This is a genomic window from Ruminococcus sp. 210702-SL.1.03, from assembly GCF_020559915.1.
In the GTDB taxonomy this organism is placed as follows: Bacteria; Bacillota; Clostridia; order Oscillospirales; family Ruminococcaceae; genus YE71.
The window spans coordinates 1-115,343 of record NZ_JAJCLZ010000002.1; the positions used below are offsets into that span (position 1 = coordinate 1).

100 protein-coding genes and 3 tRNA genes (1 of these 103 running past the window's edge) are annotated in these 115,343 nt (G+C 51.1%); 64 read left to right on the forward strand and 39 right to left on the reverse strand.

Annotated elements, in window-relative coordinates; translation table 11 throughout:
- The first annotated feature begins 69 nt into the window (after positions 1 to 69).
- From LI114_RS01540 to LI114_RS01555, 4 genes are all read left to right on the forward strand, one after another.
- A tRNA-Lys gene (locus LI114_RS01540) sits at positions 70 to 142 on the forward strand.
- 9 nt (positions 143 to 151) lie between these two features.
- Positions 152 to 223 (forward strand) — tRNA-Glu (locus tag LI114_RS01545).
- A 70-nt stretch (positions 224 to 293) separates the two neighbouring features.
- Positions 294 to 370: transfer RNA gene (locus LI114_RS01550), tRNA-Ile, on the forward strand.
- A 125-nt stretch (positions 371 to 495) separates the two neighbouring features.
- The gene (locus LI114_RS01555; RefSeq protein WP_227218780.1) at positions 496 to 1,545 is read left to right on the forward strand and encodes a C39 family peptidase; all 1,050 of its coding nucleotides are present in this window, start codon (positions 496 to 498) and stop codon (positions 1,543 to 1,545) included.
- A gap of 169 nt (positions 1,546 to 1,714) precedes the next feature.
- Here LI114_RS01555 and LI114_RS01560 read toward each other — a convergent pair whose 3' ends face one another.
- The 10 genes from LI114_RS01560 to LI114_RS01605 form a co-directional block, all read right to left on the reverse strand.
- Positions 1,715 to 1,942 (reverse strand): hypothetical protein, encoded by a 228-nt coding sequence (locus tag LI114_RS01560; protein ID WP_022126860.1) that lies wholly within the window; start codon positions 1,940 to 1,942, stop codon positions 1,715 to 1,717.
- A 55-nt stretch (positions 1,943 to 1,997) separates the two neighbouring features.
- A complete protein-coding gene (locus LI114_RS01565) occupies positions 1,998 to 2,450 on the reverse strand; it encodes a hypothetical protein (RefSeq protein WP_227218782.1) in 453 nt (150 codons plus the stop codon).
- Positions 2,447 to 3,169, reverse strand: a complete 723-nt coding sequence (locus LI114_RS01570; RefSeq protein WP_227218784.1) for a signal peptidase I — start codon at positions 3,167 to 3,169, stop codon at positions 2,447 to 2,449. The genes LI114_RS01565 and LI114_RS01570 overlap by 4 nt, the downstream gene beginning before the upstream one ends.
- A gap of 33 nt (positions 3,170 to 3,202) precedes the next feature.
- On the reverse strand, positions 3,203 to 5,554 hold the full coding sequence (locus LI114_RS01575; RefSeq protein ID WP_227218786.1) for a DUF2357 domain-containing protein: 2,352 nt from the start codon (positions 5,552 to 5,554) through the stop codon (positions 3,203 to 3,205).
- A gap of 145 nt (positions 5,555 to 5,699) precedes the next feature.
- Complete coding sequence (locus LI114_RS01580) at positions 5,700 to 7,280, reverse strand: hypothetical protein (RefSeq protein WP_227218788.1); 1,581 nt, start codon at positions 7,278 to 7,280, stop codon at positions 5,700 to 5,702.
- A gap of 42 nt (positions 7,281 to 7,322) precedes the next feature.
- Positions 7,323 to 7,997 (reverse strand): signal peptidase I, encoded by a 675-nt coding sequence (locus LI114_RS01585; RefSeq protein ID WP_227218789.1) that lies wholly within the window; start codon positions 7,995 to 7,997, stop codon positions 7,323 to 7,325.
- Between the two features lie 111 nt (positions 7,998 to 8,108).
- The gene (locus LI114_RS01590; RefSeq protein WP_227218791.1) at positions 8,109 to 8,876 is read right to left on the reverse strand and encodes a hypothetical protein; all 768 of its coding nucleotides are present in this window, start codon (positions 8,874 to 8,876) and stop codon (positions 8,109 to 8,111) included.
- Between the two features lie 19 nt (positions 8,877 to 8,895).
- The gene (locus LI114_RS01595) at positions 8,896 to 9,660 is read right to left on the reverse strand and encodes an EAL domain-containing protein (protein ID WP_227218793.1); all 765 of its coding nucleotides are present in this window, start codon (positions 9,658 to 9,660) and stop codon (positions 8,896 to 8,898) included.
- A gap of 149 nt (positions 9,661 to 9,809) precedes the next feature.
- On the reverse strand, positions 9,810 to 10,904 hold the full coding sequence (locus LI114_RS01600) for a hypothetical protein (RefSeq protein ID WP_227218795.1): 1,095 nt from the start codon (positions 10,902 to 10,904) through the stop codon (positions 9,810 to 9,812).
- 439 nt (positions 10,905 to 11,343) lie between these two features.
- Entirely contained in the window at positions 11,344 to 14,517 is a 3,174-nt protein-coding gene (locus LI114_RS01605; RefSeq protein WP_227218796.1) for a fibronectin type III domain-containing protein, read from the reverse strand.
- A 397-nt stretch (positions 14,518 to 14,914) separates the two neighbouring features.
- Here LI114_RS01605 and LI114_RS01610 point away from each other — a divergent pair, with 397 nt between their 5' ends.
- The 6 genes from LI114_RS01610 to LI114_RS01635 all read left to right on the forward strand — a co-directional run bounded on the left by LI114_RS01610 (position 14,915) and on the right by LI114_RS01635 (position 20,552).
- Positions 14,915 to 15,664: a LytR/AlgR family response regulator transcription factor gene (locus LI114_RS01610; protein ID WP_227218798.1), complete on the forward strand. Its 750-nt coding sequence runs from the start codon at positions 14,915 to 14,917 to the stop codon at positions 15,662 to 15,664.
- On the forward strand, positions 15,665 to 16,984 hold the full coding sequence (locus LI114_RS01615) for a sensor histidine kinase (RefSeq protein WP_227218800.1): 1,320 nt from the start codon (positions 15,665 to 15,667) through the stop codon (positions 16,982 to 16,984).
- Positions 16,981 to 18,300: a sensor histidine kinase gene (locus LI114_RS01620; protein ID WP_227218802.1), complete on the forward strand. Its 1,320-nt coding sequence runs from the start codon at positions 16,981 to 16,983 to the stop codon at positions 18,298 to 18,300. The genes LI114_RS01615 and LI114_RS01620 overlap by 4 nt, the downstream gene beginning before the upstream one ends.
- Positions 18,297 to 19,616 carry a sensor histidine kinase gene (locus LI114_RS01625; RefSeq protein ID WP_227218803.1) on the forward strand — a complete coding sequence of 440 codons (1,320 nt, stop codon included), beginning with the start codon at positions 18,297 to 18,299 and terminating at the stop codon, positions 19,614 to 19,616. Before LI114_RS01620 ends, LI114_RS01625 begins: the two co-directional genes overlap by 4 nt.
- A 121-nt stretch (positions 19,617 to 19,737) precedes the next feature.
- Positions 19,738 to 19,881 carry a hypothetical protein gene (locus tag LI114_RS01630; protein ID WP_022128378.1) on the forward strand — a complete coding sequence of 48 codons (144 nt, stop codon included), beginning with the start codon at positions 19,738 to 19,740 and terminating at the stop codon, positions 19,879 to 19,881.
- Entirely contained in the window at positions 19,881 to 20,552 is a 672-nt protein-coding gene (locus LI114_RS01635) for a uracil-DNA glycosylase (RefSeq protein ID WP_022128377.1), read from the forward strand. Before LI114_RS01630 ends, LI114_RS01635 begins: the two co-directional genes overlap by 1 nt.
- Before the next feature lie 76 nt (positions 20,553 to 20,628).
- On the opposite strand, the gene LI114_RS01640 is transcribed toward LI114_RS01635, so the two are convergent.
- From LI114_RS01640 to LI114_RS14260, 6 genes are all read right to left on the reverse strand, one after another.
- On the reverse strand, positions 20,629 to 22,230 hold the full coding sequence (locus LI114_RS01640; protein WP_227218805.1) for a PEGA domain-containing protein: 1,602 nt from the start codon (positions 22,228 to 22,230) through the stop codon (positions 20,629 to 20,631).
- A 193-nt stretch (positions 22,231 to 22,423) separates the two neighbouring features.
- Complete coding sequence (locus LI114_RS01645) at positions 22,424 to 24,103, reverse strand: hypothetical protein (protein WP_227218807.1); 1,680 nt, start codon at positions 24,101 to 24,103, stop codon at positions 22,424 to 22,426.
- A gap of 73 nt (positions 24,104 to 24,176) precedes the next feature.
- Positions 24,177 to 25,199, reverse strand: coding sequence for a TraB/GumN family protein (locus LI114_RS01650; protein ID WP_227218809.1), 1,023 nt, complete (start codon positions 25,197 to 25,199; stop codon positions 24,177 to 24,179).
- A gap of 84 nt (positions 25,200 to 25,283) precedes the next feature.
- The gene (locus LI114_RS01655) at positions 25,284 to 25,826 is read right to left on the reverse strand and encodes a pilin (RefSeq protein WP_227218811.1); all 543 of its coding nucleotides are present in this window, start codon (positions 25,824 to 25,826) and stop codon (positions 25,284 to 25,286) included.
- A 465-nt stretch (positions 25,827 to 26,291) separates the two neighbouring features.
- Positions 26,292 to 27,707 carry an MATE family efflux transporter gene (locus tag LI114_RS01660; RefSeq protein ID WP_227218813.1) on the reverse strand — a complete coding sequence of 472 codons (1,416 nt, stop codon included), beginning with the start codon at positions 27,705 to 27,707 and terminating at the stop codon, positions 26,292 to 26,294.
- Positions 27,708 to 28,517: 810 nt separating this feature from the next.
- Positions 28,518 to 29,018 (reverse strand): prepilin-type N-terminal cleavage/methylation domain-containing protein, encoded by a 501-nt coding sequence (locus tag LI114_RS14260; RefSeq protein ID WP_319638288.1) that lies wholly within the window; start codon positions 29,016 to 29,018, stop codon positions 28,518 to 28,520.
- 424 nt (positions 29,019 to 29,442) lie between these two features.
- Between LI114_RS14260 and LI114_RS14265 the strand changes: the two genes are divergently transcribed.
- The 5 genes from LI114_RS14265 to LI114_RS01690 all read left to right on the forward strand — a co-directional run bounded on the left by LI114_RS14265 (position 29,443) and on the right by LI114_RS01690 (position 35,849).
- A complete protein-coding gene (locus LI114_RS14265; protein WP_227218816.1) occupies positions 29,443 to 31,896 on the forward strand; it encodes an EAL domain-containing protein in 2,454 nt (817 codons plus the stop codon).
- A 132-nt stretch (positions 31,897 to 32,028) separates the two neighbouring features.
- Positions 32,029 to 33,270, forward strand: coding sequence for a D-alanyl-D-alanine carboxypeptidase family protein (locus tag LI114_RS01675; RefSeq protein ID WP_227218818.1), 1,242 nt, complete (start codon positions 32,029 to 32,031; stop codon positions 33,268 to 33,270).
- Positions 33,260 to 33,421, forward strand: coding sequence for a hypothetical protein (locus LI114_RS01680; protein ID WP_227218820.1), 162 nt, complete (start codon positions 33,260 to 33,262; stop codon positions 33,419 to 33,421). The genes LI114_RS01675 and LI114_RS01680 overlap by 11 nt, the downstream gene beginning before the upstream one ends.
- Before the next feature lie 169 nt (positions 33,422 to 33,590).
- Positions 33,591 to 34,877, forward strand: coding sequence for an adenylosuccinate synthase (locus LI114_RS01685; RefSeq protein ID WP_227218821.1), 1,287 nt, complete (start codon positions 33,591 to 33,593; stop codon positions 34,875 to 34,877).
- 141 nt (positions 34,878 to 35,018) lie between these two features.
- Positions 35,019 to 35,849, forward strand: a complete 831-nt coding sequence (locus tag LI114_RS01690) for a helix-turn-helix domain-containing protein (protein WP_227218823.1) — start codon at positions 35,019 to 35,021, stop codon at positions 35,847 to 35,849.
- A gap of 610 nt (positions 35,850 to 36,459) precedes the next feature.
- Here the strand turns inward: LI114_RS01690 and LI114_RS01695 are convergent.
- The 3 genes from LI114_RS01695 to LI114_RS01705 all read right to left on the reverse strand — a co-directional run bounded on the left by LI114_RS01695 (position 36,460) and on the right by LI114_RS01705 (position 40,050).
- On the reverse strand, positions 36,460 to 37,677 hold the full coding sequence (locus tag LI114_RS01695; RefSeq protein WP_022126556.1) for an iron-containing alcohol dehydrogenase: 1,218 nt from the start codon (positions 37,675 to 37,677) through the stop codon (positions 36,460 to 36,462).
- 269 nt (positions 37,678 to 37,946) lie between these two features.
- A complete protein-coding gene (locus LI114_RS01700; protein WP_227218825.1) occupies positions 37,947 to 38,702 on the reverse strand; it encodes a type 1 glutamine amidotransferase in 756 nt (251 codons plus the stop codon).
- Position 38,703: 1 nt separating this feature from the next.
- Complete coding sequence (locus tag LI114_RS01705; protein ID WP_227218827.1) at positions 38,704 to 40,050, reverse strand: MurT ligase domain-containing protein; 1,347 nt, start codon at positions 40,048 to 40,050, stop codon at positions 38,704 to 38,706.
- Between the two features lie 278 nt (positions 40,051 to 40,328).
- Between LI114_RS01705 and LI114_RS01710 the strand changes: the two genes are divergently transcribed.
- The 5 genes from LI114_RS01710 to LI114_RS01730 all read left to right on the forward strand — a co-directional run bounded on the left by LI114_RS01710 (position 40,329) and on the right by LI114_RS01730 (position 46,194).
- The gene (locus tag LI114_RS01710; RefSeq protein ID WP_227218829.1) at positions 40,329 to 41,267 is read left to right on the forward strand and encodes a phospho-N-acetylmuramoyl-pentapeptide-transferase; all 939 of its coding nucleotides are present in this window, start codon (positions 40,329 to 40,331) and stop codon (positions 41,265 to 41,267) included.
- A 43-nt stretch (positions 41,268 to 41,310) separates the two neighbouring features.
- The gene (locus LI114_RS01715) at positions 41,311 to 41,934 is read left to right on the forward strand and encodes a CDP-alcohol phosphatidyltransferase family protein (RefSeq protein WP_227218831.1); all 624 of its coding nucleotides are present in this window, start codon (positions 41,311 to 41,313) and stop codon (positions 41,932 to 41,934) included.
- Between the two features lie 756 nt (positions 41,935 to 42,690).
- Positions 42,691 to 43,566: a phosphatidylserine decarboxylase gene (locus tag LI114_RS01720; protein ID WP_227218833.1), complete on the forward strand. Its 876-nt coding sequence runs from the start codon at positions 42,691 to 42,693 to the stop codon at positions 43,564 to 43,566.
- Between the two features lie 39 nt (positions 43,567 to 43,605).
- Positions 43,606 to 45,576: a type I pullulanase gene (gene pulA, locus LI114_RS01725; RefSeq protein ID WP_227218835.1), complete on the forward strand. Its 1,971-nt coding sequence runs from the start codon at positions 43,606 to 43,608 to the stop codon at positions 45,574 to 45,576.
- Between the two features lie 6 nt (positions 45,577 to 45,582).
- The gene (locus LI114_RS01730; protein ID WP_227218837.1) at positions 45,583 to 46,194 is read left to right on the forward strand and encodes a M15 family metallopeptidase; all 612 of its coding nucleotides are present in this window, start codon (positions 45,583 to 45,585) and stop codon (positions 46,192 to 46,194) included.
- Positions 46,195 to 46,266: 72 nt separating this feature from the next.
- Here the strand turns inward: LI114_RS01730 and LI114_RS01735 are convergent, their stop codons facing one another.
- The 9 genes from LI114_RS01735 to LI114_RS01775 form a co-directional block, all read right to left on the reverse strand.
- On the reverse strand, positions 46,267 to 46,848 hold the full coding sequence (locus LI114_RS01735) for a dipicolinate synthase subunit B (protein ID WP_227218839.1): 582 nt from the start codon (positions 46,846 to 46,848) through the stop codon (positions 46,267 to 46,269).
- The gene (locus tag LI114_RS01740) at positions 46,838 to 47,725 is read right to left on the reverse strand and encodes a dipicolinate synthase subunit DpsA (protein ID WP_227218841.1); all 888 of its coding nucleotides are present in this window, start codon (positions 47,723 to 47,725) and stop codon (positions 46,838 to 46,840) included. The genes LI114_RS01735 and LI114_RS01740 overlap by 11 nt, the downstream gene beginning before the upstream one ends.
- 129 nt (positions 47,726 to 47,854) lie before the next feature.
- Positions 47,855 to 48,667 (reverse strand): DNA-3-methyladenine glycosylase family protein, encoded by an 813-nt coding sequence (locus tag LI114_RS01745; RefSeq protein WP_227218843.1) that lies wholly within the window; start codon positions 48,665 to 48,667, stop codon positions 47,855 to 47,857.
- Between the two features lie 15 nt (positions 48,668 to 48,682).
- Entirely contained in the window at positions 48,683 to 50,170 is a 1,488-nt protein-coding gene (locus LI114_RS01750) for an HD-GYP domain-containing protein (protein ID WP_022127091.1), read from the reverse strand.
- A gap of 155 nt (positions 50,171 to 50,325) precedes the next feature.
- Positions 50,326 to 51,558, reverse strand: a complete 1,233-nt coding sequence (locus tag LI114_RS01755) for an AI-2E family transporter (protein WP_227218845.1) — start codon at positions 51,556 to 51,558, stop codon at positions 50,326 to 50,328.
- Between the two features lie 150 nt (positions 51,559 to 51,708).
- Positions 51,709 to 53,394 (reverse strand): biosynthetic-type acetolactate synthase large subunit, encoded by a 1,686-nt coding sequence (gene ilvB, locus LI114_RS01760; RefSeq protein ID WP_227218847.1) that lies wholly within the window; start codon positions 53,392 to 53,394, stop codon positions 51,709 to 51,711.
- A gap of 103 nt (positions 53,395 to 53,497) precedes the next feature.
- Entirely contained in the window at positions 53,498 to 53,854 is a 357-nt protein-coding gene (locus LI114_RS01765; protein ID WP_227218849.1) for a hypothetical protein, read from the reverse strand.
- A complete protein-coding gene (locus tag LI114_RS01770; RefSeq protein ID WP_227218851.1) occupies positions 53,847 to 54,395 on the reverse strand; it encodes a hypothetical protein in 549 nt (182 codons plus the stop codon). Before LI114_RS01770 ends, LI114_RS01765 begins: the two co-directional genes overlap by 8 nt.
- Positions 54,396 to 54,440: 45 nt before the next feature.
- Positions 54,441 to 54,773: a hypothetical protein gene (locus LI114_RS01775; protein ID WP_227218853.1), complete on the reverse strand. Its 333-nt coding sequence runs from the start codon at positions 54,771 to 54,773 to the stop codon at positions 54,441 to 54,443.
- Between the two features lie 90 nt (positions 54,774 to 54,863).
- On the opposite strand from LI114_RS01775, the gene LI114_RS01780 reads away from it, so the two are divergent.
- Positions 54,864 to 55,340, forward strand: coding sequence for a metallophosphoesterase family protein (locus LI114_RS01780; protein WP_227218855.1), 477 nt, complete (start codon positions 54,864 to 54,866; stop codon positions 55,338 to 55,340).
- Between the two features lie 536 nt (positions 55,341 to 55,876).
- Here the strand turns inward: LI114_RS01780 and LI114_RS01785 are convergent.
- Positions 55,877 to 56,359, reverse strand: a complete 483-nt coding sequence (locus tag LI114_RS01785; RefSeq protein ID WP_227218861.1) for an NUDIX hydrolase — start codon at positions 56,357 to 56,359, stop codon at positions 55,877 to 55,879.
- Between the two features lie 577 nt (positions 56,360 to 56,936).
- Here LI114_RS01785 and LI114_RS01790 point away from each other — a divergent pair.
- Complete coding sequence (locus LI114_RS01790) at positions 56,937 to 57,497, forward strand: RNA polymerase sigma factor (RefSeq protein WP_227218863.1); 561 nt, start codon at positions 56,937 to 56,939, stop codon at positions 57,495 to 57,497.
- Between the two features lie 11 nt (positions 57,498 to 57,508).
- Positions 57,509 to 58,231: a hypothetical protein gene (locus tag LI114_RS01795; protein WP_227218866.1), complete on the forward strand. Its 723-nt coding sequence runs from the start codon at positions 57,509 to 57,511 to the stop codon at positions 58,229 to 58,231.
- 123 nt (positions 58,232 to 58,354) lie between these two features.
- Here LI114_RS01795 and LI114_RS01800 read toward each other — a convergent pair whose 3' ends face one another.
- Positions 58,355 to 60,952, reverse strand: coding sequence for a cation-translocating P-type ATPase (locus LI114_RS01800; protein WP_227218868.1), 2,598 nt, complete (start codon positions 60,950 to 60,952; stop codon positions 58,355 to 58,357).
- 394 nt (positions 60,953 to 61,346) lie between these two features.
- Positions 61,347 to 61,868: a PH domain-containing protein gene (locus LI114_RS01805; protein WP_227218870.1), complete on the reverse strand. Its 522-nt coding sequence runs from the start codon at positions 61,866 to 61,868 to the stop codon at positions 61,347 to 61,349.
- Positions 61,869 to 62,009: 141 nt separating this feature from the next.
- Between LI114_RS01805 and LI114_RS01810 the strand changes: the two genes are divergently transcribed.
- The 5 genes from LI114_RS01810 to LI114_RS01830 all read left to right on the forward strand — a co-directional run bounded on the left by LI114_RS01810 (position 62,010) and on the right by LI114_RS01830 (position 69,064).
- The gene (locus tag LI114_RS01810) at positions 62,010 to 62,222 is read left to right on the forward strand and encodes a helix-turn-helix domain-containing protein (protein ID WP_227218872.1); all 213 of its coding nucleotides are present in this window, start codon (positions 62,010 to 62,012) and stop codon (positions 62,220 to 62,222) included.
- 220 nt (positions 62,223 to 62,442) lie between these two features.
- Positions 62,443 to 64,242 carry an oligoendopeptidase F gene (gene pepF, locus LI114_RS01815; protein WP_227218874.1) on the forward strand — a complete coding sequence of 600 codons (1,800 nt, stop codon included), beginning with the start codon at positions 62,443 to 62,445 and terminating at the stop codon, positions 64,240 to 64,242.
- 15 nt (positions 64,243 to 64,257) lie between these two features.
- Positions 64,258 to 64,896, forward strand: a complete 639-nt coding sequence (locus tag LI114_RS01820; protein ID WP_227218875.1) for a polysaccharide deacetylase family protein — start codon at positions 64,258 to 64,260, stop codon at positions 64,894 to 64,896.
- A gap of 247 nt (positions 64,897 to 65,143) precedes the next feature.
- Entirely contained in the window at positions 65,144 to 67,228 is a 2,085-nt protein-coding gene (locus LI114_RS01825; protein ID WP_227218877.1) for a glutamine synthetase III, read from the forward strand.
- 96 nt (positions 67,229 to 67,324) lie between these two features.
- Entirely contained in the window at positions 67,325 to 69,064 is a 1,740-nt protein-coding gene (locus LI114_RS01830; protein ID WP_413770891.1) for an ammonium transporter, read from the forward strand.
- Positions 69,065 to 69,192: 128 nt separating this feature from the next.
- Here the strand turns inward: LI114_RS01830 and LI114_RS01835 are convergent, their stop codons facing one another.
- Positions 69,193 to 69,630, reverse strand: coding sequence for a SpoVA/SpoVAEb family sporulation membrane protein (locus LI114_RS01835; RefSeq protein WP_227218878.1), 438 nt, complete (start codon positions 69,628 to 69,630; stop codon positions 69,193 to 69,195).
- A gap of 513 nt (positions 69,631 to 70,143) precedes the next feature.
- Between LI114_RS01835 and LI114_RS01840 the strand changes: the two genes are divergently transcribed.
- The 3 genes from LI114_RS01840 to LI114_RS01850 all read left to right on the forward strand — a co-directional run bounded on the left by LI114_RS01840 (position 70,144) and on the right by LI114_RS01850 (position 73,455).
- Positions 70,144 to 70,746, forward strand: a complete 603-nt coding sequence (locus LI114_RS01840; protein WP_227218880.1) for a Type 1 glutamine amidotransferase-like domain-containing protein — start codon at positions 70,144 to 70,146, stop codon at positions 70,744 to 70,746.
- A gap of 552 nt (positions 70,747 to 71,298) precedes the next feature.
- A complete protein-coding gene (locus tag LI114_RS01845; protein ID WP_227218882.1) occupies positions 71,299 to 72,642 on the forward strand; it encodes an SGNH/GDSL hydrolase family protein in 1,344 nt (447 codons plus the stop codon).
- 261 nt (positions 72,643 to 72,903) lie between these two features.
- Positions 72,904 to 73,455, forward strand: a complete 552-nt coding sequence (locus tag LI114_RS01850; RefSeq protein WP_022127721.1) for an NADH peroxidase — start codon at positions 72,904 to 72,906, stop codon at positions 73,453 to 73,455.
- Between the two features lie 114 nt (positions 73,456 to 73,569).
- Here LI114_RS01850 and LI114_RS01855 read toward each other — a convergent pair whose 3' ends face one another.
- Positions 73,570 to 74,871 (reverse strand): phenylacetate--CoA ligase family protein, encoded by a 1,302-nt coding sequence (locus LI114_RS01855; RefSeq protein WP_227218884.1) that lies wholly within the window; start codon positions 74,869 to 74,871, stop codon positions 73,570 to 73,572.
- 683 nt (positions 74,872 to 75,554) lie between these two features.
- On the opposite strand from LI114_RS01855, the gene LI114_RS01860 reads away from it, so the two are divergent.
- The 3 genes from LI114_RS01860 (at position 75,555) to LI114_RS01870 (ending at position 78,766) form a co-directional block, all read left to right on the forward strand.
- Positions 75,555 to 76,850 (forward strand): UDP-N-acetylglucosamine 1-carboxyvinyltransferase, encoded by a 1,296-nt coding sequence (locus tag LI114_RS01860; protein ID WP_227218886.1) that lies wholly within the window; start codon positions 75,555 to 75,557, stop codon positions 76,848 to 76,850.
- 155 nt (positions 76,851 to 77,005) lie between these two features.
- Positions 77,006 to 78,073 carry an electron transporter RnfD gene (locus LI114_RS01865; protein ID WP_227218888.1) on the forward strand — a complete coding sequence of 356 codons (1,068 nt, stop codon included), beginning with the start codon at positions 77,006 to 77,008 and terminating at the stop codon, positions 78,071 to 78,073.
- Positions 78,074 to 78,121: 48 nt separating this feature from the next.
- Positions 78,122 to 78,766, forward strand: coding sequence for an HdeD family acid-resistance protein (locus tag LI114_RS01870; protein ID WP_227218890.1), 645 nt, complete (start codon positions 78,122 to 78,124; stop codon positions 78,764 to 78,766).
- A gap of 155 nt (positions 78,767 to 78,921) precedes the next feature.
- On the opposite strand, the gene recQ is transcribed toward LI114_RS01870, so the two are convergent.
- Positions 78,922 to 81,216 carry a DNA helicase RecQ gene (gene recQ / locus LI114_RS01875; RefSeq protein ID WP_319638285.1) on the reverse strand — a complete coding sequence of 765 codons (2,295 nt, stop codon included), beginning with the start codon at positions 81,214 to 81,216 and terminating at the stop codon, positions 78,922 to 78,924.
- Between the two features lie 226 nt (positions 81,217 to 81,442).
- Between recQ and serC the strand changes: the two genes are divergently transcribed.
- The 3 genes from serC to LI114_RS01890 are packed head-to-tail and all read left to right on the forward strand — an operon-like array spanning position 81,443 to position 84,033.
- The gene (gene serC / locus LI114_RS01880; protein WP_227218892.1) at positions 81,443 to 82,525 is read left to right on the forward strand and encodes a 3-phosphoserine/phosphohydroxythreonine transaminase; all 1,083 of its coding nucleotides are present in this window, start codon (positions 81,443 to 81,445) and stop codon (positions 82,523 to 82,525) included.
- A gap of 33 nt (positions 82,526 to 82,558) precedes the next feature.
- Entirely contained in the window at positions 82,559 to 83,710 is a 1,152-nt protein-coding gene (locus LI114_RS01885; protein ID WP_227218893.1) for a 3-phosphoglycerate dehydrogenase family protein, read from the forward strand.
- Positions 83,711 to 83,736: 26 nt separating this feature from the next.
- The gene (locus tag LI114_RS01890; protein ID WP_227218895.1) at positions 83,737 to 84,033 is read left to right on the forward strand and encodes a hypothetical protein; all 297 of its coding nucleotides are present in this window, start codon (positions 83,737 to 83,739) and stop codon (positions 84,031 to 84,033) included.
- 163 nt (positions 84,034 to 84,196) lie between these two features.
- On the opposite strand, the gene LI114_RS01895 is transcribed toward LI114_RS01890, so the two are convergent.
- Positions 84,197 to 85,111 (reverse strand): LysR family transcriptional regulator, encoded by a 915-nt coding sequence (locus LI114_RS01895; protein ID WP_227218896.1) that lies wholly within the window; start codon positions 85,109 to 85,111, stop codon positions 84,197 to 84,199.
- A gap of 487 nt (positions 85,112 to 85,598) precedes the next feature.
- Here LI114_RS01895 and LI114_RS01900 point away from each other — a divergent pair, with 487 nt between their 5' ends.
- The 14 genes from LI114_RS01900 to LI114_RS01965 all read left to right on the forward strand — a co-directional run bounded on the left by LI114_RS01900 (position 85,599) and on the right by LI114_RS01965 (position 96,040).
- A complete protein-coding gene (locus LI114_RS01900; protein ID WP_227218898.1) occupies positions 85,599 to 86,348 on the forward strand; it encodes a F0F1 ATP synthase subunit A in 750 nt (249 codons plus the stop codon).
- 73 nt (positions 86,349 to 86,421) lie between these two features.
- On the forward strand, positions 86,422 to 86,640 hold the full coding sequence (gene atpE, locus LI114_RS01905; protein WP_022127709.1) for an ATP synthase F0 subunit C: 219 nt from the start codon (positions 86,422 to 86,424) through the stop codon (positions 86,638 to 86,640).
- 102 nt (positions 86,641 to 86,742) lie between these two features.
- Positions 86,743 to 86,961, forward strand: coding sequence for an ATP synthase F0 subunit C (atpE, locus tag LI114_RS01910; RefSeq protein WP_022127709.1), 219 nt, complete (start codon positions 86,743 to 86,745; stop codon positions 86,959 to 86,961).
- A 69-nt stretch (positions 86,962 to 87,030) separates the two neighbouring features.
- Positions 87,031 to 87,522, forward strand: a complete 492-nt coding sequence (gene atpF / locus LI114_RS01915) for a F0F1 ATP synthase subunit B (RefSeq protein WP_227218900.1) — start codon at positions 87,031 to 87,033, stop codon at positions 87,520 to 87,522.
- Positions 87,515 to 88,021 carry an ATP synthase F1 subunit delta gene (atpH, locus tag LI114_RS01920; RefSeq protein WP_022127707.1) on the forward strand — a complete coding sequence of 169 codons (507 nt, stop codon included), beginning with the start codon at positions 87,515 to 87,517 and terminating at the stop codon, positions 88,019 to 88,021. The genes atpF and atpH overlap by 8 nt, the downstream gene beginning before the upstream one ends.
- Before the next feature lie 35 nt (positions 88,022 to 88,056).
- Positions 88,057 to 89,526 (forward strand): F0F1 ATP synthase subunit alpha, encoded by a 1,470-nt coding sequence (gene atpA / locus LI114_RS01925; protein WP_413770893.1) that lies wholly within the window; start codon positions 88,057 to 88,059, stop codon positions 89,524 to 89,526.
- Between the two features lie 36 nt (positions 89,527 to 89,562).
- Entirely contained in the window at positions 89,563 to 90,447 is an 885-nt protein-coding gene (atpG, locus tag LI114_RS01930) for an ATP synthase F1 subunit gamma (protein ID WP_227218904.1), read from the forward strand.
- Positions 90,448 to 90,473: 26 nt separating this feature from the next.
- On the forward strand, positions 90,474 to 91,868 hold the full coding sequence (gene atpD / locus LI114_RS01935; protein ID WP_022127704.1) for a F0F1 ATP synthase subunit beta: 1,395 nt from the start codon (positions 90,474 to 90,476) through the stop codon (positions 91,866 to 91,868).
- Positions 91,869 to 91,871: 3 nt separating this feature from the next.
- Positions 91,872 to 92,276, forward strand: a complete 405-nt coding sequence (gene atpC, locus LI114_RS01940) for an ATP synthase F1 subunit epsilon (RefSeq protein ID WP_227218906.1) — start codon at positions 91,872 to 91,874, stop codon at positions 92,274 to 92,276.
- A 137-nt stretch (positions 92,277 to 92,413) separates the two neighbouring features.
- Positions 92,414 to 93,076 carry a peptidylprolyl isomerase gene (locus LI114_RS01945; RefSeq protein ID WP_227218907.1) on the forward strand — a complete coding sequence of 221 codons (663 nt, stop codon included), beginning with the start codon at positions 92,414 to 92,416 and terminating at the stop codon, positions 93,074 to 93,076.
- 76 nt (positions 93,077 to 93,152) lie between these two features.
- Positions 93,153 to 93,944, forward strand: coding sequence for a biotin--[acetyl-CoA-carboxylase] ligase (locus LI114_RS01950; protein ID WP_227218910.1), 792 nt, complete (start codon positions 93,153 to 93,155; stop codon positions 93,942 to 93,944).
- Positions 93,945 to 94,185: 241 nt separating this feature from the next.
- Complete coding sequence (gene rimM / locus LI114_RS01955) at positions 94,186 to 94,692, forward strand: ribosome maturation factor RimM (protein WP_227218912.1); 507 nt, start codon at positions 94,186 to 94,188, stop codon at positions 94,690 to 94,692.
- 18 nt (positions 94,693 to 94,710) lie between these two features.
- Positions 94,711 to 95,454, forward strand: a complete 744-nt coding sequence (gene trmD, locus LI114_RS01960) for a tRNA (guanosine(37)-N1)-methyltransferase TrmD (protein WP_227218914.1) — start codon at positions 94,711 to 94,713, stop codon at positions 95,452 to 95,454.
- Between the two features lie 313 nt (positions 95,455 to 95,767).
- Complete coding sequence (locus LI114_RS01965) at positions 95,768 to 96,040, forward strand: HPr family phosphocarrier protein (protein ID WP_022126564.1); 273 nt, start codon at positions 95,768 to 95,770, stop codon at positions 96,038 to 96,040.
- A 91-nt stretch (positions 96,041 to 96,131) separates the two neighbouring features.
- Here the strand turns inward: LI114_RS01965 and LI114_RS01970 are convergent, their stop codons facing one another.
- Positions 96,132 to 96,416: a SpoVG family protein gene (locus LI114_RS01970; RefSeq protein ID WP_227218916.1), complete on the reverse strand. Its 285-nt coding sequence runs from the start codon at positions 96,414 to 96,416 to the stop codon at positions 96,132 to 96,134.
- Positions 96,417 to 96,552: 136 nt separating this feature from the next.
- Between LI114_RS01970 and murC the strand changes: the two genes are divergently transcribed.
- The 4 genes from murC (at position 96,553) to cls (ending at position 101,140) form a co-directional block, all read left to right on the forward strand.
- A complete protein-coding gene (murC, locus tag LI114_RS01975; protein ID WP_227218918.1) occupies positions 96,553 to 97,974 on the forward strand; it encodes a UDP-N-acetylmuramate--L-alanine ligase in 1,422 nt (473 codons plus the stop codon).
- A gap of 38 nt (positions 97,975 to 98,012) precedes the next feature.
- Positions 98,013 to 98,600: a transcriptional repressor LexA gene (lexA, locus tag LI114_RS01980; RefSeq protein WP_022126567.1), complete on the forward strand. Its 588-nt coding sequence runs from the start codon at positions 98,013 to 98,015 to the stop codon at positions 98,598 to 98,600.
- Positions 98,601 to 98,644: 44 nt separating this feature from the next.
- A complete protein-coding gene (locus LI114_RS01985; protein WP_227218920.1) occupies positions 98,645 to 99,319 on the forward strand; it encodes a hypothetical protein in 675 nt (224 codons plus the stop codon).
- A gap of 222 nt (positions 99,320 to 99,541) precedes the next feature.
- Positions 99,542 to 101,140, forward strand: a complete 1,599-nt coding sequence (cls, locus tag LI114_RS01990) for a cardiolipin synthase (RefSeq protein WP_227218922.1) — start codon at positions 99,542 to 99,544, stop codon at positions 101,138 to 101,140.
- A gap of 449 nt (positions 101,141 to 101,589) precedes the next feature.
- Here cls and LI114_RS01995 read toward each other — a convergent pair whose 3' ends face one another.
- The gene (locus LI114_RS01995; RefSeq protein ID WP_022126825.1) at positions 101,590 to 102,012 is read right to left on the reverse strand and encodes a helix-turn-helix domain-containing protein; all 423 of its coding nucleotides are present in this window, start codon (positions 102,010 to 102,012) and stop codon (positions 101,590 to 101,592) included.
- A 146-nt stretch (positions 102,013 to 102,158) separates the two neighbouring features.
- Between LI114_RS01995 and LI114_RS02000 the strand changes: the two genes are divergently transcribed.
- Positions 102,159 to 102,887, forward strand: a complete 729-nt coding sequence (locus tag LI114_RS02000) for a histidine phosphatase family protein (protein ID WP_227218924.1) — start codon at positions 102,159 to 102,161, stop codon at positions 102,885 to 102,887.
- A 39-nt stretch (positions 102,888 to 102,926) separates the two neighbouring features.
- Complete coding sequence (locus LI114_RS02005) at positions 102,927 to 103,757, forward strand: hypothetical protein (RefSeq protein WP_227218927.1); 831 nt, start codon at positions 102,927 to 102,929, stop codon at positions 103,755 to 103,757.
- Positions 103,758 to 104,188: 431 nt separating this feature from the next.
- Here LI114_RS02005 and LI114_RS02010 read toward each other — a convergent pair whose 3' ends face one another.
- Positions 104,189 to 105,457, reverse strand: coding sequence for an ROK family protein (locus tag LI114_RS02010; protein ID WP_227218929.1), 1,269 nt, complete (start codon positions 105,455 to 105,457; stop codon positions 104,189 to 104,191).
- A 437-nt stretch (positions 105,458 to 105,894) separates the two neighbouring features.
- On the opposite strand from LI114_RS02010, the gene LI114_RS02015 reads away from it, so the two are divergent.
- The 6 genes from LI114_RS02015 to LI114_RS02040 all read left to right on the forward strand — a co-directional run bounded on the left by LI114_RS02015 (position 105,895) and on the right by LI114_RS02040 (position 113,940).
- Complete coding sequence (locus LI114_RS02015; RefSeq protein WP_319638286.1) at positions 105,895 to 107,232, forward strand: MBOAT family O-acyltransferase; 1,338 nt, start codon at positions 105,895 to 105,897, stop codon at positions 107,230 to 107,232.
- Positions 107,233 to 107,250: 18 nt separating this feature from the next.
- Complete coding sequence (locus LI114_RS02020; RefSeq protein ID WP_227218933.1) at positions 107,251 to 109,794, forward strand: DHHW family protein; 2,544 nt, start codon at positions 107,251 to 107,253, stop codon at positions 109,792 to 109,794.
- Positions 109,795 to 109,852: 58 nt separating this feature from the next.
- Positions 109,853 to 111,631, forward strand: a complete 1,779-nt coding sequence (locus tag LI114_RS02025; protein WP_227218935.1) for an HAD-IIIC family phosphatase — start codon at positions 109,853 to 109,855, stop codon at positions 111,629 to 111,631.
- 19 nt (positions 111,632 to 111,650) lie between these two features.
- Positions 111,651 to 111,890: an acyl carrier protein gene (locus tag LI114_RS02030; protein ID WP_227218937.1), complete on the forward strand. Its 240-nt coding sequence runs from the start codon at positions 111,651 to 111,653 to the stop codon at positions 111,888 to 111,890.
- A 377-nt stretch (positions 111,891 to 112,267) separates the two neighbouring features.
- On the forward strand, positions 112,268 to 113,506 hold the full coding sequence (locus tag LI114_RS02035; RefSeq protein WP_227218939.1) for an ammonium transporter: 1,239 nt from the start codon (positions 112,268 to 112,270) through the stop codon (positions 113,504 to 113,506).
- 50 nt (positions 113,507 to 113,556) lie between these two features.
- Positions 113,557 to 113,940, forward strand: a complete 384-nt coding sequence (locus tag LI114_RS02040) for a P-II family nitrogen regulator (protein WP_227218941.1) — start codon at positions 113,557 to 113,559, stop codon at positions 113,938 to 113,940.
- Positions 113,941 to 114,377: 437 nt separating this feature from the next.
- Here LI114_RS02040 and LI114_RS02045 read toward each other — a convergent pair whose 3' ends face one another.
- Positions 114,378 to 114,524, reverse strand: a complete 147-nt coding sequence (locus tag LI114_RS02045; protein ID WP_227218943.1) for a hypothetical protein — start codon at positions 114,522 to 114,524, stop codon at positions 114,378 to 114,380.
- Between the two features lie 194 nt (positions 114,525 to 114,718).
- On the opposite strand from LI114_RS02045, the gene LI114_RS02050 reads away from it, so the two are divergent.
- Positions 114,719 to 115,343, forward strand: partial view of a diacylglycerol/lipid kinase family protein gene (locus LI114_RS02050; RefSeq protein ID WP_227218945.1) — the 5' portion only. It continues 371 nt past the right edge of the window; 625 of the gene's 996 nt are visible here — the first part of the coding sequence; the start codon lies at positions 114,719 to 114,721; its stop codon lies beyond the right edge, outside the window.

Genomic DNA, 115,343 nt, shown 5'->3' on the forward strand with positions numbered 1-115,343 from the left:
TTAAGCTCATCTACGCCGAAAATACTTGCCTGGCAACGGGCTGGAAAGATAGGTAGTCGCCGACATTATGCACCATTAGCTCAGATGGTAGAGCAACTGACTCTTAATCAGTGGGTCCTGGGTTCGAGTCCCCGATGGTGCACTAAAAAATGGCCGGTTGGTCAAGCGGTTAAGACTACGGCCTCTCACGCCGTCAACACGAGTTCGAATCTCGTACCGGTCACTTAAACAGTGTTCCTGTTTGCAAATGGATTCAAGCAAGTTTCAATTTGCTTGAACCGTTTTTGTATAACGGACCATTAGCTCAGTTGGTTAGAGCTCCCGGCTCATAACCGGACGGTCCTGGGTTCGAGTCCCCGATGGTCCACCATGATCCCTCGCAGAAATGCGGGGGATTTTTTTGCGCACTTTTCCGACTGTTTGTTACATATTTCTTGATTTTTAACTGAAAAAGTGTTATAATAATTATAAAGTGCAATTTTTGGAGTGATGTTATTGAAATCGTCTAATATGAAAGTCGTTTTGCTCGCGATACTCAGCTCAGTAGTCGCGTTTTGCATCGTGCTGATGCTTATTTACCTGCTGGCAACGGCTTCTAATAATACGAAGAAAAACAGCGCAAACGCCGCTGTGCAGTCGCAGTCTGACGTCGCGAAAAAATCTACTGAGGCTAACGCGCAGGTCAGCGCCGAGGGCTGCACGCTTTATTACGTTAATCAGGATACCGACTTTTTCACCGCCGATATGCTCAGCGATGACCTCGACGCAGCGGAAAAAGAAGCCGCCGAGATGGAGTCGAACACCATCAGCGGGCTGTACACGGGCACGGAGTCTGCCACCTACGCGGGATATATCGAGCTGAATTATCTCGACGGGACTGTGTTTGTGCCGAGCACCGACGTTATGCCCGTCAGCACTAGCGTTATCCTGCCGCTCGGCTCGATCTCGCAGATAATCCAGACCGGCGCGGAGTACGATTACGAAACAGGCGATGAAATGCCGCAGTTTACGGGCTACTCGGGCTGCGGGCCTGCCTGCCTTTATATGCTCGCGACCTCGATCGGCGCGGAGCTGAATCCCACCACTGCCGCCGAAAGCCCTATCACCAGCTACGAAGAGCTGCTGGACTACGCTTCCGCGTATGCCGATCAGGGCGATATGAGCACCGACGACGGCGGAATGACTTCAGGTTCGCTGTGCGCGCTTGCCCGCGATGTTTACGCGCTGAATTTGGTGAATAAGTATGACGCCGAGCAGTCGCCGTCTGCGGTCGTGAAGTCGATCTTGGACGAGGGCAAGCAGGCGATCGTGCTGGTAAATCACGAAAACGGCCGCGTGGTGGATAAGAATGCGAACGAGCATTTTATTCTTGTGACGGGATATTCCACGGCGGCGGACGGCACGCTGAGGTTTGTTTATGCCAATTCTTACTATTACGGCGATTATTCGGTCGGCGAACCGCTGTTGACGCTGTCTGCGGATATGTTGGATACTTCGGCATCTCTGGAGTTTTCCGAGCCTAATGCGATACTTTGTGTTGAGTAAAAAATGGGTATAAAAAGACCCGTCGAGTTTTAATAGCTCGGCGGGTTTTGTTGTTATGTTTCTAAACAAATGATAAGCTTTTGTCAATAAAAGCGCTTTTTATTTTCACGCCGTTTGGTGGAGCGGGCTAGGCGTTGCTTCCGCGGTTTTTACGACAGCGTAAAAATTCTTACCCCAAAGAATCCAGCTTCTTCTGCAACTCTATCATGTGGTTTCTGCACGCCGTGATCTCGCCCGTGTATTTATTGAACCACTCAACGTCCATCTCGTTCGGCTCTTCCTGCAATAGTATCGCCTGCACCAGCGCCGACTGCGAACGCGACCTCTTGCGCTCTATCTCCTCGATGGTCAGCCTGCACCGCTTTATCTCTTTCTTTAGCCTTCTTTTCTCGTTCATAATATCATTCCTCGCGTTGTCTGCATTGTTGGTCGTTCTCCGTGTGAAACCGCGCTCATTCGCCCAGCTTGTTTACCGAATCTATCACCGCGCGTGCTTCCTCGTAACCCTTGTCAAGGTCTTCCGTGATGTGCCGCATCGCCTGCGCACTCTCTTTCAGCTTGCCCTGCATCTGCTGCGGATACTTCACAAAACAGTAGTGCAGCTCGTTTATCACCTTTTGCTCCTCCGTCGCGCCGTCGATCAAAAATATCATGCTCCGCGCCGCGCCCATGTCCGAAACTATCATAGAGTAGTGCAGGTCGAGGTCTTTCTCCGTCTTTAAATATTCGTCGATCTCGTCCGCCGCGTAGTCTAAGTTTTCCTTGAACTGCGCCCTGTACGTTTCCTGCACTTCCTCCGACTTGTCAACGTACAGCCCCGCCATCACAAACAGCCCTATCAGCGCCGCGATGAACATTACTATCGCGCAGATCATCTTGCGCTTCATTATTTTCTCTTGGTTCAATCGCCCGCCTCCTCGCTGTTTGTATCTGCGTTTTCATTTTCATGATTTTCCGCTTCGTAAAGCTTACGCTTTTCCTCGTCTATCGCTTCCCGAAGAAGCTTTTCACGCTCCTCAGCCGCCGCACGCTCGCGCTCCTCTCGGCTATCGCGCGTTATCCGCCCAATGGTCGCCGCTTCGTATATCGCGACCCCCAGCATCGGTATCACCGCCGCGATCATTATAAGCTTTTTGCCCGAAGCGAACGAGTTTACCCACCGAAGAAAGCGCGATTTGCCCGCGTATTTGCCGACTATTTTACTCCGCTTTACCGTAACGGGGTCGGCCTCGGCGTTCGCGTCGCCCTTTGTGATGTAGCTGCCGTCCTCCGCCACGCCGATTATGCGGTGCGTGTTCAGCTTACCGTATATTGCTGGGTCTTCCGAATAAAAGGTGATGATATCGCCCTTTTTCAGCTCGTTAAGGTCGCCCGATTTTATTATAATGTAGTCGCCCTCGCTGATCGAGGGGCTCATGCTGCCCGTCATCACCCGCGCGAAACTGCGGCCGAAAAGTTTCGCGGGCACGCCGCGCGCACTGCATACCGATATGTACATCGCCAGCCCCGCCGCTATAAGCGCTGCCGCCAGCGCCGCCCAGCCGCCTATTTTGCCGATAAGCCTGCCCGCAGACCTGCTCTCGCGCACGTTTTCAATGTCAAGATTATCAAGTTTGCCGTTCAAAAGAGGGTCGCACCTCCGATTTGTCAATTTATGCTACTCTGCACGCTTGTTCGCCTGCACCTTTTCCTTGATGGATCTCAGCGCGCGGCGCGGTGCGCTTACATAGTATTCCTTGTAGAGCGCAGCTATCTGCTGGTCGTGCGCGCGCTGCTCCTCCGCGGTGCGCTGTACGGGTATGTACTGCGGGCGCGGCTTGTTTTTGTTCAGCTTTCGGCGCTTGCGCTTGAATTTTCTGAAATCGCGGTCGCGCTTCAGCTTGTACCGCAGCTCGGGCGAATATTTCGCGAAAAGCTCCTCCAGCTCGCGTTCGCGGCGGCGCAGCTCCTCTTTCTCGCGCTTGTCATTTTCAGCCTGCTCGCGCTGCATTATCCAGTCGGGATTGTCAGTGCCGTCGGGTATTTTGCCGAATAGGCGCACCATCGCGGCGCGCGTTCCTCGTCGCAGCATATGCAGCGGGTTTTTCGAGTATTCGCGGTAGATCTCCTCGAAACTCTTGCTCTCTATGCGCGCTCGGTCGGCACGCAGCTTGTCGGCGCGCTCTCTTTCGCGGCGCTCCTGCTCACGCTGCTGCTGCTCCTCGCGAGCCCTCCGCGTGGCTTCCTCGGGGGATATGAACTCCTCGTGCTGCGCGTCGCCCGTATTTTCAGTGTTGTTATCGTCTGTGATCTCAGCATTTTCAGTGCTTTCGGCTGCTTCGGGATTTTCAGCATTGTCAATAACGTCCGAATTTTCCGCTTCCGTATTAGCGCTGAGGTCGATATTTTCTATCTCGGCATTGTCGGCAACGTCAGCGTTATCAGAATTATCTGCAACATCCGCCGCGCCAGCGACCTCGGCATTTTCAGCCAGCTCGCCGCCGACCGCGATCTCCGCCGCCGCCAGATTTCCGCGTATCGCGATCTTGTCCTCGCGTATGCGCTGCTGCTCCGCCTCGAAAAGCTCTTCCTCCAGCTTCCGCTGACGCTCTTCTTCCTCCAGCCGCAGCTGCTCGGCTATGCGCTCGCGTTCCTCCTGCTCGCGGCGTTCGCGCTCCTCGCGTTCCGCCTTTTCGCGGGCGAGCTGTTCGGCGCGCTCTCGCTCAAGCATTTCCTGTATGCGGCGCTCCTCGGCTTCTTTCTCGCGCTGTTGACGTTCGCGCTCCTCCTGCATTTCGCGCTCAATGCGCTCGCGTTCAAGCCGCGCGTTTTCCGCTTCTACACGGCGGCGCTCAGCCTCGGCGCGCGCTTTCTCCTCCGCGATGCGGCGTGCTTCCTCGGTCTTGAAATACTGTATCTCAATGGCGATTATGCTGTCCAGCTCGCGGGCGATCGCCTCGGCATTTTCGCTCATTCCGCCCGCGCCCTCGGTCTGCACCTCAAGCTCGGTGTAGTAGGGAATGTCGTACTTCTCGGCGGTCTCTTTATCGAATTTTCTCAGGAATTCCGGCGAGAGGGTCTTGCTTTTCTGCGTTTTCAGCTCGGCGGCGCTCTCGGCTTCCGTCTGCGTGTAGGCGCGCATAAGCATGAAATTCAGCGCGGCGAGCCTGTAAACGCCCTCGATGTAGTCCTCCGCGGGCTTTTGCGCCGTGTCGGAAACGTTCAGTTCGTAGCCAACTTTATCATAGCTTTCGATATATTGCCAAAGCGCAAGGCAGGCTTTGAGGTCAACGTTTTTCATTATCGCATTCGTTCGCATAACGGGCGGGCGAATACGCACGTTGCCGAGGGTGGCGCAGAGCACCGAGCCTTTGTAGCCCTCGATCGCCTTTTTTATCTTCTCGACGCGATCCCAGACTGTAAATCCGCGCGCGTCGGCGGTGTCTAGGCTGTCGATAGTTTCCACTTTCATAGAGATCTTCATTTGTTTGCCTGCGCCGTCGTCAAGCACGCCGTCGTAACCTAGGGTGTAGACCTCCTCGTCCTTAGCGATCTGCACCAGCTTCTGGTAACGAATGTTAAGAAAAGCGTACAGACGATCCACAAGGGTGTTGATGAACTTGTTCTCGTAGGTCATCAAACTTTCCTCTTTATGGATATTCAGTATTTTAGAGGGAGTTATCCTGCCGGTTTTAGGGTCGATCTCCTGAATAAGGTCGGTGTGCTGAGCGAGGTGTTTCACGGACTCAACGGTGATTTTGCGCGAGAGGGCGATGGGCACGACCTCTTCGACGTCCTCGATGGTGCGGCTGGGGTTGCGGATAACGTTGTCGAGGTGCTGCAGGCCGTTTTCGATTGCCTCGACCCATGAAACGTCGATAGATTTTTCGACGATCTTGCGGTTGAATGCGAAGGAATTTTTACCTGCGCGGAGGAGGGCGTAAATTGCGGCAAACTCGTCGTTCTGAGCGATGGAATCGTAGTATTTGTCGAAGCCCTTTTGCCAAGAGCGAAGCTGGCGTTTGCCCAAAGTAAGCCCTCCTTTCAGAAAATAAGTTTAGTAAAGCAGAACCGCTTTTATTGACAGGCGCTTTTCAGTTGTTCGGGAGTGAAACAAACAGGGAAGTTGTTCAAGCTGACTTTCCACGCTCCGCGGCTTTTACTATGTTCATTTTTTAATACAACTTCTGCAATCTCTCCAGATATGCTATCGACTCCGTCATCGTGCCCCTGCCAAAAAGCTTCTGTAAGTACACACAAAGCTCTTTCAATTCGTCCCTCAGCATCGCCAGATTCAGCGACTCGAACTTCCTGAATATCTTCGTCGCCATGACGTAATCTATACCGTCCAGCTCGTCGCCGCCGCACGCTACATACACCGGCACAAACAGGTTCATCTGCTTCAAAATACGGTTACCAAACGCAACTCTCAGCTTCTCGATCACCCAAAGGTCGAGCTGCTGCATCTTCTTTAAATTCTCCTGCGAGATGGGGTACTCCTTAAACGCCGCCTCAAACAGCGCGTTCAAATGTTCATATCCCAAATTCATCGGCGGGGTGTCGGGTGCTTCAAACGCTACGCCTTTTGCGTCCAGATTTATCGGCTGGGCACGGTCGTACACCTTGTCCGAAATCGCGTAGGTCGAGTCGTCGTTGTTCGCCGTGCCGATGTACCAAATGTTCTGCGGTATGCAAAGCTTGCCCTTGTCCAAATTGATGGGGTCGGTGCTCCACGAGTTAGGCACCAGGTCTAGCTTCCACTCGTCCGCGTTCGGCATTTCCAGTATCGAAAGCATTTCCGCGAAGTAGTACTCGATTCGCGCGATGTTCATTTCGTCCAGCAGGATAAGGTTTACATCGTTGTTGAAACTTGAAGAGTAAATTCTTTTCAGAACTTCCGTTTCGTTGAAGTTTTTCGTAAATTCGTTAAAGTAGCCGAAAAGCTCGGTGCGGTCGCGCCACGAGGGCTGTACCGAAGCGATAGTCGTGTCCTTTTGCAGGAATTTTCCGAACGAGTAGGGAAGCGAAGTTTTACCTGTACCGGAAATGCCTTGCAGGATTATGAGCTTTGTGGAAGCCATGCCCGCGAGGAAAAGGCGCACCGTCTTGATGTCGTAATAAAGGTGCATACGCGAGCAGGCGAAGTTGCGGTAAGCTTCGCAAATGCCGCTGAGGGTGATCTCGTTGTCGTAAGCGGGCGGGGTGTAGTCGGCGTAAAAGGCGTCTACCTCCATAAGCTTTGAGAAGCGGCGGTCGGCGGTCTGTATAACGCCGTCTGAGGTGACGGCTTCGGCGTTCAGCGGCAGTTCGGTGCGCTCATCGGCGGCGGTAATGCCGTCCTCGCCGAGGGAAAGCGCCTGACCCGCCTTGTTCGGCAGACCCATCTGCGCGACTTTCATAGCCATTATGTCGTCTTTTTCCTTAGCCATTTTCACGACCTTGCGCTGAAGGTCGGCTATCTCCTCTATGAGGTCTTCGCTGCTGACGATAGAGTGGCGAAATCTGAGGTATTTTCTTACAGCCAGCACTATCATGAATATCAGAAGCGCGAATATCGCCGCCACGATGATAATGGCGATAACGGCGAGTACCCAGCTGAGCGTGCCGAATTCCGTCGAGTAAGACTTGAATATATTAACATACTCTTTTACATTAAAAATCTGCTTTATTCCGTGCCACAGCCCCTTGAATATCAAGGCAAAACCGCCGAGCATCTCGGAAATAAAAGCGAAGAACCATTTCAGAAATCCGTTCATAGCACTTGATCTCTCCTGAATATTTTAACATATGTTTAGCAGTTATTCTGCGTTGTTTTCGTCATTTTGGTCATCAGACGAAGCGTTTTCAGCCTCTTTCTTTTTCTGTTCCGCGAGGTATTCTTCTACGGCGCGGCGCTTTATTTCTTCCTCGTCGACTTCGGGAGCTGCGGGGCGCTTGACCTCAACTATCGTGAGGATAAGCTTGTAAAGCTCGAAGAGGAAGAAGAGAGCTATGGGGATAAGAATGCAGACGAAGAAGCCGGTTTTGGTGCGGAGGAAGCTCATTACCTTGCCGAAGCCGCCTATCTTGACGTTGTGCCACTGACCGATGATGTCGCCGCCGTAGACGTTGTAGCTGTCGTCGAGGTCGTTGGCGTCACCGCGGGTAACGAAACTTTTTGTGCCGTTTTCGTCGACTACCTGCTGAATTCTATGGGTATTTTTAACTTTTTTGCCGTCGATTATCGTCCAAAACGTAATTACGTCGCCTTTTTTGAGTGAGTTTATGTCGTCGACCTCTTTAACGATTATCATGTCGTTCTTTTTGAAGGTCGGCTTCATGGAGTCGGACTCTACGGTGAGGGGGATGTAGCCGAGGAGGTTAGCGACGCCGTTGTTGCGGTCGGAGGAAAAGACGAGCAGGGTGACGATAAGTGCGAGGATAAGGATAATCCAAGCGATGATGTTAAAGAATACCTTTAAAGCTTTTTTCATAATTAGTACCTCAAATCTGTAAAATTTTTTTATTTTTTGATTAACTGCCAAGGCAGAGATTTAACTTTTGTTGGGAGCGAAACAAGCAGGAAAGTTGGCGAAGGCGACTTTTCAAGTACCCTCCACAATCTTGAAATCCATACCGAGCTTCATCGTGCCGCCTACTATATCATCAAGACAATCCGGATCGTTGCCCTCCAGCCATATCACTACCGTATACTTATCTTTCGCACCGGGCGCAAACTTCTCCCGCCTGCTCTGCATTACCTTCGTCGAGGACGCGAACTCTTCATCACAATCGCTCTCCTTGCCCCCGCCATTCGACTTCGTTTTGCAGTACACCGTCTTTTCGCCATTCACATACAGCGCTACGCGTATCGCTTCGTCAACATTATTTGTTACGTTTTCGATAGTCATTTCGCCGTCATACGTCAGCGTGTCTTTGCCCGAATTTATCAGATAAAACGTGTACGCGATATAGCTTTCGCCGTTATGACTGCCGTTCACTTTGTCGATGTTCGCTGGCAAGTCCTCGCCGCTGATGTTCGTCATGTCGTACACGATGTCCGCATTCAGCTTTGAATTTGTCTTGGTATAATCCGGCGTTTCCGAAAGCGTAAGACCTTGATTAACCATATCGTACTTATTTATCTTGACTGTAAAGCTGCCGTACTTGTCATAGAAGTACGAGATAGCGTAAACTATCGCAACTATTGCGACGAGAATTATCACCAGTATGCTGAAAATTCTCATCAGCACCACATATTTCTTGGCTTCTTTCGCCGTGCGCCGCAGTTTTAAGGTGTCTACCACGTCGCTTTCATGTACGTTTTGTACGTCCTGAACGCTTTCCGCGTTATTTTCGCTGTGTTTTTTCAAGGCCGTATCTCCCGTTTCGTTAGTTTCTTCTTCTTACATATCGCTCGGCGACGTATTTTCCCGCGCCAGCGCCAGCGTAGTAGTAACAGCCCATGTCGTGCAGGGTCTTTAACTGCTCGTCGTCGAATATCCCGCAGGCTATCGGCTCGGCTTCAATGCCGTTCACGAAGTCCAGCAGGGTCTTTACGCAGGTCAGCGCGCGCTCGCCGCCGCTCATGTTTTCCGTCGCGGCGGGGCTGAGCATTACAAAGTCCGCCTCCAGCTCGGCTATCTGCGTCAAGCCGCCGCCGTCGAACCCGCACACCATGAAGTGAAAGCCCTTTTGCCGCAGCACGCCGACGTTCACCGCCGCCGCCGTGTCGCCGAGGGCGTTTTGCGGTATCTCGAAGCAGATCTTCGCGGGGTCGGCTTTCAGCGTTTCGCAGAGGTCGCAGATGGTTTTTACGCAGTCCAGCCTGCCGAGCGCCGCCGCGGGTATCGCGAGCGAGCACCACGAAAAGCTGATCTCACGCGCGCGAAATTTTGCGATAGCCTGTGCCAACTGCACCAGCGCGAGCTTGAAGAGCGGAAAAGCCTGCCCGGTGCTCTCCGCCACGGGCATAAAGTCTTCGGGCGCGAGCACGCCGAGGGTAGGCCCGTTGAGCCGCATTGCCGACTGAAAAAACAGCACGTCGCCGTCCGCGGTACTGCGGATAGGTCGGTAGCTCAGCTCGATGGCGCGCAGACCGTCTACTGTGGAAGTTGCCGCCGCGATGGTCGCCGTGCCCGTGGTATCCTGTGCCATTTTTTCACCCTCTCTCAGCAAGTTTTTCTGTTACAGCGAACCAATTCTGACGGTATGTGTCAGCCCCGTGCCCGCAAAAAAATATTCGTATAATTCCAAAAACGCCGATTTGGGGTCGGCGTTTTCAGTGTTATTTTGTTTGATTTTGGTTATTCGCCAACTTTATCAGCACCCGAGAAGTTGAGCTGAATGTTCCAGTCCTGCGAAGCGTTAGCGTCCTTGCAGGAAGTGCTCTCGCCCTCGAGCCATACACGAACTACGAACGGCTGAACCGAGTATTCTTCATCTCCAGATGTCTTTGTAAGTGTGAAAAGGGTGCTACCTGCTTCATAGTTTTCCTCTGTATCATTGGGAAATTCAGTTTTTGCTACATACTGTTGTGCAAATTCTAGTGCAGCGCGGCAGGAATCATATGTCGCTGCTGTACCGGCTACTTTGGTTTTACTAAGAGCATTACCGCCGTTGGCGTCAGCATCGTTATCTTTATAATATGTGTAATCTGTTGCAAAAACACTTATTGTACCCTTATCAGTGTAAGAATTGCTCTTGGCAATTGCATCTGCAGAAGTATCAGCACCGTTTACGATTTTACTTGCGTTACTCATCGGGATAACAGCTACTCTGATAGCTTTCTGTAATTCCTTGCCATCCACAGAGCCGTCCATGTTTGCGTCATTTATTGTAACATCACATTTAACAACTTGATCAGTTTGCTTTGTGGTTCTTATCCATACAGGAACATCTACATAGTATCCTGTTTCAGTGTTGTCATTTTTAAGTTCAGTAGTTGTGCCGTCACTCAAAGTTAACTTTGCTTCATTGGCGGCTGTAACACTATGTACTTCAGTGGCATCATTAACTTCCATACCACCTGCGTATACCTGTGAATCATCAACATAGAAGAGGTCATTAGCATTGATAGAAGAGGCAGGCTTGAGTTTGCCAACAGTAGAATAATATTCGCTTACTGCTACAACGTTTTTCCAAGATTTGTTGTTCATTTTTGGAGCAGTAACAGCACCTTCACTAGCAACAGGTTTTCCATCTTCAAACTGTCCCAGTGAAATTTCAATGCTACCGCCTGCGGTCGCGGTCATGTTCAGACCCGTCACCTTAGCGTTTTTATTCATCGTAAACCAAGCGTAAGTAGCGGTGGAGAGCATAACTGCCGAGGCTGTGAACATCGCTACGGCGGGTATCAGCTTTTTCTTTGCTGATGTGTTTTGTGCGTTATTTCTTTTCATATGAATACGTTCCCTTCATAAATTATTTTGCGCCGCGCCGCGCGCCCGCGCTTTTTTTAGAGCGCCTCATTGCCGAATGGCGGCTCTTTTCCTTAGTAATATTATACATTATTCGACCTTTTCTGTCATCATTCAAAAACGTTTTCGCTTATTAAGTTTCTGTTTTAACTAATTATCAGCTAGTCTAAACAAAAACCGCTCCGCACGGCGCAGACCCTTGATTTTGCTGAGTTTTCTCGCCATCGCGCCGCCGCTTTGCTATTTTTCACTGTAAATACGCAATGTTATTTTACTTATTTACAGATTATTTACCGGAAAACGCGGAGTTTTGGTGTTTCCCGCCCTCAGTTTCGCCGCGCTTACCTATGATCTTGCTCAAATAATAAAGCCCCGCGCCTTACGAAAATTTTCCGAAAGCGCGGGGCTGTTGAGTGTATGCTTATTTAGTTTTTACCTTTTTTGCGCTTGACCACGAGCTGTAATATTTCGTGCCGTTCACCGTTTTGTACGAACGCACCTTGACGTAGTAGGTCTTTTTCGCCGTCAGCCCTGTAAATGTCTTGCTTACAGTGGTGTTTTTCTTGACGTAAACGCTCTTGCCGCCGCTAAAGTCAGACTTCGTGCTGTACTTTATCTGGTAACCGTTGACGTTTAGGTCTTTCGTCCACTTCACGGCGAAAGCTTTCGTCTTTGCCGTTACGCTTGTTATCACCTGCTTCATGGGCACTATCTTGAACGTTTTCTTGATAACGCCCGTGTACTTGCCCTTGCCCGTGATGGTGACGGTCGCCTTGCCGATGGCCTTGTTGTTGCTGTATTTTACCGTGTAGTCGGTGTTCTTTACAAGCTCCTTGCCGCTCAGCTTCACGGTAACAGCGGGCTTTCTCGAAGTGCCCGTGAACGTAACTTTGCTCGCTACCGTGACCTTTGCGCGCGAGATGTCCTTAGCGCCCAGTGCGGGTATCTCAGCCGTTTGCAGTACCTTGCCGCATACTGTGCATTCCTTGTGCTTGCTGCCCTTTACGCCGATGTCGGGCTGTTTGTCGATCATCCAGCCGCTAGCTTTGTGACCCGTCGCCTTTATCGTCTGGGTTTCAGTGTTTCCGCATACCGTGCAGGAGTGCTTCTGCGAGCCCGCGGCTGTGCAGGTAGGCTCTTTGGTGACCGCCCATTCGCCGTACTTGTGACCCGTCGCCTTAATGACCGTCTGCGCCTTGATGACCTTGCCGCATACCGAGCAATGGCTTCCCGCCGTCTTGCCGTCGGTAGTGCAGGTAGCCGCCACCGCGCTGTCTGCGACTTCGGTGTGGCCCTTAGCCTTTATAGTCTTGTTCTCGACGTTTTTGCATACCGAGCAGGTGCGGCTCTGAGTGCCCGCGGCTGTGCAGGTAGGCTCTTTGGTGACCGCCCATTCGCCGTACTTGTGACCCGTCGCCTTAATGACCGTCTGCGCCTTGATGACCTTGCCGCATACCGAGCAATGGCTTCCCGCCGTCTTGCCGTCGGTAGTGCAGGTAGCCGCCACCGCGCTGTCGGTGACTACGGTGTGTCCCTTAGCTTTTATGACCGTCTGCTCCTTGATGACCTTGCCGCATACCGAGCAGTGGCTTCCCGCCGTCTTGCCGTCAGTAGTGCAGGTAGCCGCCACCGCGCTGTCGGTGACTTCGGTGTGGCCCTTAGCCTTTATAGTCTTGTTCTCGACGTTTTTGCATACCGAGCAGGTGCGGCTCTGAGTGCCCTCGGCGGTACAAGTAGCCGCCTTAGTTTCTTTCCATGCGCTGTATTTATGACCCGTGGCGGCTATGCTCTCGTAGCGCTTTTCGCCGCAGATGGTGCAGGTGCGTGTGCGAACGCCCTTTTCCGTGCAGGTCGGCTGGGTGGTTATCGTGCCTGTGTTGAAGTTGTGCGCGTGGCCGCAGACTATTGTGAAGGTGTGCGCCGCGTCGGGATTATACTTCGGGTAAACTTTCAGCGTTACGCTGCCGTTTTTTGTAAAAGTAAGACGCGTGTAGTAGCTCTGCGGGTTTGACTGAACGGCTATATCGTCCGAAAGCTCTACGACGTACTTCTTCTTCATGTCCACCGTGTTGCCGTCAGCGCCGTAAACCATTATATCCAGCGTGTTGCCGATGGCGTAGCTGCTTTCGGGCGAGCTCCAGAAATATCCGGTGTCCGCGTTAGTTCTGTACCATGATTTGAAAGTAGTGTCTACTGTGAAAGTGTTTACATATCCGCAGACTTTGCAGGTCTGGGTAACTGTGCCGTTGGTCTTGGTAGCGTTTTTCGTAACGTAGTCGTGGCCGTTGTGGATTATCTTAGTGTTGTGTTTCGATATATCGCCGAGGTCTATGCTATTGAAAGTAATGTCGCCGTCGTTCCAGATATACCAGCTGAGCTTGCCGTTCGCCGCAATGGGCTGGCAGTCTGAAAGCTCGCCCTCGAAGCTGTAAATGTCGCTCGTTACAGCGCCGTCAGCGCCAAGTTCGGCGTAATTCACCTTGCCCTCGCGCGTCCAAAGAAGCATAAGCTCGTCGTCGTTTATCTTCACCAGCTGCGGGGTAGAGGCTGTTTCCGTGCCCTCAGCGTAATTCGTCAACTGAGTGAGCTCGCCCGAGCTGAGGTCTTTCGATACGCTGGATATGAAAATGTTTCGCGTGGTATTGTTCGTGATGTCCGCTTGGTCTACCGAATTCATCGCGGCAACGTAGCCGCTCGAAGTGACCTCAAAGCCGCCGATCGAGCCGCCCGTGATATTGTAGTTGCTCTTGTGCTTGGGATACTTCATCATATCAAAAGTGGTGCATCCGGAAACAAACGAGCCTTTGGTAAAGTCGCCGTCATACTTTATCAGCACGGCTGAGCGCGGGCCTGCGTCGCCGTGGTCTGCCGCCACAATAGATGTGCCGTCGGTGCGTATGAACTGGTTGAAAGAGTGGCTGACGTAGCCTATGCTGTTGTTTGCTATCCTTGTGAGCGAGTCGGTTATCTTCATCTCGTCCATATCCAGCTGAATGGTGACGTTTGCCTGATGCCTTCTGCCGTCTCTGTATGTGTACATCTGGTGGCAGGTGCGTATCAGCAGATATTTTCCGCTTTGGGCAAAGCGTGCCGTGCCCGCGTTGAAAGGTATAGTGGTGTTCCCGCCAAAAAGTCCGGCACTGCCCAAATTGTTCCAGTTTTTATCGTACTTCGTTATGCGGTAAACTTCTACGCTGTCGTCCTCGGCGTCATTCTCCTGACCTGTAAGGACGTAGTAGTTATCCCCCGTCGAGTAAAATCCGCCGAATATCGGCAGATCAAGATCTACGGTAACGGTATTTTGCAGCGTGAAGTCTGACGAATAGTACTCAGCCAGCAGCTTGCCGCTCACCGCGTCGCCCTGAACGCGCAGGTAGCCCTCGCCATCGGCAAAGAGGTATGAGTTTATCACTTTCGACCAGCGGTCATAGGTCTGCGCGCCCGCGTTCGTGCCCTCGTAGCTGGCGCACTGTCCGCGCACCTCGGTAACGTCGGAAGCTGCGGCGGCGCTCAAAGAAGTATCCGCAGGCAGGGTTGGAAGCATGGTGAGCGCCATTGCTCCCGCCACGGCGGAACTAATTATTCTTTTCTTCATATAATATTCACCCCGTACAAAAATCAATAGTGGTTGTATCTTATATATGTAATAATAGCACAAATATAATAGTCTTGTCAATGACAAAAGTACAGTTTTGAACATTTTTTTATAAAAAAAACTCCCGCGGCATGGTTTCATACTGCGGGAGTGGGATTTTTGTCAAATGCTTATTCATAATACATTATAACATTTATATACATAAGCTTCAAGAAAAATGTAACCAAAAGTACGAAAATGTAACGAACGTCTGCAAATAATGTAATGAATTGGCTTAAAATGTAACGAAAACATTTTATATAACAAATTAAAATACTTTGGTTGAATTATGTCTAATATTGGTGTAAAATATTATATGGTATATTCAAAATAAATAATTTCTTAGGGGTGTTTTAAATTGAATAGTGAACTCAAGGTGTATATTTTTGACGACAACCGCGCGGCTACCGCAGAGCTGAAAAACTGTATAGAAGGCTTTTTGCAGAAGCACGGCTGCTACGCCTCATTTCGCTGCTTTGAAGAGCCGAAACAGGTGGAGGAGCTGCTGAAAAGCGGGCATATCGGCTGCGATATATTCTTTATGGATATAGAGTTGGGGCTTGACGTGAACGGGATAGAGCTGGCGGATATGGTGAGCCGCATGGAGCCTGAAATAAAGATAGTCTTCGTAACAGGCTACGCCGACCGCTACTCGCAGGCGATATTCATGCAGTCGCCCGCCCTGCGCCCTTTCGGCTACGTTACTAAGCCGATAGACCGCGCCGTGGTAGAGCGCATACTCTCGCTGCTGATAAAGGGCAGCGAAGAGGTTGAGGAAAAGCGCGTAGAGTTCAGCAAAAACCGCCGCGTAGTGAGCATAAATCTGCGCGAGGTGATGTACATAGAAAGCTGGCGGCGCAAGCTGATATTCCATATGCGCGACGGCGCTGAGGAAGAGGTGTACGCCAAGATCTCGGAGATAACCGACCGCCTGCCCGATGGCTTTTCTCAGTGCCACCGCAGCTACATCGCAAATTTGAAATTCGTACACTCGGTAGACGAAAAGAAGGGCGAGGTGAAGATGGTAAACGGCAGAGATCTTTTCTTGGGCAAGACGAAAAAGGACAGCTTTATGGAAGATTTCTTCCGCTACAAAGGGGGTATCTAAATGGGGGAGATGATATTTTACGCGCTGACATCGGCGCTGACCTGCATACCCTACTCCTACTCGGTGCACTACTCGCTTACGCCGAAGAAAAAAACGCTGAAAAGTCTGCTTTTGTACAGTCTGCTGATATGCGTACTGCTTTGGATAAAGCTCTTTTTCGACGCGCGGTATAAAGCCTCGCTGGCTTCCATACTGATAACGAATTTCTCGCTTTTCGCGACCATGAAGATATTTACGAAGGACTCGTGGGCAAGGGTATTCAAATCTTATCTGATATTGACAACCAGCATGATAATCAGCGAATTTTTCTGCGCGCTGGTGTTTTTTGGAATGGGGCTGGAATTTGACAATATGGTAAACAGCCTGCCGGGAGCGGGCGTGCGCTTTTTCTCGACGATAAGCGTAAATATTTTCATGTTCCTAGGAATATTCGTGTGGAACAAAATATCTAAAATCGAGATGAATACCAAACTGTGGGAGTTTTTCGCTGTCCTCGCGGTGCAAATGGTCATATGCGGGCTTTTTCTCATCCGCCTGAGCGAGTATGGCAAAACTGTAAAAATGCTGCACGTAGTTATCTACGTCGGCGCTGCGTGGGTGCTGACCGACGGCTTTTTCATCAAGGCTATCTATGACAACCAGCAGAAAGCCGAGCTGAAAATGTCGCTCGACCAAGCGATGCAGCTGGAAAAAATGCAGTATGAATACTACGAAAATCTGACAGAATCTGTCTACTCCATGCGCAAATTTAGGCACGATATGAACAATACGCTTCAAACTTTGTCCGTCATGATGAACGACCCCGACTCCCCCGAGTCGCGGGAAAACGGCAGACAGCTTTTCGAGCAAATGCAGGAAAAGTATAAGCAAACGCAGATACCTTATTACAGCAGTAACCCTGTTATAAATGCTGTAATTTTGTCGAAATCACTTGCCGCTGAGGAGAACGGAGTCAAGCTTACAGTATCTGTCAACGGCGAAAACTTAGACGGCATTGAGAATATAGACTTGTGTAGTATATTTTCAAATCTGCTTGACAACGCTCTCGAAGCCGCGAGGAATATTCGCGACGGCGAGATAGAGCTGAGTTCATGGAGCGAGGCGGGGTATTTCTTTATCAAGTGCGTGAACAGTTACGCGGGAAAAGCTTCGCTTGTGAAAAAAAACGGCAAAAAGCTTGCTTCCACAAAGGGAAGCGGCCGCGGACTGGGCTTGTCCATAATCGAGAGCGTAGCAGGGAAGTACGATGGGCGCGTTGTTATCGACGCTGAGGAGAAGTTTTCGGTGCTTGTCGGCTTGAAAGTTGGTGACGGCGAATGATGGATATTCTCATCTACATACTGCTTTGCGTTATCACAAGCGTACCGTACGTCTACTCGGTGCGCCGCTCGCTGACGCCGAAGTACAAAAGCGTGCGGGCGACCCTGCTCTACGGGCTGCTGATCTGCGCGCTGATGTGGTTCAAGCTTTGGCTTGATTTCCTGAAAGAGGATTCGCTTTTCACGATACTTTTCACGCAGACTATGCTGTTTTTCCTCATGAAAATTTTTACAAAAGACTCGTGGGTGCGCGTGCTGAAATTTTTTCTGATATTCAGCGGAAGCGCGGTGATAAGCGAGCTTTTTTGCGTGCTGGTGTTTATGGGCATCGGCGCGGACATCAGGTCGTCGAAAGCGGTGATGTATCTGCCGATAGGCCGCTTTTTCGGCACTATCAGCGTGACGATCTTCATGTTCATCGCGGTGTTTATATGGAACAAAATATCGGGGATCGAAATGAATACCAAAACGTGGGAGTTCTTCGCGGTGCTTGCGGTGCAGATAGTGCTTGTCTGCGTTTTCCTCGTCGGCGTGACGGTCAACCCGAAAAACGTGCAGATACTTCAAGTCGTAATTTGCGTCGGCGCGGCGTGGGTGCTGACCGACGGCTTTTTCATCAAGGCTATCTATGACAACCAACAGAAAGCCGAGCTGAAAATGTCGCTCGACCAAGCGATGCAACTGGAAAAAATGCAGTATGAATACTACGAAAATCTGACAGAATCTGTCTACTCCATGCGCAAATTTAGGCACGATATGAACAATACGCTTCAAACTTTGTCCGTCATGATGAACGACCCCGACTCCCCCGAGTCGCGGGAAAACGGCAGACAGCTTTTCGAGCAAATGCAGGAAAAGTATAAGCAAACGCAGATACCTTATTACAGCAGTAACCCCGTCATCAATGCGGTAATCTTGTCGAAATCGCTTGCGGCGGAGGAGAACGGCGTTAAGCTTACAGTATCTGTAAACGGCGAAAATTTAGACGGCATTGAAAACATAGACTTGTGTAGTATATTTTCAAACTTGCTTGACAACGCTCTCGAAGCCGCGAGGGATATTCGTGATGGTGAGATCGAGCTGAGTTCATGGAGCGAGGCGGGGTATTTCTTTATCAAATGCGTGAACAGTTACGCGGGAAAATCCAGCCTCGCAAAAAAGAACGGCAAAAAGCTTACTTCCACAAAGGGCAGCGGCCGCGGGCTGGGCTTGTCCATAATCGAGAGCGTGGCAGGGAAGTACGATGGGCGCGTGGTCATCGACGCTGAGGAGAAGTTTTCGGTGCTTGTCGGCTTGAAGGCGGGTGGTGGCGAATGATGGAAACACTGCTTTACGCCTTGAACGCCGCGCTGACGAGCATTCCCTACACCTACGCCGTGCACTACTCGCTCAGCCCGAAGCGCAAGAGCGTGAAAAGCCTGCTGGCGTGCGGCGCTTTGGTTTGCGCCCTGCTGTGCGTGAAGCTGGTTTTCGATATGCATGAAAAAGCCAATGTTGGAACGATTTTAGCGACAAACTTCTCGCTTTTCGCGGCGATGAAGCTCTTCTCGCGCGACTCTTGGGTGCGGGTCTTCAAGTGCTATCTGGTACTTACCGCCGGCGTGATAATCAGCGAACTTTTCAGCGCGGTGGTGTTTTTCTCGATCGGCATAAGTTTCGAGAACGTCAGCGCCAACCTTCCGAGCCTGCCGGTGCGGTTTTTCTCGACTATCAGCCTTCTGATCTTCTCGTTTATTGGCATATATGTATGGAATAAAATATCAAAGATCGAGATGAACACCAAACTGTGGGAGTTTTTCGCCGTTCTCGCGGTGCAAATGGTCATCTGCGGGCTGTTTCTTATCCGTCTGAGCGAGTACGGCAAAACTGTAAAAATGCTGCACGTAGTTATCTACGTCGGCGCGGCGTGGGTGCTGACCGACGGCTTTTTTATCAAAGCTATCTACGATAATCAACAAAAAGCCGAGCTGAAAATGTCGCTCGACCAAGCGATGCAGCTGGAAAAAATGCAGTATGAATACTACGAAAATCTGACAGAATCTGTCTACTCCATGCGTAAATTTAGGCACGATATGAACAACACTTTGCAGACGCTCTCCGTCATGATGAACGATCCCGACTCGCCCGAGTCGCGCGAGAACGGTCGGCAGCTTTTCGAGCAAATGCAGGAAAAGTACAAGCAAACGCAGATACCTTATTACAGCAGTAACCCTGTTATAAATGCGGTAATTTTATCGAAATCGCTCGCCGCCGAAGAGAACGGAGTTAAGCTTACCGTTTCAGTTAATGGTGAAAATCTTGACGGCATAGAAAATATAGATTTGTGCAGTATCTTTTCTAATCTGCTTGACAACGCTCTCGAAGCGGCGAGGGATATTCGCGATGGTGAGATAGAGCTGAGTTCATGGAGCGAGGCGGGGTATTTCTTTATCAAGTGCGTGAACAGCTACGCAGGTAAATTGTCGCTCGCAAAAAAGAACGGCAAAAAGCTTACTTCCACAAAGGGAAGCGGCCGCGGACTGGGCTTGTCCATAATCGAGAGCGTGGCAGGGAAGTACGATGGGCGCGTGGTCATCGACGCTGAGGAGAAGTTTTCGGTGATGGTGGGGCTGAAATTTGCGGAGAAGGTCTGAGCGAGTGGACGATTTTTGCGGGCAAAAATGACTTTCACCTCTTGCAATCCTGCGAAAAATATGCTATAATAAAAGCGTATAACTACTTGCAAAAACTTCACACAGAAAGGTCGTAACCCAAATGTCAGATAAAAAACAAATGCCGCAGAAGCAGAAAAGCGATAAGCCGCTATTTATGCGCATAATCATGCTCGCGATCGCTGCTGTTATGGTGCTCGGTATCGTGATCGGCGCTATCGCCGGCTCTACCTCCGCTTTCTTCTAATGGTGCACATTGGAAACAGCTGGGACGCTCTGCTGGCTGACGAATTTCACGCGGATTATTACTTGAAGCTTCGCGAATTTTTGAAATATGAATATTCGCATTACCCCGTTTACCCCTCGATGTATGATATTTTCAATGCGCTGAAATATACGCCGTATGAAAACGTCAAGGCGGTCATCATCGGGCAAGACCCCTACCACGGCGAGGGTCAGGCGCACGGGCTTTGCTTTTCCGTGAAGCGCGGCGTTGCGCCACCGCCTTCGCTGCAAAATATCTTTAAAGAGCTGCAAAGCGACCTCGGCATCGCTCCCCCGCACCATGGCGAGCTTACCGACTGGGCAAAACAGGGCGTGCTTATGCTGAACACCGTGCTCACCGTGCGCGGCGGGCAGGCTAATTCGCACCGCGGCAAGGGCTGGGAACAGCTCACCGACGCCGTTATCCGCCTGCTGAACGAGCGCCCGCAGCCTACTGCGTTTATACTTTGGGGCGGCAACGCCAAGGCGAAAGCGCCGCTTATCACAAACCCCGCGCACGCCGTCTTTAAAGCCGCTCACCCCTCGCCACTCTCCGCGTACAACGGATTTTTCGGCTGCCGCCATTTCAGCGCTGTAAATAAGTTCCTTACAGACAACGGCATCGAGCCGATAGATTGGCAGATAAAGGATTGAAAAATGTATTAGAAGAGCCTCTCCGTGGTTTTTGCGGAGAGGCTCTTTTGGGTGGTATTATTTAATTAAGCGTTTATCACTTTTTACGCTTTACCTGTACAGCTGCGAGAGCGCCGCCTGCTATCAGCAGGGCAAATACGCTGGCTGTACCGCCGGTGGTCGGGTTAGAGTCGCCGGCTTTGGAAGATGAAGAAGCGGTGCTTGAATTTCCGGAAGCACTGCTTGAAGCGTTGGCGCTCGAAGTATCCTTACTTGATGTATCAGAAGCTTCGGAAGAGTCCGCCGCGGAGCTTTCTGTATCGGAAGAGCTGTCTGCCGCGCTGGAGTCCTCAAGCAGTGTCAGAGTAAGCACCTGCGTGTGGGTAGCAGTGTCCGCCGTTATGGTGACAGTAGTCGAGAGCGGCTGATAACCGTCCGCTTCGACCTCTACCGTGTACTCGCCCGCGGAAAGCTCTACGGTATTTGACTCAAGCACTTCACCGTCAAGCTTGATCTCGCAGTCCATAAGCTCGGCGGGGTTGACTAGGAAAGTTACCTCGTACTTAGGCAGGGGCAGAAGCGGCGTACCCTCGGCGTTGAACCTGTAATCGCCGCCGTTTTCTACTATCTCGTTGTAAAAATCTTCGGTAGTCATGTATTCGTAGGTCTTGGCTTCGGCAATGTTCTCAACGCCGCCGCCTCCTGCGGTGATGTTTTCAGTTTCGGTGAAGTAATTGTTGCTGAAAACGCTGTTTTTGCCGCCCGCGCCATAAATCGCGCCCAAACGCGTAAAGGGAGCGAAAGCGGTGTACTGCGAAAGATCGATCTCGCCTGCAAAATAGCTGTTTGTAATAGTTGAATTTTCGGACATAGTGCCTGTCAAACCGCCTGCGTCAGATGTGCCATTTCCGATAGGAGCAAATTTGCCGATGGAATAGCAGTTATTCATCTTAGAACCGTTGTAAAGCTCGCCTGCAACGCCGCCAACGTGCGAACCTGCGGACGTTATATCGCCTGTATTTGCGGAATACTGCACGGTACTGTTGGAAACATATGCCGCAACGCCGCCTACATAAACGCTTCCCATATCGCCTGTTATCTCGATATTGCCCTTATTTTCACAATATTCTATAGCGGTATTGTCTAAAGCATAGCCGACCATACCGATCGTTCCGTAAACGTATTTGCCATTGTTTTTAAAATCAACATCGGAAACGCAGTCAGATATCATAGATCCTATCGAAACGCCTGCGATAGTGCCGAAAAAAACATAATTTCCGCCATTCTGCACATCCACATTGCCGGTAACAGTAAGTCCGGAGACCTCGCCGCCCTCAATATCGCCAAAGAATCCGCAAAGCGCGCCGTTTTCGTAGCATTCGGTAAAATCAATGTTAGAAACAGTGTGACCGTTGCCGAGGAATTTGCCGCTGAAATAAAATTCATCGTCATCTTCAACAGGGTAGCCGATGGGCGTCCATTCCACGCCGCTGAGATCAAGGTCAGCCTCCAGCGAAACAACAACGTTGGTCTTGCCATTATAATCGCCGGTATTCACGTCTTTGGCAAACTGCATAAGGTCATCTACAGAGTCGATAATGATCTCCTCAGGCGCTGCCGCAGCGAAAGCCGCAGGCGCAGCCGCCAGCGTCAAGCTAACGCAAAGCGCTCCGCTCAAAAGTTTTTTGAAGCATTTCATAAAAATTTTCTCCTTTTTAACTTACTTGATTTTTGCCCAATATGGTTCAAAAGCCAAATGCTTTACTTTATTATAACACAGAGCGCGTTAATTGTCAAGACACATTTCGGCAAAACTAGATTAACATTTATCAAAGGTGGGGTGGCAAAAAAATTGCGGATAAGGGGAGAGTTCCTTATCCGCAATTCACATATTAAAACGGCAGCTCTTTCAAGCCGTATTTCTCGAGAAGGTCTTTGCGCATATAGAGGTTGATGCTGTAATCTTCCTTGAAAAACTTAAATACTTTATTTCTCTCAAAGTTTGCTACACGAACATAATTTGCCTCTTTAAGGTCTTCTTCTGAATAATATAATTCGAGATTTATCTCCGCAAGGATCACATCAGGCATACCCTTGCTTACCCATTTATTTATCGTTTTTTTCGCTTCATCTTTATCAACTTTTCTGTATTGTGAATAAAGATAATTTCCGTTTTCATCGCCGTAATTTATAAATATCGGTTTATCAAAATAAGGCGAGACCTCAGTTGCTACACCCATAAGGTAGACATATTCATTACGCTTTTCTTTGATCTCTTTTTTATCCATGTACTCTATTTCAGCACTTTCTATATCATCAAAATCCCATGCCCATTCTGAAAGTATTTTCAGCTCATCGAGATGATGCTCTTTAATAAAATCAGCAAGTTCTCTTGAATATGTATACGGTACCAAGACCTCGTTTACTGACGATACTACGCTTTCTGCAACAGGCATCAGCAGTGCTGCCGCAAGTATCACCGCAGTAAGCTTGCGAACGAAACCCGAGGTTATCTTTTCTTTAAAAGCTGCCGCAAGCTGTCTAAGCGCTTCATATCCTTTTGGCTCTAAGGTTATCCACATATAATAGATCATCATTAAAGTAAGTATACCGTAATGGTGCGGGTTACTGTAACCTATGCCCAAAAATACGATCAACACTAAGAATGGAGGAAAAAATTCAGAGAGAGTGTGTGTTTTTTTGCCATACCACGCGAAAAACGCCAGTATAAGCGCACCGCCTATACACTCCGTTATCTTTGCCGCCAAAGAAATTCCGCCGACAATGCCTCCATAAGAAAAACATAAGCCCCATGTTGCCTCAAACGGAAGAAACAGTATACGATAGCTTTCTGATAATCTTTCCTTGATCGTAATTCCGAAAGACGTATTGAAAGTATCTGCATTCGGCATTACGGAAATTATAAGTACTGCTGCTATAACAAGCAGCCCAAGCAAAGCGTAACAGCGTTTGTCCTTAAATACAGCTTTTTTGTCGTCTGCGTGTGAAGCAAAGATCTTTACCATCCACACTACCGACACCATGCCGGCTATCATTATGCCCACCATCTGCGAAGCGCATAGCAAAGCCATCGAAAGCACAAAAGGCAGCGGCTTCTCATCGCGGGTTTTGTATGTAACAGCCATCAGAAAGATAGCGAGCATCATAATGCAGTACGGGCGAGAAAGCACGCCATACTGATAAAAAATGAAATATGTAAACGGCAGAGCGCATCGCAAAAGTTTTGGAAACGGCGATCTGAATATCAGCAAAGACACCGCCGCACTGCATATCACGATATTGACAAATTTCAGAGAAAAAAGGTACGGCGCGCCAAGCTTTGCGAAAGGCACAAGCAACAAATGCCACAATTGCGGGTGACCCTCCCAATGCGGTATTTTGAAAAGAATGTCTTTTATGCTCGCCGAGCGCGCTATCTGCCACGCCTGCGCTTCATCGAACCAAGGCTCATGAAAATATGAAATAACTGATATGCCTACTATGTAGACAAGCATTACGATACATTCTATCCTGTATTTTTTTACAAAATCCGACAGCTTATTTTCTGACATTATAAATTCTCCCTTATTCGTGGATATTATTTACTATTATAACATATATCTTACAAAATTTCAATCCCTAAATTCAATTTACTCTCTCAACAGTATACCCGTCCTTTTTTAGCAGCTCGGGTATGCCATCATCGCCGACAAAGTGCGAAACTCCCGCTATGAAAAACACTTGGTAGTCCTGCTCAAGATACTCTTTCGCCTTTTCAGCCATGATCTTGTTGCGGTCTATGACAAATTGCTGATAATATTTTTCCATTATCGGCTTTTCCTCATCAGTCAGTCCGCTGTAATCATACGTCAGTTCGCAAAGGCGCTCGGTGTCGCCTGTTTTCCATGCTTCATACTGCTCTTCCAGCGCGGCGGCGCTTTGCTCTTTGGTAGTTGTGCAGTGCTTCTTTATCAGCAGCCCGATAACGTCCTCAGGCATACTGCTGTACATAGTGTCCTTAGCTTCATGGGTTTCTATGCTGAGATTTTCTTTGTCATCGCAGTTTGCGCTTATCTTAAGAACTCTGTCGATTCCGATAGTCGCGGAAAATTCGCCGCTGCTTTCGCCAAGAGCGTTTAACTGCTGAAAAACATACCACGGTGCATATTTGTCATAATCGCTAATATCCATTCCGTTTTCAGAAAAGTAATTTTTTAGATCAGAATATTGTTCGTCAGTAAGGTGCTTTTTCAAACTGTCGTCTTTTTTTAGCGCAGGGTCGGGAGTGCAACTCTCATAAAACGGGTCGACGTCTACGTTATTTATCTCGCTCGCCAGCTTGTCGCAACCGCGGTAAGCCTGCTCTATGTATTTTGGAAGCGGGTAGCTTTCTTCTTTTTGAACGTGCATCGTGCCGAGCATATACATACTTTTTCCATTAGGCGCAGTGACCTGCCACATTGCTGGCGTGACGTCGGAAGTTTTTTCGCCGTCTTTAGCGAAAACGTCTATATTATCGGGGAGATTTGTGTTTTTCTTGAAATAAACAAGTGAATCGTTCTGCGGCGTTTCGTCAAGGTCATTAACATTGTTGTTTATCAGATATGCCGTTCCTGCGCAAAGTGCCAAAACGCCGACGGCTATAATAGTTATTATCGTCTTTTTCATAAAAATATCCTTAAAAAAACATAAGCCCTGTTTTCACAGAGCTTATGTAATAATCTGTATTAGCCAGATAATTTCACTTATCAGTTAGGAAGCTGCAGAAATAGTGGAGCTGCCCTTAGTGATGGTGAAGTTGCTGATAGTCTCATGAGAAGTCTCAGACTTCCAAGAATCCCAAGATACAGCGTCAGGATATCTACCAACCATTTCGTCGGAAGTATTCTTAGCCCAAAGTACAACGTAAGAAGCCTGACCGCTGATAGTAGCCTTAGCTACCTTAAAGCATCCAGCCTCGTCGCCGTTCTCTCTAAGAGCTGCAGCAATCTTCTCTGCACCGGCATCAGCCGCGCTAGCTTTTGCATCATATACAGTGCCTGCAGTTATCTTCCACTTAGAAGCGTCAGTATCTGCAGTCAGAACTGCGGAAAGTGCATAACCATTGGTTTCAGCGTCTGCTACGTTTTCTGCAACAGCATTGTAAGCGGTCTTAGCGTTTGAGTTTGCGGTCTTAAGTCTGGACTTCTTAACGTAGTTAAGCATCGAAGGAACCAGAATAGCTGCCAGTACGCCGATAATGGCAATAACTACTACAAGTTCAACCAGAGTAAAACCTTTCTGTGTCTTTTTCATAGAAAAATCCCTCCATAAAAATATTTGTTTTATAAAGCACCGCAGCGGAACTGCCGCGGAAAGCTTACTTTATGTACCGCTTTCGGCTCACATCTCTTTGTGCCCCTCAGCGTAATTACATTATACACCGCCTTCTCTGATTTGTCAATAAGTTTTCACAAACTTTTTTGAAATTTGTGCAATATAACAAATCGCTTGTCTGCATTTTAGCAGTTTGAACAAACTGTAAACCGCAGACCCCATTTTCGGAGCGGAAGTATATGCCTGCTAAAGCATTTTTAAGCCGTGCCCCCTGCATTTTGCTGCATGTCCGCACGCTCTTTGTGTCCTTCAGCGTAATTTATTATATCTTAAAACAAATTATTTGTCAATAGGCGCGAAACAATTTTGTTGATTTACACAAATTATTTGTTCATAAATCCCTCCACAATATTAAATGTGACACATATGTGAACAGCAATGCTGCTATTCGTTATCGGGAATATGACGAATGACCTCGCGATGTATCTTTATCATAAAGAAAATGCTGGCAGAAAGCGACATTATCTCGGCTATCGGGAACGACCACCAGACCATGTCGGGGTTGCCGGTCTTTGCGAGCAGGAACGCCGCGGGCACGAGCACTACCAGCTGGCGGGCAATGGATATTATCATAGAATTTATCGGGTGACCCAGCGACTGGAACGCCGAGCTGAATACGATGGCGACGCCTGCGAATATAAACGATACGCTGATTATCCTAAGCGCGGGTACGCCCCAGCGCAGCATCTCGCCGTTCGCCTTGAATATCTCAAGCATCTGTGCGGGGAATACCTGCATCAGCAGCAGACCCAGCAGCATTATCGACGTCGCGAAAAGTGCGGAGATCTTTATCGTCTTTACAAGGCGGGTGCGCTTGCCTGCGCCGTAGTTGTACGAGATTATCGGCACGGTGCCGTTGTTAAGACCGAATACGGGCATGAAAATGAAGCTTTGGAGCTTGAAATACGCGCCGAGTACCGATTGCAGAGTGTCTTTGAGCGCGCCAAAACCCGCCAGTATAAGGTTGAGCAGGAATGTCATTACAGAGGTTACCGAAGCCATTATGATCGAGGGCACGCCTATCGCGTAAATGCTCTTTACAAATTTTTCCTCGGGACGGAAGCCGCGCATATTGATGTTTATCTCGTGGTTGCGGGTGACGTTGAGGTATATGCCGAACAGCGCGCCGCATATCTGACCCACCACCGTCGCGACCGCCGCGCCCGCAACGCCCATTTTCGGGAACGGGCCAATGCCGAATATCAGTATCGGGTCGAGCACGATGTTGATGACTGCGCCAAGCCCCTGCGTGAACATCGAGAGGACGGTCTTGCCGGTGGATTGCAGCAGACGTTCGTTCATTATCTGCATAAACGAGCCGACGCTCAGCCCGCCCGCGATGTAGAGGTACTGTTCGCCGTAGCGGATAGTAGCGGCGACGTCGGTCTGCGCGCGGAAATATACCTTAGTAAAGCAGAGGGTCACAGCGAGGAACGCGAGGTAGCTGCATACGGCGAGGAAAATTCCGTGCCGCGCGAACTTGTTCGCCTTTTCAAACTTCTTTTCGCCCAGTGCGCGGGCGAGGTTAGCGTTGACGCCGACGCCCGTGCCCACGCCGACGGCTATCATCAGATTTTGCAGCGGGAAAGCGAGCGAAACGCCTGTAAAAGCGTTCTGGTTTATCTGAGAAACGAATAGGCTGTCCACGATATTATAAAGCGCCTGCACCAGCATAGACACCATCATAGGCAGCGACATTGAGAAAACGAGTTTGCCGACGGGCAGCACGCCCATCTTATTTTCCTTAACGGGAGCGGTGCTTTCGGCATTTTCAGTCTTTTCAAGCTCCGCAGTATTCATACAAATTCCTCCTTTTTACAGTCACATCTTACATATACATTTTTAAACACATATAAATTTAATTCTACCACACGACTGTTACTTGCATATTAAGAATGTGTGTATCGGCGGAGAAATTATCGTTCGGGCGCAAAAACAGCCGCTCCCAAAAAAGAGCGGCGACATTTGACAAAACCCGACAAATATGTTACAATACTGATCAAGCGTACTGCATAAAACGGTAGGCGGTTCAAATCTTCCTCCAGAGATGGAGGTGAGCTTGGTGGACATATTATCAGTTGTAATCCAATTACTTCATCTAATACTGGACGCTGTCAAAGTAACATTTGATCTGAGCAATAAAAAAAGATAACCGCCTCACTTCCGACATAAGGCGATTATTTTTTAAATAATTCAACTATTTGGAGGAGAACCGCTTACAGCAGTGCGCCTCTTTTGTTATCTTAATTATACCACGCCGAGCGGCGTTTGTCAAGCGCTCAAACAGGCATTTGACAAAACCCGACAAATATGTTACAATAGACACAAGGCGTACTGCATAAAACGGTAGGCGGTTCAAATCTTCCTCCAGAGATGGAGGTGAGCAAGTATGAGCGTGGAAACAGTAGTAGCAATACTAACGTTGATCGTTAACATAGTCGAACTCGTTTTCGACATTTGCAACAACAAAAAGAAATAACCGCCCCACCTTCCAAATAGGGCGATTATTTTAAAAATAAGACAATCTTTTGGAGGAGAACCGCTTACAGCAGTGCGCCTCTTTGTTAACTTAATTATACCACGCCGAGCGGCGTTTGTCAAGCGGTCTTTTTAATCGTATTCATTGTACTGCTTCCAGTGCAGACTGCCGTTTTTCCAGCTGTCCCACGTTATCGGGTCGGGATACTGCCCGAATATCGCCGTGTTAAGCGTCGGGTCTTCGTCGCCCGTCCACTGAACGTAAAATGAAGCTGTGCTGTTTATCGTCTGCTCGCCTACCCATACATCGCCCGCTGTAATGCCGTTTTCCGCTAGTACGGAATACACGGCTTCCTGCGCCTGCAGCTGATTTTGATTGCCGGTGGGCGGGGTCGTGCAGTCTATCACGTTGCCGCCGTAATAGCTTATCGCCTGCTCGCGGGAAATTCCCTTGCTCTCCTGCTCAGCCAAAAACTCCGCCACGGCGTTGTAAGCCGTTTTGGCATTGGTGTTCGCAGATTTCAGGCGCGATTTGCGCACATAATTCAGCATCGACGGCACAAGTATCGCCGCCAAAACGCCGATTATCGCGATAACTACTACAAGTTCTACCAACGTGAAGCCTTTCGACATCTTTTTCACAGAAATACCCCCTCTTGTAATCCTATAAAAAAATCTGCTCATGCTGTAAAACTTACCTTTATAATATAGCATATTTTAGCCTATGTGTCAAGTTTTTTGCACAAATGTTCAAGCAAATTGATAGATCCGCCAATTCCCGACTGCTTTTCATTACATATTTACTGCATTTTTACCCATGGCGTAAACGTTTGAAATGAATGTGATATAGCGGTATTCAACTAACTATGGCAGCTTTAATTAGTTAAAATAACGAAAATCATATGCGCCTATTGAAAAACTGTACAATTTGTTGTATAATATAGTAAGAATAATTGTGGTATGAAGGTAAAATATACAAATTTAGTGCAGGGATATACATATATCTAATGACAAAGATCTATAGGATCATGAAATGGTGAAAGGGGTGAGCCTCGCCGTGGGCAAAAAAATAACAAAGGTAAAGTGCGGAAAATATTGCGCGGATTTTACCGACGGCGGAAAGATTTTTGATTATGACGAGGGCTTTATCTCTCTTACAGGATATTCCCCGAGGCAGTTTGACGGCGGGGAGGTCGTTTTTGACGATCTTATCCCGCGCGACGAATTTGATTCTTATATGGAAAAGGTCGAGAAACTGCGTACAGTGGGCGGCGGAGCGCTGGAACACAGGCTGATGTGTGCCGACGGCACAGTGCTCGACATTATCTGCATAGGCACAGACTTCACATCGGCAGAGGGGCATAGCTGCGTAAACGTTACCGTGGCGGATAACTCAGATCACGCCGCGCTGAAACGCAAGTACGAATCTGCCGAAAAGGAAATGGACGCCATAGCCGAAAGCGTGAGCGACGGGCTGGTGATGGTGCGCATAGCCGACGGGATCCCCGAAATGGTGAAGGCGAGCGACGAGTATTACCGCATCATCGGCATGGATAAAGACAGCTGCTGCGGGCTGATAGACATTATAAAAGGCAGCGACCGCGAAAAGCTGCTGAAAAATATAGACGAGTGCGTAAAGACCAAGCTGCTTTTTGAGCAGGACTTGCCTATATGCCGCAGCGGCGAAAGAGCATGGCTGCGCCTGCGCGCGCGCTACCTAGACCCGCCCGAGGGCGAAGATGGCGCTATGCTTTACTGCGCCATTGCAGATATTACCGAGAACAAAATGGCTGAATACAGGCTCAAAAAACAGGGCTACTGTATGCAGATGATAGCCGATAATACGGAAGAGAAATTTTTTGAATACAACGCCGAGCGCGACGAGCTCAGCATTACCGCTGGCGAGCAGGTGATGAAGCAGTTTGGCAGCAACGGTATAATGCGCAACTTCCTCTCCGGCAGGACGGCAGATGGGCTGATACACCCCGATGACATCGAGGTGTTTTACAAGACATGGGAAAATGCGCTCGCTTCACCGCAAAAAGGCACGGCAGATTTCCGCTGCCTTATAAAAAAGGGCACTTACCGCTGGTACCGTATGCCGTATATCAGCGCCGAGAATGAAAACGGCGAGATAACGGGCGTTTACGGAATGTTCTTTAACATCGACCACGTTAAAACGCTGAAGAGCCGCATGGCGCACGACCGCCGCGAGATAGAAAGGCTCTCGACCACCGACGCGGTGACTGGTCTGCTTAATAGAGGCGCTTTTGAAAAGGCTGCCGCCGCGAGCTTGAAAGAGCTTTTCCCTACGGGCGACTGCTTCGCCGTATGCTACTCTGACATAAACGATTTTTCATATGTGAACGAAAACTTCGGCTACAGGGCGGGCGATAAGATGCTTGCCGACTTTGCCGACATTATAATGAACTGCGGCGTATGCGTTGCGGGCTGCCGCATCTACTCAGACTACTTTGTATCGCTCTACCGCGCTAAAGACCGCGAAAAGCTTATCGACAAGATAGGCGAGCGCAACCGCAAATTCTCTGAGATGCAGAAGAAGAAATATCCGCTGAGCAATATACAAGTTTCGTGCGGACTGTACTTCATGCGCGCCGCGGACGAGGATATAAACACCGCGATAGACAACGCGAACCTAGCGCGCCGCAGCGTAAAGGGCAGCACCGATATCCCCGGCGGCATATACGCCGAGCGAATGAGGATAAAGCGCAGCCACGACCAAGCGATAGCGAGCGAGATATTCAACGCTATAAAAACAGGGGCGATAGAGCTTTTCTTACAGCCTAAGTTCAATATGAAAACACGCGGGCTGATAGGCTCGGAAGCGCTGGCGCGCTGGCGCAACGCCGACGGCTCTTACAAGCTGCCTTACGAATTTATCGATGTGCTGGAAAACGTGGGCTACATAACCCAGCTCGATTTCTACATATACGAGCAGGTGCTGATAAATCTTGCGAAATGGAAGCGCGAGGGCAGACACCTGTACCCGGTATCGGTAAACTTCTCGCGCAAGCACAACATTTACCCGAATTTCGTCAGCAGGATAGCCGAGCTGGCAGACCGCTACGGCGTGGAGAAGAGCCTGATAGAGATAGAAGTGACCGAAAGCTGCTTTACGCAGGACGTAAAGAACCTTTTTACCAACATGAAGAAGCTGCGCGAGCACGGCTTTAAGATAGACATCGACGATTTCGGCATGGGTTACAGCTCGCTGAGTGTACTGATGGACGCGCCTGTAGACATCGTAAAGGTAGACAAGGTGTTTATCGACAACATAGAGAACAACGAAAAATCGAGAGAGTATATCGACAGGATATGCAATCTGATACAGACCGCCAGCAAGGAAATAATCTTTGAGGGCGTGGAAACTGAAAAGCAGGCGGAGATACTTTGCAGCAGCGGCCACAGAATGGCGCAGGGCTGGCTTTTCGACAAGGCGATACCCGTTGCGGAGTTTGAAAAAAAATATCTTTCGTTAAAAAGCATCTAAACAGGTCGGGGAGCGCGCACCGCAGCCCCGACTTGATTTTTTTATTAAAGTATGGTATAATCAGAAGTGTAGAAATATTACATTTAGGCGGCAATTCTGCTTCGCCGTATTTGAAAAGGAATTTTATTGCTTATGGATAATTATGATAACTACAACAGCCGCGATTATAACGACGATCGTTACGAGCGCGACTGGCAGGACGGCTCGGGCGGCGGATATGATTACGATGGGTACGATGATTACGACCGCTACGGAAATTACGAGGGTCATGACGAAGCGCCGCGGTCTGACGAACGTTATGACGATGATTATGATAACGATGGCGAAAGGGAATACGACCCCGAGTATGAGGAATATGTACGCGAGCAGATAGCCCGCGCAAAGCTGCGCCGCGAAAAGGCAGACCAGCTCGCGCGCGACCGCCTGCATGCTAAGATGGTAATGGCGGCAGCGGGCGTTATAATAATCTCGCTGATAATAATGGTCATCGTGAACGCGAGCGGCGACAAAGAGCCGCAGGGCACTTACACGGGCGAAAGCTCTTCGCAGCAGGTGCAGGCAGCCCCCGCGGAAGATACCGAAAGCTCGGAAGCCGAGGATAATGAAAGCTCCTCGCAGAGCGAAAACAGCGACATCTACAAGGGTCAGGCGACGGGTCACCAGCTCGTTACCAAAGACGGCATAACCTACGTTGACGGCATCATGATAGTAAACAAGACATTTTCGCTGCCTTCTGACTACGACCCCGGTCTGAACAGCGAAGTATCGGAAGCTTTCAACAGCATGGCGGCGCAGGCTTGGAGCGACGGCATAACGCTTTGGATATGCTCAGGCTATCGCAGTTACGACGAGCAGGTGACGCTTTTTGAGCAGTACGCCTCGCAGCGCGGACTTGACGAAGCGGACGCGGTATCGGCGCGCCCCGGCCATTCCGAGCACCAGACGGGACTTTGCATCGACGTAAACACCACCGATTTCAGCTTTGAGGGCACGGCGGAGGCGAACTGGCTGGAACAGCACTGCGCCGAGTACGGCTTTATCATACGCTTCCCGAAGGGCAAGGAAAAGATAACGGGCTACGATTACGAGCCTTGGCATATCCGCTACGTCGGCATTGAGGCGGCGCAGCAGATGAAGGCAAGTGGAAAGTGCTTAGAGGAATACCTGAACGTTACTTCCGACTACGCCGATTCCCCCGGTAACGAGGACTTTCTGAAAAAGTACGCTCAGTATGCCGACATCACCCCCGCGGACTCCTCCGCCGCCGACTATAACACCGGCAGCACGGACAACGCCGCTGATTACAATTACAACGACAATACCGACGCTTATTACAGCGATGATTACGGCTACGGCGATGGGTATGGGTATTGACAGCGCGGAAGGTCTTGAAAAGATCTTCGCATGGGATCCCGATTTTACAAAGGTCACAGCTCAGGAAAGGGCTGACATGGAAAGCGCTGATAAAGACCTCGAAAACGGCGAATATGTTTCTCACGAAGATGTGTGGAAGGATATAGACTGATATTGCTGACAGCAGTTGTTAATAAATTGTGAAATCGACAAAAAGGCGGGAGAGTGCGGGATAAAGCACTTGACAGCGGCGCTTTTTTGTGTTATCCTTATAAAGTGTGGCGGTATGCTTTGTATCGCCTGTATCCGCTGACAAATTCGGAAAGGAATGGTACATTAAAATGGTAAGAGCAATTGTGGGCGCTAACTGGGGCGACGAAGGCAAGGGCAAGATCACCGATATGATGGCTCAGGAATCTGACGTCGTGATCCGTTTTCAGGGCGGCGCTAACGCAGGTCATACCATAGTGAATAATTATGGTAAATTCGCGCTTCATACACTGCCTTCTGGCGTTTTCTCTGAGCGCACTACCAATATTATAGGAAACGGCGTAGCGCTGAATATACCCGTGCTTTTTAACGAGCTGAATAAGGTGATAGAGCAGGGAGTTCCCGCGCCTAAGCTGCTTATTTCTGACAGAGCGCAGATAGTAATGCCGTATCATGTGCTTTTCGACCAGTATGAGGAAGAGCGCCTCGGCAAGGCAAGCTTCGGCTCTACTAAGAGCGGTATAGCGCCTTTTTACTCTGATAAATACGCAAAGATAGGTTTTCAGGTGCAGGAGCTTTTCGATGAGGAGTACCTTAAAGAAAAGATCAGCCGCGTTTGCACGCAGAAAAACGTACTGCTGAAATACCTTTACAATAAGCCAGAGATAGACGAAGAAGAGCTTTTCAATACCCTGATGGAGTACAGAAAGATGGTAGAGCCTTACGTTGCCGACGTTTCGCTTTATCTGCATAACGCTATCAAAGAGGGCAAGGAGATACTGCTCGAAGGTCAGCTCGGCTCGCTGAAGGACTCTGACCACGGTATTTACCCGATGGTTACTTCTTCCTCCACGCTGGCGGCTTACGGCGCTATCGGCGCGGGCATTCCTCCTTATGAGATAAAGAAGATAGTTACCGTTTGCAAGGCTTACTCTTCCGCAGTAGGCGCAGGCGCTTTTGTTTCCGAGATATTCGGCGAAGAGGCTGACGAGCTGAGAAGACGCGGCGGCGACGGCGGCGAGTATGGCGCTACTACCGGCAGACCCAGAAGAATGGGCTGGTTTGACTGCGTAGCTTCTAAGTACGGCTGCAGAATGCAGGGCGCTACCGACGTAGCTTTCACCGTGCTCGACGTGCTCGGCTACCTCGATAAGATACCTGTGTGCGTAGGCTATGAGCTTGACGGCAAGGTCATCACCGATTTCCCGACCACAAGAGAGCTGGAAAAATGCAAGCCCGTATTAGAGACCCTCGACGGCTGGAAGTGCGATATTCGCGGTATCCGCAGCTACGATGAGCTTCCCGAAAACTGCAAGAAGTACATAGACTTCGTAGAGAGCCACATCGGTTACCCCATCACAATGGTATCCAACGGCCCGAGAAGAGAGGATATTATTTACAGAGAGCCTAAAATATAAGCGGCTGAGCTGTATTGATTTTTGAATTTACTGTTTGCTAAGTTGTAATATATTAAGTTTTCAGCGGGCTGCGGCATCGTCAGGGGGATAACGCCCCCGCTTTGCGGCAGTCCGCTGTCTTTTTTTGGGGAGGAAGCGCCAATGCAAAAACAGATTTTTCCTGTTATAAGTATAGAAAAAGAGCTGCCTTTTTACGTCATCGGCGTCGGCATAGAGTGCTGGCAGTTCCCGATAGAGCGGCCGTCAGGCTACCAGTACCCGCAGATATTCGTTTCGCGCAAGGGCGAGGGCATACTTACCGTAAACGGCAAAAAGCTGCGATTGCCTGAGAACACCGCTTTTTACATACCCGCGGGGATGCCGCATTCATACCGAGCGGCGGAGAAGGACTGGTACGTCGACTGGATGTGCTTTTCGGGGTATGAGGCGCTCGCGCTCATCAAAAAGTGGGGGCTGACAAGCTTCGCAAAGCTGGGAAATCCGCTCGTCGACACTATGCACGATATAATGCAAAAAGCGTACTACGAGCTGAAGGGCGACAAGATATACGGTTCGAGCGCGGCTTCGGGACTGCTGTATATGCTCATGCTGGAGCTGCGGCAGGGCATTGACAGCCGCTTTTCGCAGTCGCTCGCGGCGACGCATACTGACAGCTATTCCGAGGTGCTGCGGTACATCGAAGACCACTATTCTGAGCAGATACGCCTTTCCGACCTTGCCGAGCTGGCGGGAATTACCGAGCAGCACCTTTGCAGGCTCTTTAAGACAAATCTGGAAATGCGCCCCATGGAGTTCATCACCCGCGTGCGCATAATGCACGCAAAAGAGCTGCTGATGTTCAGCGAAAAGCCCATCTCCGAGATCTCGGCGGAGTCGGGCTTTCAGGACAGCTCGTACTTTTCGGTGGTTTTCAAAAAGTACGAGGGCATGAGTCCTGCGGAGTTCCGTCGCACGTTTGCGGGCGCGATGTAGATACAGAAGTGAACGTTTTTACAGTAACTTTCAGCGGAGCTGTATTTTGCAGCTCCGCTTTTTCGTGGATTTTCGCTGCGCAGCCATACGTTTACACACTTGGCATTTGAAATATGAACATGGCGAGAAAACGCTGCTGCGAACGGATTTTGTGCATATCTCATATATCAGCGGCTTATCACTATGCGTTATTTGTCTATGTTCCGCATTGACAGGAAGAGGATAATGGTGTATAATAAAATAGTGATAGGAAATATGAACATAGAAAATCGCAGCACTATAAATTTCATCTCAGTCGATGTACGAAAATTTTAGCGCCGAAACGAAAAGGCTATCACAATAGAAAAGTACAAAAGAAAGTTAAAGGCAGCAGCTGTGTGGTGCTGTCTATATAAAGTTTAGCCTTCTACACAAGTTGTATCATAAATTTCCCGCATTTGCAAAAGCGGAGGACAGCCGAAGTCCTCCGTTTTTGCTTTTTATTTGCCCTTTTGCGGGGCTTGACCCAGTTTTGCACGGGGCTTGACCCAAATTTGCACAAAGAAAAACCGCCGCAGATATACCGCGGCGGCTTCACGTTTAATTATAGAAAGGACGTGTTATGTACGAATTAGAAATCAACTTCGGTATCGTAGTAGCAAGCCTTCAGCAGCTTTTCCATCTCTTCCTGAGTAGGAATTCTGGGGTTAGAGCCGGTGCAAGCGTCTGCGATAGCGTTCTTAGCGATCTCGGGCAGTCTTTCGAGGAATACGTTCTCGGGAACGAAGCCCTGCTCGGTAGGATAGCTGTCGGGACCGTAGTTCTTGATGCAGTGAGGAATGTTCAGCTTGTCATTCATGCCGCGAACGTACTCGATGAGCAGCTTGACTTTTTCGTCGTCGTTAGCTCCGCCGAGGTGCATATAGTCAGCGATAACGCCGTATCTCTTCTTAGCGGTCTCGTCCTTAGCGTTGAACTCGATTACCTTAGGCAGGTACATAGCGTTTGCAGCGCCGTGGATGATGTGTGCGCCGTAGTCTGCGAAAGCAGCGCCGGTCTTGTGAGCCATAGAGTGAACTATACCCAGCAGAGCGTTAGAGAACGCCATACCGGCAAGACACTGCGCGTCATGCATTCTGTCTCTTGCTTCCATATTGCCGTTGTAGGAATCTACAAGGTCGTGCTGTATCATTTCGATAGCGTGGATAGCGAGAGGATCGCTGTATGCGCTGTTTGCGGTAGATACATAAGCCTCAACTGCGTGGGTAAGAGCGTCCATACCGGTGTGAGCGGTAAGCTTCTGGGGCATGGTCTCAGCCAGCTCGGGGTCTACGATAGCAACGTCAGGGGTGATCTCAAAGTCAGCGATAGGATATTTGATACCGTTGTCATAATCGGTAATGATCGAGAATGCGGTGACCTCGGTAGCCGTACCGGAAGTAGAGGATACTGCGCAGAAGTGAGCTTTCTTTCTCAGCTCAGGGATACCGAATACCTTGCACATATCCTCGAACGTACATTCAGGATACTCGTACTTGATCCACATAGCCTTAGCTGCGTCGATAGGCGAGCCGCCGCCCATTGCAACTATCCAGTCAGGGCCGATCTCCTGCATCTTAGCAGCGCCGTTCATAACGGTAGTAACGGAGGGGTCGGACTCTACGCCTTCGATAAGGTGTACTTCCATTCCTGCTTCTTTCAGATAATCCTCAGCCTTCTGAAGAAAACCGTTTCTCTTCATCGAGCCGCCGCCTACTACGATAACGGCCTTCTTACCTTTCAGAGTTTTAAGGTTCTCAAGTGCTCCCTTTCCGTGGTACAGATCGCGGGGTAAAGTAAATCTAGCCATTGTAAATACCTCCAAAAAATTTGTTTATAATAGAATGATGATTGTGTACTTTCACAACCTTTTCTTACAAATCCATTATAACTCATTTTGTCGAAAATGTAAAGCGATTTTAAAGAAATTTTACAAAAAACACAAATTTCCTTGAATATAATTGTACAATATTGCTGAATTTACATGAGCCACATATAAAAGCATATGCAAAAATCGCGTAAAAATGCCCGCAAACCGTAGTTCTGCGGGCAATAATTTGTCAATAGATTTATCAAAATTTATTTATTTTCTGAGAGCCGCTTAAGAAGCTGTTTTCGGCAGGCTTCTTCAAGCTTATCGTTCAGCGGCGCAAGCTCGGCGCTCTCGCCTTTTCGCTTCATGCAGTAGCTGATTATGTGGTCGGCGAGCCTGGGATTTTTCGAGAGCAGCGGGCCGTGGAGGTAGGTCGCGATGACGTTTTCCTCAACGTAGCCCTCAAATTCGCCGCCGCGCACGTTGCCGTTGCCGTGCAGCACCTTGCCGAAAGGCGTTGCTACGTTCGCCGTCTGTCCGCCGTGGTTCTCAAAGCCGATGACCTTGTAATCTCCGCCGCAGATCTGCGTGTCTATCACGATATTGCCGATGCACCTGTCGCGCTTGTTTCGCGAAGCCTGCGTGTAGTAGGAAAAAAGCCCCAGTCCCGGTATCTTCTCGCCGTTGGAGTCTTTGTAATACTGCCCCATTAGCTGGTAGCCGCCGCAGATCATCAGCATGAAAACGCCGTTTTTGTGCGCCGCCGCGATCTTGTCTTTGCAGGAGAGCAGGTCTTGCGCGAGAAGCTGCTGCTCGTAGTCAGCGCCGCCGCCGAGGTAGATAATATCCTGCTGGGAAAAATCGGCGATATCGGGAGTATCAAGATAATGCGGCGTTACGATAAGCTCTATCCCGCGCATTTTGCAGCGGTATTTCAGCACCTCTACATTGCCGCCGTCACCGTAAAGGTCGAGCACGTTCGGGTACATATGCAATAATTTTAAACTCTTCTGCCCGCTCATTTTACTTGCCCTCCTTCTCGGAAATGTAAGCCCTCAGCGCCGCGCGGGTGGGCTGTACTGCTGTATAATTCGCGACCGCGTACTTGTTGCCCGCGGTCGAAAACAGCGAGGCAACTGCCTTATCCAGCTCGGGGTATACAAAGATTTTATCCGGATCGTAGCCCGAGCATTTTATTCTTATCGCGATGTCGTAAGCGCGCGTGCCCGAGGTTATAACGCGGGTAACGCCCTTGAAGATCGAGAAATTTATGTCCCATATCCACGAAACATCGCAGCCGTCGGCGATGTTGTCGTTCAGCACGAAAAGCAGCTCTTTTTCGCCCTTGTCTTGGTTCAGCAGGCGCAGCGTCATGTTAGCGCCAACGGGGTTTTTCGCGAGGTTGAGCAGCAGAGTAGAGCCGCCGCACTCAAATTTTTCCAATCTGCCGTTGTTGACCTCAAAATTCTCGAAAACGTCGTGGATGATCTTGTGGTCGATATTGTAAAGCTTGGCAGCTGTGTACACCGCCGCCAGATTGTACATATGGTAGATGCCCGAATGTTTGGTGTGGTAGCGCTCGCCCTCAAATGTGAAGCTGGAATTATCGAGGTCGAGGTCGCGCATCTGCACGTCGGGGGTGATGTTGCCGAAGCCGCATTTCGGGCAGTGGAATTTGCCGATGTGCGAATACTGGTAATAATCGTAAACCAGCGCCTCGCCGCACCGCGGGCAAAAACGTCCCTCGCCCGCCTCGTAAAGTTCAGCGGTCGCGCCCTCATACTTTTCTACATTATAATAGTAAACATTCTTGTTTTTGGGATTTGCCAGACCTAAGCGCGCAACGTTTGGGTCGTCGGCGTTGAGCACCAAATTGCCGTCGTAAGTTTCCAAAAATTTCTTCACCTTTAATATAAGCGTTTCCACCTCGCCGTTTCTGTCGAGCTGGTCGCGGAAAAAGTTGAGGATAACCAGCGTTTCCAGTTTCAAATGTTTATATATTACGGGAACGTGCGACTCGTCAGTTTCCAGTACAAGGTAATCTGCGTGCACTTTGCCGCTCATATCGCAGTGCTGCAGCAGCAGCGAGCATATGCCCGTATCGAGATTGTTGCCCTGCATATTTGTGATTATCTTCTTGTCGCCCGGCAGGGAAGAGAATATCCTGTTGAGGAAATTCGTGGTCGAGGTCTTGCCGTTAGTGCCTGTAACTGCTATGATAGGGCAGTCGGCGGAAAAGTGGCGCAGGCAGTTTCTGTCCAGCGTCCAGAGCACCAGCCCGGGGAAGTTGCCCGCGTCGCGCCCTGCGAGCTGAAGCGCTTTTACCATTGCTTTTCCAAACGCTATGGTGAGAAATTTCGGTAATCTCATTCTTGTCGCTCTCCAATTTCATATTCTTTCATATTGACTTTTAACAAGCCTTAATCATACTTTAAATTATAACATATTTCGCTTGCAAAATCAATAGGCGCGGGGGGATATGTGCGCAAATTTAAGAAAAAATCTGCGTGATAAATTTGTGGAGAAAATTTTGTGCAAATTGACACCGCTGTAAGTTTGCATTTTTGTCTGAAATGTAGTATAATATATAATGGATAGGCGTGCACACTAGCGCCGCCGAAATTAAAATGATTGGGATAGATATTTTTATGCTGTATTCGATTTTGTCAAAAGGCGGGCTGCTTTCGCCCGTAACCTTCGCTGTTTCGTTTTTGATGGCTTTTTTCGCCATAAAGTACTTTATGAAGCTGCTGCCAAAAGATCAGGGCAGGAAATTTGCGGTAAACGGCGCTCTCAGCGAGGGCAAGCCGCGCGGCGCGGGCATAATCATGACCACGGTTTTCGTGCTCTGCTCGGCGCTTTTCGCACCTTTTTCGCTTGAGACCGCGCTTTACATGGTGCTCATCTACGCCGCGATGCTTACGGGCTACTTCGATGACGCCGCCGAGAACCCTTGGGGCGAGCTGAAAAAAGGTCTGCTCGACCTCGTGATAACCGCGGGCGTTACCGCAAACTTCATGTTGCACAACTCGACCGATATACGCATATTCCATACAACTATACATATACCCGCGGTGATCTTCGCGATACTCTGCATGATACTGGTGTGGGCGAGCATAAACGTTACCAACTGCTGCGACGGCGTAGACGGTATGTGCGGCACGCTCTCGGGCGTTACGATAACGCTTTTCATACTGCATGGTCTGCCCGCAAGTATGAAGATCAGCTCATACGTTATGCTGATGGTGCTGGCGGCGTACCTTTGGTTCAACTGCTCGCCGAGCAAGATACTGATGGGCGACGCAGGTTCGCGCAGTATAGGCGTATTTCTAGCGGTTATCTCGCTGAAAAGCGCCGACCCTCTGCTTTTCATCTTCTTCGCTTCGGTGATAATAGTTGACGGCGGACTTGGTCTGCTGAAACTTTCCTGCCGCAGATTTTTAGGCATGAAAAACTTCATGGAGAAAGTCAGAACGCCGATACACGACCACTGGCGCAAGAACCTCGGCGTAGGCGACACGCAGGTAGTGGTGCGTTTCGCGCTGATACAGCTTGTGATAGGACTTATCGCGCTCAGAATAGTATAAAAATTACAAGGACAACAAACGGTAAAAATAAGGAGAAAAAGAAATGATAGGATTTTACAATGCCTCGGTAATACTTACATATATCGGGCTGGCATCATCGGTATTCGGCATAACGCGCGTTTTCGAGGGGCAGTATGCGGCGGCGTATCTCTGCCTGCTTATCTCGGGCGTGTGCGATATGTTTGACGGCAAGATCGCGAGGGCTATGAAGAACCGCACGGCGGAGGAGAAAGTTTTCGGCATACAGATAGATTCGCTTTGTGATCTGGTGTGCTTCGGCGTGTTTCCTGCGGTGCTGGGGTACAGCTATGGTTTCAATCATGGTCTGGGCGTCATCTCGGCGTATATGATAGTTCAGGCGGCGGTTATCAGGCTGGGATATTTCAACGTTACTGAGGAAGAGCGGCAGAGGATATGCAGTGAGCCGAGGAAGAAGTATCAGGGGCTGCCTGTAACTACGGTTGCGATGATATTCCCGCTTTTGTTTGTCGGCGGGCATAATATACCGAAGAATATATATCCTTATGTTTTCCAGATCTTCATGATCGTGATAGCGATACTTTTCATACTGAATATAAATGTAAAGAAGTTTTCGATAAAAGGAATAGTGCTGATCTTCACGATGGCGGCGCTGATAGTTCTGGGGTATGTGAAGTATAGGCATTAAAAATCCCGCACAAAGAAAAAGCCGCGGGAGCAACGCCTAGCGCACGCTTATAAACGGCGTGGAGATAAGAAAAGCGCGTGCTCAAGCGGCGCGCCAGCCGCTTGCGGGGTCGAGGGGCAGAGCCCATCGTCGCCGCCCGCAGGCGGCGAAATTCCCCATCCGTAGGGCGCTCCGCATAGGGTGAATTGAAAATCAGTCAGGTGGACTGATTTTCAAGAGGGGCATGCCCTGCAAGGGAGGGCTGCCCCTAGTGTGTCGCCCGCACATAGCCCCCTTCAAGGGCGCACACCCTTGAACGAACACATGAAAAGCGCAAAACCAACAAGCAACCGTACAAAGCTTGTATACCATATTATAATACACACTGCCTGCGGGGGCAAGGGCTGTCGCCCTTGTTGGGTTTAATTGCGGTTCGCCGCAAAATCGCTTCGCTCTTTGCGGGTTTTACTGACATTAAGAGGACACGCTATTGGAAATGCGGGGCTGTTTGGGTCTGCGCATTTGATGAGGATCATGGCTTTGGAGCGTTCGCCGTTTTTTTGGCAGCCCCGCATTTTGGGGATTGGCGTTGGTGAGGAGGATTACTGGGACTGGCTGGGTTTTCTTTGTGACCTACCCACTTCAGGGGGCTTCTCGCCCCCTTCGACCCCTCGGCAGCGGCTGGCGCGTCGCTGCACCCCGCGCTTTTTAATTCCGTCCCGCTTTGTTATCATTTTTACTTTGCACCCGCGAATATATTTTGAAAGGACGTTTACTATGAAAATTTGTGACCGCAATGGCAATGTTTTTACCTCAGAGGATTCCACCGAATCTCTCCTCATTAGTATCTACAACTCCACCATCGCCCGCGCTTGCATAAATATCCTCTCTGCGCCCTTCATCAGCAAGGCGGGCGGGATTATTCTCAATTCCAAATTCACCGCCGCCGCAGTCCCCTTCTACGCCGAAAAAAAAGGCATTGATATGTTCGACTACGAAGACCGCGAATACACTTCGTTCAACGATTTCTTTACACGCAAAATAAAGCCCGGCCGCCGTATTACCGACCGCGGCGCAGACGCCCTCGTTTGCCCCTCTGACGGTAAGGTCAGCGCTTACACCATCGCGGAGGGCGATATGTTTGTTATTAAAAACAGCGTTTACACCGTCTACTCCCTCCTCCGCGACCGCAAACTCGCTCGCCGATTCTCAGGCGGCACGGCGCTCATTATCCGCCTTACCCCCGATGATTACCACCACTACATCTACCCCGCCTCCGGCGTGAAAAGCCACGACCGCCGCATAAAAGGTCGGCTGAACACCGTGCGCCCCGTGGTGAATAAATTCCTGCCCGTGCTAAAGGAAAACACCCGCGAATACTGCCTGCTGCGCACTCCGCAGTTCGGCGATATAGTGCAGATGGAGGTCGGCGCGATGATGGTCGGCAAGATAACCAACCGCTCGCCCGAAGCGGCTAAGGTCGTGCGCGGCGAGGAAAAAGGCTACTTCGAGTTCGGCGGATCTACCATCGTGCTGCTGCTCGAAAAGGGCAAGGCGCAGGCCTGCTCCGACCTGCTCGAAAACACCCGCCGCGGCTGGGAAACTAAGCTGAAAATGGGCGACGTTATCGCCCGCGCGATAACGCACGAATAAATTTTACAGTAAACTGCTTCAAAGGATGACTGACTGAAAATGGTAAATATGCTTAAAAATTACGTTACCGACCGCGATTACGCAAAGTTCGACAGAGAAAACGCCTACTCGGGCGAAGATCTCGGCGTTGTGTATGAGGACGGAATTACCAGATTTAAGGTCTGGGCGCCCCACTGCACCGCCGCGTATCTGAACCTTTACACCTCTGGCGAGGGCGACAACAAGGTCGAAACTCTCTGCATGAGGAAGATAGAGCGCGGCGTATGGTATGTAGAGCTTATGCACGACGCTTTCGGGCTTTACTACACATATACGTTTGAATTTGAGCATAATATCAGGGTGGAAACTATCGACGTTTACGCAAAGGCGTGCGGCGTGAACGGCGACCGCGGCTACATCGCGGATTTTGAAGCGCTGAACCCCGAGGGCTGGGAGGATACCCGCCGCCCTGTCTGTCAAAACCCCGTGGACGCCGTTATCTACGAGTGCAACGTGCGCGATTTTTCGATAGACGGCAGCAGCGGTCTGCAATGGTACAACTGCGGCAGATTCATGGGCTTTACCGAAGAGGGCGGCCGCTGCGGCAGCGTCACCACCTGCCTTGACCATCTGAAAGAGCTGGGCGTTACCCACGTTCAGCTCATGCCCGTTGCGGATTACGCTACCGTAAACGAAAAAAAGCCCTACGCGGGGCAGTATAACTGGGGCTACGACCCTAAAAACTATATGTGCCTGGAGGGCTACTACACCTCCGACCCCGAGGACGGCGGCGTGCGCATAAAAGAATTCAAGCAGCTCGTTATGGCCCTGCACAAGGCGGGCATAGGCGTTATCCTCGATGTAGTTTTCAACCACACCTACTACACTCAGCAGTCGGCTTTCCACAAGACCGTGCCCTATTATTACCACCGCTTGGACAAAGCGGGCAATTTCTCCAACGGCTCGGGCTGCGGCAACGAAACTGCTTCCGAGCACGCTATGATGCGCAAATTTATGCGCGACGCCATGAAATTCTGGGTGGAGGAGTACAAGGTAGACGGCTTTCGCTTCGACCTGATGGGTCTGCACGACATTGAAACTATGAATATGCTGCGCGACGAGATGGATAAGCTCGACCCGCAGATACTTATGTACGGCGAGGGCTGGACGGGCGGAGAAACGCCCTACCCGACCGACAAACTTTCCTATAAATGGAACAGCTACAGCTTCGGCAGGATAGGTCTTTTTAACGACAATATCCGCGACGGCATAAAGGGCGGCACATTCAACCTTCACGAAACGGGCTTCGTAAACGGCAACCACCACACTTTTAATACGATAAAGCGCGGTATCACGGCAAATTCGCGTTACAGGGCTTTGCAGGGCACGGCGGACGACCTTTGTTGGGCTTTCAGCCCCGCGCAGGCGATAAATTACTGCGAGGCGCACGACAACCACACGCTTTGGGACAAATTGGCTATTTCGGCAAGCTCTTACTCCGCGGACGAGCGCAGGAGAATGGATAAGCTGGCGGCGGCGATAGTTCTGCTTTCGCAGGGCGTGCCGTTTATACAGCTCGGTCAAGATTTTCTGCGCAGCAAGCCGAAGATCTTCCGCGATGGTGAACAGCGCAGCGATACCAACATCTACGACGGCAACAGCTACAACGCCCCCGACGAAACGAACAAGATACGCTGGACGGAAAAGGAGAAAAACGCCGACGTTTTCCGCTACTACAAGGCGCTCATCGCCCTCCGCCGCTCATCGCCGCTTTTCCGTATGCGCACCTGCGAGGAGATGGACGAGAAGCTGTTTTTCCACAACTGCGGCGGCGTTATCGCGTGGGAGCTGCGCGGAGCTGACGAGCGGTACTTCATCGTGCTCAACCCCCACCGCGACACACAGCGCGTGCGCCTGCCCGAGGGCGCGTTTTACCGCCGTCTGAACGAGGAGGGCAAGCCCGTATACTCCAAGATCTGTGGCGAGCAGGAAGTACCCGCGATAAGCTGCGCGGTGTTCAAGGGACTGTGATAGAAAATGGATATTCAGCCGATCTTTGAGATACGCGAACCTGCCGAGGGCGAAGTTCAGCTGCCCGAGGGCGCGAAGATGACCGTTGCCGACCTGCGCACGCTGCGGGTGACATACCTCGATCTCAGCGGCGAAATGCGGCACGGGCTGCTTGTTTGCAACAAAAAAATAGCCGCCGAGCTGCTGGAGATATTCCGCGAGCTGTTTGAGGCGGGGTACAGGCTGGACAAAATTCGCTTGGCGGGGGAGTACGGCGGCGACGACGACCTTATGATGGCGGACGACAACACTAGCTGCTTCAACTACCGCTGCGTGGCAAATACGGATATGCTTTCCATGCACGCGCGCGGTCTGGCGGTGGATATTAACCCGTTTTACAATCCGTACATTCAAAACGGCGTGGTGATGCCGCCGCAGGCTGCCGCTTACGCCGACCGCGAAGCCGATTTTAAGCACAAGATCACGCACGAGGACACCTGCTATAAGATTTTCGCGCGGCACGGCTGGAAATGGGGCGGCGACTGGCAGACCTCGAAAGATTACCAGCATTTCTACAAGCCCGAAAGCTTTAAAGTGCGCGTAAAACGCAGGATAAGCCGACTTTTCGCGGGCAAGTGAACGAGTCGGGCAAATTACAATTATAGGAAAATATGTATCGGACGTCAACTGTACGCAGTCGGCGTCCGAATTTTATTTACAGAATATGGGCTGTATCTGCCGACCCATGAGCGCCGACCTGACCGCCGCGGGCACTTGCGAAAAGTCTGCCGTCAGCGAACGCGGCTTTGCCGAGCAGTCGTCCTGAAACATCGGCACGAAGTAGTAATGGCTGAGGTTCATCAGCCGCCCGATGTTCGCGGCGCTCGCCGAAAGCGCATCGTTGGTAGAGGGTGCGAGCAGCACGGGGCGCTCGGCGCGCAGGTGGGATTTCGCCGCGAGGGCTACGGGCGTATCGTAAATGCCGTTCGCCAGTTTTGCCATAGTCGTTGCCGTGCAGGGGCAGATCAGCAGCAGGTCAAACATCTTTTTCGGGCCTATCGGCTCGGCGGCGGGCAGCGTGCAGATGGCGGGCGCGCCGCAGATCCGCTCTATCTCCGCCACATTTTCTGCCGCACTGCCGAAGCGCGTGTCGAGCCCCGCCGCGTTGAAAGACATAACGGGCGTAAGCCGCGCACCCAGCTCGGTCAGCCGCCGCGCCTGCTCAAAAGCTTTGCCGAATGTGCAGAATGAGCCGCTCATGCAAAAGCCTATTCTAATTCCATCAAGTGACATTTCTGCCGCTCCTTTCATTGTAAATGTTCAGTGCCGCCTCGGCGATTATCTCTCCTGCCGTAACGGGCGCGCATTTGCCCGGCAGCGAAAGGGCGTGCACCGCGCGGCGCGAAAGCTCGGCGGCGGCGGCAAAATCAGTACCGCCCGGCTGCGAAGCGAGGTCGATCACCAAACAGCCGCGGCGCGTTTCTTCAATGATCTCCCGCGTGAGCACCGGCGCGGGCACGGTATTGATGATGAGCGGAAAGCCCCCCGCGCGCGCGAAAAGCTGCTCCAGCTCAAAAGCCTCAAAGCCGCAGCTCTCCGCCTCGGCAAGCTGCCCCAAGTTCCTCGCCGTAACGCACACCCGCGCGCCCGCCGCGCCGAAAAGCCGCGCGCAAGCCTTCGCGACCCTGCCCCAGCCGATTATGAGCGCCCGCGTTCCGCTAATCGTGACGTCCATTTCGCGCATCGCCAACGCCAGCGCGCCCTCCGCCGTCGGCACGCAGTTTTTCACCGCCAGTTCCTCGCGCCGCAGGTAGTCTGCCGTGGTGAAGCCGAGCGAATTGAAGTATTCGATCATCGCCGTCGGCATTTTTCCGCCCGCGACCACCGCGTTTTTCGCGAGGTATGGGGTAAGCTCGGCGCAGGTCAGCCGCCCGCAGGCAGGTATTTCCAAGCCGCCGCCCGCCGAGCATGGCATGGGCAGCAGCAGCATATCCGCACGCCGAGGCAGCTCGCCGAGCGTCTTTATCACCCGCGCGCCCATCGGTTCTCCGTCGGTGAGGTAGGCGCAGACCTCTGTATTATCCAGACTTGCCAACTTTTCGGCGGCGTACACCTGCCTGCGGTCAGAGCCTGTAACGAGAATAAGCGGTGTGTGTTTTCTGTCAGCCATTTCGCTGCCCCCTTGCCCATGAATTCACTGCGTAATACATTATATGCGCCGCCCAAATTTGTGTTAAACAAAAAATTCCCCCGCCCGCAAACGCGAACAGGGGAGTGCTATTGCTATAATTTGCATCTTCTATCGTTCAATGGAACGTATGTAGTGGAAAAGGTACTGTTGCGCCGCGCCCTCAGCGCCCTTTATGCACTCGGGCAGACCGTTCGGGTACCACTCGGCAATCACGCGCTTCACCCACACATCTTTTGGGAAAGCCTCCAGTTTGTACATTCCGAAGAGCATGGTGCAGTCGGCGACTTTTGGGCCAACGCCCTTGATCTTCATAAGCTCGGTGCGCGCTGAGTCGGCGTCCATTTTTGCGACCTGCGCCAGGTCAACTTCGCCGCCCGCGACCTTTTGCGCCGCGTCTGCCAGATATTTCGCGCGAAAGCCCGCACGCAGCCCCGCCAGCGATTCGCAGCCCTCCGCGGTCGCCGCCGCCATCTCCTCAGCCGAGGGGTAGCCGCCGAACTGCTCGCAAAGCCGCCCGATTATGCCCTTTATGCGCGGGATGTTGTTGTTCTGCGAGATGATGAACGAGCTGAGCGCCTCCCAGCTATCCTGCCGCAAAATGCGTATGCCGCCCGCGAATTTGCAGGCTTTCGCGAGCGTTTCGTCCTCGGAAAAACGCCGTTTCAGCTCGCCGTAGTCGGTCGCGAAGTCGAAATAGCTCTGCCATACCTCCAGCAGTTCGCTTTCGCTAACGCCGCAAAATCTAAACACGCCGTCGGCGGGGTCTTCGTCCAATATCGTCAGTGGGCGGTTGAGAAAATGCCCCGTGTAGCCGCCCTCGACCTTAGTCCAGCGAAATGCCTGACCGCAGTCGAGCGTTTCGTCAAGCGAAAGATCCGCTTGTTTTACCAAAATATCCTTACCTTTAACTGTATAATCCATAGATAAACCTCAAACTTAGCCGGTGGGACGTAAGCGCGGGCTGTCCGCGTAGCGCTCCTGCACCGCCTTTATCTCGTCGAAATGCTCGACAAAAACGTCCACCACGCGGGGGTCGAAGTGCTCGCCGCGCTCGTTGACTATCATTTCGTAAGCCTGCTCGCTGTACCACGCCTTTTTGTACGAGCGGTTGCTGGTCAGCGCGTCGTAAACGTCCGCCACCGCGGTTATGCGTGCCTCTATCGCTATCTCCTCGCCCTTCATGCCGAGGTAGCCGCCGCCGTTGTACTTTTCGTGGTGCTGCTGGGCGATGACGCGCGCTACGCTCATTATCTCGCCGGGGGCGTTGTGCAGCAGATTTTCGCCGATGACAACGTGATTTTTCATCACCTTGTACTCCTCATCGGTCAGCCTGCCTTTCTTTTCCAGTATCTCGGGCGGTATCAGCAGTTTGCCGACGTCGTGCATCATCGAGGCTATGCGGATATTTTCTACGGTGTTGTGGTCGTAGCCCATGCCCTCAGCCAGTATGCGCGCGTATTCCGAAACGCGCTTGATGTGCTGGCCGGTCTGCCCCGATTTTGCCTCCGTTATCTCTGCGAAAGCCAGCGTTACCTGTTCCTGCGCGGCGAGCGATTCTTTTGAAAGCGAAACTATCTCGCTGCTTTCCTCTATATGGCGGAAAAGTATGTTGTAGGAAAGCTGCGCCGATATGTAAAGTATCACGGTGAATATCAGTATCACAATGTAGTACGCCGTGTCCATATTGCCATTAGCTTCCATCATTATTTCCAGCCCCAGCAGTATCGTCAGCAGTGCGAAGTTGATGGTAGGCAGGGTGTTTATCTGCCGCAGCGCTTTCGAGTCGGGCTGGCGGCGCATAAACTCTATCTTCTCAGCCGCCGACTGATAGAATATCAGCAGCATCGTGATAAAGCTGACGGTAGAGATCAGCCCCGAGATGGTCGCGTTTATCTCAGTAATTGGCAGTGTTACCAGCGTTCCGGTGACGTACATATAAAGCACCGCCATGTACACGAATACGCCCAGTCCGTGCGAACAGCCGATTATCCTGCAATAGCTGCGGATAACGGCGACGAGTATCGGCACGGCGGTCACGGCGGCGAGTGCCAGAGTAAAAAGCAGCCCGTCGTTTGTCGCGGCGGCTACGCCTGTCTTGATAAAAAAGCCGCGCTGCGCGGAAAGCGAGGGCATAAGCGCCACATCGCTGGAAAACTCTACCACCCCGAGCGCCAGCAGAAATGCGTTTACTATCATCTCAAGCGCTATGAATGCGAAAATGAAAAGCAAAAAGAAGCCGATGGGCGAAACGAATATCAGCTTTATCAGCTTTTTGCGGTGCTTTCTGCGCATAGCGGGGTCAGCGTCGCGCTCGGCTTTGGGCAGGTCTTTTGAGAGAAAAAGTATATCGTTCAAAAATATGAATATCAAGGCTGGTATAGCCATATTTACCAGATTGCTGAATATCCCGATAGCGTTCTCCATTTCAAGCTTCCCCCTTTCGCTTCGGACATTAGTATATAGTACATTAGTACTAAAGTATATTTTAACATATTTTTGCCGAATTGTCCAGCCTTTTTTGACGAATTTTCTAAAACAAAAACGGCGCATTTTTCAGCGCCGTCCCTATTCGACATATATCAATCTTCTGCATTATCCGCAGGTTCGGGGGTATCGGGCGTATCAGCCGTATCATCGACCGCCGCCTGCTCAGCCGCTCGGCGCTTTTTCTCAGCCCGCCGCTCGTTGCATATCTTTACCGCGTCGCCAAGCAGGCAGTAGAGCACCGAGCATATAGGCACGGCAACGAACATACCGAATATCCCGCCGACGTTGCCGCCGATGGTGATGGCGAAAAGCACCCACATACTCGGCAGACCCACTGATTTTCCCACAACTTTCGGGTAGATGAGGTTGCCCTCTATCTGCTGAAGGATTATCATGAATATCACGAAGAATATCGCCTGCTTGAACGAGGTTATCAGTATCAGCAGCGCGCCGATGCCCGTACCGAGAAACGCGCCGACTATGGGGATAAATGCCGTCACCGCTACCAGTACGCCGATGGTCGCCGCGTAGGGAAAGCCGAGTATCTTCATGCCCAGAGCGCAGAGCGAACCGAGTATGCAGGCTTCCAAGCTCTGACCCGAGAGGAAGTTTGAGAAGGTGGCTTTTGAAAGATTGCCGACGTGCGCCAGCCGCCTTACCGTCTTTTCGGGCAGGAAAGCCGTGCAGGTGCGGTAAAGCTGGCTTTTCAGCTTCTCTTTCCGCGCCAGCATATATACTGAAAATACCAGCCCGATGAAGAAATTCACCATGCCGCTCACCATATCCGTCGCGAAATTTATCGTGCCCGTGAGCGCGTCGGAGATTATCGTGCTGTTGTGCAGTTTGTCGGTGAGGGTGGCTATAACTTTGTCGGCGGAAAGCCCCGCTTTGTTTATCCAGTTGTTGAGCGCGGCGTTGTTCGAGGCTTTATTGAAAACGCGCACTACGAAGTCCGGCACCTGCTCGCTTAGCTGCACCACCGTTTCTTTCACCGATGGCACTACCAGCGCCAGCACCAGTACTATCACACCCGCGCAGATAACGTAGGTCAGCGCGAGGGATACGGGGCGGGCTATTTTCGCCGACAGTTTTCCGCGGCTGCCGTCCTTTTTCGGGCGAAAGAGATTGCGCTCGATGAAGCTCATCGGCACGTTCAGCATAAGCGCCAGCACAAAGCCTATTATGAATGGTGAAAGCACGCCGAAAAGCAGAGCCAGCCAGTGCTCCACCACCTTGTAATTTGCCAGTCCCCAGTACAGCACCACGCCGACCACCACTATCGCCAGCGTTTGCAAAAAATGTTTTAGTTCGCGTTTGTTTTTCATATGCCGCTCCTGTTTTTCCGTCCGTTGCCTGTTTTCCTATTATGATCGTCCGTTGCCTGTTTTCCTATTATGATTATGTGGTGAAAAAGCGGCGCATATTCAACGCCGCCGTTTTTCAGTTATCAATATGTATTTCTGTCTGTCAGACTTTTAGTCCAGCGAGATCTCCATTATCGGGTCGAGAACATCTCCGCCGGGGGCTACCATAGGCAGTACGTTCACGTCCTTGTCGATAACACATTCTACCAGGCAGGGTCTGCCGCAGTCGAGAGCTTTTTTCAAGCCCGCCTCTATCTCGTCCTTCTTGGTTATGCGAACGCCCTCTATGCCGAAAGCCTCCGCCAGCTTCATCATGTCAGTTCCGCGGTCGATGTCGGTCTGCGAGAAGCGCTTGCCGTAGAATATCCTCTGCCACTGGCGCACCATTCCGAGTACGTTGTTTGTGAAAACAAGCTCGATAACGGGTATGCCGTGCTTTGCCAGAGTAGAAAGCTCGTTGCAGTTCATGAAAAAGCTGCCGTCGCCCGCTATGTTTATAACATACTTATCGGGGTTGCCGACCTTAGCGCCTATCGCCGCGCCTAGGCCGTAGCCCATAGTGCCGAGTCCGCCGCTGGAAGCAAAGCTGCGCGGCTGAGTGAAATCGTAAAACTGCGCCGTCCACATCTGGTGCTGACCTACTTCGGTAGTGATGATGGCGTTGTTCCCCGCAAGCGCGTTCAGTGTGCGGATAACGTCGCAGGGCAGTACCTCGTCCGCTTCGTGTATAGGCTTCATATTCAGCGCGTAGGTCTTTTTCCATTCTTCCACCTGCGCCATCCACTCGGGGCGGCTCTCCTGCGCAAGCGCCTTGTTCAGCTCGGCGAGAACGTATTTCAGGTCGCCGTTTACATAGCAGTCGGGCGCTACGTTTTTGCCTATCTCGGCGGGGTCTATCTCAACGTGCAGTACTTTCGTGTGCTTTGCAAATGTCTTTGTGTTCAGCGCCACGCGGTCGGAAAAGCGCGAGCCGAGAACTATCATAAGGTCGCACTCTTTCAGCGAGAGCGCCGCGGTCTTTGTGCCGTGCATACCTAGCATTCCTACGAAATGCGGGTCTTTGTTGTTAAAAGCAGCCTGTCCCATCAGCGAGAGCGAAATGGGGGCGTCGAGCTTTTTTACAAACTCTGTCAGCTCCGCCTCGGCGCTGCATGATACCACGCCGCCGCCCGCGTAGATAAAGGGGCGTTCGCTCGACTTTATCAGCTCCGCCGCCTGCGCTATGCGCTCGCCTATGTCTTCGGGATTGTGGTTGACGGGCTTCTGCGGCTGTTTCGGGGTAAATTCGCACTTGGCCGCCGTGATGTCTTTGGGTATGTCGATAAGTACAGGGCCTTTTCTGCCCTCGTTGGCTATGTAGAAAGCCTTGCGCACCGTATCGGCAAGGTCGTGAACGTCTTTAACTATAAAATTGTGCTTGGTAACGGGCATAGTGATGCCGCAAATGTCTACCTCCTGAAAAGAGTCAAGACCCAGCGCGCTCGTGCCGACGTTTCCCGTAATGGCAACGAGGGGGATAGAGTCCATATTCGCGGTGGCGATACCGGTAACGAGGTTGGTAGCGCCCGGGCCGGAGGTAGCTATAACTACGCCGGTCTTGCCGGTAGTGCGCGCAAAGCCGTCCGCCGCGTGGCAGGCCGCCTGCTCGTGCGCGGTGATAACGTGATGTATCTTATCTGAATACATATAAAGTGCGTCGTAGATATTGAGAACAGCGCCGCCGGGATAGCCGAAAACGGTATCAGCGCCCTGCTCGAGCAAACATTCAAGCAGTATTTCAGAGCCGTTAAGTAACATTTAGAGATTCCTCCATCTTAAACATAGGATAATTTGAATATACCTTTTTATTATACACCACTTGTCGCATTTTGTCAATACTTGCGCGCGCCTTTACAGCCCATTATAGCAGCAGATACCCCAGCCCCAGCAGCAGCTTCATATCCGCCTTATTTTTGTATAGTATGTATATCAGCAGGGCTATCATCGCTTTTTCCTCGTCTATCGGTATCCCCGCGAGGTTAAAGAGCGCGCCTTTTTTTTCGGCGTGCCCGCCATTTTGCCCGCCGCCCGAATTATCTGCAACGCTTTGGGTATTCAGCCCGTTCAGCCCGACCGCGCCCGCCGTATTTGCCGTTTCGGACGAATTGCTCATGCCGCTCATGCCGCCCTCCTGCGTGTAACTCCGCGAACGCCGCTGCATTTCCATGACGCGCTTTACCGCTTCCTCCTGCATACTGCGAAAATCGCTCTCAGCCAAAAAGATCGCCCCCCAGCAGACCGCTCTCTTTTATGAGCGGGTAGGCAGCCATCAGGCGGAATATTTTTACCAGCCTGTCTACCTTTTTCTGATTTTCCTCTTTCAGCAGCGGCTTGAGCGCATAAAGCAGCGCGATGTTTTTGTCGTTCGCCCCGCTTGAGGATATAACGCTGCCTATCTGCATTATCCGCGCTATGTCGGGCATATCCCCCGCGGGCGGGGCGGGCGGCGAGGGCTGCGCTGCCGCGTTTGTCTGCTGACCTGACTGACCCGTCTGACCCTGCTGACCGGACTGACCGCCCATTCCCGCCATCAGCGAACTCAGCATAGATGAAAGGTCGCCCATTCCGCCCGAATTGTCTGTATTCGTATTGCCCGAGCCGCTAATATTGCCCGAGTTGCCGACGTTGCCCAAATCGCCCGCGCCGCCGTCCGAAGAATTATCCGACCCCGCGCCGAACATCGAGGCGAGCTGCGAGATCTGCTGCATACTCTGCGGGTCGTTCAGCACATCTGAAAGCTTGCTCATCAGATCGTCCACACCGCCCACGCTCCTTTCCTTATAATATCAGCTGCCGAGCAGCCGTCATCTGCCCCTGCCGAAGCCGCCCTTGCTTATGTTTTTCAGCATTTGCGCGGCAGAGGGGTCTTTCGCCAGCTTTTCGGCAGCCGCGGGGTCTTTCATAGCGGCGCGCACCGCGTCGAACTTAGGGTCGGGGTTATTCTGCACCGCCTTCACCAACTCGCCGCTCTCGATCTTAGCGCGCAGCATAGCGGGCGGCACGCCGAGCTTTTTGGAAGCCATATTTATAAGCATCTCGAGCGCGCGGGGGTCGGGCTGATTCGACTGATTTGACTGGTTGGACTGTGAGTTATCATCGGCTGGCTGATTTAAATTTTTGTTCAAAGTATTTTTCATAAAAATTTCTCCTTTATTAGAATTATTTCATATAAATATATGCTATAATACATTATAAAATACAGGTAAAAGAAAGGAACTTGTGGCACAATGCGCTTAGTGGTATTTTCAGACACTCACGGCAATTTCAGAGCAGCTCGCGAGATCGTCGAGAGAAACGAGAACGTGTATACATTTATCTTTTTGGGCGACGGCGAGCGCGAGATAGACAAGCTGCGCATAGTTTACCCCGAGAAAATGATACTTAACGTAGCGGGCAACTGCGATTACAATTCGTTCACGCCGAACAGCGATCTTTACAACGCGGGCAAAGTGAAAGTGCTTTTCACGCACGGTCACAGGTTCAATGTAAAGTACGGCACCGATATGCTGCTCGCGAAAGCGAAGGAAGTAGGCGCAGAGATAGCGCTTTTCGGTCATACACACGAGCGTTATTACAAGTATGAGGACGGCGTTACCCTGCTGAACCCCGGCAGCGCATCGTGTCCGCGCGATGGAAAGCCGCCCTGCTATGCCTTTATCGACATCACCCCGAACGGCATAATGTGCAACCATGTAGACCTCTGACCCGCCTTAGCAGTATATGCGTCGGCGGAAATATATGTGAAGATCAAAGCCCCCCGGCAAGCGAAAAGCTAAAGCCGAGGGGCTGTTTTGGTTTTTGTTTGACAAATTTCTACAAGTATGCTATAATAGTCACAAGGCGTACTGCAAAGACGGGTTCAATTCTATCCTCCAGAGATGGAGGTGAGCAAGTGTGAGCGTTTCAGATGTGATCTCGTTATTACTCTTGATAACAAACATAGTCGGATTAGTTTTCGACATTTGCAACAACAAAAAGAAATAACCGCCCCACCTACCAAATAGGGCGATTATTTTAGATAATTCTTAGTTTGGAGGAGAACCGCTTACAGCAGTGCGCCTCTTGTTATCTTAATTATACCACGCCGAGCGCGGTTTGTCAAGCGGTCAAACAAACATTTGACATTTGCAATAATAAAAAGAAATAACTGCCCCAAATCGCCAAAGGGCGTGGTGAGTCTGAACAGAAAAGGAAAAATGGTGAGTTAGAATAGCGATACAAATTGGAATTTGACAAGCCGTTATTGAATTTCCTTGATAAACACTTGCATTCGCCTTGTTACAAGCTCATGGCTGTTTTTAATTTCTTCTTTATCTACCCATTTGTAAGCAATTGTTTCTCCTTCTTGAAGAAGAATGGAGTCTTTGTCACATTCGATATCGCATAAATATTCCACATAAATAGAATGATGTTTATTATGAACGACACGACCAATTTCGATTAAGTTTTCGGAACAAATGCCTGTTTCTTCTCTTAACTCTCTAACAGCACATTCTAAGGGGAGTTCTCCTTTTAATGCGGAGCCACCTGCGGTTAATTCCCACATACCGCCAAAATGCTTCCTTTTGTCCCTTTGCATAAGAAGATATTGTCCATCAGTATGTCGTACTGCAATTTCGCAAACTAAGTGATAAATCCCGTCTGGGATTTCATCGCCTCTTACTAACACAATGTTGTCAAGCTTGTTAAATTGATTATCATATGCGTCCCATAGTTCCAGCATAGTACACCTCCGCCAAATTCCGATTTGTCAATCTTTTTGTATCGTACTCACTACTATAATTATACTCTCTCAGAAGCTTTTTGTCAATTCATCTAATAAAAATACTATGTAGTCATAGCACGCCCAAACAAACATTTGACAAAGCCCGACAAATATGTTACAATACCAATAAGGCGTACTGCACAAAAACGGTAGGCGGTTCAAATCTTCCTCCAGAGATGGAGGTGAGCAATATGGATATGATGGAAGTATTCTACTTACTTAACCTGATTATCAACATAATCAAGCTCGTTCTTGATATTTGCGATAGAAAAAAGAAATAACCGCCCCACTACCACATAGGACGGTTACATAAACATAACCCAATATGGAGGAGAACCGCTTACAGCAGTGCGCCTCTTGTTATCTATATTATACCACGCCGCGCGCGGTTTGTCAAGCACTTTCCCGTTGATTTTGCGGCGGGGGACGGGTCGCCGACGGCGGCTGAAAAATATTTTCAAAAAAATTGTTTTAATGTGTAATATCCGCACGGTGTTTTACGTCTATATTTATGGAAGGGCAAAAGGGGATTTTTATGGAAGATGCTGCTATAATCGAGCTGTACTTCGCGCGCGATCAGCTCGCTATATCTGAGACCGATACTAAATACGGCACTATGTGCCATACCATCGCTCAGCGCATACTGCACTCTGCGCCCGACGCGGAGGAGTGCGTGAACGACGCTTATCTGCACACTTGGAACGCTATACCGCCGAAGCGGCCTGCTTCGCTCGCGGCTTTTGTCGGCTCGCTTACCCGCAACATCTCCATCGACCGCTACCGCCGCTCTAACGCCGCGAAGCGCACTGCCTCTTTCACGCCCCTAGACGAGCTTGCCGAATGTCTGCCCGACCCCGACTCCGCCCCTTCCGACTCCATAGCGGAAAACGAGCTGGCGCAGCTGATAAGCAGCTTTCTCGATACCCTTCCGCAGGCTCAGCGTGTGTATTTCATGCGCCGCTACTGGCTCGGCGAGCCCGTAGCCGAGATAGCAAAGCGCTACGGCGTAAGCCCGAACACCCTCGGCGTTACCCTGCACCGCATACGCGCAAAGCTTAAAAAGGCTCTGCAAAATTCAGATCTTTGGCAGGTTTAGGAGGTGCGCTCATGCAGCAGGAATTTGATATAGGAAAAGACAACAAAACGGATATGTTATATAAGGTATACCGCGCGGTGGGCGGCGCGGCGGACAGGCAGGTCGCCGAAATGCTTGACGATGGCTTGGCGGTGCGGCTGAGGCGGCGTGCGCTGGCGAAAAGGTCGGCGGCGGGGCTTGTCTGCACGGCGGCGGCTGCAGCGATCATAATTACGGCGGCGTATAAGCTGCCGCTCGGCTCGGATATAGAAAAGACCGATAAAAGCGTTTACAGCTCGCCGGCGGAGAATGTTAGCAGTGAAGAAGCCGCCGAGCAGGTGAAGTCTGCCGATGAAGCTGAGTTTGGCGATGAAGAAAGAGCCGAACAAAACGCGCAGGAGGACAGCGGAACTTACAGCGATGAGCAGGAGCAGACCGATCAGTCCGCTAAGCCCGAAACTAGTACAGAAACAGATACAAAGAAAGACACGGCAGCGGACGATGTTGATTTCGCAGATGAAAGCTCACGCACGAGCAGCGGCAGCGGAAAGCCCACGTCTTCAAAGGGCATCACCACGGCGGGCAGTGATCCGAATCAAGAATCGGGCGGCGGGCCTCCTTTAGGCTGGAACAATGACCTTTCGGGTCTGCCATACGGAATAATGAACCGCGACCAGTGGCATATGATAGTAGAAGGTTATTACACCGTTGAACTGAACGCCATTAAAGCCCTGCCGCCGGAAATGACCCACTAACGCAGATATTAAGACAACAAAAATACAAAAAGAACAAGAGAAAAGAAAGCGTTTGCCCCCGCTCGGGTGTTGTGTATCCCGACGGGGGCAAGCTGCGTTTATGCATATTTATTTGTCTGACTGTCAGTTTTTCTTGACTGCCTGTATGATAGCCTTTGCTATCTGCACCACGCACATCGAGCCGAAGCTGAGGGCGTAGATAATGCCTATCTGCGCGCCGTGAAGAGCGTCGGAAACGCTGAAAAGCTTGTGCAGAGAGGGTATCAGCAGCACGGCGTTTACCAGCAGCATTCCCGCCGCAAAAGCGCCTATGCCGAATTTGTTGTTGAACATACGCTTTGTGAAGATCACCGGCTCGTCAGCCTTTGCGCTGAAGCCGTGGAAAAGGCGGGACATACAGAGCGTTGCGAAAGCCATAGTCATGCCGAGGGGAGAGCCCGCGGTGCGGTAGCCTATGATGTACGCCGCTATGGTAGCCGCCGCGATTATCACGCCGCTGTAACATACGCCGAAAAGGAAAGGCTTTGTCATCAGCGATTCGTTGGCGGGGCGGGGCTTGCGCTTCATAACGCTGTCGGTATGCGGCTCTAAGCCCAGCGCGATGGCGGGCAGCGAGTCGGTAAGCAGGTTGATGAAAAGCAGGTGTATAGGCGCGAAAGGCGCGGGCAGACCTGCAATAGAGTTGAAGAGCACCGCGATTATTCCTGCGAGGTTGCCCGAAAGCAGGAAGAGTATAGATTTCTTGATGTTGTCGTAAATATTTCTGCCGTTTTTGACAGCCTTTACTATGGTGGCGAAGTTATCGTCCGCGAGAACCATAGCTGCCGCGTCTTTGGAAACTTCCGTGCCGGTGATGCCCATTGCCACGCCTACGTCAGCCTGCTTTAGCGCGGGTGCGTCGTTTACGCCGTCGCCCGTCATGGCTACAATATTGTTGCGCGCCTGCCAAGCTTTTACTATGCGTATTTTATGCTCGGGGGTAACGCGCGCGTATACTGATTTGTCCTTTACGAAATCTACCAGCTGTTCGTCGGTGTAGTCGTCGAGAGCCTTGCCCTCTACCGCTTCGTCGAAGCTTTCGAGTATGCCTATCTCTTTCGCGATGGCGGAGGCGGTAACGATGTGGTCGCCGGTTATCATTACGGGCTTGATCCCCGCGCTCTTACATTCGGCAACTGCCTGCGCCGACTCTTCGCGCGGCGGGTCCATCATGGCGATAAGCCCCATGTATTCCAGACCGTTCTCATCATCTACGGTAATTTCGTCGCCCTCAAATTCCTTGCAGGCGAAGCAGAGTATGCGCAGACCCTGTTTCGAGAGCTGCTCTACCTGCTCGCGTATCTGATTTTTCGCCGTTTCGGTGATGTTCATGCGCTCGGTAAGCACGTCCGCCGCGCCCTTTGTGTACATTACCTTGCTGCCGTTCACGATATTGAGGGTAGACATCAGCTTGCGGTCTGAGTCGAAAGGTATCTCGCTTATGCGCTTGTAATTCTCGCGGATCTCGGTATCGGAAAGCCCAGCCTTGTGCGCGAAGTGTATCAGCGCAGTTTCGGTCGGGTCGCCAATATCCACGCCGTCGCGGCAGCTGGAATCGTTGCAGAGCACCGAAGCTATAACGAGCTGCTTTTCGCCGACGTTTTCCATGTTGGCGTCGTCTGCGGTGATGATATGGCCGTCACAGACCACGCGGCGTACCGTCATTTTGTTTTGTGTGAGCGTGCCCGTTTTGTCAGAGCAGATGACGGATACCGAGCCTAAGCCCTCTACCGCCTGCAATTTGCGCATTATGGCGTTTTCGCGCGACATCTTCTGCGTGCCGAATGAGAGCACTATCGTAACTATCGAGCTGAGCGCTTCGGGGATAGCGGCTACGGCGAGCGCGATGGCGAACATCAGCGAATCCATTACCGAGTCGAAGTTGATAACGTCGGCGCGCCACATCGAAAGTCCGAATACCAATGCGCAGATTATCAGTATGCCTATGGAGAGCTTTTTGCCGAAGTTATCCAGCGTGATCTGCAGGGGAGTTTTGCGCTCGCCCGCGTTTTGTATCAGCGAAGCTATCTTGCCGACCTCGGTTTCCATGCCGACGGCGGTAACTATGAAAGAACCTCTGCCGTAGGTGACGAAGCTGCCCGAGTAGACCATGTTTTTGCGGTCGGCGAGCTGGAGGTCGTCTGTAAGGACATCGGCGGTCTTATCGACATTTAGCGATTCGCCCGTAAGCGCCGACTCGTTGGTCTGAACAGAAGCGCACTCGATAAGTCTGCCGTCTGCGGGAACGCAATCGCCCGCCTCGATAAGCACAATATCGCCGACGGCTACTTCCTCAGAGGGGACTATCATTTTCTCGCCGCCGCGCAGCACCTTAGCGCTGGGGGAGTTGAGCTTTTTGAGGTTATCGAGGCTCTTTTCAGCCTTTAGGGTCTGCACCGTGCCGAGGATAGCGTTCATGGTGATAACGGCGATGATAACGAAAAAGCTTTCCATATCGCCCGTTATCGCGGAGATGAGGGCGGCGATAATCAGAATGATAACGAGGAAATCGGCGAACTGCGAGAGGAATATCTGCACAGCCGATTTTTTCTTGCCCTGAGCTATCACGTTCCTGCCGTATTTTTCAATGTTTTCGTTCACCTGCGCGGAGGTGAGGCCCGTAGCCGAGGAGGAAAACTCGTAGTAAAGCTCCTCGGGGGATTGCTTGTAGCGGTCTGCCATTAAACATCTTTCCTTTCTAGATAAATCTGTTGCGGTGCGGGCAGGCAAACATCGCGGCATAAAAAAAGCGGGACGTTTACTAAAGCCATGACCGAATGGGCGCGCGACAAAAAGCGGGCATAGGGGAATATGCCGCCTGAAAAGCCGTGCCTACCGCACCATATGATAATAACTTTAGTAAAAGTCTCGCTGTTTATGTATGCAACGGAAGGAAGCCCGACCACAGCCGAAGCCCGCATCGTGTATTGACGACTGCATATACGGCTAAGCGCCGTCAGCTACTCTCTTTTACGATGATATAATTATAACTCAAACTAACATTTTTGTCAAGGGGGGAATGAAAGATTTTTTAAAAAAAGCAGAGCGCTTTTATTTGAAACGCTCTGCGTGATACTTACTGCTGTTTGAAGCTGGCGAATTGAGCCATCTGCGCCATTTGAGCAGCCTGCTCTTTCAGCTTTTCGCTTTCGTAGAGATCTATCTGCTCCATAACTGCATTTTTAAAGCTGTCGGCGTCTACTATATAATCATATACATAATTGCCCGAAGAGGTGGAAACTGTAAGCTTTGAGTAATTGAGAATATTGCCGAAAAATGATTTGTCTACCGAAACGTTGTTTATTTTGTTTAACGGCGAATCCATGGTTTTGATGCTGAATGTTCCCAATCTGCCGATGAGCTTTTTGCGCGAAAGCGCAAGCTCGGTGTTTTTGATCTTCAGCACAGCGCCTAGCAGTACAACTGCGGCTATCACAATAAAAGTTACGGTCAAAGAAACGCTTGCCTCAGCCATGCTCAGACCTATAATGCAAAGAATAATGCAGACGAGCAGTTTTGGGATAACTGCCAGCCAGCTTGTGTTTGCTTTGAGCAAGATCGAGTCGCCCTTTGATAGATTTTTTTCAGCGTAAGACATATAAATATACCTCCATACATATTTTTTAGTACTGAAAAGTACTAACATTTACATAATACCACGAAAAAGTGATAAAGTCAATAGTACCGAATAGTACTAAAACAAATTTGGCAGAATATACAAAAAGACATGGAGGTTATTATGTATTTTCAACGTTTAAGGGATCTGCGTGAGGACGCCGATATGAATCAGACAGAGGTGGCAAAACTCCTCTTCACAAGTCAGACGGTTTATTCGCGGTATGAGCGAGGAGTGCTCACTATACCCGTTGAGCACCTTATAATACTTGCGGATTATTACGGGGTGTCTACCGACTATATTTTGGGGCGTACTAATAATCGTTCTATGCTCTGATTGACAACCGCTCTGCATCGTGGTATAATAAAGTAGACTAAAAAGCTCTGTTTGAGGGCATGATAGAATAAGACTATTAAAAAGCCGCGAAAGCAACGCCTGGCGCGCGCCCTTGAACGAACAACCCCAAAGCCATCACCCAAAAAAGCAGTTTTTCCCCCACGCACAAAAATTCAGTAAATAAACAATAAACTATACTATTATAAAAGGAGTGCTTTTCATGACCGAAGAAAGAATACCTAAACGCGAAGAACTCGACCCGAAATATACTTGGGACCTTAGCGATATTTACCCAACCGATGAGGATTGGGAACGCGACTTCGCTAAATTTTCCAAACTGCCCGAGACCATCGCGGGCTATAAGGGCAGACTGGCTGAGTCCGCCGATACGCTGCTCGAATTTCTGCGGCTCTCGGACGAGATAGCCGTGCTCTGCGACTCGCTCGGCAATTACGCTCAGAGAAAAAGCGATGAAAATACCGCGAACGCTAAGTATCAGGCTATGGTCTCCCGCCTGATGAACGGATATGTAGCTATAAACTCCGCGGGCAGCTTTGAAACGCCCGAACTTATCGCTATCCCCGACGACCTGCTCGAAAACTTCTATAAGGATAAGCCCGAGCTTGAACTTTACCGACGCGCGCTCGATACCGTTCGCCGCCGCAAGGCTCATGTGCTCTCAGAAGCTGAGGAAAAACTGCTCGCCCTCGCGGGAGATATGGGTATGTCGCCCGAGAATATATTTTCCATGTTCTCTGACGCCGACCTTAAATTCCCCGACGCCGCCGATAAGGACGGCAACCCCCACCAGCTTACCCACGGCAGCTATATCCCCATGATGCAGAGTGCTGACCGTATCCTGCGCAAAAACGCTTTCGAGAACCTTTATCATACCTACGATGGCTTTAAAAATACTTGCGCGGCTACCCTCGCGGCTCAGGTAAAGACCCTCGCTTTTTACTCGCAGGCGAGAAAATACGGCTCGGCGCTGGAATCCGCACTCGACGGCAACGAGATACCTACCGATGTTTACACTAATCTGATAGCCGCCGTGCACGATAATATGCACTATATGTACGATTACGCCGCCCTGCGCAAAGAGCTTATGGGTCTTGACGAACTGCATATGTACGACCTCTACGCGCCCATAGTTTCCGACGTGGATATGAAGATAAGCTTTGAGGAAGCTAAAGATACCGTGTACAAAGCGCTATCCGTAATGGGCGATGAATACCTCGCGGTGCTCAAAAAAGGCTTCGACGAACGCTGGATAGACGTTTACGAAAACGAGGGCAAGACCAGCGGCGCATACTCCGCAGGCGCGCGCGTACACCCCTATGTGCTTCTCAATCATAAGGACACGCTGAACTGTATGTTCACCCTCGCGCATGAGATGGGCCACGCTATACATTCTTACTACTCGAACAGCACTCAGCCCATTGTTTACTCCGACTACAAGATATTTGTGGCGGAGGTAGCCTCTACCTGCAACGAAGCCCTGCTTATGCAGTACCTGCTGAAAAATACGCAGGATAAAAAACAGCGCGCTTACCTGATAAACTACTTCCTCGAACAGTTCCGCACAACGCTTTACCGCCAGACCATGTTCGCGGAATTCGAGCTGAAAATAAACGAGATGTACGCCCGCGGCGAAGCCCTCACGGCCGACGTTCTCAATTCCACCTACCGCGAGCTGAACAAGCTCTACTTCGGCGAGGGCGTTGTCATCGACAGCGAGATAGACCTTGAATGGGCGCGCATACCGCACTTCTATTACGAATTTTACGTTTACCAGTACGCTACCGGCTACTCGGCGGCGATAGCCCTCTCGCAGCGCATACTTACAGGCGGCGAGCAGGCAGTTAAGGACTACATCGGCTTCCTAAAGGGCGGCTGCTCGAAAGACCCCATCTCGCTGCTGAAAGGCGCGGGCGTGGATATGACCACCGCCGCCCCGATAAACGACGCGCTGAAACTCTTCGGCGAGCTTATCGGCGAAATGCGCGAGCTTACGAAGTAAAGCGGGTGGGATAAAATGCAGGACAGAATAATAGCCTTGACCTTCGACGACGGGCCGAATACCGTCACTACCCCGCGCGTGCTCGATGTGCTTCAAAAGTACGGCGCGGTGGGAACTTTCTTCCTCGTCGGCAGCAATATAAACGAACTCTCGGCGCAGGCGGTAAAGCGCGCCTGCTCGCTGGGCTGCGAGATAGAGAACCACTCGCTCACCCACTCAGACATGACGAAAATGACGGTGCAGGAGATAGCCGGCGAGATCGCCGAAACGAGCCGCCGCGTTGCCGAGATAACGGGCAGGCAGCCGCGGTTTTTCCGCCCGCCGTATATAGCGGTGAACCAAACTATGGTAGACACCGTGAAGCTGCCCTTTATAGCAGGCTTCGGCGCGGAGGATTGGCTTGACGAGGTAACGGCGCGGCAGCGCGCGGAAAAGGTGCTGGCGCAGGCGCGCGACGGCGCAGTGATACTGCTGCACGATATGGAGGGCAACGAGCAGACTGTGCAGGCGCTGGATATGATAATACCCGCGCTGAAAGAGCAGGGCTACCGCTTCGTTACCGTATCGCAGCTTTTTGAGCAGAGCGGCGTAACGCCCGACGCGGAAAGCTTTATAGTTTACAGCTATACTCAGCAGACCACGGCGTATGCGTAAATGTTCGATTGCGTAAACTTCACAAAAAGTTTTCGCAAAAGCGGCGGCGGGTTTGTCAGAAACGCCGAAAATGCCGAAATTGCAAAAAAAGCCTTGACAAAAACGCTTTGTTGCGCTATACTATGTATTGTAAACAGCAATGGCGCTGTGGACGATGAAAGATACGTCCGCAGTGCCTTTTTTTATTGCAAAAAATGTATGTGACAAAGTTTCACGCATCTATAATTTATAATAGGAGGAATTTCTTATGAACATCCCTGAGATCTTCGGAATCGACGTATTTGACGAAAACGTCATGCAGCAAAGACTGCCTAAGTCGGTCTACAAATCGCTGAAAAAGACCATTCAGTCGGGCGAGCCGCTCGATATTGACGTGGCGAACGTAGTAGCCGCGGCTATGAAAGACTGGGCGGTAGAAAAGGGCTGCACCCACTATACTCACTGGTTCCAGCCTATGACAGGCATCACCGCCGAAAAGCACGACAGCTTTATCTCGCCCATCGGCGACGGCAAGATCATCATGGAGTTTTCGGGCAAAGAGCTCGTAAAGGGCGAGCCTGACGCTTCCTCCTTCCCCTCGGGCGGTCTGCGCGCTACTTTTGAAGCAAGAGGCTACACCGCTTGGGACCCCACCTCTTACGCATTCATCAAGGGCAAGAGCCTTTGCATACCTACCGCTTTCTGCTCGTACACGGGCGAGGCTCTCGATAAAAAGACCCCGCTGCTGAGATCTATGGAAGCGCTCAATAAGTCGGCTGTAAGACTTCTGAAGCTCTTTGGCGCTGACAACGTTACAAGAGTTACCGCAAACGTTGGCCCTGAGCAGGAATACTTCCTTATCGACCGCGAGATGTACTCGAAGAGAAAAGACCTTATCCTTACAGGCAGAACGCTTTTCGGTGCACCCGCACCTAAGGGTCAGGAGCTTGAAGACCACTACTTCGGCACTATCAAGACCCGCGTAAACGCTTATATGGAAGATCTTGACGAGCAGCTCTGGAGACTCGGCATCTGCGCTAAGACCAAGCACAACGAAGTAGCGCCCGCCCAGCACGAGCTCGCGCCCATCTTCGGCACTACCAATATCGCTACCGACCACAACCAGCTCACTATGGAGATCATGAAGAGAACGGCGAGAAAGCACGGCTTTAAGTGCCTGCTTCATGAAAAGCCTTTCGCCGGCGTAAACGGCTCGGGCAAGCACAACAACTGGTCGGTATCTACCAATACAGGCGTAAACCTGCTCGACCCCGGCACTACTCCCGCTGAGAACGCGCAGTTCCTTACATTCCTCGTAGCAGTCATCAAGGCTGTAAATGATTATCAGGATCTGCTGAGGGCAAGCGTAGCTACCGCGGGCAACGACCACCGCCTTGGCGCTAACGAAGCACCTCCCGCCATCATCTCTATCTTCCTCGGCGACGAGCTTACCGAAATACTCGAAGCGCTGGCTGAGGGACACAAGTATGAGGGCAAGGCTAAGACGCAGATGGAGATCGGCGTAGACGTACTGCCTAAGTTCCCGAAGGATACTACCGATAGAAACAGAACTTCGCCTTTCGCATTCACCGGCAACAAGTTTGAGTTCAGAATGCCCGGCTCGAAGCTTTCCTGCGCAGGCCCGATGACCATTCTCAACACCATCGTTGCAGAAGTGCTCGACCAGTTCTACGATGAGCTTGAGAAGGCTGACGATTTCCAGGACGCTCTCGATTCGCTTATCAAGAGAACTATTTCCGAAAACAAGAACATCATCTTCAACGGCAACGGCTATTCTGCCGAGTGGCCCGCTGAGGCTGAGAAGAGAGGTCTTATGAACCTCAAGTCCACACCCGACGCAGTTCCCGTATACCTCGCTGACAAGAACGTAGAGGTGCTCTCTAAGCACGGCGTTTACAGCAAGGTAGAGCTGGAATCCCGCGTTGAGATCCTGCTGGACGAATATGTAAAGATAGTAAACATCGAAGCTCTTACCATGATCGACATGGCTAAGAAGGATATTCTCCCCGCAGCTATGAGCTACGTTAAGGATCTGGGCGAGACTGCCGCTACCGCTACCGCGCTCGGCGCTGACCTGACGGTAGAAAAAGAGCTGGTTACCAGACTTTCCTCGCTGGCGGCTTCCACCTACAAGGCTATGAACGAGCTGGAAGAAGCAGAGGTAAAGGCGGGCGATATTGTCGATACCGAAGAGCTGGCTAGATATTACCACGACGTTATCCTCACCAAGATGGGCGAGCTGAGAGCGCCTGCCGACCAGATGGAAGCTATCTGCGGCGAGAAGTACTGGCCGTATCCTACTTACGAACAGCTTCTCTTTTATGTAAAGTAATTTAAGCTTTAAACTAAATTAGGCACAATGTCGTGCGTTTATGTATCCGTAAGGGTGCATTGGCGCACGACTTTTTTATTTCAGTGAAAATTTTTTATGATTGGATATGATAATATGAATGATCTGCAAACTATCGTCGATCAGGTTTCTGAGCAGCTCGGCTCGGACGCATTCGGCATATGGTTCTTACTCGGAGCAGTGCTGGTATTCTTCATGCAGTGCGGTTTTGCGATGGTGGAAACGGGCTTTACCCGCGCCAAGAACGCAGGCAACATCATAATGAAGAATCTCATGGACTTCTGCATAGGCACGGCGGTATTCATGCCGCTCGGCTTCGGACTCATCTACGGCAAGGACATCGGCGGATTCATCGGTACGCCTACCTTTAAGATGTTTACCGACTGGAGCAATTTTGACTACTCGGCATTCTTCTTCAACCTCGTTTTCTGCGCCACCACCGCTACCATCGTTTCGGGCGCTATGGCTGAGAGAACGAAATTCATCTCTTACTGCGTATACTCGGGCGTTATCTCGCTCGTCATCTACCCCATCGAAGCTCACTGGGCATGGGGCGGCGGCTGGCTTACCGTAGAGCGCTTCGGCGGCGTGGTATTCCACGATTTCGCAGGTTCGGCGCTGATACACATGGTCGGCGGACTTTCGGCGCTCATCGGCGCAGCCATCCTCGGCCCGCGTCTTGGCAAGTACAAGCGCGATAAGGACGGCAAGGTAATTCAGGTAAACGCATTCCCCGGCCACTCGCTCACCCTCGGTGCGCTCGGTGTGTTCATTCTTTGGTTTGCTTGGTACGGATTCAACGGCGCTGCGGCTACTACCGTAAGCCAGCTCAGCTCTATCCTCGTTACTACGACCATCGCACCCGCCATCGCAACTCTCGTCTGCATGATCTTCACTTGGGTGAAGTACGGCAAGCCTGATGTTTCGATGTGTCTGAACGCTTCGCTGGCAGGTCTGGTAGCCATCACCGCTCCCTGCGACATAGTAGACGCGTTAGGCGCTACGATAATCGGCGCAGTAGCAGGCGTGCTTGTAGTATTCGGCGTATGGTTCGTTGATAACAAGCTTCACGTTGACGACCCCGTCGGCGCGGTAGCGGTACACGGCTGCAACGGTCTTTGGGGCGCTCTCGCCTGCGGACTTTTCGATACCGAGAACGGCGTGTTCTACGGCGGCGGCTTCGGTCAGCTCGCATATCAGGCGGTAGGCGTAGGCGCTATCCTCCTCTGGACAGGAGTTACCATCACGATAACCTTCTTCATCATAAAGGCGATATTTGGTCTGAGAGCAAGCAGAGAAGAGGAGATAAAGGGTCTGGATGTTTGCGAACACGGTCTGCCCTCTGCATACGCAGACTTCGTATTCGCACATGAAACTATCGAATATGACGAAGCCGAGATCGCGGGACTCGAAGACCTCGACACCGCAGTTCCCGTAAAGGACTTCGCAGTAGATAAGGAAAACAAGCTGACAAAGGTAGTTGCGGTATTTAAGGAAGAGCGTCTCGGCGACTTCATTGCCGCAATGGAAGGCATAAACGTTACGGGCGTAACCGTTACGAACGTTCAGGGCTGCGGTACGCAGAAGGGTCAGACGCACTATTACAGAGGTGCTAAGATAACCCCGAAGCTGCTTCCTAAGGTAAAGGCTGAGATAGTAGTCAGCAAGGTGCCTGTAAAGACGGTAGTAAACACCGCGAGAAAGGCTCTCTACACCGGCAGCATCGGCGATGGAAAGATATTCATTTACGATGTTGAGGACGTAATAAAAGTCCGCACGGGAGCTGTCGGCTACGACGCACTTCAGGACGAAGAGTAAAGACTTCTGCTAATTGAGATGAGGACACTTATCCTCTGTATTAACTTTGCCCCATCCCACTTATAAATTATAGCGCAAGACCCGCCCAGAGCCGAAAGGCCCGAAGCGGGTTTTGTGTCGTTATTTTGTCATTTGAATATCCAGTATATCAGCCCGTATACAACGCCTGCGGCAGTGCCGTAGAGGATAACGGGGCCGGCTATCGAGAATATCTTAGCCCCCACGCCGAGAACGTAGCCCTCGGTCTTGAATTCCACGGCGGGCGCGGCGACGGAATTTGCGAAGCCCGTGATCGGAACTAGCGTACCCGCGCCGGCGTGCTTAGCTATCTTTTCGTAAAGCCCGAGAGCCGTCAGCAGCACCGAAGCGGCGATGAGCGTGACCGAGCACCAAGCCGCCGCGTTTTTTTCGTCCGCGCCGAGGTAAGCGTAAAGCGAGGTAAGCGCCTGCCCGATAACGCATATCCCCCCGCCGATAACGAAAGCCTTGAGCAGGTTCACAGCCCAGCGGCTGTTTTTCGAGGCAGGCTTGACCATATCGCTGTAACGGTCTTTAGAAATATTCATGAGCACACTCCCTATCAATATTTGGTATGGGAATATTATGCGCATTTTGCGCCGCGATATTCGCCGCGCAAACGCTTGACAAACCGCGTTCGGCGTGGTATAATTAAGATAACAAGAGGCGTACTGCTGTAAGCGGTTCTCCTCCATGAACGATTTTGTTGTGATAACCGTCCTATGTGGTAGTCGGGCGGTTATCTTTTTTTATTGCAAATGTCGAGAACAAGTCTGACTATGTTAATGACTAAGTTGAGTATCGCTACTACTGTTGCCACGCTCATATTGCTCACCTCCATCTCTGGAGGAAGATTTGAACCGCCTACCGTTTTATGCAGTACGCCTTGATGTCTATTGCAACATATTTGTCGGGTTTTGTCAAATGCTTGTTTGGGCGTGCTATGACTACATAGCATTTTTATTAGATGAATTGACAAAAAGCTTCTGAGAGAGTATAATTATAGTAGTGGGTACGATACAAAAAGATTGACAAATCGGAATTTATAAAGGAGAATATTGATGAAACTATTTTTATGTTCGCATTTTTCAAGTGTAGGAAGTCTGATAAAGGAAGAAATTGAAAATAAGAAAGTCGCATTTATTCCAACAGCTTCGCTGCGTGAAGGCTACACCGGTTATGTCGGCTCGGCTCGAAAATTATTCAAAAAGTTGGGAGCAATCGTAACAGAAATTGATATTTCAACGGAGGCTTATTCAACGATACAGTCTGTTTTTGAAGATGCAGATGTGATATATTTTACCGGCGGAAATTCTTTTTTTCTTATGGACCGGCTCCGTAAAACGGGAACTGATGGGCTGCTGAAAAAGGAATTGGCAAATGGAAAATTGATGATCGGCGAGTCGGCAGGCGCAATTATATGCGCTCCAAGCATCCAATATATCCAGCAAATGGATGAAAAGCCGGAGGACTACTCACAAGAAGATGATGCAGGGCTTGATTTGATTGATTTCTATGTTCTTCCGCATTATCTTACAGCACCATTTAAGAAAGTTACCGAGAAAATAATGACTGAGTCTTCGGATTTGAATCTATGCCCAATTAACAACCGTCAGGGAATTGTAATTGACGGTGAAGGTTCAAAGGTTATTTGCAAAGACTAATTTGAAAATTCCAATTTGTATCGCTATTCTAACTCACCATTTTTCCTTTTCTGTTCAGGTTCATCACGCCCTTTGGCGAGTCGGGGTGGTTATTTCTTTTTATTATTGCAAATGTCAAATGTTTGTTTGACCGCTTGACAAACCGCGTTCGGCGTGGTATAATATAGATAACAAGAGGCGCACTGCTGTAAGCGGTTCTCCTCCAAAGTTTTAGCTTTTTATAAATAGCTGCTCAGGTAGAAGGGGGCGGCTATTTCTTTTTGTTGTTGCAAATGTCGAATACGAGTTCGACTATGTTAACGATCAACGTTAGTATTGCTACTACTGTTGCCACGCTCATATTGCTCACCTCCATCTCTGGAGGATAGAATTGAACCGCCTACCGTTTTATGCAGTACGCCTTGATACTATTATAGCATACTTGTAGAAATTTGTCGAACGCGCAAAAAGATGCGCTTTGCGAAAATTTTCGTTTCCTCTTGATTTTACGAAATGTTTGTGATATAATTAGTGTATTGATACAACTTAATTATTGGAAAGGAAAATGTTGCTATGACTAAAAAGATCTTAGCGGCTGTGCTTTCGCTCGCAGTTGCCGCTGCTTGCTTTACCGCTTGCGGCAGCGACGACAGCTCTTCCGAGAGCAAGGCTGACACTAATTCTTCGGCTGCGGAAACTGCTGATTCTGCCGCTGATGACGCTTCTGCTGCTGATACCGACTCCGCGGCAGAGCTGAAAGCGCCCGTGAACGACGGCGCTGTTGACGTTACCAAGGGGGCTACGGATAATATGCTGACCAGATCGGTGCTCAATGAGGGCGATACTTCTCGCCTTGCTTCCAAAATAAAGGAAGCTCTCGATATTGCTAACGACGATTCGCTCGAAGTTGCGCAGAAAACTGAAAAGGCTACAAAGGTGGCTTTCCTCGGCGACTCCATCACCGCAGGTTCTGCCGCTTCCTCCAGCCAGAACCAGTACACTAAGCAGTTCATCTCTTGGTGGGAGGAAAACATCAGCTACTTCGTAGTAGGCACTAACGCAGGTATCGGCGCTACCGACTCTTATCTCGCCGTACACCGCGTAGACAGCGAAGTTCTCGCCGACAACCCCGACATCATCTTCATCGAGTTCATCAATGACGTTGATAATGATTTCTATAAGACCACTATGGACAGCCTTATCAGAAAGTGCCTTGCGCAGCCTAACAACCCCGCAGTTATCCTCGTAGAGATGACTATGGAGGACGGCACCTGCCCGCAGAACGTACATTCTGAGATCGGCGAGTACTACAATGTTCCGATAATCTCTTATCACGATGCCGTACTGCCCGAGGTAGAGGCAGGCAACATCAAGTGGACTGATATTTCGCCTGATAATATCCACCCGAACGACGACGGCCACAAGATGCTCGCGCAGATGCTTGAAAATTTCGTAGGCGGCATCAAGGACAATATAGATTCTGTTGATACCGAGGCTAAGGCTTTCGATACCTCTATCGAGTCGCCCACCGGCGATAAGTACGCTGACGCTGCTCTTGAGGATAAGAATTCTAAGAAAGTCACTGTAAAGGATGCCGGCGCTTTCACCGAGCAGACTTCTCCTTGGAACTTCCAGGACGGCTGGGCTGCTTCAAACGGCGGTTCTGTAACCTTTGAGATGGAGTTCAAAAATCTCGGTATGCTGTACTACAAGACTGTAGACGGCAAAAGCGGCTCTGCTACCGTTACCATCGACGGCGTTGAGTGCGCTGAGATAAACGCTGACTTTACCGGCGGCTGGGGCGATTACGCCTGCAATAACGAAATAGTTTCGTTTGATGAAAAGGGCAAGCACGAAGTTACCGTTACCGTGCCCGAGGGCAAGAAATTTGAGATACTCCGCTGGATGATAAGCTGATAATGGCTAAACTCAAAACATAATTTACAGCTATATATAAAAGGCAATGCTTGCGCGAAATGTGCGAAAAGTATTGCCTTTCGCTGTATATGCGGGTGTGTAAGCTAATTGTATCAATTCACGAAAAATTAACAGAAAAGCATATGCTAACCCACTTGACAAACGTACACCAATATGGTATACTTTAATTACGGTAAACGAAACCGAAAACCGATAAAAAAACAACAGATAATAAAACTAAAAAAACAGGAGGAAATCATTATGGCAAAGTTTGTATGTTCCGTATGCGGTTATATCTATGAGGGCGAGGCTGCTCCCGCGGTCTGTCCCGTATGCAAAGCGCCCGCTTCTAAGTTCAACAAGATAGAGGAATCGGCAGAGCTGGTATGGGCTGACGACCACAAGGTAGGTTCGGCTCAGGGCCTTGACGCTGAAGTCATCGCTGGTTTGAAAGAGAATTTTGAGGGCGAGTGCAGCGAGGTAGGTATGTACCTTGCTATGGCGAGAGTTGCATTCAGAGAGGGCTACCCCGAAGTTGGTCTGTATTATGAAAAGGCTGCTCACGAAGAGGCTGAGCACGCGGCTAAGTTTGCAGAGCTGCTGGGCGAGGTAGTTACCGACTCTACCGCGAAGAACCTCGAGCTGAGATACATGGCTGAGAACGGCGCTTGCGAGGGCAAGCTCAAGCTGGCTAAGCGCGCTAAGGAGCTGGGTTACGACGCTATCCACGACACCGTACACGAGATGGCGAAGGACGAAGCCCGTCATGGCAGAGCATTCAAGGGTATGTACGACAGATACTTCAAGAAATAATTTGAAGGCTATATACTGAAATAAGCAAAGGGATACTGCGTTGGCGCGGTATCCCTTTTTGGTTGGGTATAAAAAAGACGCGGAAGCATTGCTGTTCCGCGCCCATAAAAATATTTACTGATTTCTAAGATCTACGATGCGCTTCGCCTTGCCCTGAAAACGCTCCAGAGTTTTGCAGCCTACTATCGTCAGCTTCGTCTGTATGCCGAGGACTATCTTCATCTCTTTCGTGATCTTCGCGTGAAGCTCGGAAAGGGCGGGGAAGTTGTCCAGCAGCGAGCTGTACTGCTCCAGCAGCTCTACTTTTATCTCGAGGTGGTCGGCGAAATTCTCGCGCGTCAGCACTAACTGATAGTGCGGCGCTATCTCCTTAAAGCTCATCAGCACCGTTTCTATCTGCGAGGGGAATACGTTTACGCCGCGTATTTTCAGCATATCGTCCGACCTGCCCTTCGGCTTGTCCATTCTCGCGAACGTTCTGCCGCAGGCGCACTTCTCGTAATTTATCTTCGTGATGTCCTTCGTGCGGTATCTCAGTACAGGCATACCCTCTTTGGTAAGGGTGGTCACTACCAGCTCGCCCTCGCTGCCGCGCGGCAAAACATCGCCCGTAGCGGGGTCGATTATCTCGGCGTAGTAGTGGTCTTCGTTGATGTGCATACCGCAGCGCTCGCGGCATTCGCCCGAAACGCCCGGGCCGTTCAGCTCGCTCATGCCGTAGTTGTCGGTGGCGAAGAGGTTCAGCGTTTTTTCTATGGCGCTGCGCATCTCAATGGTGCAGCCCTCAGAGCCGAACAGACCCAGCTTTAGCTGAAGCTTATCGAGCACGCCCTTTTCGCGAGCCAGCTCGCCGATATACTGCGCGTAAGAGGGGGTAGCTACCAGCGCATTCGTGCCGAAATCCTGCATCAGCATTATCTGCTTCTCGGTGTTTCCGCTCGAAGAGGGCACTACCGTAGCGCCTATCTTTTCCAGACCGTAGTGCAGACCCAGCGCGCCCGTGAAAAGTCCGTAGCCGAAGCATATCTGAACTATCGTATTCTCGTCAGCGCCCGCCGCCATCGCCAGTCGTGCAACGCAGTCGCTCCAGTGATCGAGGTCGTTCGCGGTATAGCCGACTACCGTAGGCTTGCCCGTAGTGCCCGATGAAGCGTGCATTCTAACTATCTTGCTCTGCGGCACGGCGAAAAGTCCGTAAGGGTAGTTGTCGCGCATATCCGCCTTGGTGGTGTAGGGTATGTACTGAATGTCTGAAAGAGTCTTTATCTTCTCAGGACATACGCCCGCCTCGCTCAGGCGCTTGTGGTAAAAAGGCACGTTGTCGTAGCAGTATTTTACCAAACGCTGCAGGCGCTCCAGCTGCATTTTTTCTATGTCGGCGCGCGGCATAGTTTCTATATCTTTCTGAAAATACATGGGAAAAACATCTCCAATTCAATAATAGTCACAAAAATTTTGCATATAAATGCATTATATCTATTATATCATATAAATCGGGCGATTGCAAGCCCTTTAAAGCTAAAAAGTACAAAAGCAGAAAAGAAATTTTCTCGGCGCATTTTTTTGACATATCCTCACGCGCATTTTACGCTATATATGGTGCGCGGGGGCGCTTTGCGGCACGAGATAAAAGGTTACAGATATTACAGATGTAAATTCTGGCAAAAAGTATGTGCAAAACCGCCAAAAACGCGCTTTTCGGACGAATTGGGAGTTTTTTTGGACGGATAATATTACAGCGCGGTTACAACGGTAACTTTTTGGGTACAACTGTCCATTAAACCACCCGCATAACATTACGACAGTGTTACAAAAAGAATAAAAAATGAAACCATTTTTGAAAAAAATAAAAATTCACTTGATTTTTTGTTCAATATGTGTTAGAATAGTAAAGGTATTTGAATTTTACTTGAATTTTTCGCAGGCTCTTTGGAATGGCGTTTGACCTTTTTCAAGAGGGCCGACCAATATATGCTGTATTTTAGAATTTGTATCACGGCGCAAAATGCCGGACCGCCCCGCACTTCTTACTTGTCCTATCCCAGCGGGGAACGATAGGGGTCTGCCACAGCGCCAAAAAAATCAAGGGATGTGACGTTTTGGAGAAATATGTTATACACGGCGGTAAAAAGCTGGAGGGCGAGGTAACCATCAGCGGCGCTAAAAACGCGGCTGTTGCGATAGTTGCCGCTACTATACTCAGCGACGGCCCGTGTATCTTAGATAACTGCCCCCAGATCAGCGATATTACCTTCTGCATGAAGATACTCAGATCTATGGGCGCGGAGATAAAGCTGCTCAATAAAAATAAGGTGCGTATAGACACCAGCGGCATAGTTGTGCCCAAAGTGCCTTACGAAATGGCGAGAGTCATGCGCGCTTCTTCCTACTTCCTCGGCACTCTGCTCGGCAGATTTCACGAGGCGCACGTTGCCCTGCCCGGTGGCTGCGATTTAGGCGACCGACCCATCGACCAGCACCTTAAAGCTTTCCACGCGCTGGGCGCGGAGGATTCCATCGAAAACGGCGAGGTACACCTGAACGCCGAGTCGCTCATCGGAAACCTCATCTACTTTGACATAAACAGCGTTGGCGCTACTATAAACGCTATGCTCGCTTCCGTAAAGGCAGACGGCTACACCGTCATCGAAAACGCCGCGCGCGAGCCGCACGTTGTAGACGTTGCCAATTTCTTGAACTCTATGGGTGCTGACATCATGGGCGCGGGTACTGATACTATTAAAGTACGCGGCGTGAAAAAGCTAAAGGGCGTAGAGTATTCCATCATTCCCGACCAGATCGAGGCGGGCACTTTTATGGTAGCCGCCGCCGCTACCCACAGCGACATCATGATTAAAAACGTTATCCCTAAGCATTTGGAATCCATCACAGCGGCGCTGCGCAAGATTGGCGTAGGCGTTGAGGAGTTCGACGAGGCGGTAAGGATATACCCCTGCGGCGAGCTGAAAAGAACATCTATAAAAACAATGCCGCACCCCGGCTTCCCGACCGATATGCAGCCGCAGATCTCTACTCTGCTGACCCTTGCACACGGCGCGAGCGTGGTGACGGACGATATTTTCGACAACCGCTTCCGCTATGTCAGCGAGCTTAGAAGAATGGGCGCTGATATAGTAGTGAACGACAAGGCGGTAATAATTCAGGGCGTGGAGAAGCTCAAAGGCGCTCCCGTTATGGCGCCAGACCTGCGCGCAGGCGCGGCTCTAGTTATCGCGGGACTTGCCGCCGAGGGCACTACCGAGATCGGCGATACCCACTTCATCGAGCGCGGCTACGAGAACATTGTGGAAAAGCTTCAGAAGCTGGGCGCGGACATTCAGCGCGTAGATAAAGAAGACCCCGAGGAATGTGTAGCAGTCAAGAAGCAGGCTTGATAAATAATTTTTGAAAATAATGCGGACGGCGTTTCGGCAGGAAACATCGTCCGTTTTTTGTCGGCAAATTTGCAGATATGTGAAAATTCGGCTTGACAAACTCACGAGTGTTTGGTAAAATAGAAAAAAGTAAAATATGAAACGGAGCTGAAAATATGAGCGAGTATATCAAAATTTCCCCCGCCGACCCCGCGCTGACCTATATGGGCAGAACTGAGCTTTTCGGCGGCTTTCCGCGGTTCGTTTTCGCGGGTACGAACGTTACCGTGCGCTTTATCGGCACAGAGCTGCGCTGCGTTATACGCAACCACAAATTCTACAACGTTATGGAGCTTGGCGTTATCATCGACGGCAGGCAGACCAAAGTCACATTCGAGCACGCAGAAGAGGACATTACCCTTACCTTGGCCGAGGGCTTGGAGCAGGGCGAGCACACCGTTATCCTCTACAAGCGGCAGGACGCTACCCACTATTTTGAGCTGAAAGCTTTCGAGCTTCCCGCAGGTTCGCAGCTTCTTAAAGCGCCCGAGCTGCCCGCGCGCAGAATGGAGTGCTACGGCGATTCTGTATCCGCAGGCGCGGTGGTAGAGGCTGCCCAGTGCGTCGCTTCAAACGACCCCGAGGGGCACGAGGGCGTTTACGATAACGCTTGGCAGTCCTACTCGATGATAACTGCCCGCAACCTCGGCGCGCAGCTTCACAACATAGCGCAGGGCGGCATCGCGATATTTGACAATACCGGCTACTACCACGCCCCGAATTATATCGGCATGGAAACGGCTTACAATAAGGTATGCTATTTCCCCGAGGCTGAGGGCGGCATGACTGATTGGGATTTCGCAAAGTACACCCCGCACGTCGTGCTTTTCGCCGTTGGTCAAAACGACCCGCACAACGAGGGCGGCGAGGATCTCGACATTACCGACCCCGCCTACCGCGCGAAATGGAAAGCTGCTTACAAGGCTATCATAACCGACCTGCGCGGCAAGTACCCTAAGGCGCGCTTTGTACTGCTGCTGACGGTGCTGATGCACTCGCCCGACTGGGATAAAGCCGTTGACGAGATAGCCGCCGAGCTTGGCGATGAAAAGATAACGCACTTTATGTTCCCCCGCACGGGCAAGGCTACTCCCGGTCACCCGCGCATCACCGAGCAGTACGAAATGGCGGAGCAGCTCACCGCTTACCTCTCCTCATTCGGCGACGCACTTTGGGAGGACTGACCTGCTCAAACTGATATTTGTGATCTCGTAAAAAAGGACTGATACAAAATGAAAAGTATGCTGAAAAATTATTCGCTCGGCGCTCTCGCCTGCATAGTGCTCGGCGTGGCGCTGGTAATACGTCCGCATATCATAACCGATGTGCTGAATACCGCGCTCGGTGTTATACTGATAGCCTGGGCAATATTCGGCATAATGGGCTACATCTTCACCCGCGTGCGCGGCGGCGAAGAGCGCAGCATTTTCACGCTCTTTTCCGAAGTTATACTGCTGATAGCGGGCATAGTAGTGCTCTCAAACAAGAGCCTGCTTGAAACGGTAGTGATGATAGCGCTGGGTCTGTACCTTATGTGCTCGGGTTTCACTAAGCTGGGCACTTCGCTGAGCGTAAAGCGCGCGGGCGCAGACGGCTGGCAGCTTCCGATGATAACGGCGGTGGTAACTCTTGCGCTTGGCATATTCGTGCTCATCTCGCCTACGGTGATAGCGGGCGGATTTATGCGCGTTATCGGCGTGATACTCGCGCTGGCGGGCGCGGTAAGCTTTGTCAGCGGCTTCTCGGCGAGCCGTGCATATTCGCACCTAGAGGAGCTTGAGAAAGACATTCGCTACAAGAGCGGCAGGGGCAGGGACGACCGCGACACCCACGCCGAGGACAAAGCCAACGCCATCGACATAGACGTTGACGATTAAGACGATTAAAAATCACAGCAATATTAAAGGCGTTCTGCTTTTTTCAGCAGAGCGCCTTGTTTTTTATGTATCAGATCTTTTCCATCACCGCGATAGCCGCGAAGCGCCAATGCCGCCGTCGATATGCTCATTTGAAATGTCCGTATTTTTCGCTCCTATCTGAACATTTCGTCGATGTGCTCGTCTATCAGCCGCTGCGCCGCCGCTTTGTACTCTATCACCGTGGTGCGGCTGCCGCTCTCGCATTTGGTAGACATAGCTATGCCGTGCAGCCCTCCGCGCGGGGTAACGCGCAGCTCTCCGCCGCGGCGCTCCAGATACCCGCCCAGCAGCAGGTAAGCCTCTATTGCGTGGGCGGCAAGCTCGGGGGATAGCCCCAGCCGCGCCGCCTGCTCGGCGGAGATCTCGCTCAGCAGTTTCGGCGAGGAGTATCTTCTTTTAGCGGCTGCATTTTCGCCGTCGGACGATTTATCAGATCTGGACGATTTGCCCGTTTTATAAGTCTTAGACTTAGCCGAGGGCTTCTGACTTTTCCTGCGGCGGTCGAGCGCTGCCGCCGTGCCGTCGGTATCGGCTTGCGAGCGGTCAACGCCGTTTTCCTCCATCCAGCGGGCTATCTCAGCCGTGAAAGCCGCGCCGTAGCGCTCGGTCTTGCTCTTGCCCACGCCCGAGACCTGCATAAAGTCTTCCTCGGTGGTCGGCAACCGCCTGCACATATCGCGCAAAGTAGCGTCGGAGAAGATGATGTACGCGGGCACTTCCGCTTCCTCCGCGAGCTTGGCGCGAAGCTGACGCAGCAGGCTGAAAAGCTCGGGGCGCTCCGCCGTTTCCGCAGCCGCGCGGCGGGATACTGCCGAGATCTCGCTGCCCGCGGTCGAGCGCTTGAAGTTCATCGTGATATGCTCGCCCTCAAAAAGCACGCCCCGCGCTTTGTTGGTAAGTATCAGCGACTCAAAATCGCCGCGGCGCATATACCCCCGCCCGCAGAGTTCTTCTATTATCGCGCGTATCTTCAGCGCGGGCAGGTCGGCGGCTATGCCGTAGGTCGAGAGGTCATCTAGGTTGAATTGCTTTATGCGCTTTGTCTTAGCGCCGCGCAGTATCTCCGTCACCGCCGCCGCGTTCATCTGCAAATTTCTCTGCGCCAGCCTGTAAACGCAGGAGAGTATCTTCTGCGCCGCAAGGGTTACGTCCTCGCTTTCAAAGCCCGCCGCGCAGTTAGAGCATTTCGCGCACATAGTGCCCGATTTCTCGCCGAAGTAATTCAGTATGTAGTGCCGCAGGCAGTCCGCGCCGGTGCAGTAGCGCACCATGTCGTTCAGCCGCTTGTAATCGCGCTCTTTCAGCCGCCGCGCAGTTTCGTCGTCCAGCTCGGCGGCGTCGCCCGAATTTTCTATCAAAAAGCGGCAGGTCTGCACGTCTTTTCGCGCAAATAGCAGCGTGCAGACAGCCTCAGAGCCATCGCGCCCCGCTCTGCCCGCCTCCTGATAATAGCTCTCGAGATTTTTCGGCATATTATAATGTATAACGAAGCTGACGTTTGATTTGTCGATGCCCATGCCGAAAGCGTTCGTAGCCGCCATTATCCGCACTCGGTCGTAAATGAAGTCGTCCTGATTTCGCCGCCGCTCCTCGTCGGAAAGTCCCGCGTGGTAGCGTGTGCAGGGCAGACCGTGCTCGTTTAGGTAGTCGCAGACCAGCTCGGTATTTTTTCGCGTACTGCAATACACTATGCCCGAGGCTTCGCCCGCCGCGCGTATCAGCCGCTCAGTCTCCGCCAGCTTGTCCTTCGGCTCGCTTACGGCGAAGTACAGGTTTTTCCTGTCGAAGCCCGTGGTGACGGAGTACGGGTCGCGCAGACCCAGCATATTTATTATGTCGCGCTTTACGGCGGCGGTCGCCGTGGCGGTGAATGCCGCTACTACGGGTCGGCGCGGCAGGCTTTCGCAAAACTGGCGTATTTTCAGATACGACGGGCGAAAATCCTGCCCCCACTGCGAAACGCAGTGCGCCTCGTCCACCGCGATAAGGCTTATGTTGGCGTTCTGCGCAAAATTTTTGAAAGAGGGCGAATCCAGCCGCTCTGGCGCTGCATATATTATCTTATAAGCCCCCTGCACCGCACGCGACATAGCCGTTTCGTACTGCGCGCGGGTGAGCGAGCTGTTTATGTAAGCGCACCCCACGCCCGACTGTATCAGCGAGTTTACCTGATCTTTCATCAGCGAGATAAGCGGGCTGATAACTATAGTGATGCCGCCCAGCATCAGCGCGGGCAGCTGGTAGCATACTGATTTTCCCGCGCCCGTGGGCATTATGCCTACCGCGTCGCGCCCGCTCAAAATGCTGTCCGCCAGCTCTTCCTGACCGCTGCGAAAGCTTTCGTGGCCGAAAAACTGTTTCAGCAGGCGGTATTTTTGTGCGTTCATCTCATTTTTATCGTAAAACATATATTGCTCATGCTCCCTTTTTACCGTTAATATTATAGCACATACAAGTCAATTTTTCAAGATTTGCGGCGCTTTAGAGAGTAAATGTCATAAAAAACGCCCTAATTTTTAAAAACTACTTGACATTTTGGCTGAAAAGTGAGATAATAAAAGAGGTATATTTTGAATGGCGGTATCACCATTCAAGTATGAACTATGTAATATTACACATATGGAGGTTTTAGCAATGGCTAGAGTTTATAATTTCAGCGCGGGCCCGGCAGTGCTGCCCGAAGAAGTTCTTAAAGAAGCTGCTGAAGAAATGCTTGATTATAAGGGCACAGGTATGTCCGTAATGGAGATGAGCCACCGCTCAAAGGCTTTTGACGATATTATCAAAGAGGCAGAAAAAGATATTCGCGAGCTTATGAATATCCCCGATAATTATAAGGTAATGTTCTTACAGGGCGGCGCTTCGCAGCAGTTCGCGGCTGTACCTATGAACCTTATGAAGAATAAGAAAGCCGCTTACATAATCACAGGTCAGTGGGCTAAGAAAGCTTATCAGGAAGCGCAGAAGTACGGCGAGGCGGTAGCGGTAGCTTCCTCTGCGGATAAGACTTTCTCTTACATCCCCGATTGCTCAGACCTCGATATTCCCGAGGACGCAGACTACGTTTACATCTGCGAGAACAACACCATCTACGGCACTAAGTACAAGACCCTGCCGAATACTAAGGGCCACACTCTGGTAGCCGACGTTTCTTCCTGCTTCCTTTCTGAGCCGGTAGACGTTACTAAGTACGGCGTTATCTACGGCGGCGTTCAGAAAAACGTAGGCCCTGCGGGCGTAGTTATAGTTATCGCGCGCGAAGACCTCATCACCGACGACGTTCTTCCCGGAACTCCCACCATGCTGAAGTGGAAGACTCAGGCAGACGCCGACAGCCTTTACAACACTCCCCCCTGCTACGGCATTTACATCTGCGGCAAGGTGTTCAAGTGGATAAAGAAGATGGGCGGTCTGGAAGCTATGAAGGCTCATAACGAGAAAAAGGCTAAGATACTTTACGACTTCCTCGACCAGAGCAAGCTCTTTAAGGGCACGGTTGTTCCCGAGGACAGATCTCTTATGAACGTGCCTTTCGTAACAGGCGACGCCGAGCTTGATAAGAAATTTGTTGCCGAGGCTAAGGCTGCCGGCTTTGAGAACCTCAAGGGCCACAGAACAGTAGGCGGCATGAGAGCTTCCATCTACAACGCTATGCCTATCGAGGGCGTAGAAAAGCTCGTAGAGTTCATGAAGAAATTTGAGGCTGAGAACGCTTAATTTTATATACTTACCGAAAGGAAGTTTTTCACAATGTACGATATTTTAACTCTGAATAAGATCGCCGCCTGCGGCACTGATATTTTCGATAAGGCTGCTTACACCGTAAGCGACAACGCCGCCGACCCTACCGCTATAATGGTCCGCTCGGCTAAGATGCACGATATGCAGTTCGGCGAAAACCTGCTGGCTATCGCAAGAGCGGGCGCAGGCGTAAACAATATCCCCGTTGACAGATGCGCGGAAGAGGGCATTGTAGTATTCAACACCCCCGGCGCTAACTCAAACGCGGTAAAGGAGCTGGCTATATGCGCGCTGCTCCTCGCTTCGAGAAAGATAACTGAGGCTGCTGCATGGGCGGCATCGCTCAAGGGCACGCCCGACGCACCCAAGACGGTAGAGGGCGGCAAGAGCAAGTTCGCAGGCCCTGAGATCTACGGCAAGACCCTCGGCATCATCGGTCTGGGAGCTATCGGCGGAAAGATCGCGAACGCTGCGGTAGCGCTCGGCATGAAGGTCATCGGCTACGACCCCTACCTCTCGGTAAACGCAGCCCTGCACCTCGACCCCGCAGTAACTATCACCACCGACATCAACGATATTTACAAAGCATCCGACTACATTTCGATACACGTTCCTTACACCCCCGATACTAAGAACACCATCGACGCTGAGCAGATAGCTATGATGAAAGACGGCGTTCGCCTGATAAACCTTGCAAGAGGCGAGCTTATCAACAGCGCAGCAGTTATCAAGGCTATCGGCGAGGGCAAGGTAGCTAAGTACGTTACCGACTTTGCCGACGATGTTGTATTGGGCGAGGAGAACGTTATAGTTCTGCCGCACCTCGGCGCATCTACTCCCGAATCTGAGGACAACTGCGCTGTAATGGCAGCTCACGAGCTTATCGACTACATCGAAAAAGGCACTATCAGAAACAGCGTAAATTACCCGAACGCAGAGCTTGCAAAGACAGGCGACGAGCTGGTTTGCATCATGCACCGCAACGTTCCAGAGCTTATCGCGAAGATAACGGGCGTTTGTGCATCGACCGGCGCTAACATCGAAAATCTGGTAAACAAGTCGAAGAAAGAGTACGCTTACACCATGCTCGACATCACGGGCAAGGTAGACGCCGCGGCTATCGAAGCTATTGATGGCGTTATCAAGGTAAGAATACTTTAATTAGATATTCGAAAGAGGTCATTTTAATGGGAAAATTATTGATAATAGCGCTCTGCATAGCAGTTCCGATGGCGCTGGTACAGCTCATCTACCGCATTGCAGACCGCAAAGGCATGCGCACAGCGAAGCTTGCCGAAAAGCTGCCGCTTCTGAAAAACCACCGTTACGCGGTGCAGATAGGCGGGGCTATGGGCTTCATCGTGATATTCGGGATTATCGTGTGGATAACGAAGATACCCGCGGTGATATATTTTGCAGTGAGCGGCGCGGTGGTAGGCCTGATAAACGGCATGGCTACCACGCTTATGTACAACGATAATTAAAGCATTTACGACCTCTGCCGGTCGACCATTCAAACATTCGACCTAAAACTGAATACCATGTAAAAGACAAAGGAGTCTGCTAACACCGCAACGGGCGGGTAGCAGGCTCCTTTTTTGGGATATTTTTGTGGTTGAACCGTTCAATCAGTCGGCAGAGGACAGGTCACATATTCAGCGGCGGCTGTATATCGGGGTTGGTGATGACGCCTGTGAATGCCGTCATGAGGTCGTTCGTTTCGTACTCGTCGTCGGTGATGAGACTTATGCTGCGCGGCGGTATCTCTTCTTTTATCTTTATGCGGAAGATCTTGCCCGCGCGTATGTCCTCCTCGGCAATGCGCTGCGGCACAAAGCCTATGCCAAGGCTGCTGCGCACCAGCGGAAGAACCTGACTTATCGAAGCAAGCTCAATATCGGGATTCATCATTATTCCGTGCTGGCGGAAAAGCTTGTTGAAAAAGTGGCGCGTGGTGCTGCCCTCTTCCAGCGTTATCAGCGAGTATTTGTTAAGCTCGGCAAGGGATAGCTCGCGGTCTTTCAGATAGCTGAATTCGCGGCCCGCTACCGCAATGTCCTGCAATTTGCAAAGCTCGGTGACGTTTAGCTCGTATGGCGAGGTAAAAGGCGTAGTGACTACCGCCATATCAACCACGTTAGTGTGCACAGCCTCTATCGTTTCGGGGGTGGACATATTGTCTATTTTTAAATGCACCGAGGGGTAGAGCGAGTGGAAAGCGCTGATGCGCGAGATAATGCGCTGCTGAAAAGCCGCATCGCTTACCGCTAGGCGCAGTACGCCGGAAGTTTCTTTCTGCATCAGCGAAAGCTCCTCCTCGGCGGAGAAGAAATGCTTGCAGGCTATCTTGACGTGCTTGTAAAGCTGCTGGCCCTCTGCCGTTAGCTCTACGCCCTTTTTCGAGCGGTTGAAAAGCTTGCATCCCAGCTCTTCCTCAAGATTTGCGATGCAGCGGCTGACGCTGGGCTGCGAGAGGTATAGCGCGTGGGCGGCGGAGGTTATGTTATTGAATTTTGCAACGTAAAAAAACACTTTGTAGTGCTCAAAATTTACATCGGACATATATTTATTATCCTTTCAGGATCGTATTTTCAGTTCCCTTTATTTTATCACAGTTTTCGCAAAATGTCAAATTTCTTTGGCGGAAAAATGTACGGAAACGCCTGACCTCACTGCAACCATGTGATATGTGATAAAATATGCGCGGTCAGCTTCTGCAAATTGTGAAAAACGACGGCTTGACGCGAAGCATAGAAAAAGTGTATACTTACCATGCAAAATATGTATTTTACATATAAATAAAATTGTATTATAATAGTGTTTGTAAAGACCGGGCGCGCCGAAGAGCAAAAATATGTACTCGGCACGGCGAGTTTTATCGCATAAAATCAACGGAGATTTTATCCGAGCCTTTTTAGTGTTTCTGCAAGTTTGGGGCAGAGAAAATTCAAAAAAGGGTTCTCGGGCAATTTTTCACGGTTGGTTTTATTTTTTTCACCTTGTTTTTATAAGGTGCGGTCACGACGCTTTTTTATGGGAGGTGAATCGCATGATTCTTTCGGCAAATATCCCTGCGGCTGCCGCTTCCGTCAGTTACTACGGCAACCATATCTCAGACGAGATAAATAAGCAGATAAGCTGCGACGTAGTTTTCCGCATACCCGTGCCTTTCGTTGACGGCGGCATACCGGTGTATGAATCTACCGTGGTAACGTGGTTCATAATGGCGGTGCTCGTGGTGCTCTCGATAATTCTTACAAGAAAGCTTTCGATAGTGCCCTCGCGCAAACAAATGCTGCTGGAAACTGCCGTTGGCTGGATACGCGATTTCTGTTACGACAACATGGGCAAAAACGGTATGCGCTATTTTCCCTACCTCGGCACGGTGCTTATCTACATAGGCTTCGCGAACGTGATAGGTCTGCTGGGAATGAAGCCGCCTACTAAGGATATGAGCGTTACCATAGCGCTCGCCCTGATGAGCATTATCCTCATCGAATACTCAAATATCCATCAGCACGGTATAAAGGGCTTCTTCAAGTCTTTTGTAAAGCCGCTGCCGCTGCTCGCGCCAATGAACGTGCTCGAGATCGGCATAAGGCCGCTTTCGCTATGTATGCGACTTTTCGGCAACGTTATGGCGGCATTCATCATAATGGAGCTTATTAAAATGGTATGCGCGGTAGTACTGCCGCTGCCTTTCAGCTTCTATTTTGATATTTTCGACGGCTGCTTGCAGGCGTACATTTTCGTATTCCTCACCTCGCTCTTCATTCAGGAGTCGGTAGAGGACGACTAAAAGCTTATCAGTTTGTCAGACAACACTCGGCGCGCAGGCAAGGCGCCGCTGAAATAATAAGGAGATGTTTTTTATGAGCATAGCAATCGGAGCCGCTCTCGCGGTACTTACAGGTTTAGGCGCAGGTATAGGTATAGGCATGGCTACTTCGCACGCCTGCGACGCAATAGCAAGACAGCCTGAGGCTAAGGGCGATATAAACAAGGCGCTGCTGCTGGGCTGCGCGCTGGCAGAGGCTACCGCTATCTACGGTCTGCTGGTATCTATCCTTATCATCTTTGTAGCTAAGTGATTTTAAGCGATATTTAGGGCAACACCGCACAACTACCGCCTAGCGGCTTTGTGCGGTATTGCTCTAGAGATAGTGAGATCATCTGAAAGGAAGTAATTTATTATGAGTATAGCAATCGGAGCCGCTCTCGCGGTACTTACAGGTTTAGGCGCAGGTATAGGTATAGGCATGGCTACTTCGCACGCCTGCGACGCAATAGCAAGACAGCCTGAGGCTAAGGGCGATATAAACAAGGCGCTGCTGCTGGGCTGCGCACTGGCAGAGGCTACCGCTATTTACGGTCTGCTGGTATCTATCCTTATCATCTTTGTGGCTAAGTAAACAAAACTGCTGACCACCCGCAAAGTAAGCCGCGGCGCAGCCCGCGGTAAGGAAAGGAATGATTCTTGAATGCTTAATATAGATCCCTGGGACATACTGTGGACTATCATAAACCTGCTCGTGCTCTACTGGCTGCTGAAAAAGTTCCTCTTCGGCCCCGTTACCGCCATTATGGACAGGCGCGCGAAGATGATACAGGACGACATCGACAGCGCTAAGGCTTCTAAAGAAGAGTCGGAGAATATGAAGAGGGAATATGAGGCGGATCTTAAAGCGGCGCACCAGCAGGCGGTGAAGATAACTACCGACGCCAAGCAGCGCGCAGAGCGCGAGTGCAGAGAGATGCTGGACGAGGCACGCCGCGACGCAGCCCGCATGAGGGCAGACGCCGAAAAGGATATAGAGTCGGAAAGAGCCAAGGCGATAGACGCCGCCAAGGACGAGATAGCGGGCCTTGCCGTAATGGCGGCTTCGCAGGTATTGGCGAAAAATATCGACGAGGAAAGCAACCGCCGCTACGCGGAAGAGCTTTTGTCTGAGGTAGGTGTTTCTGATGACTGATACCGCCGTAAAAAACTGCGCAAAGGTGCTGCTGGAGCTGGGCGTGCCCGAGGCAGACGCCGATAAAGCGCGCGGGGTATGGGATGAAAGCGAAGAGCTGAGGAAAGCGCTTTGCTGCCCCGCGGTAAAAAGAGAGGAAAAGCAGAGGGTAATAGACAAAGCTTTTCCCGAAAGTATGAAAAGTTATATAAAGGTAATGGAAAAATACGGGCACATAGCGCAGCTTTCTGAAATAGTAGAGCAGTACAAGCTGCTGAAGCTGGAGCAGAAGGAAGCCCTTTCGTGCACGCTTTACTGCGTGAGCGAGCCGAGCGCCGATATTCTCAGGCGCTATGAGCAGACGCTCATGAAAAAATACGGCGCAAGCTCCGTCGTTATCAAGGTCGTTATAAAACCCGAGCTTATCGGCGGCTGCATATTGCAGGTGGGCGATAAGGTATATGATAAGAGCGTGAAGAGCGCTGTGGCGGCTTTGCAGAGCGAATTATTACGGAGGTGATTTTTTTGAGCGGCAAGAATAACGATATTATTTCAATGCTCAAAAGCGAAATAACCAATTTCGACGCGAAAATGCAGGTATCTGAAACAGGTACCGTTATTACCATACATGACGGCATAGTAAACGTGTACGGTTTGAATAACGCTATGTACGGCGAGCTGATAGAGTTTGAAACAGGCGTAAAGGGAATAGTACAGAACGTAAACGAAAACTCGGTAGGCTGCGTACTGCTCGGCTCAGACCACGGCCTGCACGAAGGCTCTAAGGCTGTCAGAACCAAAAAGCGCGCGGGCGTGCCCGTTGGCGAAAACTTCATAGGCAGAGTAATAGACGCCCTTGGCGCGCCGATAGACGGCAAGGGCGAGATAAAAGAAGCGGACTACTACCCCGTAGAGAGCGAAGCTCCCGGCGTTTGCGAGAGAAAATCGGTATCTGTACCTTTGCAGACAGGTATCCTCGCCATCGACTCTATGTTTCCGATAGGCAGAGGTCAGCGCGAGCTGATAATCGGCGACCGCCAGACGGGAAAGACCGCGATAGCTATCGACACTATACTGAACCAAAAGGGTCAGGATATGATATGTATATACGTTGCGATAGGTCAGAAGGCTTCTACCGTAGCTAAGGTAGTGAGCGACCTCAAGAAGCACGGCGCTATGGATTACACGATAGTCCTCGCTGCTATGGCTTCCGACCTCGCACCTATACAGTGGATGGCGCCGTACTCCGGCACGGCTATGGCGGAGTACTTCATGCACCAGGGCAAAGACGTTCTGATAATCTACGACGACCTCTCGAAGCACGCCGTAGCTTACCGCGCTATGAGCCTGCTGCTCGAGCGTTCACCGGGACGTGAAGCTTACCCCGGCGACGTTTTCTATCTTCATTCCAGACTGCTCGAGCGCTCTTCGCGCCTTGACGACGAGCACGGCGGCGGCTCTATAACCGCGCTGCCTATTATCGAAACGCAGGCGGGCGACGTTTCCGCTTACATACCTACAAACGTAATATCCATCACCGACGGACAGATATTCCTAGAGTCGCGCCTTTTTAACGCGGGCGTAAGACCTGCGGTAAACGTAGGACTTTCAGTATCGCGTGTCGGCGGTGCAGCGCAGACCAAAGCCATGAAAAAAGCTTCGGGCACGCTGCGTATGGACCTCGCGCAGTACCGCGAGATGGAGGTATTTACCCAGTTCAGCTCTGATCTGGATAAGACCACTAAAGAAATGCTTGATTTCGGCGACAGGCTGATGGAGCTGCTGAAACAGCCGCTTTACCGCCCTCTGCCCCTGCACGAGCAGGTAATACTGCTCTGCATAGCAAACCACAAGCTTATGCTGGACGTTCCCATCGCAGATGTAAAGCAGTTCCGCCGCGACGTGATGTCGTATTTCGAGGCTAACTGCGCCGACATCATCGACGAGATAAACGAGAAAAAGGTACTTACCCCCGAGCTGGAGGATAAGATCGTAAATGCGGCAAAGGACTTTAAACAGGGCTGATGACCCGCCGCGCACGGAAAGGAATGTTTACAGGCTATGGCAAATATGCGAGAGATAAAAGAGCGTATAGGCAGTATAGGCGATATAATGAAGATCACCAACGCCATGTACCTCATTTCTTCGTCGAAGCTGAAAAGGGCGCGCGCCGCTCTTGACGCTACCGAGCCTTATTTTGAAAACCTGCAGTACAGCATACACCATATACTAAAGCACACGGGCGATTTCAAGCATCCGTTTTTCGATAACGGCAGGGATAAGCCCGAGGACGAAAAGATGTACGGATATGTGGTGGTAACAGGCGATAAAGGCTTGTGCGGAGCGTATAACCACAATATAGTAAAGCTGGCGGAGCAGGAGATAGCGAAGCATAAGAACACCTGCCTCTTCGTGATAGGCTCTATGGGCAGAGCGTACTTTGAAGCGCGCGGAATGAACGTAGATACCGAATTTCTCTACACCGCGCAAGACCCCGCTATGTACCGCGCACGCCGCATACAGGAAACTATTACAGATATGTTCCTGAAAAAAAGGATCGACGAGATACACGTTATATACACCAAGCTGGAAAAGTCGCAGGAGATACCGCAGTTGCTTAAGCTTTTCCCGCTGGAGAGAGAGCACTTTGAAGAGCGCAGGGTGGCTGACGAGATGCGCCACTCTACCGCGGTATTCGAGCCTTCTCCCGAAGCCGTTATGGATAATCTTGTGCCGAACTACGTAAAAGGCTTGATATTCGGCATACTCACCGAGGCGTTTTGCAGCGAGCAGAACGCGCGAATGACGGCTATGGATTCCGCTACGGGCAGCGCACGCGACATGATAGCCGAGCTGACGCTCGATTACAACAGGGCGCGTCAGGCGGCTATAACTCAGGAGATAACTGAGATAGCAAGCGGTGCGCGAAGCCAGAAAAACAAGTGAACACATAAGGAACGGTGATATAAAAAATGGAAAAGGGTAAGATTTTGCAGGTGCTCGGCGCCGTTATCGACGTAGAGTTCCCCTCGGGCGATCTGCCGATGATAAAAGACGCGCTTACCGTAGAGCTTGACGGCAAGACCAAGGTGATGGAAGTTGCTCAGCACATGGGCAACAACGTAGTGCGCGCCATAATGCTCGCCGCCAGCGACGGACTTAGCAAAGGCATGGAAGTTACGGCTACCGGCTCTTGCATAAAAGTTCCCGTAGGTACCTGCACGCTGGGCAGAATGTTCAACGTGCTGGGCGAAGCGATAGACGGCAAGGGTCAGCCGCAGGCGGAAACTAAGTGGGAGATACACCGCGAGCCGCCTAAATTTGAAGACCAAAGCCCCGTAGTAGAGATACTGGAAACGGGCATAAAAGTAATAGACCTGCTCGCGCCTTACGCTAAGGGCGGTAAGATAGGCCTTTTCGGCGGCGCAGGCGTAGGCAAAACAGTACTTATACAGGAGCTTATCAGAAACGTAGCTACCGAGCACGGCGGATATTCGATATTCACCGGCGTAGGCGAACGCTCGCGCGAGGGAAACGACCTTTGGCACGAAATGACCGACTCGGGCGTTATCAGCAAGACGGCGCTGGTTTTCGGACAGATGAACGAGCCGCCCGGATCGAGAATGAGAGTAGCGCAGACGGGTCTGACTATGGCGGAGTATTTTCGCGATGTTGAGCACCAGAACGTACTGCTCTTTATAGACAATATATTCAGATATGTACAGGCAGGTTCTGAGGTATCGGCGCTGCTGGGAAGAATGCCTTCGGCAGTTGGCTACCAGCCTACGCTGGCTAACGAGATGGGCGAGCTGCAGGAGAGAATAACATCTACCAAAAACGGCTCTATCACCTCGGTACAGGCAGTATACGTCCCCGCCGACGACCTTACCGACCCCGCGCCCGCTATCACGTTCACCCACCTCGACGCTACTACCGTCCTTTCGAGAAAGATAGTAGAGCAGGGCATTTACCCCGCGGTAGACCCGCTGGAATCGACCTCGAGGATACTAGAGCCTGACGTGGTAGGCGAAGAGCACTACCGCATCGCCCGCAAGACGCAGGAAGTTCTCCAGAAGTACAAAGAGCTGCAGGACATCATCGCGATACTGGGTATGGAAGAGCTCGACGAAGCGGATAAAAAGACAGTTATGCGCGCGAGAAAGATACAGAAGTTCCTCTCGCAGCCTTTCCATGTAGCGGAAACATTCACGGGCGTTCCCGGAAAATATGTGCCGCTGAAAGAAACTCTGCGCGGCTTTAAGGCGATACTCGACGGCGATATGGACGAGTACCCTGAAGCAGCTTTCCACAACGTAGGCACTATCGACGACGTGATAGAAAAGGCGAAGAAGCTGGAGGAGGAATAAGCTATGGCTAAAACCTTCAAGCTGGATATACTTGCCTGCGACAAATACTTTTTCAGCGGCGACTGCGAGGAGGTTATTTTCCCCTCCATCGACGGCAGCCGCGGAGTAATGGCGGGGCACGAGCCTATGATATGCTGCCTTTCGGCGGGCGAGATACAGTACCGCTGCGACGGCGAATGGCACCGCGCGATAGTTTCCGAGGGCTTTCTTGAAGTAATGCCCGACTTTGTAAAGATGTTCGCCGATACGGTAGAGCGTCCCGAAGATATAGACATCAAGCGTGCCGAGGCGGCTAAGGCGAGAGCCGAAGAGCGCCTGCGCCAGCAACTTTCCACCAAGCAGTATTACCACACCAAGGCTGCGCTAAACCGCGCCATGGCGAGAATAAAAGCTGCGGGCAAGCATTAACTTCATACACACGATTAGCCGTCTGCGCTGCGCGGGCGGCTTTTTTGTACGAGTAAAAGTTGACAAGAGCGCACTTTGTGTGTTATAATAAAAGAGAGTTTACACTGATCTATGAAAAAGAAAGAGGGAACGGCATTATGCACATTTTAAAGAAAGTAATTGCGGCAGTGGCGGCGGCGGCTTTTGCGGCTTCGGCTATCACGGGCTGCCACGATAAAAATATGCCCGAGCGCACCAAAAAGGAGTTCGATAAGGCGACCGCGAGTGGCGAGAGCGTTACTCAGCTTGGCAGCTTTACCATAACTCTTTACCCCGATGACGCGCCGATAACTTGCGAGAATTTTGAAAAACTGGTGAAAGAAGGATTTTACGATGGTCTGACTTTTCACCGCGTGGTAGACGACTTCATGGCACAGGGCGGCGACCCCAACGGCGACGGTACGGGCGGCGCTGAGGAAACTATAAAGGGCGAATTTTCGTCCAACGGCGTGGAAAACCCGCTGAAACATAAGCGCGGCACGGTATCTATGGCACGTTCGCAGGATCCGGACAGCGCTTCTTCGCAGTTTTTCATCTGCTATACTGACGACTGCTCGTTCCTCGACGGCGATTACGCGGCTTTCGGCGAAGTCACCGAGGGTATGGAAACTGTTGACAAATTTCTCAGCGTAGACCGCGTTACAGGCTCTGACAACGCTGTTTCAAAGCCGCTGACGCCCATCACGATAAGCAAAGCGCAGATGATAGACGACGACAGCGAGGGCAACCCCCGCGCGCAGTTTGACATAACACTGGGCTAAATTTGCGGCAATACAGCGACGGTTAGGCTACCGCCGCATTTTTTACTGACGAACAGATGAACATAGGTGTAAAAATATGAATGATTTGAACGTAAATGAACTTGAGCAGAGCGCTGTCCGCGCGCTGGCTGTGGGCTGCGGATATAATATATTCGTCTGCGACTCGGTAGATTCTACCAACAACGAGCTGAAACGCTGGGCAGCGAAAGGCTCTGAGGGCGGCTGCGTGCTCATGGCGCGCGAGCAGACGGCGGGCAAAGGCAGGCTCGGCCGCAGCTTTTTCAGTCCCAGAAAGGGCTTGTACTACTCGCTGCTGCTGCGCCCGAACACTCCGCCCGAGGAAACGCTGTACTTCACAACGGCGGCGGCGGTGGCTGTCTGCCGCGCGATAGAAGCCGCAAGCGGCAGGCAGGCGCAGATAAAATGGGTGAACGACGTTTACATCGGCGAGCGCAAGGTCTGCGGCATACTTACCGAAAGCTCGCTTTCGGGCGGCTTGACCGAGTGGGCGATAATCGGCATAGGCATAAACATCACCCCGCCGCAGGGCGGCTTTCCCGATGAGATAGCCGGCCGCGCCTGCGCGATCTTCGATAACGAGGAGGACTGCCCCGCGGGCTTTGCGAACCTGCTGGCTGCGCGGCTGAGCTGCGAGCTGGAAAAGGCGCTGAGCGAGCCGCGCGCGGAAAACATAGCCGAGTACCGCCGCAGATCTTTCATAGTCGGCAGAGATATTACGGCGGTGGACGGCGGAAGAGAGCGCCGCTGCCGCGTGCTGAGCATCGACGACAAGGCGGAACTTGAAGTGCGCTACGAAAACGGCGAGCTGGGCAGGCTATATTCGGGCGAAATAAGCGTGAAGCTGTGAGAGGGGCGCTTGACAGAGCGGCGCTGGCGCGTGCTTTTGCCGAGATAGGCGTGCGGCGCGGCGCCTGTAAAAGCGTGGTACACTATTCAAGATATGACGTATCAAAAAGGCTTGATACGCGATGGATATATCGGAAATTGTAAATATATGTATTTTAGCATCGGCGAGGTGGTCGCGATTTACAGAAATGAGCTGGAAAAGCGCCCCTTCGAGCTGTATGGACTTACAAAGGAGTAAAACAATGCCTGAAAATATGCTTGAAGTTGGAAAAATAACCTCTGTCTTTGGTATAAAAGGCGAGGTAAAGGTGCAGCCTTGGTGCGATTCGCCCGAGCTGCTCTGCGAATTTGAAACGCTTTACTGGAAAAGCGGCACGCCTGTAAACATCGAGCGGGCGCGCGTGCAGAAAAATATGGCGATACTGAAAATAGAGGGCGTTGACGACGCGAACGAGGCTCAGAAGCTGCGCAACCATGTGCTGTATATGGATCGCGCAGACGTGGAGCTTGAAGAGGGCAGCTACTTCATCGCCGACCTGATAGGGCTGGAAGTTTACGATTCGGCGAGCGGCGAGCGCTACGGCAAGCTGACCGACGTTACCGAAACGGGCGCGAACGACGTTTACCACATTACCGCCGAGGACGGCAGAGAGCTGCTCATACCCGCGATACCGCAGGTGATAGACAGTATAGATCTGGAAGAAAAGGTAATGAAGATAACCCCGCTCGATGGGCTTTTCGACATATAAAAAGGAGCATGGCGGAGTATGAGATTTGATATAGCAACGCTTTTTCCCGACTTTATGGAAACTGCGCTGAACGAAAGCGTGATAGGGCGGGCGCGCAAGAAAGGGCTTTTTGAGGCGCACTGCCACAATATCCGCGACTACACGCTAGATAAGCACCGCCGCGTGGACGACACCCCTTACAGCGAGCGGCAGGGTATGCTGATGCAGGCGCAGCCGATATACGATTGCTGGAAAGCGGTCTGCGGCGAGCGCAAGCCGCACGTCATATATATGTCGCCGCAGGGGGCAACGCTTACGCAGAAAAAGTCGCTGGAGCTGGCGCAGATGTCTGATATTTTTATACTTTGTGGGCATTATGAGGGAGTAGATCAGCGCGTTTTGGATAAAATAGTAGACGAAGAGATCTCGATAGGCGATTATGTTGTGAGCGGCGGCGAGCTGCCCGCGCTGGTGCTGGTGGATTCGGTAGTGCGCGTGCTAGACGGCGTGCTCTCGCAGCCCGACTGCTACGAGGACGAGAGCCATTTCAACGGTCTGCTGGAGTATCCGCAGTACACCCGCCCCGAGGTGTGGGAGGGCGAGGCCGTACCGCCCGTGCTGCTTTTAGGTCACCATGCCAATATCATGAAATGGCGGCACGAGCAGTCGCTGCTGAATACGGCAAAAAAGCGCCCCGAAATGCTGGACAAGTACCCGCTGACAAAAGACGATTTAGACATACTGCACAAAGAATTTGCAGAAAATTTGAAAGAAAATGTATAAATGGCTTTTACGGACAAGCAAGTGTAAACTTTTTATAAACACGTTAACACAAATTCTAAAGATATTTGGCAAGTGTGCACAAGTAAAACGGCTTTTGCGAGAATGCGTTTTGTTAAAACAACAGAATTTTTTTGAAACGGACAGCTTTGTGGAAATTTCGTGTTGACGAAGTGGAAAGTTTAGGGTATAATAGTTAGTAGCAACTGAGAAAAGGCAGTGGGTCGGGCAGACCCAAAAGCCGGTGCGGTGCGCGGGCACTGCATTAAGTTACGCGAAAAAATGGCAATTTGAATTATGAATGGAGAGGTTTATTATGTACGTTAAAGACGTAGTTGTTCAGAACCAGGTTGGACTTCACGCGCGCCCTGCAACATTTTTTATCCAGAAGGCTAACGAGTTCAAGTCTTCCATCTGGATCGAGAAAGAGGACAGAAGAGTAAACGCTAAGAGCTTGCTCGGCATCCTTTCGCTCGGTATCGTAGGCGGCACTTCTATCAGAATTATTGCTGACGGTGCTGACGAGCAGGCGGCTGTTGAGGGTCTGGTAGATCTCGTAGACAGCGGTTTTTCTGAGGAAGCTAGATAATTCAATAAATAGATAAAGCCCGAGGCGAAAAAGCTTCGGGCTTTTTTTGCTGCCTTTTTTGCAGTCAGATGATATGATGGTCGGCGGTCAATTATTTATCATCTTCGGCGGGCGGCTGATCAGCTGCTGCCTCGCGGTATTTCTCAAGCACCGCGCCCTCGAGCGCCTTGCGCATCTCGCCGTTTATCGGGTGGACAATATCGCGGTAAACGCCGCCTTCGTCCGGCCTGCTGGGCATAGCTACGAAAAATCTGCTGCCGCCCTCTATCACCTTTATATCATGCACGGCGAGCAGCCCCTCAAAAGTAACGCTCACCACCGCGCGCAGCCTGCCGCTGTAAGTCAGCCGCCGTATCTTCACCTCGGTTATCTCCATATCTCAGCACCTCCATAAAAAAGTTTGACGATTTGCTGAAAATTATGCAAAAAGGTCTTTATTTTTTTCGCCGAATGTAGTATAATAAATATAATAGTATATTCACGAAAAACAGCACATAAAGGAGATAATCGCTATGCTAACGCTAGACGAGCTGAAAACGAAAAAACATCTGCATTTTATCGGTATAGGCGGTTCGGGTATGTACCCCCTCGCCCAAATACTTCATTCGCAGGGCTACTTTATCACAGGCTCTGATAATAACGAAACTGAAACACTTCAGGCGGTGCGCAATATGGGTATAGAGGTGCACATGGGTCAGCGCGCGGAAAATATCGAGGGCGCAGACCTTATAGTCTACACCGCCGCTATCCTGCCCGATAACCCCGAGCTGGTGGCTGCCCGCGCGAGCGGCGCCGAGGTGGTAGAGCGCAGCGAGATGCTGGGGCTCATCACCGCGCTTTTTGATAACGCCGTATGTATCTCGGGTACTCACGGCAAAACTACGGCAAGCTCTATGCTCACCCAGATATTCCTCGAGGAGGGCACTGATATTTCCTGCGTTATCGGCGGTAAGCTGCCCGCTATCGGCGGTTCGGGCAGATTTGGCAAGAGCGAGAACATGGTCTGCGAGGCTTGCGAATTTCTCGACCATTTCTTAAAGCTCTACCCCGATACGGCAGTTATACTGAATGTAGACGCCGACCATCTCGACTATTTCGGCACGCTTGAGAACATCATAAAGTCTTTCCGCAAATTCGCCGAAATGGCTACCCGCTGCGTTATCTATAACGGCGATGACGAGAACACCTGCCGCGCGGTAGAGGGCGTGGATAAGCCTAAGATAACCTTCGGCTTCGGCCGCGGCAATGATTACAGCGCCGAGATAACGGGCGTAAAGGGCATGAAGACCTCTTTCAAGCTCTACCATAAGGGCGAATATGTGCGCGATATGGCGATATTCGTGCCCGGCAAACACAACGTGCTCAACGCTTTGGCGGCTACGGCTGCGGCGCGCAGCGCGGGCGTATCGTATGACGGCATAGAAAAGGGATTGAACGTTTTCCGCGGCGCGAAAAGGCGCTTTGAGCAGCTTGGCGAAGAGCGCGGCATAACTGTGGTGGACGATTACGCGCACCACCCCACCGAGATAGCTTCTACTCTGCGCGCGGCGAAATCGCTCGATTTCAGAAAAGTATGGGCGGTTTTCCAGCCTTTCACCTACTCGCGCACCGAGATACTGATGGACGAATTCGTTCAGGCGCTCGAGATAGCCGACACCGCTATAATCACGGATATAATGGGCAGCCGCGAGAAGAATACTCACGGTATCTACGCCGAGCAGCTGGCGCAGAAGATACCCTGCGCTGTATGGTTTGAAACAGACCACGAGCTTGTGGATAAGCAGACCGCCGAGCAGAAAGAGTACAATTTCGGGCAGGTGACCGACTACCTGCTTGAGCACGCGCAGGCAGGCGACCTCGTGATAACCATGGGCTGCGGCGACGCTTACAAGGCGGCGAAAATGCTGCTGAAAAAGCTGAAAGATAAGGACTAGACCAACAGGCGGCAGACCGCCGAAAGGGAGATGAGCATATGGAACTTACCGAAAACGAACGCAAGACCTACGAATATGTCCGCGACTGCCTGCAAGGCGAGGGCTATCCCCCCTCGGTACGCGAGATATGCGCATACTGCGGCTTCAGATCTACCTCTACTGCCCACCGCGCTTTGAAATCGCTGACGGAAAAGGGGCTTATAGAAAAGCAGGATAATCTCAACCGCGCTATACGGCTGGCAGGCTCGCCGACTATGAAAGTTCCGCTGGTGGGTACAGTTACCGCGGGTCAGCCGATAACGGCTATCCAAGAAATAACGGACTATATAGACTTCAATCCCTCGCGCCATTACGACGAGCAGCTTTTTGCGCTGAAAGTGCGCGGCGATTCTATGATAAACGCGGCGATTCTCGACGGCGATATTGTTATAGCCGAGCAGACCCCCGTGGTGGATAACGGCGAGATAGCCGTGGTGCTGGTAGACGGCGACTCGGCCACGGTAAAGCGCTTTTATAAGGAAAACGGCCACTACCGCTTACAGCCCGAGAACGACTTTATGGAGCCGATAATTACAGATAACGCGGCGATACTCGGCAGAGTGGTGGCGGTAGTAAGATACTTGTGAGATACATATAAAGATATTTTTGGAAAGATGAAAGAGAGAACATTATGAGCAACAGATTTTGTACAGGCTGCGGCGCGCCGCTCACGCCTGATATGAAGATATGTCCGCGGTGCGGCAAGGTGGCGGCTGTAAGCGCGCGCCCGCGCCCTCAGCAGAGAGCGCCCAGACCTCAGCAGCCGGTCAGGAACGTGCGCACTGTTCGCACGGGGCAGACGGTTCAGAATGGACAAACCGTTCGCAATAGTCAGCCGCAGGCAAGACGTCCGCAGACAGCGCCTCAGCGCAGACCTGCGCCCATGCCACGACCGTCGCCATCGCCTGCGCCCGAAAGGCAGGAGCGCGCGCCGAAAAAGCGCAGCAAAAAGGCAAGGCTGATATTCCACGCGGCAACGGCGGCAGTAGTGCTGGTGGGGCTGTATTTCGCGATATTTTTCGTGCAGATATTCCGCGTGAAAATATCTACCTACGATTTCAAGACGGAGATAAAGCTGGAAAGCTCAAACTACGGGCAGGCTATGGAAAGCTATTTTGAATCGGGAAAATGGAGCGTGAACCCGCTGACGGGCACCTGCACATACACGGGCACTACCAAGCACGGCGACGAATACGAGATAGTATATACCGCGCGGCTGAAAGTAGACGTGAAAAATATCTCGATAAACGGAAAAGACGTGCGCGCCGACAGGATAGAGAGCACGCTTATGGGAATGTTTATTTAAGGCAACACCGCACAACTACCGCCTAGCGGCTTTGTGCACATCTTGCTTGCGTTTTTGCGAAGCCAAAACAATTTTCCGTCATATCACCCAAAACCTCCTAGCTTAACGCGAGTTAAGCGTCGTCGGCTTTAGGCAATCTGACGAAAAATCTGACGACGCAATCTGCACACAATAGTTGTGCGGTATTGCCTTAAAAACAGAAGAAATGGAAAGGGAAAATAAATGGGAAAGGAAAAGGATATAGAAAAAAGCAAAAATAAATATCCGCTGCGGCGAAAGCTGAAACATCTGCTCATCTACATCGCCACACAGCGCACTGTCGTGATACTTATGCTGGTGGCGCAGTTAATGGTGCTCGGCTATATACTTTTCGGTATAGAGCGGCACTCGGCACTGGTGCAGTTCGCATTTCAGATAGTTGCGGCGGCTACGGCGGTCTACATCATAAACAGGGATACCGAATCGGAATTTAAGATAGGCTGGCTGGTGCCGCTGGTGGCTTTTCCGCTATTCACTGTGGCGATATATTTTATACTCTCAAACCAGTACGGCACGCGCATGATACGCAAAATGCACGCGAAAAAGTGCGAGAGCACAAAGCCCTACCTGCAGCAGGATAAAGCCCTGATGGAGGAGCTGCGCACGCAGGACGAGGACGTTTACCACTACGTCTGCTACATGAAAGACTACGCAGGCTACCCTATGCAGAAAAATTCTGAGGTGACGTATTTCCGCTCGGGCGAGGAGAAATTTGAAGTGGTAAAAGAACAGCTCAAAAAAGCCCGCCACTACATCTTTATAGAAATGTTCATAGTAGACCAAGGCAGTATGTGGGACGAGATACTGGATATACTGCGCCAAAAGGTCGCCGAGGGGGTAGAGGTGCGCTTTATCTACGACGGCTTAGGCTCGCAGCACCTGCTTCCTTTCAACTACCACAAAAAGCTCACTGAATGGGGAATACAGACGCGCGTTTTTCAGCCATTTATCGCCATGCTTTCCTCTACGCAGAATAACCGCGACCACCGCAAGATAATCGTTATAGACGGACACACGGGATTCACGGGCGGCGACAATATAGCGGACGAATATGTAAACCGCATAGTGCGCTTCGGCTACTGGAAAGACACGGGCGTGATGCTGCGCGGGGACGCTGTTTGGAACTTGACGATGATGTTCTTGCAGATGTGGGAGGTAATATCGCCGCGGGAAAAGCCCGCCGATTACGACAGATACCGCCCCTACCTGCACCGTGTGGAAAACGTGGCTTCCGACGGATATGTGCTTGCATACGGCGATTCGCCGCTTGACGACGAGGCAGTAGGCGAGCTGAGCTACCTGCATATACTGAACACCTCGAAGAAGTATTGCTACATCACCACGCCGTACCTTATACTGAACGAAATGCTCTCCTCCTCGCTGATATACAAGGCGAAGAGCGGGGTAGACGTAAGGATAATCGTGCCGGGGATACCAGATAAATGGTATGTAAAAGTGATGGGCGAGAGCTACTTTGAAGACCTAATAAAAGCGGGAGTGAAGATATATGAGTTTGACGGCTTTATACACGCTAAGACGTTCGTTTCGGACGATGAGAAAGCGGCTGTCGGCACGATAAACTTAGATTATAGGAGTCTGTATCTGCACTTTGAAAATTCATGCTATATGTATAAATGCAGCGCCGTGGCGGACGTCAAGGCAGATTTTGATTACATGGTGGAGAATAAGTGCAGGCAGGTAACGCTGGAAGATTGCAGGAATAGACCGAAAAGCAGGAAGCTGATGGCAGGACTCTTGAAAATCTTAGAGCCAATGCTGTAAAAAAGAAATAAGCTTTGAATAACGTAATGTTTTCCCAAACAAAGTAAAAGTCTCTGTCAATAGAAGCGGTTGCAAGGCGCGTGAAAATCAGCAAAGCTGAGTTTCCTGCTTTGCCGAGGGGGGCGAGAAGCCCCAATCGTCGCCGTCCGCAGACGGCGAAATCCCCTACCGTAGGGCGCTCCGCATAGGGTGAATGGGAAAGTCGGCTTCGCCGTATTTCCTAAATCAGTCCGGTGGACTGATTTTCAAGAGGGGCATGCCCTGCAAGGGAGGGCTGCCCCTAGTAGGTCGCCCGTAGACAAAACCCTTCAAGGGCGCACGCCCTTGAACGAACTCAAAGTAAAAGCCAAAGACAAGAAATAACCTAAAACCAAAAAAGCGCATAGCTGCCCCCAAAAACAGCCATGCGCTTAATTTATGCACATAGAAAAAAGATGTAAAAAGAAAATTCACCCCGCCGAAGCGATCTTCTTTATCTTGTTGATGTTCTCGACGATCGCGTCAAGCTCGCCGTTTATGCGCTCCATCTCTATGCGCTCCTGCTCGTCGATAACGCCGTCTTTCATTATGTCGATGAGCTGCTCGGAAATGTCCTCCATATCCTGCGCCGAACCCAGAAAACGCAAAACTACCCGCTCTAAACGCTCTTCCTCTATATCCTTGCTCGTCTTTGCGTTTTTCAGCAGAAAATCTATCGAAACGCCGTAAAGCTCGCTTATCTGTACCAGCTTCTCTATCTCGGGATACGTCGCACCAGACTCCCACTTCGATACCGTTTGCCTGCTGACTTCCAGCTTGTCCGCTAAGTCCTCCTGCGTCAGATTATTTTTCTGCCGCAGATAAAGCATCTTTCCTCCAAAGATCGTGTTCATATTCTTTCACCTCGGTAAAATTATATCATAAAGGCACACGAAAATCAATCGGCAAATTGCCCTATAAACGCCGCTCCTATTTGACAAAACAGTCGTGCTGTGATATAATTATCCAAAGGACTTTTCTAAGATAGAGGTGCATTTGTTTGAAAGGATACAGAATAACTTTTATACGTCACGGCTTTACTCAGGGCAACGTTGACGGAAAATATATCGGCACTACCGACCTGCCGCTCGCAAAAGAGGGCGCGGAACAGCTTTACGATATAGCTGAAAAAGCCGACTATCCCTCGTTTCAGAAAATTTATATCTCGCCGCTGAAACGCTGCCTGCAAACAGCGTATATCTTAGCGCCGAACTGCTATATGGTGGAAATGCCGCAGCTGCGCGAGATGGACTTCGGCGAATTTGAGGGCAAGACCCCCGACGAGCTGAAAGACCGCGAGGATTATAAAAAATTTTTAGAGGGCGGGCTGGATAATCCCCCTCCCGGCGGCGAATCGGTGCGCGAGGTGGTCGGCAGATGCTATGACGCGCTCAGCGTAATCATCGGCGATATGATGGAAGAGGGCTTGACGAACTGCGCCGTTATCACCCACAGCGGCATAATCATGAATATGCTCGCCTGCTTCGGGCTGCCAAAGCGCCGCGCGATAGAGTACGCCTGCGGCTTCGGCGAGGGCTTTGAAGTAATGGTGTCCGCCTCGATGTGGCAGCGCTCGGGCGCTTTTGAGATAATCGACACTTTTCCGCACAGCGAAGAGCCTTTTGAGGACGACTATGCTGACGATAGTGATGATGGTGAACACGATCATGCTGATGAAGATGAGCATGACTGCGATTGCGGCTGTCATCACGAGCACGAGCAAGGATAAGGACAAAAATTACCGCTAAAAAAGGGGAGGGCGGAGAAATTGACCAGTAAGCAGATAAAGAGGGCGGCGGCTTCGCAGCTGCGGCAAAACTTTGAAGGAATATCTATGGCGGTGCTGAACCAGTTCGCGCTGATAACCTTTATGCTGCTGATAGAGGCGCTGATATACATAACGTCAGAGCTTTCGGACATCGACTACCGTCCGCTACAGCTAAGCTACTACCGCGAGTCGCGCGTGCGGATATTTACGATGTGCGGGCGAATGCTGGGGTATTTGTTTTTAAACAGCGTTTTGGTGTATATACAGCGGCGGCGGTTCATAAACACTGGCGAGGACGGCGGCGTGGTAGAGCGCTACATTGCGATGCATCCGAAGCGGATAATGCTGCCGGGCGTTAAGCTTTCGATACAGCTGCTTTTTTACAAGATATTGGTACTTTCGCCGATGTTGATAGGCATATACGGCGTGCTGCATTTCAGCAGCAAAGAGGTCGTGAGCAGCATCAGCTTATTCGGCATGGTCTGCTTCATGCTTTCGATAGGTTTTTCGATAGTATGGCTGGGGGTATGCATACATTATTTCATGTCGCTTTCGCTGGTGCCGTTTATCAGCCAGCTCAATCCGCGCGCGAATTTTTTCGACGCGTGCGACCTTTCGGTAAAGCTGATGGAGTCGAAGCACATGAGGCTCGTCTCTTTTTACATATCATGGCTGCCGTGGCTGCCGCTGGCGGTGCTGATATATCCTTTGATATTCATTTACCCGTACTACTCAGCGGCGCACGTTATACTTGCGCGGGAGATCATGGGCGACTACTGGCAGGACAAGCTGCCTGCTATGGCTCGGCGGTGGCAGAAAAATCTTTACTAAACTTTATGCTTTTTTATGGGCGCATGGCTATCTGTTCGGTGGCTATGCGCTTTTTGTTTGGGCTATTGCTTTTGTTCGTTCAAGGGCGTGCGCCCTTGAAGGGTTTTGTCTGCGGGCGACTTACTAGGGGCAGCCCTCTCTTGCAGGGCATGCCCCTCTTGAAAATCAGTCCACCGGACTGATTTTCAATTCACCCTATGCGGAGCGCACTTCGGTATGGGGAGTTTCGCGCTCTGCGGAGCGCGACGATGGGCTCTGCCCCTCGACCCCGCAAGCGGCTGGCGCGCCGCTTGAGCACGCGCTTTTTTTATCTTCACGCTTTACGGTTGTTCTTGCTCGGCGTTTCTGCCGCGACTTTTACTTCGTGTGGAAACGCTCTTTAAAACAAAAAGGGAAGCCGTCCGTTAGACAACTTCCCTTGATTTTATTCTTTATTCATGATGCGAATTTTCCTCAGCATCAGCCGAATATCCGCCGCAATTATAAAACAGCTCGCGTATCGCCAGCGCACAGCCGCTCAGGAAATGGTGCTTATCCTCGATGCAGGAAAGCGTTACGCTGTCTGCTACCGTCTCGCCGCCTATCTCTGCGATCGTCTTTTTCAGTCTTTCAAAGTCCAGCGGCGTGCCCGGCGCGCTGAATCCGAACTTATGCAGCACTATCTTCTGCGGGTTCGTTGAAAAATACAGGTTGTTTATCAGCACCGCCGTCAGCATGAACACGTTGTCGATGACCTCGGTAACGCCTGCGTCGCGCTTGCCGTAAGCCGCGCCGATCAGCTCGCGCGTTATCGCGCTTGGCTCGCCTTTCGCCGCCTGCCAGAGAAACGGCGTCTGCTCTTTCGAGAAATTCCGCTTTATCTTTTTCAGCACCGCCGCGGGCGCGATCTCGTTCTCCACGCAGCCGCGTCTGCCGCATTCGCAAACTTTTTCCGAGCGCGGGTCGATTATCATTTTATTTACAAAGTCTGTACGGTTATCGTAAGCGACTATCGGCTCGTTTAAGTTGGTGAAAACGAAATTCAGGCTTTTTCCGTACTGCAAAAACGCTATGTTCCTGCGGTTCGGGCCGCTGTTTTTGCGGAAGTCGATGTTCGCCATAGCCGTGCCTTTTACCGAGTTGTCGAATACCATCGGCAGGCTGGTGTAGCTGCTCATAAAGCGCTGCAGGCGGCTGAAATCGGGCTTTCCGCCCGTAGTCGCTATGTCTATCCGCTGGTACATCGAGGGGTAGATGGCGAAGCCTATGCCCAGCAGCGAGCTTTGGTCTAGGCAGTTATCGCTAAGCACCTCATTCATCGACTTTACAAAAAATGAGTATATTGTCTTTTTATCTGTAAGTTCGCTTATTTTTAGGTTGCGCTTATCGAGCACGTCGCCAGAGAGGGTGGATAAGCCTACGCTTACCAGATTTTCCTCTACTGTCATTCCCAGTGCGAATTTGTAATGGTTGTTTATGTCGATAAGTATTTTCTTTCTGCCGCGGGGAGCTTTTTCGCTGATGTGCTTGTACTCGCCTATCTCTGCGATTATGCCCTGATCTATCATTTCGTTAGTGATTATCGTTACCGCCGCGCGCGTAAGCTCCAGTGCCGCCGCTATGTCGATCCTAGAGGTCGGACCCCTCTGTTTTAATATTTTAAGCACCTGCATTCTGTTGCGGCGCTTGAGATCCAGCTTGCTGATTCCGTGCTGTTCCACTTGATTTCCTCCGTAGGTGATTTGAAATGCCTATATTCATGTAGGCACAATGTATCCGTAAAGTTGTTCATTTTCTATGATACCAAACAAAAATGAAGTCGTTGTTAATAATTGACTAACTTATAACTTTTAGCATTTTGTTTAGATTTTATTTAGATTTACATTTACGCTGTTTTCACGGCAATTTTCTGTCCGAAAAAAATCCCTTTACCCTTGACATATTTTATTAAAAATGATATACTTATATATGAATGTTTTTTGGTCAAAATGGCTCGAAGCGTTCCGAAAACGTTTGATATTTGCCGTATTTGCATGGTTTTTGTGATACATAAAAAGGAAAGTATGAGGAGATAGTTATGGTTTTTGCAGACGAATTGTTCCTGTTTTTGTTCCTGCCACTATGTTTGGCATTTTATTTCATAATGCCGAAGGTGCAGATGAAAAACAATGTTCTGATAATTTTCTCGCTGCTGTTTTACGCGTGGGGCGAGCAGCTTTATCTGCTGCTGCTCATCGGCTCTTCGCTGATAAACTACGCCGCGGGCAGGCTGCTGGAAAAGCACCGCGATACTAAGCAGGGCAAGGCTTGGCTGGCGCTCGCGCTCGTAATAAACATCGGGCTGCTCGGCGCTTTCAAGTACAGCGGCTTCATCGCCGATAATCTGAACCTTATCCCCGGTGTGAACATACCCGTGCCGCAGCTGCATATGCCCATCGGAATATCTTTCTTTACGTTCCAGAATATCTCATACACACTCGACTGCTGGTGGGATAAAACGCCCGCACAGCGCAGTTTCAGAAAATACCTGCTTTACATCTCGATGTTCCCGCAGCTTGTCGCCGGCCCGATAGTCCGCTACTCGCTCATCGCGCAGGAGATCGACGACCGCCGCACCACGCTGGAGGATCTCTCGGCAGGTTTCAGCCGCGTTATCATCGGCATATCCAAAAAAGTCATCATCGCCAATAATCTCAACTCCGCCGTTACGGCGTGCCTCGGTCAGTCCTCCGACGGCTACGCTGCCGCATCAAATCTCACCGCGCTGGGCGCATGGTACGGCGCGGCGCTTGTTGCCCTTTGGTACTACTTCGATTTCTCGGGCTACTCCGACATCGCCATCGGCTTGGGACGCATTTTCGGCTTCCATTTCGACGAAAACTTCAACTACCCCTTCATCTGCAAGAGCATAGCCGAGTTTTGGCAGAGATGGCACATCTCTCTCGGAAGCTTTTTCCGCGACTACCTGCTCTATGTGCCGATATTTGGCAGACGCCGCAAGTACGGCGGACTTTTCCTCGTTTGGTTCTGCACGGGTCTTTGGCACGGCGCAAGCTGGAACTTCATTCTCTGGGGACTTTACTACGGACTTTTCATCTTCATCGAAACGCTCATCGGCAAGAAACGCATGAAGAAAATGCCAAAAGTCGCCGCGCATATCTACACCAAGATCGTCATTATCGCAGGATTCGGCATATTCTATTTCGAGAGCCTGCCCGCCCTCGGCAACTTTTTCAAGGCGCTCGCGGGCTTCGGCAGCGGCTTTACCAACGCCATCACCAACGCGCTTTTCATGCAGTACATATTCCTGTTCGCGTTCGCGGTGCTGTTCACCATGCCCGTTATCCCCGCGATAAAGAGGCGTGCCGAGCGCAGTGCGGGCGCTTCCGCGGCGGTATCGGTGGCGGGTATCGTGCTCAACGCTGCTCTGCTGCTGTTCTGCGCTGTGCTGCTGCTTAATTCTACCAACAACCCGTTTTTGTATTTCAGATTTTAAAGAGAGGAGAGCGCCGCTATGAGCGATAACAAAAATATCCATGATATGACAGAAGAAGATATAATCGACTCGGTAAAAAACGTTGATATAAAGATACGCGATTACCGCGCGGACGATGATTTCGAGCAGATGCTTGCTCAGCTCAACAGCCGTAATAAGCCGAAAGAGCCAGCTCCCGCAAAGTCTGAAACTAAGCCGGCTAAGCCCGCCGAGTCTACTGAACCTGCTCAGACGGCTCAGCCTGCTGCCTCTGCCGGCGCGGACAAGCCTGTTCAGCATAAACAGCCGCCGAAGAAACGTCCTGCGGGTCAGAAGCCTGCGGGCAAGAAGCGCCCTGCGGGTCAAGCAGGTCAGACAGGTCGGTCGGGTCAGAAAAAGCCCGCGCCTGCCAACGCCAACGTTAAGAAGCCCGCGAACGGTGCAGATCCTGCTAAGTCAGCGCCGCCAAAGCAGGCTAAAAAGCCCGAAAAGCAGCCTGCGAAAGCTCCCGAAAAAGAGCCTGAGCAGCCGCTTATCCCAAATCTGGAAGAGATATGGAAGAACCCCAACCTTGCAGATGGCGGCAGAGTAGCCATGAATATCAAGACCGACCTGCGCAAGGAGATAAAGATAACCATTCCGAAAGAGCTTGCCGAGAAGCCGAAGCAGAAGCCCGCGCCCGTGAAGTCAGATAAGTCGGAAAAGGCTGTAAACGCTGACAAGAGCGCAGACAGTGCGAAGTCGGGCAAGGCTGAAAAGCCCGCCGCCGCGGAGAACGTGCCCGCCGCTTCGTCAGAGCTTGCCGCGCAGCTCAAAGCCGCTAAGATGGCTAAGTCTGCGCAGTCGGCAAAATCTGCGCAGTCGGCAAAATCTGCGCAGTCAGCCGGATCTGCACCGAAAAAAGCGGCTGAAAAAGCCGTGCCTGCAATGGCCGCCGCCACCCTGCCTATGGACGCGGGCATCAGCGGCAGATCGGCTAAATCTGAAAGATCATCAAAATCTGGCATAAAGCGCAAAGCTCCCGCGCAGACCGCGCCCGTGACCATGACCAAACAGGAGATAGCGCACAAGCAGTTTGCGATCGTGAACGTAATTGTCTGCTTTGCGATATTCTTCGGGCTGGGATTTTTTCTGCTGGTATGCCAGCGCGAGAGCGGCTTTATCCAGTCGGAAAACCGCAACCTCGCCGAAAAGCCGAAGCTGACGGTGCAGGCGCTGCTTGACGGCAGCTATTTCACTGATATTTCCAAATGGTACACCGATACCGTGCCGGGAAGAGAGGAGCTAAAGCCTGTATCTTCCAATTTTTCAAAGCTTTTTGGCATTACACTGCACGATGTAAAGATAAAGGGCGACCTCGCGCCCGCTGTAAAGGAAGAGCTTGACGAGGCGCAGACCAAGAAAACGGAGGAGGTAACGATAAACACCGACTTCTCCAACACGCAGACTACGGCTAAGAAAAAGAAGAAGAAAAAGACCAGCGAAAAGCTGGCTGACGTGCCCGAAAACCTCGACGACGGCGAGTGGATGGGCAACGTAGTAGTATCGGGCAAAGGCAAGAACGTGCGCGCTATGAGCGCATTTTACGGCACTTTCGATATGGGCAAGAAGTATGCCGAAACGATAAACAAGTACCGCGATGACCTTACCGATCAGATAAATATGTACACTATGAATATGCCCACCTCGGCGGCTTACTATATGCCCTCGAACCTCGCTGACCAGTTCACCTCTCAGCACGACTGCATAAAGAACATCGGCAATAATCTGAACGGCATAGTCAACGTAGACGTGTACAGTACCCTCGACGAGCACAAGAGCGAGTACATCTACTCCCGCACCGACCATCACTGGGCACCGCTGGGCGCTTACTACGCCGCTAAGGTCTTCGCCGAAAAGTCGAAGGTAGATTTCCCCGACCTCAAGACCTACGAGGAGTGCAAGATAGAGGATTTCGTCGGCACGATGTACGCTTACAGCGATTATGATGAAGAGCTGGCGAACAACCCCGATACCTTTATCTACTACAAGCCCGACAATAACTACACGGTAACCTATTACGACACCGCTTTCCAAAACGCGCAGACGGGCGCTTCGCTCTTCTTCGACTACGCTTCGGGCGTAAACTGCTATTCGGCGATACTGGGCAGAGATGACGTGATAGCCGAGCTGGATACCGACTGCACCAACGGCAGAACGCTGGTCATTTTCAAAGACAGCTTCGGCAACGCGCTCGTGCCTTTCCTCACCCACAGCTTCTCTAAGATATACGTTTGCGATTTCAGATATTTCGACCTCAACGCGATCGATTTCATCGAAAACGTGGGCGCTACCGACGTGCTTTTCGCGGTATCGATCGCGGCGGCGCATACTGAGTCGCACATAAACGCCATCGGCAACGACCGCATACAGACCGACAGCACCGCGAGCGCCGATACCGACGCGGACGCTAACGGCAATGCCAACGGTCTGCCCGAAGAGTATATCCCCGGCGACGACACGCAGGGCGGCTCTGACGGTGACGACGGCACAGGCAACGGCGATACGAACAACGGCAATGATTACGGCGGTCAGCAGTGGTGACATCTGACAAGTTGCCCATCTGTCCCACTGACAGCCGAATAGACGGGAGATAACAGCTATGCTGAAAGAATTGGAATACCCATTTGACGCGAGCCTTATACTCAAAAAGCGCCGCGCCTTTAAACGTACTCTGCTCGCCGACGGCAGCAGCCGCATACGCAGGAAAATCGCCGTGCTGGGCGGCTCTACCACCGATGACGTAGTTTCCGCGGCGGAACTTTTTCTGCTGAATTTTGGTATAGAGGCGGAGTTTTACCAGTCGGAATACGCTATGTTCTGGGAGGACGGCGTTTTCGGCAACGAGGAGCTTGAAGCTTTCAAGCCCGACCTCATATATATATGCACATCTACCGTGAATTTACAGTTTCGCAGCGACCCCGCGCTCACGAAAGAGCAAGCGGAGGAGATATTCGCGGCGCAGTATTCGCGCTTTGAAACGCTTTGGCAGAAGCTGGAGCGCTTCCATTGCCCGATAATACAGAACAATTTCGAGCAGCCGCCATACGCGCTGATGGGCAGTATGGATAGCTGGGACTACCGCGGACTGGGATACTTTGTAAACCGCATGAATCTCAAACTGGCGGAGTATGCGCAGTCGCACGAGGGATTTTACCTGCTAGACCTCGCCCGCACCGCCGCGGAGTATGGTCTGAACGAGTGGCACGACCGCAGTTATTGGTTTATGTACAAATATATGTGTGCACGGCTGGCTGTTCCAAACATCGGCTACAAGCTCGCGCTCATCGTCAAGAGCATTTACGGCAAAAACCGCAAGATGCTCGCGCTAGACCTCGACAACACGCTTTGGGGCGGCGTAGTCGGCGACGACGGAGTAGAGGGCATAGCCATCGGGCAGGAAACGGGCACGGCGCAGGCGTATTACGAATTACAGCAGTACGTCGGCGACCTAAAAAAGCTCGGCGTGGTGCTCACCGTCTGCTCGAAAAACGAGGAGGAGAACGCCATTGCGGGGCTGGAGCACCCCGAGGGCGCGCTGAAGCCCGCCGATTTTGCCGTGATAAAGGCGAACTGGGAGCCGAAAGACCGCAATCTGCTTGAAACAGTGCAGGGGATAGGCCTGCTGCCCTCGGCGATAGTATTTGCCGACGACAACCCCGCCGAGCGCGAAAAGGTGCGCCGCGGAGTGCCCGAAGCCGCCGTTCCCGAGCTGGACGAGGTGTACCGCTACATTGGCGAGATAAGCGGGGCGGGCTATTTCGAGCCGGTAAGCATCTCGGCGGACGACCTGAAACGCAGCGAGATGTACCGCCAAAACGCTCAGCGCGCGCAGCTGCAAGCGCAGACGGAGGACTACGGCGAATACCTCGCGAGCCTGCAAATGCACGCCGAGATAGCGCCTTTCAAGCCAATGTATATCCAGCGTATAACTCAGCTTACAAATAAAAGCAACCAATTCAACCTCACCACCCGCCGCTACACGCAGAGCGAGATGGAGCAGCTAGCTCAGTCGCCCGAGTGCGTGACGCTTTACGGAAAGCTGGCGGATAAATTCGGCGACAACGGCGTAGTTTCCGTCATCGTCGGCGAGAAGCAGGGCAGCGACCTCAACATCGCGCTTTGGCTGATGAGCTGCCGCGTGCTGAAGCGCGACATGGAGCTTGCTATGCTCGACGAACTGGTGAAAAACGCCGCAAACGCAGGCATTTCGCGGCTCATCGGCAGGTACATACCCTCGGCGAAGAACAAGATGGTGAAGGATCTTTACCCCGAAACGCTCGGCTTTTCGCCAGTCAGCGCCGATGAGAACGGCGTTACCGTGTGGGAATTAAAACTGGATAATTATGTTAATAAAAACAAATATATAGAGGTCAACTGACATAGAAAGGAAGAAAATTATGAGCGAAAAGGAAATTTACAGCAGACTCGAAGAGGTTTTCAGCGATGTTTTTGACGAGGACATCAACCTTACTGCCGCCACCACCGCCGACGACATCGAGGATTGGGACTCCATCGAGCACATCAACCTCATCGGCGCAGTAGAGGACGAATTTGGCATACGCTTCAAAATGGGCGAGGTCAGCGGCATGAAAAACGTGGGCGAGATGGTAAAAATTATAGCTTCACGCGCTAAATAATGCAAAAAAATGCGCTTTGACAGCCAAAAATGCTGAAAAAACACCCCGCGAATTTGTTAAAACAGCCAAAAATAAAAATTTTGGCGCGAAACCTATTGACAACCGCCGAACGATTTTGTATAATATATGTACACTGATAAATTAGTTTACGTAAACAACAAATTCAGATTCGGAAAAATCAATGGTCGAAAATGACCTTGCATAATTTTAGGAACAAAGGAGTTCACCTTTTGCGTACCGCTTTTCGCTGCAACCGCATTTGCAGCGGATAAGGATCACAGCTGCGGCAGGCAAATACTGGTGGGCTCTTTTTATTTTGCGAATTTTGCAGCTTTCTAGCTTTCTATGATTTATAAGCAGTTTGGGAGGAAATACTAATGAATGCAGATATAGGCTTTGTGCTCATTTGCGCGGCGTTCGTTTTCTTTATGACGCCCGGTCTTGCCTGCTTTTACGGCGGACTTGTGCGCAAGAAAAATACGGTAAATACGATGATGACTTCCATTTTTATCATCGGCACGGGAATAGTTATGTGGGTGCTTTTCGGCTACTCTCTCTCATTCGCGCCGACAGATAACGGAATCATCGGCAATTTCAGCTGGCTGGGACTCGAAGGCGTATCACTGGATAAGGGTTACACCGAAGGCGCGGCTATACCAAATATGGTGTTCTGCGCATTTCAGATGATGTTCGCGGTCATCACCCCCGCGCTTATCACGGGCGCGGTAGCGGGCAGAATGAAGTTCAAGTCGCTGTTTACATTCATCGTTCTTTGGAGCATCGTGGTCTACTACCCGCTGGCGCACATGGTCTGGGCGCAGAACGGCGTGCTAGGTCTTGACGGTATCGGCGCGCTGGACTTCGCGGGCGGTGACGTTGTACATATCAGCTCGGGCGTTTCGGCGCTGGTGCTCTGCATACTGCTCGGCAAACGCCGCGACTACGACCACGCAGCTTACAGGATACACAATATCCCGACGGTAATGATCGGCGCATCGCTGCTGATGTTCGGCTGGTTCGGTTTCAACGCCGGCTCGGCGCTCGCTGCTGACGGTCTTGCGGCACACGCTTTCATGACCACCGCCGCTTCCGCCGCCGCCGCGCTGCTCTCTTGGATGTTCTGCGACGTTATCAAAAACGGCAAGCCTACCCTCATAGGCGCTTGCACAGGCATGGTTGCGGGACTTGTAGGCATCACCCCCGGCGCGGGCTTCGTGCCGATATGGGCGGCAGTCGTTATAGGTCTAACCACCAGCCCCGTTTGCTTCATGATGATCTCCTTCGGCAAGAAGAAGTTCGGCTTCGATGACGCGCTCGACGCTTTCAGCTGCCACGGTACGGGCGGCATATGGGGCGGTCTGCTGACGGGCATATTCGCTAAGGCTTCTGTCGGCGGATATGACGGCGCTATCTACGGCGACTGGGCGCAGTTTGGCGCACAGGCAGCGGGTATCGGCATAACGGTAGTAGTTGCAGTAGTCGGCACGTTGATCTGCTACGGCATCACCAACGCGCTGACCGGCAAGATACGCGTAGACGCTAAGGACGAGATGCTTGGTCTGGATATTACTCAGCACGGCGAAGTGGCTTATCCTTCCTTCAACGGTCTGGAATAACGGCATGACGGCATAACGGCATGATATAAGTGAGATTGGGGTGCATAAATATGGCAAATGAAGAAGTTAAACTTATTAAAATAGAGGCGATAGTGCGCGAGGAGGCTTTCCTCGACGTTAAAAACGCGCTTTCGGACATCGACGTAAACGGAATAACGGTCTATCAGGTGGTGGGTTGCGGCGTTCAGCGCGGACTTTCCGAATATGTGCGCGGTCAGAAGGTAGACGTTCAAGTGCTGCCGAAGATCAAGTTTGAGATAGTAGTCAGCTCGGAGGAGTGGGAGCGCAAGACCATCGAGGTCATCAAAAAGGCGGCTTACACCGGCAACCCCGGCGATGGCAAGATCTTCAGCTACGAGATCCGTCAGGCGGTGAAGATACGCACGGGCGAGACCGGCTACGACGCGGTGCAGTCGCCGAAAGAGGAGCGCTAAAGCCCCTCGGATAAATCAAGCTTACGAGTTATGATCTCCATACAAATAGTTACATCAGGTAAAGCGGCAGCTCGAAAGGGCTGCCGCTTTTCCGTCGGAAAATTGCGCAAAAAAAAAACAGCCGATATTCTCGGCTGCTAAAGGATCCCCTTAGAATGTTCCCTCATAATTTCACGCGAAAACTTAGGCGAAGCCGCACCCCTTTGCGCCGCCGGCAAAATTCGCCGTGCCGCAAAAACCAGTATCGCTTGCAGACCAAAGTTTACTACAATATTTAATATAATACTTTAGAAATAAATTGTCAATGAATATGGATAAAATAATTCTGAAAATTTACCATTTAGACAATTCACGACCTGCATTTTATGCAATAGTTACAAAATTGAACAAAAGGCAAGCGAAAACGTTTTCGGAAATGCGGCTTTTTTACGAAAATTTCAGCGGAAAAGCTCGTTTATCGGCGGGGGAGCAGGGGCTTTGTTCTCGGCAGTAAGCCTGCGCTGTACCTCGAGCTGGTTTTGCAGCGCGGGCGGCAGGCTGGAGAAAAAGTTGAAATTGCGCGCCGCGCGTTCTTTATCGTCCATTTGAATACACCTCCCTTTTTCTGCATATTGTGCACGGCTTTGGACGAAAATATTCGCGCCGATTTTTTTGGCAAATGCGCCCGAGTGTCTTGAAATAGTTCGCAAAACGGTTGACTTTTTTTGCGGATGTGTTATAATATCTAATATGAACAAAACAAAGCTGCGGCGGCAGAAAGGACGGAAATTGTAAAGATATGAAAAAAATGCTATTTGTTTATAATCCCCGTTCGGGAAAGGGACTGATACGCAACAATTTATTTGACATAATTAACACATTCACTCAGGGCGGCTACGAGGTAACGGCGTACCCGACTCAGGCGCTGATGGACGGATACAAAAAAATACAGACCTCGGCGCAGGATTACGATATGGTGGTGGTCAGCGGCGGCGACGGCACGCTGAATGAGGCGGTAAAGGCGCTGATGTCGCTGCCCGTGAAGATACCGCTGGGCTACATTCCCTCCGGCTCGACCAACGATTTTGCCTCCTCGATGAGTATTCCGAAAAAGATGACCGACGCCGCGCAGGATATTATGGACGGCGTGTTTTTTGAATACGATGTCGGCAAATTCAACGAGGATTATTTTGTGTATGTGGCGGCGTTTGGAATGTTTACCGATGTTTCCTACGAAACTCCGCAGGAGCGCAAGAATATTTTCGGCCACGCCGCCTACATCGCAGAGGGCCTGAAGCGTCTGCGGACGTACAAGGGCATCGAGCTGACCGTCGAGCACGACGGCATCGAGGAAACGGGCAACTTCCTCATCGGCATAGTTTCAAACTCGACTTCGATCGGCGGCATGAAGTTTCTCATCAGCG

Excerpts from the sequence above, each read along its gene's own strand:
- LI114_RS01560 (WP_022126860.1), bottom strand. The coding sequence starts at position 1,942 with ATGAACGAGAAAAGAAGGCTAAAGAAAGAGATAAAGCGGTGCAGGCTG.
- LI114_RS01580 (WP_227218788.1), bottom strand. The coding sequence starts at position 7,280 with ATGAACGGATTTCTGAAATGGTTCTTCGCTTTTATTTCCGAGATGCTC.
- LI114_RS01585 (WP_227218789.1), bottom strand. The coding sequence starts at position 7,997 with ATGAAAAAAGCTTTAAAGGTATTCTTTAACATCATCGCTTGGATTATC.
- LI114_RS01595 (WP_227218793.1), bottom strand. The coding sequence starts at position 9,660 with ATGGCACAGGATACCACGGGCACGGCGACCATCGCGGCGGCAACTTCC.
- LI114_RS01600 (WP_227218795.1), bottom strand. The coding sequence starts at position 10,904 with ATGAAAAGAAATAACGCACAAAACACATCAGCAAAGAAAAAGCTGATA.
- LI114_RS01605 (WP_227218796.1), bottom strand. The coding sequence starts at position 14,517 with ATGAAGAAAAGAATAATTAGTTCCGCCGTGGCGGGAGCAATGGCGCTC.
- LI114_RS01615 (WP_227218800.1), top strand. The coding sequence starts at position 15,665 with ATGGGGGAGATGATATTTTACGCGCTGACATCGGCGCTGACCTGCATA.
- LI114_RS01620 (WP_227218802.1), top strand. The coding sequence starts at position 16,981 with ATGATGGATATTCTCATCTACATACTGCTTTGCGTTATCACAAGCGTA.
- LI114_RS01625 (WP_227218803.1), top strand. The coding sequence starts at position 18,297 with ATGATGGAAACACTGCTTTACGCCTTGAACGCCGCGCTGACGAGCATT.
- LI114_RS01630 (WP_022128378.1), top strand. The coding sequence starts at position 19,738 with ATGTCAGATAAAAAACAAATGCCGCAGAAGCAGAAAAGCGATAAGCCG.
- LI114_RS01635 (WP_022128377.1), top strand. The coding sequence starts at position 19,881 with ATGGTGCACATTGGAAACAGCTGGGACGCTCTGCTGGCTGACGAATTT.
- LI114_RS01640 (WP_227218805.1), bottom strand. The coding sequence starts at position 22,230 with ATGAAATGCTTCAAAAAACTTTTGAGCGGAGCGCTTTGCGTTAGCTTG.
- LI114_RS01645 (WP_227218807.1), bottom strand. The coding sequence starts at position 24,103 with ATGTCAGAAAATAAGCTGTCGGATTTTGTAAAAAAATACAGGATAGAA.
- LI114_RS01650 (WP_227218809.1), bottom strand. The coding sequence starts at position 25,199 with ATGAAAAAGACGATAATAACTATTATAGCCGTCGGCGTTTTGGCACTT.
- LI114_RS01655 (WP_227218811.1), bottom strand. The coding sequence starts at position 25,826 with ATGAAAAAGACACAGAAAGGTTTTACTCTGGTTGAACTTGTAGTAGTT.
- LI114_RS01660 (WP_227218813.1), bottom strand. The coding sequence starts at position 27,707 with ATGAATACTGCGGAGCTTGAAAAGACTGAAAATGCCGAAAGCACCGCT.
- LI114_RS14260 (WP_319638288.1), bottom strand. The coding sequence starts at position 29,018 with ATGTCGAAAGGCTTCACGTTGGTAGAACTTGTAGTAGTTATCGCGATA.
- LI114_RS01675 (WP_227218818.1), top strand. The coding sequence starts at position 32,029 with ATGGATAATTATGATAACTACAACAGCCGCGATTATAACGACGATCGT.
- LI114_RS01680 (WP_227218820.1), top strand. The coding sequence starts at position 33,260 with ATGGGTATTGACAGCGCGGAAGGTCTTGAAAAGATCTTCGCATGGGAT.
- LI114_RS01685 (WP_227218821.1), top strand. The coding sequence starts at position 33,591 with ATGGTAAGAGCAATTGTGGGCGCTAACTGGGGCGACGAAGGCAAGGGC.
- LI114_RS01690 (WP_227218823.1), top strand. The coding sequence starts at position 35,019 with ATGCAAAAACAGATTTTTCCTGTTATAAGTATAGAAAAAGAGCTGCCT.
- LI114_RS01695 (WP_022126556.1), bottom strand. The coding sequence starts at position 37,677 with ATGGCTAGATTTACTTTACCCCGCGATCTGTACCACGGAAAGGGAGCA.
- LI114_RS01700 (WP_227218825.1), bottom strand. The coding sequence starts at position 38,702 with ATGAGCGGGCAGAAGAGTTTAAAATTATTGCATATGTACCCGAACGTG.
- LI114_RS01705 (WP_227218827.1), bottom strand. The coding sequence starts at position 40,050 with ATGAGATTACCGAAATTTCTCACCATAGCGTTTGGAAAAGCAATGGTA.
- LI114_RS01710 (WP_227218829.1), top strand. The coding sequence starts at position 40,329 with ATGCTGTATTCGATTTTGTCAAAAGGCGGGCTGCTTTCGCCCGTAACC.
- LI114_RS01715 (WP_227218831.1), top strand. The coding sequence starts at position 41,311 with ATGATAGGATTTTACAATGCCTCGGTAATACTTACATATATCGGGCTG.
- LI114_RS01720 (WP_227218833.1), top strand. The coding sequence starts at position 42,691 with ATGAAAATTTGTGACCGCAATGGCAATGTTTTTACCTCAGAGGATTCC.
- pulA (WP_227218835.1), top strand. The coding sequence starts at position 43,606 with ATGGTAAATATGCTTAAAAATTACGTTACCGACCGCGATTACGCAAAG.
- LI114_RS01730 (WP_227218837.1), top strand. The coding sequence starts at position 45,583 with ATGGATATTCAGCCGATCTTTGAGATACGCGAACCTGCCGAGGGCGAA.
- LI114_RS01735 (WP_227218839.1), bottom strand. The coding sequence starts at position 46,848 with ATGTCACTTGATGGAATTAGAATAGGCTTTTGCATGAGCGGCTCATTC.
- LI114_RS01740 (WP_227218841.1), bottom strand. The coding sequence starts at position 47,725 with ATGGCTGACAGAAAACACACACCGCTTATTCTCGTTACAGGCTCTGAC.
- LI114_RS01745 (WP_227218843.1), bottom strand. The coding sequence starts at position 48,667 with ATGGATTATACAGTTAAAGGTAAGGATATTTTGGTAAAACAAGCGGAT.
- LI114_RS01750 (WP_022127091.1), bottom strand. The coding sequence starts at position 50,170 with ATGGAGAACGCTATCGGGATATTCAGCAATCTGGTAAATATGGCTATA.
- LI114_RS01755 (WP_227218845.1), bottom strand. The coding sequence starts at position 51,558 with ATGAAAAACAAACGCGAACTAAAACATTTTTTGCAAACGCTGGCGATA.
- ilvB (WP_227218847.1), bottom strand. The coding sequence starts at position 53,394 with ATGTTACTTAACGGCTCTGAAATACTGCTTGAATGTTTGCTCGAGCAG.
- LI114_RS01775 (WP_227218853.1), bottom strand. The coding sequence starts at position 54,773 with ATGAAAAATACTTTGAACAAAAATTTAAATCAGCCAGCCGATGATAAC.
- LI114_RS01780 (WP_227218855.1), top strand. The coding sequence starts at position 54,864 with ATGCGCTTAGTGGTATTTTCAGACACTCACGGCAATTTCAGAGCAGCT.
- LI114_RS01785 (WP_227218861.1), bottom strand. The coding sequence starts at position 56,359 with ATGCTGGAACTATGGGACGCATATGATAATCAATTTAACAAGCTTGAC.
- LI114_RS01790 (WP_227218863.1), top strand. The coding sequence starts at position 56,937 with ATGGAAGATGCTGCTATAATCGAGCTGTACTTCGCGCGCGATCAGCTC.
- LI114_RS01795 (WP_227218866.1), top strand. The coding sequence starts at position 57,509 with ATGCAGCAGGAATTTGATATAGGAAAAGACAACAAAACGGATATGTTA.
- LI114_RS01800 (WP_227218868.1), bottom strand. The coding sequence starts at position 60,952 with ATGGCAGACCGCTACAAGCAATCCCCCGAGGAGCTTTACTACGAGTTT.
- LI114_RS01805 (WP_227218870.1), bottom strand. The coding sequence starts at position 61,868 with ATGTCTTACGCTGAAAAAAATCTATCAAAGGGCGACTCGATCTTGCTC.
- LI114_RS01810 (WP_227218872.1), top strand. The coding sequence starts at position 62,010 with ATGTATTTTCAACGTTTAAGGGATCTGCGTGAGGACGCCGATATGAAT.
- pepF (WP_227218874.1), top strand. The coding sequence starts at position 62,443 with ATGACCGAAGAAAGAATACCTAAACGCGAAGAACTCGACCCGAAATAT.
- LI114_RS01820 (WP_227218875.1), top strand. The coding sequence starts at position 64,258 with ATGCAGGACAGAATAATAGCCTTGACCTTCGACGACGGGCCGAATACC.
- LI114_RS01825 (WP_227218877.1), top strand. The coding sequence starts at position 65,144 with ATGAACATCCCTGAGATCTTCGGAATCGACGTATTTGACGAAAACGTC.
- LI114_RS01830 (WP_413770891.1), top strand. The coding sequence starts at position 67,325 with ATGATTGGATATGATAATATGAATGATCTGCAAACTATCGTCGATCAG.
- LI114_RS01835 (WP_227218878.1), bottom strand. The coding sequence starts at position 69,630 with ATGAATATTTCTAAAGACCGTTACAGCGATATGGTCAAGCCTGCCTCG.
- LI114_RS01840 (WP_227218880.1), top strand. The coding sequence starts at position 70,144 with ATGAAACTATTTTTATGTTCGCATTTTTCAAGTGTAGGAAGTCTGATA.
- LI114_RS01845 (WP_227218882.1), top strand. The coding sequence starts at position 71,299 with ATGACTAAAAAGATCTTAGCGGCTGTGCTTTCGCTCGCAGTTGCCGCT.
- LI114_RS01850 (WP_022127721.1), top strand. The coding sequence starts at position 72,904 with ATGGCAAAGTTTGTATGTTCCGTATGCGGTTATATCTATGAGGGCGAG.
- LI114_RS01855 (WP_227218884.1), bottom strand. The coding sequence starts at position 74,871 with ATGTATTTTCAGAAAGATATAGAAACTATGCCGCGCGCCGACATAGAA.
- LI114_RS01865 (WP_227218888.1), top strand. The coding sequence starts at position 77,006 with ATGAGCGAGTATATCAAAATTTCCCCCGCCGACCCCGCGCTGACCTAT.
- LI114_RS01870 (WP_227218890.1), top strand. The coding sequence starts at position 78,122 with ATGAAAAGTATGCTGAAAAATTATTCGCTCGGCGCTCTCGCCTGCATA.
- recQ (WP_319638285.1), bottom strand. The coding sequence starts at position 81,216 with ATGTTTTACGATAAAAATGAGATGAACGCACAAAAATACCGCCTGCTG.
- serC (WP_227218892.1), top strand. The coding sequence starts at position 81,443 with ATGGCTAGAGTTTATAATTTCAGCGCGGGCCCGGCAGTGCTGCCCGAA.
- LI114_RS01885 (WP_227218893.1), top strand. The coding sequence starts at position 82,559 with ATGTACGATATTTTAACTCTGAATAAGATCGCCGCCTGCGGCACTGAT.
- LI114_RS01890 (WP_227218895.1), top strand. The coding sequence starts at position 83,737 with ATGGGAAAATTATTGATAATAGCGCTCTGCATAGCAGTTCCGATGGCG.
- LI114_RS01895 (WP_227218896.1), bottom strand. The coding sequence starts at position 85,111 with ATGTCCGATGTAAATTTTGAGCACTACAAAGTGTTTTTTTACGTTGCA.
- LI114_RS01900 (WP_227218898.1), top strand. The coding sequence starts at position 85,599 with ATGATTCTTTCGGCAAATATCCCTGCGGCTGCCGCTTCCGTCAGTTAC.
- atpE (WP_022127709.1), top strand. The coding sequence starts at position 86,422 with ATGAGCATAGCAATCGGAGCCGCTCTCGCGGTACTTACAGGTTTAGGC.
- atpE (WP_022127709.1), top strand. The coding sequence starts at position 86,743 with ATGAGTATAGCAATCGGAGCCGCTCTCGCGGTACTTACAGGTTTAGGC.
- atpF (WP_227218900.1), top strand. The coding sequence starts at position 87,031 with ATGCTTAATATAGATCCCTGGGACATACTGTGGACTATCATAAACCTG.
- atpH (WP_022127707.1), top strand. The coding sequence starts at position 87,515 with ATGACTGATACCGCCGTAAAAAACTGCGCAAAGGTGCTGCTGGAGCTG.
- atpA (WP_413770893.1), top strand. The coding sequence starts at position 88,057 with ATGCTCAAAAGCGAAATAACCAATTTCGACGCGAAAATGCAGGTATCT.
- atpG (WP_227218904.1), top strand. The coding sequence starts at position 89,563 with ATGGCAAATATGCGAGAGATAAAAGAGCGTATAGGCAGTATAGGCGAT.
- atpD (WP_022127704.1), top strand. The coding sequence starts at position 90,474 with ATGGAAAAGGGTAAGATTTTGCAGGTGCTCGGCGCCGTTATCGACGTA.
- atpC (WP_227218906.1), top strand. The coding sequence starts at position 91,872 with ATGGCTAAAACCTTCAAGCTGGATATACTTGCCTGCGACAAATACTTT.
- LI114_RS01945 (WP_227218907.1), top strand. The coding sequence starts at position 92,414 with ATGCACATTTTAAAGAAAGTAATTGCGGCAGTGGCGGCGGCGGCTTTT.
- LI114_RS01950 (WP_227218910.1), top strand. The coding sequence starts at position 93,153 with ATGAATGATTTGAACGTAAATGAACTTGAGCAGAGCGCTGTCCGCGCG.
- rimM (WP_227218912.1), top strand. The coding sequence starts at position 94,186 with ATGCCTGAAAATATGCTTGAAGTTGGAAAAATAACCTCTGTCTTTGGT.
- trmD (WP_227218914.1), top strand. The coding sequence starts at position 94,711 with ATGAGATTTGATATAGCAACGCTTTTTCCCGACTTTATGGAAACTGCG.
- LI114_RS01965 (WP_022126564.1), top strand. The coding sequence starts at position 95,768 with ATGTACGTTAAAGACGTAGTTGTTCAGAACCAGGTTGGACTTCACGCG.
- LI114_RS01970 (WP_227218916.1), bottom strand. The coding sequence starts at position 96,416 with ATGGAGATAACCGAGGTGAAGATACGGCGGCTGACTTACAGCGGCAGG.
- murC (WP_227218918.1), top strand. The coding sequence starts at position 96,553 with ATGCTAACGCTAGACGAGCTGAAAACGAAAAAACATCTGCATTTTATC.
- lexA (WP_022126567.1), top strand. The coding sequence starts at position 98,013 with ATGGAACTTACCGAAAACGAACGCAAGACCTACGAATATGTCCGCGAC.
- LI114_RS01985 (WP_227218920.1), top strand. The coding sequence starts at position 98,645 with ATGAGCAACAGATTTTGTACAGGCTGCGGCGCGCCGCTCACGCCTGAT.
- cls (WP_227218922.1), top strand. The coding sequence starts at position 99,542 with ATGGGAAAGGAAAAGGATATAGAAAAAAGCAAAAATAAATATCCGCTG.
- LI114_RS01995 (WP_022126825.1), bottom strand. The coding sequence starts at position 102,012 with ATGAACACGATCTTTGGAGGAAAGATGCTTTATCTGCGGCAGAAAAAT.
- LI114_RS02015 (WP_319638286.1), top strand. The coding sequence starts at position 105,895 with ATGAAAAACAATGTTCTGATAATTTTCTCGCTGCTGTTTTACGCGTGG.
- LI114_RS02020 (WP_227218933.1), top strand. The coding sequence starts at position 107,251 with ATGAGCGATAACAAAAATATCCATGATATGACAGAAGAAGATATAATC.
- LI114_RS02025 (WP_227218935.1), top strand. The coding sequence starts at position 109,853 with ATGCTGAAAGAATTGGAATACCCATTTGACGCGAGCCTTATACTCAAA.
- LI114_RS02030 (WP_227218937.1), top strand. The coding sequence starts at position 111,651 with ATGAGCGAAAAGGAAATTTACAGCAGACTCGAAGAGGTTTTCAGCGAT.
- LI114_RS02035 (WP_227218939.1), top strand. The coding sequence starts at position 112,268 with ATGAATGCAGATATAGGCTTTGTGCTCATTTGCGCGGCGTTCGTTTTC.
- LI114_RS02040 (WP_227218941.1), top strand. The coding sequence starts at position 113,557 with ATGGCAAATGAAGAAGTTAAACTTATTAAAATAGAGGCGATAGTGCGC.
- LI114_RS02045 (WP_227218943.1), bottom strand. The coding sequence starts at position 114,524 with ATGGACGATAAAGAACGCGCGGCGCGCAATTTCAACTTTTTCTCCAGC.